Here is a 115,343-nt window from a genome sequence, read left to right on the forward strand (position 1 = left end):
CTGGTTTAATTGTCATTTTCTCTGTTCCTATCGTGTTAAAATAGGAAGGGAGCGCGAATGTCGTGCCAAGGCCAGCCTGTTTTTGCGTGCAATTTGAAAAACTATTGGGTAATCCGCAGGGCTCGCGTCCCAGGCTACCACCTGCCGCCGCTCCGCGGCTGGTTGGTTGGCGGGACGACACGCGGTGTCGACGGGTGTGGTGGGGTGCGTTTGTCGGGGCACACGCCGTGGTTGGTTTCCAAAACTCCGCTCCGCGGCTGGTTGTTGGCGGGACGACACGCGGTGTCGAGGGGCAAACTGCCAGCCGTGCGTCTTTCAGCCCGGCGTGGCAACCCGCTGGGAGACGAATGCTGGGTAGAGTCGACAGCGCGTCGACTTCATTTGGAATCAATCATGCGTCCAAGAGGTCGACAGCGAGTTCGTTTCCCCCAGACTAACATCAAAGAGGCCTGCCCCCTTCGATTTGTCCGCACCCTCGATGACTGGCCGGAGGGTCTTGGCGACCAGACGCGGGTTACTCTGGCTGCTTGGGGGCGGCGTACAATTCGCCGACTCCGTGCTCCAGGCGGTAGAGCTGATCTACCTCGGCCGCGCTGAGCGCACGATTGAAGACGCTCAGGTCGTCCATGTGGCCAACATAAGCAGCGCCGAGGACCAGTTGCACCGCGGCGGGATCCCAACCGAAGGTCAGATCCCAGCCTTCGATTGCTCCCATCGATTTGCCATTCAGATACAGCCGTCCCGATGGCTTGTGGTCTTTGCTGTTGAGGTGCTCGACGGTAAACACGGCATGCGTCCACTCGTCTCGAGAGAAGGGTGGCTTCTCCACCTGGACCATCGGCCGCTGGTCGAACGGGATGTCGGCCCAGGAAACGTTGTTGGGATTCCAAATGTGCTTCAGCGGCCGAATGGCATAGCGAAAGTAGCGTGGCGTTTCGTCCTTGGAGAACTCCAGGAAAATAAATCCCTTGGCGCTACTGTCGCCGACGATCTGAACCGGGTCGCAGTACCCCGGTTCCAGATCTTCATCCGGGTTCAGCCGTAGCCAAACCGATACCGTCGAGCTCCAGTCTTCCGCGTTGTAATCCAGCACGCCAGCGTTCTTAAAGATCGGCCGGAAACCAGCTTTCCTCGTGAAATGCAGGGCTCCGCCGTAACGCCCGGCCTCGGCTTCCAGTTTGCCGTCCTCGGTCGGCTGGGCACGCTCGAGCTGTTTTCCAACTCGCAGATAACAGGTCCGATCACCGCGAGAGAAATCGGCGTCCAGGCCCTCGTCGAAGGAGGCGTGCAGCGTCAGTGCACTGGACAGTTTGGAACGCGCATCGTCCTGCTCCGCGTGGGCACTGGCAGGCAGTCCCATCATCACGACGACTAACATTAATCTTGCCAAACGACGACTCATGCTGGCTTTCCTCTCAAGGGTGCGAAAAAGTGTCTAGTGGTGCGTCAAAGCCCATTTTAGGATAGCGGATCTCGCCAGAGATTGGATTGAAGCGGCGAAAAGGTCCAAAGTCTGGCGACTTCAGCTACGGCCAGACCCTAAAATCTAACGCTGACGCAGCACTAGCGTTTACCCAACGACCGCTGCCACAGCTCGGCGGCGTTGGTGGACTGGATGGCGGCCGTGGCATAACCGCCCAGCTGCGATTCCTGAAATTTCAGCAGAGCCGCTTCCAAATTGAAGAATGGAAAATACGAACCGAACAGCAGCCGCTCGGGCGGCAGCTCTTTGACCCACTTCTCCAGCGCTCCCACGCCTTCGAAATGCGATAGCTCGAAGTAAACGTTGCCAAGCTTCGCCAGTTCGCTGGCGGCCGGGGGCCGGACGGCGGCGGAGTTGTTCATGACGATCAAGGCCAGGTCCGGGAAATCTCCAAGCAAACCACTCAAAGGCTCCGTATCGACGACGGGAACCTGCAACAGTGGATGCTGGACGCGAACGTCCTCCATCGTGCAGACCAACTGGACGATCAGACCACGCTCACGCGCCGCGGCGAACAGCTCGCGGCAGGCGTCGGAATCCAGCGTGTACCCATGGTAGTTGGGATGGATACGGATGGCTCGCATCCGATGCTCTTCATGACACCGCCGCACGTCGTCTTGCCAATCGGGCAGCATCGGATTGACCGTCCCCACGGGCAGCAATAAACCGTCGCCATGCTGCCGGCAATCGGCGACCAAGCGTGAATTCACACCCGCAATATCCTTGTGCAGCAGCCCATCAAAGCTGCCGGCCCAGGCTCGTTGGATTCCACGCTGCCGTAATTTGGCGACCAGCTCGGGCGGCGAATCATGCGGTAGTCGCCGAAAGGGCCAGCGAGACAAATACACATTGACATCGATCATGACTGTGACATCCCCTTACGGTCCATAATCGGTCGGAGCATGCGACGCAGGTTGCCACCCAGAATGGCAACCCGCTGCGAATCATCGAGCTCCGCGCCGTAGACCTTGGCCAGCTGGGAAGCAAAGCTACGCCCGCCACAATCGCTGCCATAGATAACGCGTTCAGGGCCCAGCTCCCGCACGGCCATGTCCACGAAGCCGGCCGCCGGATCGCTGCCACTGATGCCGACCGAGATGTTAGGGAAGGGACGGACCGCACGAATCCCGCGAGTCCAGTCGGCACCGGTGTGTCCGCAAATCAAAGGCACTTGCGGATGCCGCGCCGCCAACTGTGCCAAGTCCTGGGGCGTCGACTCGCCAGGCAGATTGCCGGCGACTTTCAGGTAGGTGTGCTGGAAGACCAACGCATCGAGCTGGCCGCAGCGGCGAATCAGCGGATCGATGTCTTCGGTACTGCATCTTCGGCCCACCCACAGCTTCACGCCCACCATCGGGCCGTCATGAATACAGCGTTCGATCTCCGCCAGCGATTCTTCGGGATAGGCTGCGTTCAAGTATGCAAACCCCAACATACGCTCCGGCCACCGATCGAGGGCGCGCAACACCTGGTCATTCTGACGGCGAAACTCGGCCGGTTCTGGAGTGTGCGACCAGGGCCAGCCCATGAAGAAAATCAGCCGCTGGACATGCATCCGGTCGGCGTACTCGAGCAGTTGCCCTCCGCGCTGCTCTACGCTGTCCCCCGGCACTCCCGAAAAATGGCAGTGCAAGTCCCAAATCCGGTCGCTGGGCTGCGTCTGAAACGGAACAACGGACTCCGCGGCCGAGGTTGACTCCGCGGCCGCATCTGACTGCGCGGCCGCATCTGACTGCGCGGCCGAGGCGCCGCGAGCCGCACACGCTACGCCTCCGGCGGACAGCGACAGGAAAGATCGTCGATCCAAAGGTGCCATCAAAGGTTCCTGTATAAAAAGGTGGGTCAGTCGTCTTTCGAGCCTGCGTCACCGGGGGGTCGCGGCCTGTCGACTGATTGAGCCGTTTAGCCGCGCTGGCCTGGGTTTCGTCACCGCAAACCGGGGCTATCGCCCAAACGGCTCACATCCGCAATGCGTTTTCGAATGCATCGACAGGCCGGTCGGTAACCGGCGGTGCATCACGATTTCCCCAGCGACAACAGATACGCGATCAAGTCCGCCATCTGCGCCGGCGAGATCTCCGTTTCCAAGCCCTCGGGCATGAGCGACTTTCCGGTCGCGCGCAGCTCTTCGATTTCGCTGCGTTCAAAGGTTGTCTCCACGCCTTCCGATTGTTTCAGGGTAATACTATTGGTGTTTTCGGCAGCGATCATCCCACTGACCACCCGGCCATCGGTCGACAGCACGACATACTCCAGAAACTCCGGACTGACCTCTCGGCTGGGATCGAGGATATTCACCAGCAGTTGCCCGGCGCCGCGATTCTGCACCGTTGCCAGATTGGGTCCCACCTCGAATCCGCTGCCATCATAGCGGTGACAGCTTTGGCAGTTTTTGCGAAAGACCTCCACGCCGGCCCGCGCATCGCCGCTCTGTTCGAGGACGCTCTGGTATCGGGCGAGGACTTCGCTGCGAGAGCTGGAGACATCGTCCCCAAACAACTCGACGGCCCGTTGTTGGATCGCCTGAGAGCGGCTTTTCAGATAAGCCGCACGTCGGTTCGGTGCGATCAATCGAGCCGGAACCACTCCCGCTGCCACCGCGTCGAGCACGTCGGGAATCCAAACGGTGCGCTGCAGCAGTTGATCGACGATCACTTTTTGCACGCTCGGGGTCAGCTCCGGAAACTTTTCGAGCAACCGCGGCGCGACGTCGGGCCGAGCGGTGCCGACCAACGCCGTGACCGCAGCCGACTGGATCTCCAGTGGATGCTGGATGCTCAGCAAGTCGACCAGCAGCGTCTGCTTTTCCCCCTCGCCTGCAAAGCCCAGCAGCGTGATGGCCTGCTGTCGCCGCTGCAGGCTGGCCGCCGTGTCGGTCGCGATGCGGGCCGCATCATCGAGCGTCGAAGCGACCAGTGCAGCACTCTGAAAACTCGGTTTCGCAGCCGCCGAAACGAGGTCTTGTTTGGCCCGCCGCAAGCCGGCCGCCAGGTTGCGGACCATCGTTTCCTGGACCGGACCAGCGTGATCGGCCGACGCCTGCAGCAACGCATCGACAACCGTCAGATCGCCCGCAGCACCGACCATTGCCGCCAACTGGCCGAGCAGCCCCCGGCCCGGAGCCGAGTCTGCAAAGGCGTCATTCTCCAACAGACTCTTCAACAAAGTCGCTTCCGTGCCTGCGGCCGAGCTGAGGATAGCCGTGCACATCCGCGGATCGTCAGCGTCGCGGCGAGCCACTTCGGCCAGCGCCGCGGTCGCCGGTTCGTCCTTGATCTGGCCGAGCGTGAACGCGGTTTGAAAACGAACGCGAGGATCCGGGTCGGTCGCCGAGTCGATGACCAATTGACGAAGGGTCGGCGAGTTCGGCAGGCGCGGCTCGGCGATACGAATCGCCTGTTCCCGCACCCGGGCATCGGCATCCCGCAGGGCGGCGGCGAGTGTCTGGTCGGTGAGCGACCGCAGGCCCTCGAGCGTCCACAGGGCATGGACGCGCGCGACCGGCATTTGATGCTCGCCCAGCATCGTCTCTAACGCCTCATTTTCGCTGGTATCTTGGCGCTCGAACAGCAAGCGATGTGCGGTCTCGCGCCACCACGAATTGGGATTGGCAAGTTCTGCGACCAGACGCTGTGTTGTCGCGGATCCCAACCGCGGCACGGGCGGCGGAACAAACCCGTCGCGATAGTGCTCCGGCACCAAACGATAGATGCGTCCGCGATCCCGCCCACTGGTCAGATCGACTTGGGCTTTCAGATCATCCGGCATCGACCAGGGATGCTCGATGGTTTCGCGATACATGTCCAGGACGTGCAACGTACCATCGGGTGCGTTGATGAAGTTGACAGGGCGGAACCAATTGTCCGTGGACGCCATGAACTCACGGTTCTCGTGTGCCCGCTGGCCGGTAAACGTCACTCCGTCGGGCCGCAGCGCGTAGCGCATCACCAGGTTACCGGCGACTTCGCCGATGAACGCGTTGCCGTAATAGGCCTCGGGATAAGCGGCTCCGCGATAAATCGTCACGCCGCTGGAAGAGGTCACGTAGCCTTTGGCCACGGTCGAGTCAAAGGGCGAATCCTTGGTGGAGTCCGCCGCCAAGCGGGCGGCATTTACCGCCCGCCAAGGCTCGGCGGGACTGATCGGAAACACCGCGATGCTGTCGCCCGAGGGAACCACGTCATGGATGGGACGCGGCGCGCGGAGCCGCGGATTGCGGCGTAGATACCGAGTGGGAAACAGGACATGCTGGACGGGGTTGCGAATGTCGGTCAGAAAACGGTTCCCCCAGTCGTCACGGGCGTGTCCAAAGCGAGCCCCGCCGGAGATGGCTTCGAACTTCTCGTCGCGCGGATCGAAACGAAAATCACTGCGGCGAATCACCGTTGGGGACGCGGTGTCTTGATCGAAGCGGGAGTCCGCCGATTCGATCTTGCCTCCGTTGCTCGAGCCGGCGGCATAGATTCGGTGATCCAATCCCCACTTCGGATTGTTCATCACGGCTTGGACATTGTATTTCCGGAATCCGGTAAACACCTTTCGGCGAATGTCCGCTCGTCCATCCCCATCGGTGTCCTTCAAATAGAACACATCGGGCGTGGCCATGACGTAGACCCCGCCTTTCCAAACGGCGACCCCGGTCGGCCAGGAGAGCCTGTCCGCGAAGATCGTCGACTTGTCGAACGTTCCATCGCCGTCGGTATCCTGCAGCAGCCGCACCCGGCCGATGGGTTCCGAAGTCTGCTCCTGCCAAGCCTGGTCGTGCGACTTATCGCTGTAGGGATAGTCGTTCATCTCGACCACATACGCCGCTCCGTTCTCGTCGTACTGCATCGCGATCGGGTCGGTGACCATCGGCTCCGCAGCCACCAACTCCGCACGAAAGCCGTCCTCGAGCACGATCGTTGCCAACGCCTCTTCGGGGCTTTTGGGAGCGATGCGAGGTAGATCCTCGCCGCGCGACACGTGACCGCAAAGGCACCAGCAAACCAGTCCGACGAAACATGAGCGTGAAACAATCTTCCGCGCGTTCCACCGCGCTGCCGGTAACCGAGCCCACTGCCAAACGATCATGGATAAAACCCAAACAATTGCCTGCTGATTCAAACGGTCCGCCATGATAACTGAGTCGTCGCAGGCGTGTTGCTTTCACAGGCTGGAAGCCTATACCACTGAGTAGCTCGGCTGTCTCAGCCGAGAGGGTGTTTGGTCACGGCTGGGACAGCCGTGCTACTCTTCACAGGCTGGAAGCCTATGCCACGCCCAAGTACTGCTGGACGGCGGCCAACAGCGGATCGATGGCTTGGGCTTGCACTTGGTGCGGTGGGTCCCAGGCGAACCAGCGGCAATCGCCGTGTTCGCTGCACTGGACCTCGTGGACTTGCTCCACCCATCCCAGAAAGATCGTCAGCCGCTTTTCGAATTCCCTGTCCGGCTGATCGGGGTAGCGGACCGAGTAGACCGAGCGGAAGCGGAATTCGGTATCCAGCGTAACGTGCCTCGGATGGATGCCGGTTTCCTCGTGCATCTCGCGGAGGGCGGTCTCCGCGGCCGACTCGCCCGCCTCGGCGTGCCCTTTGGGCAGATCCCAGCGGTCGGTATGTTTCATCAGCAGAAACCGGTGTGGTTCGGGTCGCGTCATCAACAGCACGCCGGCGGCGTACACAATCGGTGGCTGGGTCAAAACGAGTTCCTCAACGCAATTCAGGGGTCGGCTGCGGCCGCCGCAAAAACACTTTCCATGAAAATCTACACACGAACCGGCGACGCCGGCAGCACTGGGCTTTTCGGTGGCCCGCGGGTCAGCAAGGATGACGTACGAATCGAAGCCTACGGTACGGTGGACGAGTTGAACGCGGCCCTCGGCTTGGTTCGCGCCGCCGGCGTGGAATCGGAAGTCGACGCGGCGTTGGAACGAATTCAGAGCGAGTTGTTTTCGGTCGGAGCCGAGCTGGCTTCGCCCGATCCCGACCGGCATAGCCTGCGGTTGATCGGCGCAACGCACATCGCGCAGCTGGAAACATGGATCGATCGCTTCGAAGCCGACCTGGCCCCGCTGAAGCAGTTTATCTTGCCCGGCGGACACCCCACCGCGGCGCATCTGCACCTCGCTCGCGGCGTCTGCCGGCGAGCCGAACGGCGGGTGGTCACCCTGAGCGGCGTACCCGGCCAGGCCGGTCCTCCCAGCGGCAAAGCCAGCGACGCGGGAAACGAGACCGGTGAGGGCGGAGAATCCCACCCAAACGCGGGCGCATCGGCGGAATGCGTGATGTACCTGAACCGGTTGGGCGACCTGCTGTTCGTCCTGGCGCGGTGGTGCAATCACACCGCTGGAGTCACCGAGACCAAGTGGCAAAAGCCTTCGAGCGACGCCTAGCACATCTCGCAGCCGCACCCCCATCGGTTACAATCGGGATCAGCCGCAGTTGATTTGTTCTTCATATGCTCGTTGCTAGGGACCTCCGTTGTGAAAAAAGTCGAAGCCATCGTTCGCCACTTCAAACTGGAAGACGTCAAGAACGCGCTTACCGAGCAAGGGATTCACGGCATGACGGTCAGTGAAGTGCGTGGGTTTGGCCGCCAGAAAGGCCATACGGAAATCTATCGCGGCACCGAGTACGCGATCGACTTTGTGCCCAAAGTCAAAATCGAAGTCGTCTGCACCGAAGACAATCTGCAGTTGGTCATCGAGACGATCCTGGAAACGGCCCAGACCGGCCAGATCGGCGACGGCAAGATCTTCGTGACCGACCTGCAGGATTCGATCCGCATCCGCACCGGCGAACGCGGCGAGGACGCGTTGTAGCGAGCCCGACAACGTCCCGCGTTTTGACCGCCCCGCGTGTCGACCGGCCGGCGCGGTTTCGACCGGCCGCCCCGCGTTATCGTCCGATCCGGCTCCGCGAGTTCCATGTCTCCTTTTACCGGCCCCTCCCTGCGACCAGCGGTCATCGAAGCCCGCGAGCGACTGCGGGCGGGTCGCGAACGGATTCGCCAACAACACCAAAGCGGCTTGGCCGGGGTGCTGGTCTCGACCGCTCTGACGGATCTGTTCGACAGCGTCATCCTATCGCTGTGGGAGGACACGATCGCGACGGTGGGCGAAGACGAATCGGTATCCCAAGCCGTGTTGGTCGCCCACGGCGGTTTCGGTCGCCGCGACCTGGCTCCCTACAGCGACGTCGACCTGATGGTGGTCCCCAAGTCGGGCAATGCCGAAGCCCTGCAGCCGGTGGCCAGCCAGTTCACCCGCGACATCGTCGATGCGGGGCTGCAATTGGGCTTTACCGTCCGAACCCGCGCCGAAGCCTGCCACTGGGCGTGGAAGGATGCCACCGTGTTCAGCTCGCTGGCCGAGAGCCGGTTGTTGGCGGGCAGCGTGCGCACGTACCAGCGTTACTTTGGCGCCCTGCGCAAAGGTGCCCAGCGTCGGCAGCAACGCGTGATCGATGCCGTGGAAACGGCTCGCCGCGAGGAACGCCACAAGTGGGGCGAAACCAACTATCTGTTGCGCCCCAACGTGAAACGCTCCCGCGGCGCCCTCCGTGACATCCAACTGATCCGCTGGGTCGGCTTTGCCGCCTATGGCGAAACCGAACTCTCGCGGCTGGTGCGGCTGGGCGACCTGCCGGAGGACGATTATCACCGCGTCCACGCCGCTTACTCGTTCCTGCTGCGGCTGCGCAACGAGCTGCATTTCTCGTCGGGCAAGAACCTGGACCTGCTGGACCGCGCCGCCCAGGTGGAAATCGCGACCCACTGGGGCTACACCGAACACGATGGCAGCCTGCCGGTCGAGTGGTTCATGAAGGACTACTTCGAACACACCCGCAACGTGCGCTATGCGGTCGCCCACTTTCTGGCCGCCACCCGCGGCCACCCGCTGCTGACGCGCAGTCTCGACCGCGTGTTCTCCAAAGCCCTCGATGAAGACATCCGCCTGGGCCCCTATCACATCTGGGTACGCGACCGAAACCTCTCGCGGTTTGCCAAAGACCTGCCCAGCGTGCTCCGCTTGATGGATTACGCCAACCGTTACAAGCGGCGGATAGCGCATCGCACCTGGCAAGAGATCCGCGATGCGATGATGGAACAGGCGGTCGAGCCGCTGGACCTGCAGACGGGCCAACAGTTCATGTCCCTGCTCAGCCGGCCCGGCCAACTGCCCAGTTTGCTGCGCCGCCTGCACGAGCTGCGGATTCTGGAAAAGCTGATTCCGGCGATGAACCGAGCTCGGGGGATGCTGGAATTCAACCAGTATCACAAGTACACCGTCGACGCGCACTCGATCCGAGCGGTCGAAGCGGCTACGCGTTTCGCCGATGAGGAGGGCCTGGCCGGCGACGTCTATCGCGGCATCAAGGACAAACGCCTGCTGCATCTGGCGCTGCTGATGCACGACTTGGGCAAGGGTTACGAAGAGGACCACTGCGAGGTCGGCTACCGGATCGCCATGGAAACCTGCCCGCGGCTGGGCCTGGACGCCGACGCCACCGAGACCGTGGCGAAATTAATTCAGCTGCATCTGGAAATGAACAACACCTCCTCGCAGCATGACCTGAGCGATCCGGAGATCGTCTCGCAGTTCGCCGCCACGGTGGGTTCGATGCGGATGCTGGACATGTTGCTGATCCACTCCCTGGCCGACATGACGGCCGTGGGCCCCGAAGTGCTGACCGACTGGAAGCGACGCCTGCTGGTGGAGCTGTACGTCCGCACGTGGCGGTTCTTTGATTCGGGCCACTTGCCCGGCGAGATGGATGACGCCACCGAGAGCAAACGAGAGACGATTCGTCAGCGGATCCAGGCCGCCGGGTTGCCGGCCGAGGTGGCCGCCCGCGGCGAAACCGTGCTCCGCAGCCTCAGCGCCCTGATGCTGCAGCGCCGCGACGTCGAACCGCTCAGCAAACAGGTGATCCAGGTCGCCGGTTTGGCGCCCTCGAGCAGCGTCAGTTGGTGCCGGCACCTGCCCGAAGAGGACGCCGCCGAGTACACCTTGGTGCGCGTGAACCAGTCGGCGGTCAGAGGCTTGTTCGCCCGCGCCGCCGGCACCCTGACCGCCCAGGGCCTGGGAATCATGCGAGCCGAAATCGCCACGCTGCAGCCCGACATCGCCTGGGACACGTTCGTCGTTCGAGATCCGGAACCGGCCGAGTCTCGGTCGCTGCGGCAAGCGGCCGTGTGCCGCGCGCTGTGCGAAGCGATCGATGCAGATAGCCCACCGAAACTGAACTTCCCCCGCGTCTGGAAACCCTCGACCGCCGGTGGCGAAGCCGTGATGTTGCTGCCCACACGCGTCGCCTTCGACAACGAAACCTTCGACCGCTACACCGTCCTGTCGCTGTTCGCCTACGACCGTCCAGGCCTGTTGTACTCGGTCGCTCAAGTCCTTTCCGATCATTCCACCCTGGTCCACTTTGCCAAGATTTCGACCCATCTGGACCAGGTGATGGACATCTTCTACGTAACGGATCTGGCGGGAAACCAATTGACCGATCCCGCCCAGCATGAACGGCTGCGCGAAGCCTTGATCGCGGCGGCAGCCTAAACAGACGCCCCCGGGGGAAACTCTCCGGGGGGGAAACTCTCCGGGGGGAAACTCTCCGGATCGGGCAAAGTCGGGGGATCGAAACGGCCACACGGCCGCCCGGGCGGCAAAGCAACACAATGTGGCCCAGCGGTTGTGGCACGAGCCCGGAAGCGCGGCAATAGTTGTTCGGTGGCAACACCAACGAAGTTCCTTCGGTTCACCCGCCGCGACACCAGCCCCGCGGTTAATGTGGTTCAGGTTACCACGAATACAGGGCGACGGACCGACGCAGACCGATTGCCAGCGGACCCTTTGTTCCGGTGCGTGACTCCTGCACCGCCGCACCGGGTCCGCTGGCGACGGTCGTTCTGCCGTCTGTTTTGTCTTTCCGTACTGAACCAGGAGGGTGTCCCATGTTGTGGCCCAAACGCTTCTTCGCGTATTCCGCCGCCGGTTGTCTGTTGTTTTCCACGGCCGCTCGAGCCGAGGTGGACCTGAACCTGTTGCTGGCCCAGTTGAACGAGGCCGAGGAAACCAACACCGAACTCGCTTCGCCTGCCGAACAGCCCCCTGCGGATGAGGACGCTCTGTTGCTGCCAGCGGCCCCACCGCCTTCCGACGCGGCCCCACCGCCTTCTGACGCGGCCCCATCACCTTCTGACGCGGCCCCACTGCCTTCTGACGCGGTCCCGCCGCCTGAGCAGTTTTCGCCACCGCTGTCCGACGAACTGCCTGCAGCCGGCGAAGGCATGATCGCCGAAGAGGAGCTGCGAGCGCCCGTCCCGGCCCCTGCTCCAGTCGCGGCCCCTGCTCCGGTCGCGGCCCCTCCTCCGGTCGCGGCCCCTGCTCAGCCCTACACGCTCCAGCCCTCTTCGCCGGCTCCCTCCGCAACGGCCCCGGGCAGGCGGCCCGGCGACGGCACGCTGCCGCAGCACGCGGCGGCTCCTTCGCAACCTGCAACCGCCGAATCACGCATCGACTTCGAGCGGCTGTTTCAGCATCAGGCTCGACATCCGGGCGACATCGCGCGCCGACCCCATCCCGCCGCCCGCCCCGCCTGCGGCTGCGCCGGTCCCCGGCATACTTGCCAGCCCCACCGGCGTCCCTCCCTGCCGCCACCGGCGACGCTGGAATCGATGTATCACTGCAAACCGTGTTATCGCGACGTCTGGGCGGGCTACGAAGCCGAGCGGCAGCACGCATGCGACAAGTACCACAAACACCTTCACGGTCGCTGCGATTGCTTCCAGCCGGAGCCCGAGTACAGCGGGCCGCCGCTGTACGCCCAGCCGCTTTGCCAACCCGAGCCCTGCGATAAATCCAGCGGTCTGCTGCACCGCCTGTTTCATCGCCCAAAGTCCCCCACCTGCGGCTGTGAGTCAGCGACGACGTGCGACTGCGATGGCTAAAACCGCTCGGCAACCGGTACCGCGGGCGTGGACGCCTCCGGCAAGCTGACCGCTGCAGTTTTTTCTGCGAGCCGGAATTTTCGGTTCAGGTTTGGAATCACCCTTCCGATACTACTTGTACCATGGATTGGGAGGGTGGAACGAAAAGGTACCATCGTTCCGACAGATGACGGGTCATGGTGAGGCAGGGAGGGCTTCACCATGACCCTTCTCTTTTGCGCTGACCGCAACTCCCCCGTCCCAAAGTAGCTCGGCTGTCCTCAGCCGAGAAAGTATTCAAAGTAGCTCGGCTGTCCTCAGCCGAGAGAGTTCTCAAAGTAGCTCGGCTGTCCTCAGCCGAGAAAGTATTTGGTCACAGCTGGGCCAGCCGCACCACGGTTCACAGGCTGGAAGCCTACGCCACAGTTATGCTGTGAACAGGTCCGACAGCACCTTGCCGTCGCGCACCAGGGTGATCGGACGGCCGGTTTCGGTTTGGAATTCCAGCTGCGGATCGATGCCCAGGTTGTGGTAGAAACTGGCCGCCACGTCATCGGGCCGAATCGCTTCGTTGGCCGGTCCCGAGGCCGTCGCATCGCTGGCCCCGATCACCTGTCCGCCGCGGACGTTGCCACCGGCCATCAACATAAACATGCATCGCGGGTAGTGATCGCGGCCGCCCTCGGCACTGCGGCTGTTGATCTTGGGCGTGCGGCCGAACTCGCCGGTGGCCAAGACCGCGGTGGAAGCCAGCAAGCCGCGTTGCTCCAGTCCCCGAAACAACCCGCTCAACCCAGCGTCCAGCTTCGGCAACAGATTGGTCTTCAGCCGCGTGAAGTTGTCTTGATGCGTATCCCAACCGCCCAGCTGGACGGTCACAAACCGCACACCGGATTCCACCAAGCGCAGGGCCAACAAACAACTTTGCCCGAAGGAATCCTCGCCGAACTGGGCGGCGAAACTGGCCGGTTCCCGACTGATATCGAAGGCCTCTCTGGCCCGCGGAGACGTGATCAGAGCATGGGCTTGCTGGCCAAACTGATCGAGTCCCTCGATCAATTGGTCCGCCTGATCCAGGGCCGCGAACCGTCGGTCCAAACCCTGCAGCAAGGTTTGTCGGCGCTGCACCTGGTCGACCGATACGCCCGGCGCAAGCGAAACGCCGCGGACGCGATAGGGCTGGCCAGCGGTGGGCGTGCTGTTGGTATCCAGGGCCGAGTAGCGGATGCCCAGAAAGCCCGCTCCTTGGCTGGCACGGGGGATCGCCACGTTCGTCGGCAATTCGGGTTCCGCCGGCGACTGCATCGAGACGACGCTGCCGTAACCGGGATACTCCAGCGACGCCAGCGGACGCGAGCCCGTACACACGTACTCGCGTCCCAAGGCGTGGGCGGCCAAGGTGTGGCTGACGCCGCGGAGGATCGCGTACTTGTCGGCACAGGCGGCCAACTTTGGCAGGTGCTCGCTGATCTGGATCCCAGGAACATTCGTCGCGGCCGGACGAAATGTTCCACGCACCTCTTCGGGGGCGTCGGGTTTTAGGTCGAAGGTATCCAGGTGCGACGGGCCACCGGGCAACTCGATAAAGATCGCCGAGGTGGCCCCACCGGCCCGCACCTGGCCGGCCTCGGCCAGGCGGAGGTAGCCGCCCAGGGTCAACCCGCCGAATCCCAATGCCCCGGCCCGCAGAAGATCGCGTCGTCGCACTGCGTCGCATGTTTGATGAACTGCCATGGAAACGAAACCTTCGAGGCCACGCCACGAATGGGCAGCACATTGTTCAGCTGCGCCTCGCTGTTGCCGGTCCAGTCCGAGAAACGCGTCGCCCACCAGGCGGCGTACTCCGGCGTTCCCAGCAGCCGTTCGACGACCGCCTCGCGTTTGTCCTCGGTGGGATCGTCCAAGAACCGCTGGACTTCGTCGGGGGAGGGCAGGGTACCGGTCAGATCCAGGCGGACGCGCCGCAGGAAGTCGGCATCGCTGCACACGGCCGAAGGCTGGATACCCAGTTTGCGAAGTTTCTGGACGACCAATGCGTCGACCGTGGTCGTGGTGGCGACCTCCGGATAGCGGGGTCCGACCAGATCACTAACCGGCTGAATCACCGGCACCGGTACAACGGCTTTGTCGTAAGCGACCACGACATGAGTATCGCCCGGATCGGCGGCCCGGACGGTCCCCTCTTCGCTGATCTCGGCAACCGCATCGTCGTTGCTGGTGAACCGGCACAGGGTCGTCACGTCTTCGCTGGTGCCGCCTTCCCAGTGGGCGATGACCCGCAGCGTCTGCTGCTGGCCCTTGCCACCGAACACGATCTCTTCGGGCAGGACTTCCAGCCGCGTCAGCTGTGCCGGTTGCTCGTCCTCGTACTCGGCTCCGGCGGCGATCCAGGCGCGAATCAGGTTGTATTGCCAGCTGCCCTTGTCGTATCGCTTGCCGCCCTCGTGCAGATCGGCATCGGTGGGTTTTGCGATGATCAGGCTCTCATCGACATCCTCCTGGTCGACGCGTCCACTGTTCGCTTCCCACAGCGCCGCGTGGTCGGCGGCAAAGTCATAACCGAACAAGGACAATTGAAACCCGCCGCGTCCCTGGAACGATCCGTGGCAGGCGCGACCGTTGCAGCCCAGCCGACCCAGCAGCGGCGTGACGTGTCGCTGGAAATCGGGCACCTCATCCGCTTGAGCGTCGGCGAATCGGACTTCCGGACCCGGCAAGACTTTTTCAAGCTCCGAAGCCTCCGCAACCTTTTCGGGTTGCCGGCCATCGGCAGCCTGCACACCGATAGTCACCAATCCGGTCGCGGCCAGGGCGAGCAACCAGCACGAGCAGGCGATCCTCACGTCAAAAAGCGTTCTCACGGTTGCGGACTCCGAGGGTTGGAACGATCGGCGGCTTTGCGCTGTTCGATCGCGGGCGACGAGGGGGCAGGCGATTGCTGCCGGGAATTGGTGCGTTGGTTTGGGGTGCGAGCATCGCCAGGCGTCGCAGCGGTCTGGGAACGAGGAGAGGACACGAAAAGTCAGTTGCGCGAGCGGCGAGATTTATTGTCGAGAATCGACTTTTTTTTCGAAATGAATTGTACCCGCTGCTCCCCTGGCCTCCGGACTTGGCGGCATTTATCCTGCAATCTGTCGCCGACGCGGCCCGGCCGGGCGGCCCGCGACACACGGCTTTGATGTTTTGATGTTTCCATGTTTTGATGTTTTCATTCGCAGCTCGGATCCCCACGGCCCCCTGCATGAGCAAAGCAAACCCACCCGAGGACTCGGTCTGGATCGGTTTCGATCTGGGCGGCACCAAGATGATGGCGGTCGTCTATGACCACCAACTGCAGCCGCTCGGTCGCCGCCGCCGCAAGACCAAGGGCGCCGAAGGTGCCCAGGCAGGCCTCCAGCGAATCGGCTCGACCATCGAGCAGGCTTTGAAGGAAGCCGACGTCCCGGCCGACCGCGTGGCCGGCATCGGCATCGGCTGTCCCGGGCCGGTGGACCCGACTCGGGGCAGGATCCTGACGGCCGTGAATTTGGGCTGGGACGATGTCCCGGTCGCCGAGCAGCTGGGCAAACGATTTCAATGCCCGGCCTGGGTTTTAAACGACGTCGATGCGGGCGTTTACGGCGAGTATCGTTTCGGAGCCGCCAAGAGTGCCCGCTGTGCCGTGGGCATCTTTCCCGGCACCGGCATCGGGGGCGGGTGCGTGTACGAAGACATGGTGCTGCACGGCAAACACATCACCTGTATGGAGATCGGCCACACGCGAATCTGCAGCAGCTCGCGGACCAGCGGTTTCCCGCTGACCGGGACTCTGGAAGCCGAAGCCAGCCGGATGACGATCGCGGCCGAAGCGGCCAAGTCGGCCTTCCGCGGCGACGCCCCACACCTGCTGAAGTACGCCGGCACCGACCTCCGCGAAATTCGCAGCGGTGCCTTGGCCCACGCCGTAGAAAAAGGCGACAAGGCGATCAAGCAGCTGATCGTCTCGACCTGCGAAACCATCGGCATCGGCGTGGTGAACATCGTCCACCTGCTGGCCCCCGACACCATCGTGCTGGGCGGCGGCCTGGTCGAAGCGATGGAAGAGTTGGTCGTTTCCACCGTCAAAAAGACCGCCAAGCAGAACTGTCTGGAACCCTATCGCGACAGCTTCGACGTCGTCCCCGCCAAACTCGGCGACGACGCTGCGGTCCTGGGCGCAGCCGCCTGGGCCGCCAAAAAAACCACCGAACAGGTAGCAGGATAGTAGCACGGCTGCCAAAGTAGCACGGCTGTCCCAGCCGTGAACCGTGCCGCTCTCGGCTGGGACAGCCGAGCTACTATGCCGCTCTCGGCTGGGACAGCCGAGCTACTATTGGCTACACGCGGTCGATGTAGCGATTGAAGACGGCTTCGAGCATCTCCTGGCGGCCGCTGGTGTTGGGGTCGCTGTTGCCTTTGTCCAGCATGTACTGCTGCAGCTCCTCCAAGCCCACTTTCCCGGCTTCGATCTTGGCCCCGATGCCGCTATCCCAGCTGGCGTAGCGTTCGCTGACGAACTGTTCCAGTTTCTTGTCGGCCCGGACCGCCGCGGCGATCTTCAGCCCCTTGGCAAACGCGTCCATCCCGCCGATGTGGGCGTAGAACAGATCCACCGGTTCGAAACTTTCCCGCCGAACTTTGGCGTCGAAGTTCACACCGCCCGAACCCAAACCACCGTGCTTGAGGATCATCAGCATGGTCTGAGCGGTCAGGTAGTAGTCGGTCGGGAACTGGTCGGTATCCCAGCCCAACAGCAGGTCGCCGGTGTTGGCATCGATGCTGCCCAGGGCTCCCTGGCCGCCGGCATAGTCCAGCTCGTGCATCATCGTGTGCCCGGCCAGCGTGGCGTGGTTGGTTTCGATGTTCAGTTTGAAGTGATCCTCCAAGTCGTAGGCCCGGAGGAAATTCATGCAGGCCGCCGCATCGCTGTCGTACTGGTGCTTGGTCGGCTCTTTGGGCTTGGGTTCGATCAGGAACTGGCCTTCGAAGCCGATCTTTTTGGCGTAGTCGACGGCCATGTGCAGGAACCGGCCCAGGTTGTCCAGTTCGCGTTTCATGTCCGTGTTGTACAGGTTCTGGTAGCCTTCGCGGCCGCCCCAGAACACGTAATTCTCGCCGCCCAGTTCGTTGGTGATCTCCAGGCACTTTTTGACTTCCGACGCGGCGTACGCAAACACGTCGGCGTTGCAGCTGGTCGCCGCCCCGTGCATGTAGCGGGGATGGCTGAACAGATTGCACGTGCCCCACAACAGTTTGACGCCGGAGCGTTGCTGTTCCTCTTTGAGCACTTCGGCCACGGCGTCGAAGTTCTTGTGCGACTCGGCCAGGTCGCTGCCTTCGGGTGAGACGTCGCGATCGTGAAACGCGTAGTACGGCGCCTGCAGCTTTTCAAACAACTCGAACGCCACCCGCACGCGATTGCGAGCGTTGTCCACCGAATCGCTGCCGTCGTCCCAGGGACGCACCGCCGTACCGGGGCCGAAGGGGTCGCTGCCGGTGCCCCGGAAGGTGTGCCAGTACACGATCGAGAACCGCAGATGGTCCTTCATCGTTTTGCCCTCGACGATCTCGTCGGGGTTGTACCACCGAAAGGCCAACGGGTTGTCGCTGTCGGGACCTTCGTACTGGATCGTATCGATATCCGGAAAAGCACTCATGAGGATCGTTCTTCGCGCTAAGGGTTCAGGGGGAAGACAACGGCGGGATGGCGGCGGGGCCACGTATGTGGATAACGTACCAGCGGCGAAACGGTGATTAAAGAGCCGGTTAGGGCTGCGCAGCTGTCTAGGACTCCGCGGGCGGCGGCGGCGGCGTGCGCGACGGGGCGGAACTGGTGAACCGCAGCAGCAACCAATCACCCAGAGCCGGCCAGCAATGCCCGATCGCCACCAAGGGGCGCAGGTGCCAGGGCAGGATCACATCGGCACTGCGGCGGCGGATCATCCGCACCACGGCCTGGGCCACGCGTTCGGGCGGCAAACCTTTGACGCGCGTGCCGCCGCCCGGCTGGGCGGCTTGGGCCGGCAGACCGCTGCCCTGCTGGACCTGTTGCTCGTAGCGCCGACCGGCATCGGCACGGCGGATCGGCCCGGGACTGATCAACCCCACGTGCACGCCCCGCGGCCGCCACTCCAGCCGCATCTGCTGGGTCAATCCCGCCAGGGCGTGCTTGGCCAGCGGGTAACCGCCCAGGAACCTCGCGCCCACCTTCGACGCCAGCGAACCGATGTTGACCACACACCCGCCGGAGCGTTCCAGCAGCGGCAAACACGCTTGCGAGCAGAGCAGGGCAGTGACCACGTTGGCCGTGATCAACTGCGCGACGCGCTCCGGCCCCAGATCCACAACCATGCCGCGGTCGCTGGTGCCTACGACGTTGACCAACACGTCCAGTCGTCCGTAACGCTCGTCGACCTGCTGGCACAGTCGCCCGACCTGCTCGGGATCGCTCACGTCGCAGGGCAGCGAAACCGGCACCACTGCGCCCTCGGCCGACAATGTTTGCACCACGTCATTCAAACGCTGCGGATCGCGAGCGACCAGGATCAACTGGTAACCCTCGCGCAGCAGAGCCCGGCCGATGGCCAGCCCCAGCCCCGCGGTCGCCCCGGTGACCAGGGCTACGGGTGGAGAGAAAGAGGCGTTTGAGTTCACGGCGATTTGAGATTTGTGATTTGAGATTTGCTGACTCCGGCGGACTCTATGCAGGGCTCGGAGCGGTAAAATGCAACGTTTTCTCATACATGGATTTCGCCGGCGTCCGGAGATTTGAGATTTGACATTTGCGATTTGCTGACTTTAGCGGAATCGACCTGCGACCGCGACTCTCGACAGCCGGCAGCCGACAGCCGGCAGCCACCGGGATCACAGAAGCCGAAAAATAACCTACATTCTCTGCAGCCGAACTATTTGGCCCCGAAACAAGAAAAAAGGATTGCCCATGGCCCGCCCGACGCTTCGCGAAGCCTCCACCAAGATCATTGCCACCGTTGGTCCGGCCTGCGATTCGGTGGCCATGCTGACCCAGATGATCGAAGCAGGCGTGGACGTCTTTCGCATCAATACCGCACACGGCGACCGCGAGAGCCATTCGCAGACTCTGGAAAACATCCGCCAAGCCTCCCAGGACACAGGTTTTCCCGCCGCGGTGCTGCTGGACCTGTCCGGCCCCAAGATCCGCCTGGGCCACCTGGTCGAGGACCCGTTGGTCTGTGAACTGGGCATGGAGCTGGTCTTTATTCGCGACGAAACGGCCAGCGAGCCCCATGAACTGCCCAGCAGCTACCCGCGGCTGCTGGACGAACTAGAGGTGGGCGACACGGTAATGTTGGCCGACGGGATCGTCTCGCTGCGCGTCGTTTCCAACGATGGCCACCGCGCCGTCTGCACGGTGACCGCTCCGGGGACGCTGCGCAGCCGCCAGGGCATCAATCTGCCGGGCGTCAAACTGAGTGTCGCGTCGATGCGCCGCGAGGACGTCGACAACGCGATCTGGGGCGCCCAGGAAGGGATCGATTTCATCAGCCTCAGTTTCGTACGCTCCGCTTCGGACGTTCGCAGTCTGAAAGACCTGTTGACCAGTTATGAATCGACCGCCCTGGTGATCGCCAAGATCGAGAAACGCGAAGCGCTGGAGGATCTGGACAAGATTATCGCAGCGGCCGATGGCGTGATGGTCGCTCGCGGAGACCTGGGCGTGGAGATCGATGTGGCCGAGACGCCGGTCGCACAGAAACGCATCATCGATGCCTGCACCAAACAGCTGAAGCCGGTCATCGTGGCCACGCAAATGCTGGATTCGATGCATCACTGTCCCCGGCCGACGCGGGCCGAAGCCAGCGACGTGGCCAATGCCATCCTCGACGGAGCCGATTGCTGCATGCTCAGCGGCGAAACGGCGATCGGCGACTATCCGCTGAAGACCGTCGAGACGATGTCCCGGATCATGCAGCACACCGAACGCGCACTGCTGCCCGCCAACCAGTCGGTCTGGGGAACGCTGAACAATGATCACCCCATCACTTCGGCCGTCGCCCAGAGCGCGATCATGTTGGCCGAAAGCATCGAGGCCCGCGCCCTGGTGATCGCCACCCGCAGCGGCGGGACGGCCTGGGTGGAGAGCAAACTGCGGAGCCTGGTGCCGACGTTGGGCGTCAGCGACAACGAACAGGCCCTGCGGCGGATGAACCTGTTCTGGGGCGTCAAACCGGTACGCGTCTCACAACTGGACGACCCCGCGCAATTGTTCGACGAAATCACCGCCTGGGGTTGCCGAGCACAGATGCTCAGCGGCAGCGAGCGAGTCGTCATGGTCACCGGCGGCGGGGTCATGGACCGGGCCCACAACCTGGTCGTCGTCCACACCGTCGACCCCGACAAGTGCTGCGTCAGCATTTAATCTTGGGCTCTGGCCGTAGCTGAAGTCGCCGGACTCTGGACCTTCTCGCCGCTTCAGTCCAATCTCTGGCGAGATCAGCTACCCTAAAATGAGACCTAGACGCACAGGCTAGAAGCCGATGCCACGGGGCCCACTTTCTGCCTAGACCTCGCCGCGGCCAATCGATTAACCTCGCCGGCACCGACAAGGACGTCGGCGAGGACCGTCGATTGCTGTGAGTTGCTGCTGCAGGGCCCGCGAGGAATGGATTTCACAAGACGTTACCGGGATTTAATCCTGCCGGTTGGCATTATTGCCTGCTTGCTGGTGATCCTCGTGCCGTTACCGCCCTTCCTGATGGACGTCCTGCTCGCGGCCAATATCACGGTCGGCTTGATCGTGTTGCTGACGACGGTGTACGTCGCGACGCCTCTGGAATTCAGTATTTTCCCGTCCCTACTGCTGGCCACCACGCTGGCCCGGTTGGTCTTGAACGTCGCCACCACGCGGTTGATCCTGACCCGCGCCGACACCGGCGAAATGGATGCGGCCGGCGGAGTGATCCAGGGTTTCGGCGAATTCGTCGCCGGCGACCGCATCGAAGTCGGCTTGATCATCTTTGGGATCATCATGCTGATTCAGTTCATCGTGATCACCAAAGGGGCCACGCGAATCAGCGAAGTCGCCGCTCGGTTTGCTTTGGACGGGATGCCGGGCCGCCAAATGGCCATCGATGCGGACATGAACGCGGGGCTGATCGACGAGAAGGAAGCCCAGCGGCGGCGTGAAGAAGTCGGCGCCCAAGCGGATTTTTACGGGGCCATGGACGGTGCCAGCAAGTTCGTTCGCGGAGATGCGATCGCGGGCTTGGTGATCATGGCGATCAACGTCGCCGGAGGGCTGTACATCGGGATTTTCCAGGCCGGCATGACCGCCGGCGAAGCCGGATCGCTGTATACCAAACTGACGATCGGCGACGGCCTGGTCAGCCAGGTTCCGGCACTATTAATTTCGCTGGCCGCCGGCTTGCTGGTTACGCGGAGTGCGCAAAAGACCAACCTTCCCGAGCAGTTCCTCAGCCAATTGTTCGGCAACCCGCGGGCGTTGATGGTTGCCGGAGCGTTTCTGGCCTTGATGATCCTGACCCGCTTGCCGCGTCTGCCCATGGCTTCGCTGGCGGTCGGCTGCATCGGTTTGGCCGTGGTCATGAACCGCCAGACCGCTCGCGAAGAAGACGAGAACCAACGCCGCGAGGATGAAGAACAAGCCGCCGCCAACTCGCCGCCCGAGAAACGCGTCGAGGACTACCTGGCCGTGGATCCGATGGAGCTGTCCATCGGGCTGGGCCTGTTACCGCTGGCCGATCCGGCTCGCGGGGGCGATCTGATGGAACGCATTGGCGGGGTCCGCAACGCGGTGGCCGCCGACATCGGAATCGTGCTGCCGAAGGTGCGCGTCCGCGACGACATGCAACTGGGCGACCTGGAATACGAGATCCGCATCGCCGGCAATCCGGTGGCCCGGGCGGCCGTCTATCCCGACCGCTTCCTGGCCATCGATTCGGGCGCGACGACCGGGGTCATCGACGGCGAACCGACGCGGGATCCGACCTTCGGCGAACCGGCCGTGTGGATCGATCCGGCTCGCCGCGAACAGGCCGCCATCTACGGCTACACCACCGTTCCCCCGGGTTCGGTCCTGGCCACGCACCTGCAGGAAATCTCCCGCCGCCACGCCGACGAGCTGCTCTCGCGCGACGCGACCAAACATCTGTTGGACGAGCTGAAGGAAGCCGCCCCGGCGGTAGTCGACGAACTGATCCCGGGCCAGATGAAGCTGGCCGAGGTGCAACAGGTCCTGCACATGTTGCTCCGCGAGGACGTCCCGATTCGCCAGCTGGGCATCATCCTGGAAACGCTGGGCGATTCGGCCGGCCGGACCAAGGACCCGATCCTGTTGACCGAATTCGTGCGTCACCGCCTGGCCCGAACCATCAGCACCCGCTACCGCGATCAACAGGGCCGGTTGCATGTGGTGGCGCTTGACCCGGCCGTCGAAGACCGCATCGCGGCCGGCGTGGAACACACCGAACGAGGGCTGTTCGTGCGGATGAGTCCGCAGGCGATCGAGACCACCTGCGGGCGCATCGACGCGGCGCTGAAGAAACTGGTCACCGCCGGACACCCTCCGATCGTCCTGGTCAGCCCCCGGATCCGGCCCGCGCTGCGCCAGATTACCAGCTCCGCGCTGCCTCGCCTGCGCGTGCTTTCCTATAACGAAATCACCCAGGACACCACCATCGAATCGGTTGGTATTGTCACCGACGTTTAGCATTGGTTAGGAACACACCCACACCCGACCAGAATCGTTCACCGCCCCCAAGTCCATGCATATCCGAACCTTCCGAGCCGCGAATCTTCAAGCCGCCCTGGCTGAGATCCGTTCCCAGATGGGGGCGCAGGCCACCGTGCTGCATACGCGGCAGGTGCGCGACGGCTGGATGGGTTGGTTGGGTCGAACCCAGGTCGAAGTCACCGCGGGATTGCGTGAACACAGCGACCGGCCACATCACCAGCGAATGCCCCTCGGCGACAACGCGTTGCATCGCGAGACCGAGGTTCTGCGGGAGCGGTTGATGCGGGTGGGTGTCGACGACGCCCTGGCCCGGCGCTGGAGCCAGCGTGCCGAACAGACGCTGCGGGCCGACCACGGCGGACAGACGGTGGCCTTCTCGCAGCCCGCCCTGGAATCCACCTTGCGGCGCGTGGTCGTGGCCGATCTCCGCTGCGGACCGCCGATCCATACCGCGGCGGGCGGGCGTCGCGTCGTGGCCTTGGTCGGTCCCACCGGCGTGGGCAAAACCACCACGATCGCCAAACTGGCCGCCGGCTTCCGCCTGCAACAACAACGTCGCGTCGGTCTGTTGACGATCGACACCTACCGGATCGCCGCGGTCCAGCAGCTGCGCGCCTACGCCGAGATCATGGACCTGCCGATGCAGGTCGTCGAACGTCCCGAGCAGATGCAAGACAGCCTGCGGCAGCTGGGCGACGTCGACCTGGTGCTGATCGACACGGCCGGCCGGAGCCCGAACTTTGGGGCCCGCATCGAACAGCTACGCGTCCTGCTCGCTGCAGCGAACGTCGACGAAACCCACCTGGTCCTCAGCGCCACGTCCAGCGCCGCGGCGACCACGCGAGTGCTCCAGGGCTTCGCTCCGGTCCAGCCCACCGCGACGATCCTGACCAAGTTGGACGAAACCGAACAAACCGCCGACGTGCTGGCCGCCCTGATCGGCAATTCGGCCGCACCGCTCAGCTACCTGACGACCGGACAACAGGTCCCCGACGACATCGAAACCGGTCATCCCGAACGGCTTGTCGGCACCTTGTTGGCCGCCTCTGCAACTCTTCCTGCCGCAGCCTAACGGCTTGCCCAGGCAGGGCTGGCAGAAAAAAAGACACAAAGCTCACGAAAGGATTGATTTTCACCGGGCGAGACAACCGATAACTCAAATGCTTACGGCTTGCAGGTCACGATAATCGCGACCGGCAAGCGGTTTGATTTTGAAGCCGGAAGGTTCACCTTTATGCATCGCAGTTTTGCCGTTGTGCTGGGCGCTTTGGCGTTGGCATTGGTCGCCCTTCGGGGTGGACTGCGAGGCGAAGTGGCAGCCGACGTTCTACGCGAAGGTTTGGCGGCCATGATGATCTTCACAGCGATCGGTGCGGTCGCCGGGAAGATCGCCGAACACCTGCTTCAACACACAGTAGAGACGCAGTTCCGCGATCGGGTTCAGTGGTTCCAGCAGGAACGACAAAAGCTCGAAACGCAGAACCAGACCCCCGACGAATCTTGAAGGCACGGATGCCCTACAGAGACGTCGGTTAAATGGAACCTTTCCGATTCGACACGGATGTTGCATCGGTGGGGTTCCGCAAGCACACGGTGCCGATTAGGCCACGGAGAATATGGATGGCGACGACCACGGCTGATGAAGAAATCAAACAGGTTTGGACCGAGTTCAAGACGACGGAGAAGAACGGTCCCGGCTATGAAGACCTTCGCAACCGGTTGGTGGAACGCTATATGCCGCTGGTTCGCTATAACGGCGAACGCATCTGGCAGCGTCTCCCCGACGGTGTGGAACTGGACGATTTGATCAGCGCCGGAATCTTCGGGCTGATGGACGCCATCGACGCCTTCGACCTGGAGCGCGGTGTCAAGTTCGAAACCTACTGTGTGCCGCGAATCCGCGGAGCCATGCTGGACGAACTGCGAACCATGGACTGGGTCCCGCGGCTGGTCCGCAGCAAGGCCAGCAAGCTGAACGAAGCTCGCAAGCAACTGGAAACCAAACACGGCCGTCCGCCGACCGTCCAGGAATTGGCCGAACATATGGGCATCAGCGTCGCCGAGTGCGAGAAGATGCAGACCGAAGCCAACGCCGTGGGCCTGGTCTCGCTGAACAAAAAGTGGTACGAGACGGACAGCTACAAAGACGTCCGCGAAATCGACATCCTGGAAGACCAGAAGGGTGAAGACCCGACGATCCGCATCCAGAAAAACGACCTGATGCGGTTGGTCACCAAGGGCCTGAACCGCAACGAACGCTTGATCATCATTCTTTACTACTACGAAGAATTGACGATGAAGGAAATCGGGGCCACACTGGATCTGTCGGAAAGCCGCGTCAGCCAGATGCACAGCTCGATCGTCAATCGATTGCAGAGCCAACTGGGCACGCGGCGAATCGAATTCGGGACCTAGTGGTCGGCCCACGCGATAGCGGCCGCATCGACGGGGCCCGCGTCTGTTGCCCGCGGGTGCTCCAGCAATGCTGCTGCTGATCGACGGCTACAATCTTCTGCATCAATCCGATCTGCTCCCGCGCGGTCGCGGCCAACACTGGCTGCGCCGCGCCCGCCAACGTCTGCTGCGGCGATTGGCGACGGCTCTCGACGCGCCGCTGCGCAGCGAAACCTGCATCGTCTTCGATGCCTCGGACCCGCCGCCAGGGCGTCCCGCCCGACTGCTCCACCAAGGCATCGACGTCCGCTTTGCCGTCGACGCCCCCGAAGCCGACGACGTGCTCGAACGGTTGATCGCCCGCCACCCCACGCCGCGACGGCTGTTCGTCGTCTCCTCGGACCATCGCATCCAACGCGCCGCCCGCCGCCGCCGCTGTGGCTTCGACGACGCCGACCGCTGGTACGAACAACTGCTCGATGGCCAGCTTCGCTTGGCGATCTCCTGGCCACCGCCAAACGACAGCGACGCGCCGGCCAAACCCACTGCGGCGGTCGATCCGGAACTGGTCGGCGATACCGCCGGGTGGATGGAAGCGTTTGGATTCCCGGTCCCCGGACAAACCGATGCCCCGGAGCAGACCCCCAAATCCGAACAGGGCAGGACACCCGAGCAGGGCACGGCATCCGAGCAGGGCGCTTCGAGCGCACCGCTCACCAATTCGATCCAGCCGCCGCGAAACAAACCAACGCAGAGGAACAGCAAACGCTCGAAAGCGGCCCCCCGACGAAAGAAGCCATCCGGTTCAAAGCGGACCCCCAAAATCCAACGCCCCAAACGCCCCAAACGCCCGCCGTCCCACGATCCCAACCGCCCGCTGGACGGCTCGGCAAACAATCCGTTTCCCGAAGGCTATGGCGAGGATTTGTTGGAGCCGTGAGTACGAGTCCAGCCTGCGTACGATGGTTGCCCCCGCAGCCTCAACGCTTACGCCAGGGCTGCTTGCAGCCGTTCGCGGACCACGGTCAGGACGCGCTGTTGAACGTCTTTCAGGCTGCCTTCCAAAAAGGCCCCCGCGGCGGCTTTGTGACCGCCGCCGTTGAACTGCTGGGCGATCTCGTTGCAGTCCATCGCACAGCGGCTGCGGAAACTGAGTTTGAATCCGCCGCCTTTCTGTTCGATCATGATCACGGCCGCTTCGGTCCCGCCGATCGCCAGAGTCAGATTGATCGCGTCTTCGGTGTCGCTGGGCAGGGCACCCGTCTTTTCGAAGTCCTGATTGGTCACGTAGGTGTGCACCAGTTTACCGTCCAGCTCGGCTTCGGTGCGCGACAGGATCACGCCGCGCAGCCGCATCCGTCCCAGGGTGTCGCGTTCGTACAGATCGCCGTACACCTCGGCCGGCACGACGCCGACGTCGATCAAACGGGCGATCACGCGAAACGTGTCGCTGGTCACGCTGCCGAAGCGGAACCAACCGGTATCGGTCGCGATTGCGGCGAAGGCGGGAGCGGCGATCGCGCGGGTCAGCGGCACGCCCAGGGCATCGGCCGCTTGGATGACCAGGTGGCCGGTGGCTTCGGCGTGGTAGTCCTTGTACATCGTCGCCCCCAGATCGTCCTCACCCACGTGATGGTCGACGACGATCTTGTCGGCTCGCGTGGTCCGCACCACATCGGCCATGTCGCCCAGCTGCTGCCAGGCACTGGTGTCGAGCACCATCAAGCAATCCGCTCGCACCTCTTCCGGTTCGATCGTGTCGCCCAGGACATCGATGCGGCCGGCCGGGTCCAGGAACTGCAGGGCAGGGGGGGTGCGATGGGCGTTGACGATCCGCACCTCTTTGCCGACCGCTCGCAGCACTTCGGCCATCGCCAACTCGCTGCCCAGGGCATCGCAGTCCGGACGGATGTGGCTGGTCAGCACGAACGAGTCGTAGTGACTGATTTGGTCGACAAACGCTTTCCAGTTGACACTCATGCTTCTGCTTTTCTCGTTTTCGGTTTTAAGGAGCGACTTCGGCTACGATTGCTTGAACCTGTGCGACATCGCGCCGAAGTTGTTCGCGAAGCTGCTGCACCGAGTCGAAGGCAGCAATGTCACGGACCCTCGCCAGGAAGTCAACCGACAGCCATTGGCCGTAGAGGTCACCGGCGAAATCCAACACATGGACTTCGATCTTCTCGGTGTCGCCACCAAAGGTAGGATTGGGACCGATGTGCGTCGCCGCGGCATACACCCGGTCGCCCAGCCGCACCGTGGTGGCATACACACCATGCCCCGGCACCATCGTAGTCGGTTGTTGGACGTTGGCGGTGGGAAACCCGATGTGACGACCGCGTTGGTCGCCACGGCCGACCTGACCGCTCAGGCGATACACCGCGGTCAGTCGCGAGTTGGCCTCGGCGATCTGTCCGGCGGCCAACAAGCGGCGGATCTGCGAACTGCTGATCATCGCCTCGTCACGCGCGATGGGGTCGACCACGGTCAACTCGATGCCCGCCTCGCGGCTGAACTGCTCCAGCACCGTCACATCCCCTTCGCGCTCCCGACCAAAGAAAAAGTTGGGACCTTCGACCAGGGCGCGGGCTCGCAGGTTCTGGACGATCACACGGTTGAAAAACCGTTCGGCCGACAGCTGCAAAAAGTCGCGATCGACCGGGCAGACAACCACGTGCGTGGCCCCCAGCTGCATCAACAACTCCGCCCGCCGCTCGATCGTCGTCAACCGCGGCGGCTGCCGTTCGGGTCGCAGAATCGCCGCCGGATGCGGGTCGAAGGTCACCGCCACGGCCGGACCGCCCAGCCGAGCGGCTGCCTCGCACAAGCGGTCCACCAAACGGGCGTGACCGCGATGCACGCCGTCGAAGTTGCCGATGCTGACGGCGCCGCCCCGGGCCGCATCGCTCAACTGATCAAAACTGCGATACAGGTTGGGGATCACGTCAGGACAGAGCAGGGCAGAGGACGGGACGGAGCGGAGGGCAGGGCGGTCGATTTCATCTGCGTCCAGTATGACCGCCTGCTGCCGAGCGACAAGGCGGTCATGCCTCCACCCCCTCGGCTCGGTGGCTCTGGTGGGCGATCATCCCGGCCACGTAACCGCCCTTGAAACCCGCGTCGATATTCACCACCGCCACGTTCGATGCACAACTGGTCAACATCCCCAGCAGGGCGGTCCACCCCGACAGAGCCGCCCCGTAGCCGACGCTGGTCGGCACCGCCACGACGGGAACGGCCACGTGACCGGCCACCACGCTGGGCAGCGCCCCCTCCATGCCGGCCACCACGACCAGGGCGTGAGCCCGGCGCAGACGGTCGACCACGGCCAACAACCGCTGCGGTCCGGCCACGCCGATGTCGTCCAAGATGTCCACCGCCACGCCCATCCAGGCCAGCGTCTCGGCGGCTTCGCGGGCCACCGGCAGGTCCGTGCTGCCCGCACACACCACGGCCACCCGGGGCAGGGCGGGGCGGGCGGCCTGTTCGGCGGTGCTGGCAGCGGCCCGTTCCCCGGCCCGTTCCCCGGTCCGTTCCCCGGCCCGCTGCGCGGCCTGCTCGCCGGCCTGCGTGAGCGGTTGCCGGCTCAGCCGCAGGGTTCGGGCGCTGCGGGCATAGCGGTGATGGGCGAAGCGGCGGCCGACCTGCTCGGCGACGGCCGGCTCGCAGCGCGTGACCAAGACTTCCCGCTGTTGGTCGATCAGGCGACCCGCGATGTCGATAATCAATTCGGCCGATTTGCCTTCACCGTAAATCACTTCGCCAAAACCGCAGCGGGCCGCGCGGCCCAGGTCCACGGTCGCACCGTCGATAAATGCCACGGCCGACGGATCGAGCCCCTGCTCGCTTGCGCGGGCGGCTGCCGCGGCGGCGTCCAAGCGGCCGGCGGCGACCTGCTGGAAAAGCTCCAGCAGAGCAGGGGAGGGGGCGTTTTGTGGCGGGCCGGAGGCGTTGTCGTCGGGAGGCTGGGGAGCGGTCATGGTGATCTGGGGGCGACGGTTCGGAACGAGGCAGCCGCTTCATATTCTGGTCCGCTTGTCAGTTTGGCCAGTGGGCAACCACAATAGGCCCAACCCTACCGACCCCACGACAACCTGAAGGCCGCGCCCTCAAGCGGCTGGGAGACTGAGAGAACGATGAGTAAAAGCTGCGTCCTGGCATATTCCGGCGGATTGGACACCTCGGTCATTCTGGGCTGGTTGCAAGACCAGGGCTATGACGTGCACGCGGTGTATGTGGACCTGGGCCAGCCCTGCGAGGACCGCGAAGCGACGCTGCAGAAAGCCCGCGACTGCGGCGCGGTCAGCTCGCGGATCGTCGACGTCCGCGAAGAACTGTGCCGCGACTTTGCCTTCCCCGTGCTGGCTTGGCAGGCCAAGTACGAATCGATCTACCTGCTGGGCACCTCGATCGCTCGTCCTTTGATCAGCAAAGTCTGCTTGGACGTCGCTCGCGAAGTCGGCGCAAGCGCCTACGCCCACGGGGCCACCGGCAAAGGCAACGACCAGTGCCGTTTTCAGTTGGCCGCCGAAGCCCTCGATCCCAAAGTGGAAATGATCGCCCCCTGGCGCATCAAAGCCTTCCGCGATGCGTTCCCCGGCCGCACCGAATTGATCGCCTACTGCGAAGAGCGCAACATCCCGGTGAAGGCCTCGACGGCCAAACCCTACAGCAGCGACGAGAACGTCCTGCACATCAGCTACGAAGCCGGTCGGCTGGAAGAGCTGGACGTCAACGGTGTAGAGGCGGTCGACTTCGGCATGGGTGTCAGCCCCCAGGAAGCCCCGGACAAGGTCGAGGAAGTCACGATCGGATTCGAATCCGGCGTCCCGGTCTCGCTGAACGGCAACACGGTCTCGGCCCTGGAGATGGTCGAAGGCCTGAACACGATCGGCGGCCGCAACGGCGTCGGCCGCATCGACATGATCGAGAACCGGTTCGTGGGCATGAAGAGCCGCGGCGTGTACGAGTCGCCCGGGATGACGATCCTGTACGACGCCCTGATGTACATCGAACAACTGACGCTCGATCGCGACCTGCTGCACCTCCGCGATCGCCTGGCGCCGGAAGTTGCCGAACTGGTGTATTACGGTTTCTGGTACACGCCCAAACTGGATGCCTTGATGGCGTTCATCCGCGAAGCCCAACAGCCGGTCACCGGCGAAGTCACGCTGCAGCTGTACAAGGGCAACATCATGGTCTCGCGGCGCAGCAGTCCGAACAGCCTGTACGACGCCGAGATCGCCACGATGGAAGGTGGCGGTTCCTACAACCAGGACGACGCCGAAGGTTTCCTTCGCATCCAGGGGCTGCCCTCGCGAGTGCAGGGCAGCGTCCGCCCGCGAACGTACTAGTCCAAGATATCGTCGGCCAGTGGTTCGCCGCCGGCCGGACTGAGCAGGGCTTGGACCTCGCCCGGGGCGAGGCTGTCGCGCAAAAAATGCGTGCGTTCGGCGACCGTGGCGATCATCGCCCCGCCCGCATAATGCCCGCCGATCTCCACCCCGTCGTTGGCCGAGATGGCGAACTGCATGCCGCGGACGTCCAGGTCCACCGGCTCCATCCAGTTCAATCCACTGACCGTCGGTGGTTTGCCCTCGACCACCAAAATGGTCTTGGTGGGGTCGTCGACGATGTCCTCCGGCCCCAGAGCGGTGGTCGCCGTGGGAAACAACGTGCCCGGACCGGTCACCAGGAAGTAAGCCGTCTCGAACCCAAGGTTCTGCGAGTCGCTGGTGCGATACTCCTTGGGCATGACGTACATCGTGTTCATATTCTCGTCCCAGGGTACGCTCATGTTGTACTGGGCATATAAATCGTCGTATCCCAAATAGGGCAGAATCAAAACGCGCCACGAGTGCATCGGCCGGCCCGACGAATCATTGGTCACCGGCGGCGGATAGGAACCGTAGTCGGCGGCATAGGCGTTCAGGGCCTGAGCGATCGCAGTCAGATTCGAACCATCGCGTTGTTTTTGACGCGTCTCCTGCATGCGGGCCAGCGTCGTGCCGCCAAAGCGAAACAGTACGAACAGGACGCACGCGGCCAGGGCCAAGGTCATCGTGCCGGCGATCGCCAAACGCACCGAACGGTTCTGCACCCAAGACGAGGCCTGCTCCGCGTCGACCGGCCCGAGGTCGGCAAAGTCCGGCACGTCGATCGGCTCGCGACAGATCGCACAGTCGCCCGACAGCCCGCTGTACTCGTCGCCCAACAACGTCTGTGTCTTGCAATGCGGACAGGTAAATAGGTATGACATCACGCTTCCGCTGGAGGAAAAGTCGAAGCTCCATGATAATACCCTCTCGCGCAGCGGGAGGGTCGGGCTCTCAGGCCCGGGGAGGGCCTTCTCCAAAACAGTCTGCCGGCCGACTTGCCGGCGCATTGTAGCGGACTTTTTACGGCCCCGAGAGCCAAACCACCACACCAGGAAAACCAACCGATGCGCTGCGTCCTTCAACGTGTCCGTCATGCCCATGTCGACGTCGACGGAGAGACCGTCGGAAAAATCGACGGGGGATTGTTGGTGTTGGTCGGAGTAGGGCAGGGCGATACGGAAAAAGACTGCCTGGCGGTCGCCGACAAGACGGCCGGCCTGCGGATCTTTGCCGATGCAGACGACAAGATGAACCTGTCCCTCTTGGACACCGGCGGGCAGGCCTTGGTGGTCAGCCAGTTCACGCTGCTCGCCGACTGCCGCAAGGGCCGACGACCGGCTTTCACCGCCGCCGCGCCACCCGACCTCGCGCGGCAGCTGTACCAGCGATTCTGCGAGCGGCTCCGCGAACAGGGCATCGAAGTCCAAACCGGCGTCTTCGCTGCCGACATGCAGGTCCACCTCCAAAACGACGGCCCGGTCACGATCTGCCTCGATAGCGACGCGCTGGCAAAGTAGCTGAAAGCGCCAGAGTTTGGATGGGAGATCTGAGATTTGAGATTTACTGAATCTAACGGATTCTATGTATGGCGTGCGAAGCTCGGTCGCAGCAGCCACGGAGTGGCGACATGTGGTAGCCCCAGGCGCGAGCCTGGGGTGCCCCCCCCACACCCACGTGCCAGTCCCGGAGGGACGACACACCCGCGCGCCATTCCCGGAGGGACGACACGAATTCCGGTGCTAACCTTCATGTCGCCCTTCCAGGGCTTTCGTTCGTGTTGTTTACGTTTCCCCAGGCTCGCGCCTGGGGCTACCACATGTCATCGCGCTGCGATTACGGGGCTGCCCCAAGCCTAGCGGCGGCTCAGCGGGGCACGCAGCTTGTCCAGCCACTGCTCGGCGGGCTGGGCCAGATGCGGCACCTGCGACTCGTGCAGGTGCGGCTCGTGCAGGTGCGGGGCGTGCTTCTGCAAGAAGCCGTGGTCGTTCCAGGCCAGATACGCCAACAGAAACAACTTGGCGTACGTCGACAGATTCGCCCAGGCGTTGTTGCTGGAAAACTTCAGCGCCGTGCCGAATGATCGCTTCAGCCGGGTGCGCCCCAAACGCACCTGAACCGACCAGATCTCATCCATGACCAGGTGCGTCATGAACCCCAGGGCCACCGCCAGACTCTTGTAGACGCGGATCGCTTCGCTGGGACAGGGAATCACCAGGTAGGCCAACAAGCCGGCCGAGGCGGCGGCGGGAAGGCTGTGCCACATCCCGCGATGAACGGTGTACTTTTTAAAAATCCCGACCAACACGAAACGCATGAACAAATAGATCAGCATCGCCGCCAAGGCCATCTCTTCGGCCGTCATCTGCAGGGCGCGAAAACGGTCGATCATCAACATCGGCACCAGAGCCGAGGCGGCGTTGCTGGTCTCGCGCAGCGGCACGCCCGAGTCGCTGTCCAGATCCGGCAGCATGCCGCTGATCGCGCACAGGCCCGCGGCCAACATCCCGCTTTCGATCGGCATGCCCTGGTGAACCGTTCCCCAGTAGCCGTAGGCCACTCCGACCAACGTGCTACCGGTGATGTGCGCTTTGAAACCCGCCACCGGCGACGCTCATGTTGTGCTAGCAATTATACGAATGCGATGCTTCAGGGTTTCTCATAGCGGTTTTTCCCCACCGCTGCCAAGAGCGAACCGGCCCAGCAGCGAACCGGCCCAGCAGCATACCGGCCCGTATTGGGCTTCGGCCGCCGCGGCGGCTTTGCTACTTTCTATGATTGCCCTAAAACCCCGGTCGCGCATGGATGGAGTGAGATTTCGAGGAGTCACATTGTTGGAGACCTACGACATTTTGATGCTGGTCGTGCTGGGCGGCGCGGCGCTGTTCGGCGCGATCAAGGGCTTTGCCTGGCAAGTCGCCTCGATCGGATCGATCGTGGCCAGCTACTTCGTGGCCTATCGCTACCGCGAACCGTTCAGCCAGTCGATCAGTGCGGATCCGCCTTGGGACCGGGTCCTGGCGATGGTGATCCTGTACGTGGGCACGGCACTGTTGATCTGGGTGGCGTTTCGGATGCTCAGCCGCACGATCGACCGCATGAAACTGCGCGAGTTCGACAGGCACATCGGAGCGGTCTTCGGACTGGGCAAAGGCATTTTGTATTGCACGCTGATCACGCTGGCCGCAGCGACGATGCTGGGGCCCGAGAAACGCGACGTCATCGCTCGCTCGCGCAGCGGTTTCTACATCTCGAAACTGCTCGCTCACAGCCGGGGCGTGATGCCGGGCGAAGTCCAGCAGGCGTTGCAGCCGTACATCGATCAACTGGGTCCGCCGCCGGTCGCCGGCGAAGCGCCAGGACCGCCACCGACGGACGCACCATCCGCCGCCGGGCGCTAGTGCAATGCCACTTCCTTTGTAGCGGAACGGCGCGAGCCGTCCGGTTTTGCGGTGCGAACCTTCACACACCGGGCGGCTTGCGCCGCTCCGCAGGACCGCCACCAACGGACGCACCATCAGCCGCCGGGCGCTAGCCCACGGTTCCGCCAGGGGCGCGACGCGGTGAATCGCCCGAGCAAGGAACCGTACGCTAGCGCGTTGCGGCTGATGCATGCCCCGGCCCCGCCCAGCGGCCGGTTTTCCTAGGAAAAATCGACCTCCAGTACAACATAAGAGGCATTATCGGACGTTGCTCCTGGGGCAAAACGGAGGCAAATCCCCGGGAAACCGGCCCGGCACCGGGTTCTAAAGCTGGCCGATTCGGGCATCATAGGCGGTGGCCGATCCGAACCGCTTCGCTCCCTGCACCTCGCCGGCGACTTCTTCATGACACGATTGCAGTGGCCTCGCTTGCTGTCCGATTACCGTTGCCCTCGCCCGGGCAACGAGCCGCGTCCTTCGCGCGACGATCCCTTCCGCTCGGCCTTCGAAGCCGACTACGACCGGATCGTGTACTCGGCCGCCTTCCGCCGCCTGGCCCGCAAGACCCAGGTCTATCCCACGGCTTCGCACGAACACATTCACAACCGCCTGACGCATTCGATCGAAGTGGCCAGCGTGGGCCGGTCGTTCGGCAAACGGATGGCCGACCTGCTGTGCCGCCGCGGTGAATTGCCCGAGAACCGCACGCCCGAAGATGTGTGCCAGATCCTGCAGGCCGCCTGCTTGGCCCACGACATCGGCAATCCGCCCTTCGGCCACGGCGGCGAGTACGCGATCCGCCAGTGGGTCCGCGACCATGCCGAACAGGTCTTCGGCACCCACGGCGAGACGTTCGAGGACGGGTTGCGACGCGACTGGTTGATCTTCGAAGGCAACGCCCAGGGATTCCGCCTAGCCGCCCGTGCCGACAACCCGCAAGCCGGCTACATGCGGCTGACCTATGCGACGCTGGGCGCGATGGTCAAATACCCCTGGGATTCCTGCGATACGCGCGCGCTGAAACAACAAAAGTTCAACGTCTTTTCCAGCGAACGCAAACTATTTGAGCAGACCTGGTCGCACATGGACCTGGGTACCGGAGCGCGCGCGTGCCGGCACCCGCTGTCCTTTCTTTCCGAAGCCGCCGACGACATCTGTTACCGCATCCTGGACCTGGAGGACGCCGTCGATATGAACGTCCTGGACGAAACCCAGGTCCGCCCGGTTCTGCTGCAGATCCTGGGCAGCGACGCGTCGCACCTGCCGCTGTCGGTACTGCGTGGGCAGGCGATCCAGACGCTGGTCAACGCGACCTGGGAGATTTTCGAAGACCAGTACGAAGCGATCATGCACGGCCAGCGGACCGACGACCTGAAGACCAGCCTCGCCGACTCGCTGGCCGACGCCCTGGAACAGGTGGCCGTTCACTACACGACGATTTTTGCCCACCGCCTGAAAGTCTCGACCGAGATCGGCGCCTACCAGGCGCTCGGCCGGATCGTCGGAACGCTCAGCGGAGCGACGCGGCAATTAAGCGAGCGGGGCGGTTACGACCATACCGATTTCCTGGCCAAACGCTGCATGATGCTGGCCTGGGGGGAACGCTATGTTCGCCAGCACCAGCACCGCCCTTATGCCTGGTGGTTGCACCAGGTGATGGATTATTTTGCTGGCTTAACCGACAACCATGCCATGCAATTATCCCAGCAGATCGCCGGAACCTAATCCTTAAAACGGCACGTCGTCCTCATCGAAGGCCGCTTCGGAAAGGCTATCGTTTACGCCCTGCCCTGCTCCGCTGCCGCCGTCAAGTTTCTGAAAGGACATTCCTTCCACATTGACAAAGTAGCGTACTTCGCTGTTGGCATCCCGCTGCCATTTCCGGCCGCTCAAACGATACGTCACTTCGACCTGATCACCAACACTTAGATCGTCGACCATATCGCAGCTGTCACGAATAAATTCCACGGGAACATAATTCGTGAAACTACCCAACTCCTGTTCCAGCACGACCAAGCGTTTGCGGAAACCTTTTTGACCATAGGTCTTGGTTTCTTCGATCAAATGGACCACGCCGGTGACTTTGGCATCATTACTCATTTTACTATCCTTCAAAACAATTTATTTAATCTTATCAGGTGGTTGCGGCTGGAAGCCTATGCCACATTTCACAGGCTGGAAGCCTATGCCACATCTTACAGGCTGGAAGCCTATGCCACATTTCACAGGCTGGAAGCCTATGCCACATTTCACAGGCTGGAAGCCTATGCCACATGCGTCATACCTCACTGCCCTGCTCGGCTACGGCCTGTTCTAAAAACACACCCATGCGGCGGAACTTGTCATAACGATTTTCCAGCAGTTCGTCGATCGGCGTCGCTTCGAGCTCACCGAGGGTACGAGACAAATACGTCTTTAAACGGCTGGCCATTTGATGATGGTCGCGGTGGGCGCCGCCCAGCGGTTCTTCGATCACGTCGTCGACGACCCCCAGTCCTTGCAGGTCCTTGGAGGTAAACCGCAGGGACTCCGCGGCGTTGGGCGCGTACTGGTGGCTCTTCCACAGAATGCCGGCGCAGCCTTCGGGGCTGATCACCGAGTAGTAGGCATTTTTCAGTACGGCCACGCGGTCGCCGACGCCGATCCCCAGGGCTCCGCCGGACCCGCCTTCGCCGATCACCACACAGATCACCGGCACCCTCAAGCGGCTCATCTTGAACATGCTTTCGGCGATGACCTGAGCCTGGCCACGTTCTTCGGCCCCGACGCCCGGATAGGCGCCCGGCGTATCGATAAAGCAGACCAGCGGCAGGTGGTACTTTTCCGCCAGGCTCATCTTCCGCATCGCTTTGCGATAGCCCTCGGGATGGGCGCAGCCAAAGTGACACGCGGCCCGCTCTTTATAGGTCCGGCCCTTCTGGTGGCCGATCACCATCACCTTAAAGCGATCCAGTTTGGCGAACCCGGTCAGCATGGCGCGGTCGTCGCCGAAGTGGCGGTCGCCGTGCAGTTCGACGAAATCATCGAAGGCCAGTTTCAGGTAGTCGCGAGTGTAGGGCCGGCTTTGATGGCGAGCGACTTGGACCGTTTGCCAAGGCGTCAAATTGGCGTACACCTCGCGCAGGGTTTCGTTCAGCTGTTGCCGCAGCGTGCGGATTTCGGCTTCCTGTTCGGCCGTGCGATCGGCCAGGCGTTCCCGTTCGGCCAACTGGTTTTCCAGCTGGACGATCTCGCGTTCGAATTCCAACCCGGGACCTGCATCCATGGTGGTGCTCTCAATACAGATACAAAAACAAAAACAAAAATTTTGAAACGAAAGGATTAGCTGCGGAACAGATCGTCGGGATTCTTGAAGCTGGGTAGATCGTCGAAGACGCTGATCTCCGGCGCGCGAGGCGTGCGTTTGAAGATGTTCATCGCCCGGACCTCTTTCAGGAATTCCCACATCGAATCGGGCCGGTTCTCCGGGGACTTGGCCATCATCTTGCGAATCAGGTTGGCAAAATCGGCGCTGACGTTGTCGTTGTGCACGATGGGCGTGGGGATGTTGGCCTTGAGATGCTTGTTCAGCAGCTCGTTGGGGGTGCTGCCGGTATAGGGCGGCTTGGCCGTGACCAGTTCGAACAGCACGCAGCCGAAACTGTAGATGTCCGAACGCTCGTCGACGTTTTTGCCGCGGATCTGTTCGGGCGACATGTAGCTGCGGGTGCCTTCGATCGCGGATTTGCCAAAGAATTTGCTCAGTCCGGTGCGTTTCTTTTCGGCGATCTGAAAGTCGATCAGTTTGGTTTCGCCTTCGCGGCTGACCAAAAAGTTATCGGGCTTGATATCGCGATGGATCCAGCCCTTGGTGTGCGTGAAGTACAGGCCTTCGGCCGCCTGTTCGACGATTTTATCGAGCATGAAGGCCAGCGATTCGGGCCCCCTCCGCAGAGCCTGCTTCATGTTCAATTCGCTGAACAGTTCCATGACCAACAGCGGCGTGTCGTTTTCGATCCGAAAATCGTAGATCTTGATGACCCGGTTGCTGGTCGCCAGGGTGGAGGCCACGGCGTATTCGTGTTTCAGCGAGGCCAGCTCGCCTTTGTCGTGCCGATTCTTGGGCCGCAGGATCTTGAGGGCGTAATGCTCGTCGGTTTCGGCTTCGATCGCCTCCCAGACCTCACAGGAGCGACCGGCCCGGATCAACCGGGTCAGGCGGTAAGGTCCCAAAAAATCGCGAATTTTCGTCATCAGTCGTCACTGGGTTGAGCGGCATAATCGGCAGTCCCCATCTTAGCACCGCTGGGACGGGCGAAAAGCGGCGGCAGTTCAGCCGCCCTGCCCTGCTTCGCCCAAACGCGCCCCGCCCGCCAGCGGCCCGCCCGCGAGAGGCTCGTTGAGCAGTTGTGTGTAGAGTTCCCGCAGCCGGCGAGTCATCGTCTGATGCCGAAAGCGATCGGTGAACCGCTCCCGGCCCTGCTGGCCCAGCCGCCGCCTGAGCGGTTGGTCGGCAGCCAACTGAGTAAGCCTTCGGGCCAAGCCCTCGCGGTCCCCCGGCGGCACCAAAAACCCGCTCTCGTCGTCGATGACCACCTCGCGGGCTCCGTCGATGTCGTAGCTGACGACCGGCTTGCCGGCGATCAGACCCTGAGGCAGGGCCCGAGCCAAACCTTCGCGAAACGAAGCGTGGACCAGGACATCCATCGCGCCGAGCAGCTCCGGGATCCGCTCCGGATCGACCAGCCCGGTAAACACAAAGCGATCGCTCAGTCCCGCCCGGGCGATCTGTCGCTCGAGCGATTCGCGGAGGATGCCATCGCCGACCAACAGAAAGCGGGCCCCGGGCACCGCCGCGACCACTTCGCTCGCGGCCGCGATCAAGTCGGCGTGTCCTTTCAGGTGGTACAGCCTGGCGATCTTGCCGATGACCACGTCGCCGGGAGCGAAGCCCAGTTGTTGCCGCATCGCCACGCGGTGGTGGTCGGCGGCGAGAAACGGTTCGACGTCCATACCACTGTAGACGGTCGTAAACTTGTCACGCGGGGCAACGCCGCCTTGGACCATCAGGTCGGTCATCGCATCGGCGACCGAAACCAGGCGGTGGCACTGAGCGGCCGCGCGGCGCTCGCAGTGCCGGTAGAACCAGCGCACCGCCGGATGCTGGTAAGCGTGAAACGGTGCCCCGTGAACGGTGTGAACGATCGCCGGCACGCCCAGCGACCAGGCGGCCTGCCGGCCCAGAATGCCGCCTTTGGCGCTGTGGGTGTGAACCACATCGGGCCGGAACTGCCGCAGCGTGCGGCGGATCGCTCGCAGCGCGGCCGCGTCTCGACCCGGATGGATGGCCCGCCGCAGACTGGCCAGTTCCGTAACCGGCAACTCCCCTGCCCTGCCCTGCTCCAGCAGCCCGCCTTCGGGCCCCAGCGACGGTCCGGTGACCAGCAAGACCTCGTCGCCATAGTCCCGCATCAGGCCGTGGCAGGACAGCAGCGTGTTCTCCTGCGCGCCGCCGACAATCATTCGTGTGATAACGTGTGCAATGCGCATACAGAGGCGGCGTTCGTTTTGTGGCATAGGCTTCCAGCCTGTGAAAGCGTGGCATAGGCTTCCAGCCTGTGAAAGCGTGGCATAGGCTTCCAGCCTGTGAAATTAGCACGATCGCCCCGAGCCGTGCACCGCGGGCCCACGGTTCCTCAGCCGCCGGACGCTAGCCCACGGTTCCGCGGCGCGGTGAATCGGCCAAGTACCAAACCGGACGCTAGCGCGTTGCGGCTGATAACTCCGCCCATCAGCCGCCGGGCGCGAGCCCACGGTTGCTACACCACCCCCTCTCGGCCCAGCGGCTCGATCTCGTAATCGACGCGGGCCAGAAACAGGCCTTGGGGCGGGGCCGTGGGTCCAGCGGCATCCCGGTCGCGAACCTCCAACAGGTCCTGGATCCATTCGGGCGACTGCTTGCCGCGTCCCACCTCCAGCAGCGTCCCCACGATGTTGCGGACCATGTTGTACAGAAACCCGTTGGCTTCGATCTCGATATCTACCGGGCGACCGCCCTGCCCTGCCGGTCTCTGTCCCCCCTCGCATTGCCGCTCGAAGATATCCAGGGCGCGCACATCGCGGACGGTTGTCTTGCGATCGGCACCGGTGGCCTGGAAACTTGCGAAGTCGTGCACGCCGATCAGATACTTGGCTGCCTCGCGCATCGCCGCCACGTCGACGGCGTAGGGGATGTGCCAGCGGTAGCGGTACTCGAAGGCATCGCGGATGCCGCCCAGCTGCAACTGGTAGCGGTAGCGTTTGCCGACCGCGTCCCGGATGGCGTGGAAATTCACCGGCATCTCCACCGCGTCGATCACCGAGATATCGGCGGGCAGTTTGGTGTTCATCGCCCGCATCAGACTACTCGGCGAAGCTCGCCACTGGTCGGTCGTCAGGCTGGCGGCTTGGGCCAGGGCATGCACGCCGGAATCGGTACGACCGCTGCCCGTGACGGCGATCCGCACGCCGGTCAGCTTGGCCAGCGCCCGTTCCAGCATCCCCTGGATGGTCAACTGCCGCGGCTGGATCTGCCACCCGGCGTACTCAGTGCCATCGTAGGCAACGACCAGTTTAAACGTTCGCAGCACGGGGTTTCTCGATCAATAGGAAAGCCTTTCGCATCCGGATTTCGGACCAAGCCTAGCCGGGCGGCCCCACGAGACCAACCTACCGCGAGCGAAAAAAAATCCCGCGGCCGTGCGGTTATGAGGGCGGGTTGTCCATTTACATCACAGCATCCCAAAGCGGGGGGGCACCGCGAGCGATTGAACTGCTGTTGACCCTGTTTGAGGTTTCACCGGACAATCCGGGTGTGGCTTTTGAGCATCACCGGGGCGGCTTTTGAGAACCGGTCAGTCGCGAACGTGCGGTCCGGCTCTGGCGACGACACAGGACGGCCCCCGGACCCCCCGAGACACTGATTCTTTTCTCCGATGCATGTCCTAGACTTCGGTGGCGAATCGCCTCTGGGCGAGCTCCCTAGTCATATCATCACTGCTGCTATTCCGGTCTCCCAGGCGGGTGCGACGTCGGTTTTACCAGAACGCGCGTGCTCTAGCGGTTGCCGGTTCGCTTCCTCATCACTGCTCGACTATGTATCGTCCATCCAACGCCGCCGGTCCCACCCGCGCTTCCAAACGCCGCCGTCTTCAACTGGAGACTTTGGAAACCCGCCAGTTGTTAGCCGGTGATAACGGCGCGTTAGACATCACACCGCATTCGCAGCTGTTGATCGAATTGATCAATCGGGCTCGCGAGAATCCGGTCGCCGAAGCGGGTCGCTACGGGATCGGCTTGAACGACGACGTGCCGCCGGAGAGCACGATCAGCAGCGACGCGAAACAGCCGCTGGCCCCGCACCAGGCGCTGGTCGACGCCGCGATGGCGCATTCGCTGGACATGCTGGAGCGGGATTATTTCGCCCACAATTCGCCCGAGCCCAACAGCACGACGCCTTCGGACCGCGCGATCGCGGCGGGTTATCCGGTGGGTGCTGGTGAGAACATCGGCTGGGGCGGCACGACGGGCACGGTCGACCAGATCGCTCACGTGTACGTTCGCCACGAGCGGTTGTTCCGCAGCGTCGGTCACCGGATCAACATGCTGTACAGCCCCTACCGCGAGGTCGGCACGGGCGTGCAGTACGGCGTATTCACAGCGTACAACCAGCAGGCCGGCCGGGACATCGACTACAACGCCAGCATGGCGACCGAGATGTTTGGCAGCCGCGGCGGCAATTATTTCATTACCGGCGTGGCCTTCGACGACAGCGTCACCGACGACGCCTTCTACGACATCGGCGAAGCTCTGGGCGGATTGGCGGTCCAGGCGGAAAGCAACACCGGAAATGTGTATCAAACCACCACGGCAGACGCCGGCGGCTATGCCTTGGAAGTTCCCGAGGGTACGTACACGATAACGTTTACCGATCCCGCCACTTCCAATTTCGTATCGTTCGAATCGATCATCGTCAGCGGTGAAAACGAGAAAGTGGATCTGGACACTTCGGCATCCGCGTGGATGGCCGCCGCCCCCACGATCACCACCGAAGTCCAACTGGACCGGGACCTGGAACTGCGATTCCGCAGTAGCGACAGCCTGAACTGGGGCGGTTGGCAAGAGAAATGGATCTTCAGCAACACCAACGACTGGTACTTCATCACGCCCAACGGCAATTTCTACCAGTGGGATTCGAGCGATTTCGAGGCCAGCCCACTGGTGGCCACGTTATCGGCTTCGGTCTATGCCGACACCAGCCTGCTGCACAGTGCCTACGATCGCCTAGCGGCGCAGTACGCCAACGCCGAAACACTGGTCCCGCAAAGTAATGCGATCGAATTGGACTCGACGTACAGCCTGAGCATTTCGCCTGCCGGCGACTACTTCAACCATTCGGGCTTGCAAGAAAAATGGGTGCGTGCGGCGAACGGAACCTGGTACACGATCCGTCCAAGCGGCGATTTCCACAAATGGAACGGCGGTAGCCGGTTCACATGGTTAGGTCGAGTGGAGACTTCTGCTTACGACAATCTGTACAAATTGGCTTCAGCGTCGCTGCTAACCGAAGAGATCGCCGCGCTGGATGAAAGCCGAAACCTCAATCTGCCCAACAACATTTGGTTGAACTGGGGTGGACTGAATGAGAAATGGATCGCAAGTGGTTCAAACACAAACCATTACATCACACCTGATGGCAAACTATATCACTGGCATGGCGGTGGGGTCACCAATGCTACGCAGGTTGCGACCATTGACACAGTATTCTACCAACACCTGGACTTGCTAACGACCGCATTCGGTTAAATGCGGCTACCAGAAGAGGCAAGCAGACATGCGGCAAGACTTGCAATTGCGGTGAACGGCGAGCGTTCAAGAACTTCTATGCGCGAGAAGACATCAGCAGTTCGCCGCACTCTGGGGGCTCGACTGTGCCGCAGGCAGTACGATGGCAACCAGAAAGACCAAGCCTAAACCGTGGGTCAATAGCGTTGTAAACACACCAGAATCACTAAGCATCAAGGCGGGCAAAAACAACACCGTAGCCGCCAGACGAAAGTCAGACTTGGCGGCCAACGAGTCATACGCGTGCAACACTGCCCCCAGCAGCAACGAGACACCGATAACCCCAATGTAGCCAAAGTTCGCATAGCCATCCGCGAACAAATTGCCACATGCGTTCATCCCTACGACGCCATACATTTCTTCGCCAACCAGACGGCCTGGGGATAAATCGTATGGATAATCGACGACCGACCCCATGAAACTATGCCCCAGCATCGCTTTGGGACTTTGATAGAAAAAGTCGAACCAATTTGCCAACATAATACCGGGATTCATGAACTGCCGACGAAGGAAGAGTATTGTTAGCGTAGATCCGTCTCGAACAGCATCGACCGCGAGAAACAAACCGGTGGCGACCGCCGGGGCGGCGAGCCCCCAAAACACACTTCGTTTCAGCATGGGGGTTACGCAGTAGAGTACCAGAACCAGCGGGAGGTAAAAAAGCGTTCCTTTCAATGCTGTCACACTATAGAGATAGCACTGCAGAAACACGGCAATCCCTAAAACCCACCACCGTCTGTTGTGCAAGGCCAATATAAAGGAGCACGGGATCAGCACGTTCTTCAACCAGTTCAGGAGATACCTAGCCAAAGTACTTTTGGAGGTCACCTCCTCACGCATGTCCAGTCTCGTGTCATAAACATTCTCAAATGAGTGGATTTTAAACACGAAACCGAACTCGGCCACAATTACAGCGCAGGAGACTAGCGTAACCCCCAGCAGAAGCGCCCCTGCATTATACGAGCTTAACTGCGGCTTCGGAATCTTCCATAACGGCAAGCGGTAAACGCTCGAAATAACAAAGAAACCGGCGAGCAGCCAGACATCGAGCATCAAGTACTTGGCGGGCGGTTCTGCCCCGGCCAACATTGGAAACAAGCAACACGGCACATACACGCTCATATACAAAAGGATGAACACTATCTGGGTCGGTCGCCGCACAGTTAGGTCCAGCCAAAGCAGCGGCCCCAAGCTAAACATGATGGCCGCGGCACGCATCAGCAACGAGACGTCGTTGAACCGATATCCTTGCGACCTCAACACAACCGTGATCGTGTCTCGATAGGCGGAAACCAATAGACAACCGAAGATCAAGACAACAACCGCGAGCTTGACGCGAGTAAAGACACCATACGACGGGCCTGCCAGCACCGTCGCTGTTGAGGCTGTCCCGACTCCATCGCGCTCTGTTGCATTCATTGGTTTCAAACCGGGACATCTTGCCCGTTGCGGTCGATCAACACCCGGCTTCCGCAGGCCGTGCATAACAGGCTGCTTCTAAAGGAACTCAGGGGGACAGAGCAAGTGCAGTCTGGCACACCCAACTGCCCTCCCCCCGGCGTTCGAGATTGATCTTCCGTCATTCGGGAAGCTCTCGCTAGACTCACTCAAGACTTTTAATTGCGAACGCTCGAGCGCTCCATACCCGAGCAGCCAGTGCCCCCGAACGTCCTTCCAGGCCGATCTCCCAGCAACGACCGCCTCTAGACGACGCGGCTACACGACGGAGCCAATTGCGCTGAGGAGGGGTAACATCGGAGCACCACTCAGCCGATGGACTGGCGTCTACCAGAACCAAGGACGGACGGATGAAAACACGAAACGAAGCGGCGACAGAGAGCCCAACCAGCAGCAACAGCTCACGTCGCCACCTGAACAACTTCGTCGCCTCCGGAGCGTTGCAACTGATCGCTGTCCTGGCACCGCTCACAACCCTCCTCCTCATGGCGAGATGCTACGACATGGCCGCATTTGGCCAATACAGCGTCGCACTCGCGTTCGTGAACGTGTTGACGGTGTTCTTCGGCCTTGGGGCGAGCGCTGCCACCTGCTTCCAGATCGCCCGGATCGAGCGTCAGCACTTGCGACGACAGGACGGCGTCATTGGCGCCGGATTGCTATCTGTCTTATGTTTCACCCTGTTTTTCTCACCGTTTGCCTGGGTGATACCCTGGTTGCTGGGCTACAGCAACGAGACTCGCCAACTTGTGCTGTTGCTGACCGCCGGAGGCTGGTGCTCTGTTATTTCGGATCTCTTGAACGGAGTGTATCGCGGCCGCCGTGAGATGAGCTGGCAACTAATCCCCGTCGCCTCTGTCGCGGTGGCAACCCTTGTCTGCGTTACGCCCCTGTTGATAGCTGGCAAACCACTGAAACAAGTCGCCGTCACGTGGAGTGCTTGCCAACTACTAGGCCCCTGCATTCTGTTCCTTTGCTTGCGACGAAGCGGCCTGCTAAGAAGCTTCAAGCGGACGCCACGCCAGCTTCCAACCGTCTTTCGTCGAGCCTTCACGATCGGACTCGACGGAGTCATATTCCGTGTTGGCATACAAACCGTAACATTACTGCTGCCCGTATTGCTATCCGTTCGAGCGGCCGGCATATTCAACGCCGCATCGAAACCGCTCGCAATGCTAGTAATCGGAAATTCCTTTATAATGCGTTTCTTTGGTCCTTACATTGCCTCTGCAGGCGACAAGGACCCGACATGCATGACGCTGCGGATCCAAATGTGCCATAAGCTGGCTTTTTTCTTCACAGGCAGCGTCTTAGTCGGCGCACTGACATTCCCCCATGTTATCTGCAACATCCTGTTTGGCGCAAAGGCCGAAGAAATTGCCGAGTACATGCAAGTCCTTGCGATCGCGTTCATTATCTACTACGCGCCACCCTACTCCGCCAACCTCAAAGCGATCGGACTAGAGAGGCAGGTGGTATGGTGCGGGATTATCCAATGGGCAACGATGGTAGTTGCCCTTTTCGTCCTCGCGCCCCGTTACGGCGTGTGGGGCGCCGTTACTGCCACGCTGCTGGCCTACAGCGCCTACTGGCTCACCGAAGTATTTCTTTACAGCTTCAATCGCCTGAAGGGCGTTGCAAACGCAGAAAGATACCTAGCTTACCTCTTTGGCTCGACAGCCCTGGGATTTACGTACAACCAGTTCCCAGGCGGCACGCTGTCGATCATATCTTTTGCGTTGACGGTCCTGACACTTTCTCTGCTTGTCTACTGGACCCCCGGCGAAAGAGAGCAAGCTCGCTGGCTGCTTCGCAATTCCCTCGCTCCCAGACGGGCTTAAACATGAGCCCTGACGCGTCACCAACTCGGCAATGCTAGCAAGTAGCATAAGACACTGTGTTGATCTTGTGTCAGTTAAACCCTCACCCTAAACTTTTGCCCCAGGAGCTACGCGGCCCCACGAACCAATCCGTTTCTTCGCTAGGTAAAGCATGAGCACGGCAAGCGCAGACCCTCAATTGCAGGACGAGGAATTTTGGTCCGAAAAGTGGATCAAACATATCGAAACCTACCTGACGGCTGACCCACGAACTGGCAGGTGGCTACAGAGTCGCTTCAACCTCTGCGGGCAGACGGTTCTGGAAGTCGCCGGTGGATCCTGCCGGGACTCGCGCTTTCTTCACGAACAGGGCGTCGACGCGACGGGCAGCGATTTTGACGCCAGAACCCTGCAGTACTTAAGAGACCGGGACAAAGCTTCCGAGTTCAGACTTCGTCGAGAAGACGCATTCGCGTTAGACTGCGAATCAAAATCATTCGACGTGGTATTCCATAACGGGTTCTGGGTATTATTTGACGACGATGAAAAGCTGGTAGACTCCCTGCGCGAGCACGTTCGTGTGGCCAGACGCTACGTGGTAATCCTAGTCCACAACAAGCGAAACCGGAAACTGGTTGACACGTTCTCCCGGAAAGGAAAAACCGACGCGCTCTACAATATTCGGTTCTTCACACCCGAAGAAGTCAGACGCCTCTGCAATGCTCCCGGACTCGGCATCAAGCGGGTCCACATTGAAAAGTTCGGGGGCCCGCTCGACGGCTACTATGGAAACAACCGTCGAATACCATTGCCGCTGAGACTGCGTCATTACTTGATTCCCAAACTGTATCGCGCCCAACCCTGGCCTCTGGTAGAACGAGTCGCTGCGATCATCGAACTGGAACAGCCTGCCACGCGATAGACGTTACACGGCTCCTAAAAGCACGATTTCTAACAATGCAGAAAGCTACCGCGTTCATCCTAGGATCGGGCTACAATGCGCACGGACTTGCCCGAAGCTTGGCCCGCGTTGCCACCGACTGCCATGGGTTTGATGACGACTCGACGGGATTCCTGCATCACTCACGACTGTTCTGCGAACGGTATTCGGCGCCGCACGACTGGAGCCTTAGCCAGAAACGAGAGGCAATTCTGGAACGCATTCGCGACATCGGTGGCCCGGTTGTGTTGTTTGCAACCGACGAACAGTGGCTGGTGGACCTGCTATCAAACCTCGCGATGTACCAAGAAGCGGGCGCCGTCATCCCTTGCTTGAACCCTTCGGCCGCTTTGCTATGCGCCCACAAACAGCACTTCAAGTTATGGTGTCACTCCGAAGAGATCATCACGGCCCAGTCAGCTTTTTACAATGCTGCACAGCCGACCAACTGGAATACGTTTATCCAACAAGCCAGTGAACTGCCCTACCCTGTAGTTGTGAAACCCAGCACCAAGGGTTCCGGACAGGAGGAGCTTGGGTTCACATTTTACAAAAAGTTTGATTCGGAAGAATCCTTCCGAGAGTGGGCAATTAGTCGTAATGTCGACGATCTTTCCTGCGACATTCTTGTCGAGGAATTCATCTCAGGCCCCGTCACGTCGCTAGTTTCCCTGCAGGGCTATGTTGACAGGGAAGGACAGGTACACGCCGGCCAGTATCGCAAGCTGTCGCAGACCCAAGGCATGCTGGGATGTGGTAACGTGGTACAAATCGAGCCCTGCGATAGAGAACTCTTCGATACCATTTCAGTTGTCTTGTCAAAACTGGCCTTTCACGGCTTCTTCGACGCGGAGTTCAAAATCTGTGAAAAGACCGGCAAACCGTACCTGATCGAGATCAATGCTCGACCGTGCATGCTTAATTACGCGGCAACTGTAATGGGCCTGAACCTCCCCGCGTTGGCAATGACGGACATGGTTCCATCCTACAATGCCTGGAGACCTTGCTCGAAACCACGAACGCGAAAATGGGTGTGGTGTCGGCATTTGCCGCATTTGATAGACAGTTGCACCGAGGCTTATAGTGCGAACAGCCTACTGTTTCCTCTGTCGGCGTTGAAAGCGTGGATAACACCGTTTCGGTTCCTTCCCACCTACGATCCCTTGGTTTCGCTGGCGGACCCACTGCCGATCCTTCACCTATCGCGCAAGCTCATCCAACAGGCTGCATCACGCATCCGAGCAAAGTTCGCTACCCGTGCTCTCCGAACAGATGCGAATGCGTCCACCAGCACCGAGCAGTCTGTCGCACCAAGTGCGACCAGACGGACTTCAAGGAAGCGGCGGGCAGCTTAGCCCGAACGGGTCAAGCTGCCGAGGTTTCGAGAACGTCCAGTTCGTAACTGCCTTCTGCTGCGAGCGGCGTTTGCAGAATGGATGCATACAGGGCGACCAATTTCGCTTCCTCGCATTCCCAGTTGAAGGTTCGTCTCACAGAGGCTTCGCCTCGCTTCCCCATAGCTTTAGCTTGCAGAGGATGGTCAATCATGTGCTGCATCGCCTCCGCGATGGCGTGCGGATCCAACGGATCGACCATCAACCCGGCTCCGCAACCTTCGACGTACTCTTTCCACATGGGAAAATCTGACGCGATCACGGGCAACCCCGCTGCCATGTACTCAAACATCTTAATCGGCAAAGAATCCAGATAAGCCGGCGTTGGATGCAGTGTCACCAAGCCGGCTGTCGCCGACGCGAGCAGTTGTTCAATTTGCTGATTGGGAAGCCATCCCAGCAGCTTGACTCTTTGCAGCTTGTCCACCCGTGCAATTTGCTCCGCCAGAGCACCGGGAACATCCCCAGCGATCAATAGCTTCGGAACATGCTTGGGGGACAGCAAGTTCACTGCAGCCGCCATTTCGATCATCCCGCGAGTCTGCGAGATACTTCCTGCATAGACAAAGCAAGCAGGCGAAGCAGGCTCGCCTTCAGCAACGAGTTGTGGGAGTCGTTGGCGAGGAAAATTCTTGACGGTAATGGTGGGCACCTTGTCAAACTTTCCCGCGATTGAGTCGGTCGCGGCTACGACTGCGGTCAGCCGGCGTGAAATCATCGACTCCATCGCATCCACCAGCCAAGCAACCGGACGACGACTCCACCGAGGCAACCAGGTTCGGTGAAGAGTCTGTTTCGCGAGATCTTCATGTACGTCGTAGATGACTTTCTTCCCGAGCAACCGCAGCAGGAGACCGGCCGGCAACAGTTCGGAATCATGAATATGATAAACTTCGGCATCGTAAGCCAACGCTCTACGCACCACTTCGGCAACAGTGACCGTGAAACGCAGGAGTCTTGAGCGACGTTTTTTCAACAAATCCAGGCGAACGCCGTGGGTATTGGCGACCGGCTCGTTTGACGGCGCAATGAGCACGACATCCAACCCATGCTGTCGCAACGACACGCATTCCTTTTGGAAGACACGAACATCGTCTGGGCGGTGGACGGACGTTAGATGCGCAATCATTGCTTTTACCGAAGTCATTTGATTTCCAAACCCATTTTCTCTTAAAAAGTCCACCGACCGTCTTCACGAAGCCTACGCGGCGGCGTGCAAAACGGCCCGGTACAACTGCCGTTCGGTTTCTTCAGAAAGGTTATTATTGTGCCACAGCAAGGTAAACGTACCGTTTTGCTTTTTGCAGTTTTGGGCCAGGTCTTTGACCCGCTGAACCACACCATCATGCTTCAACCCTTCGTAGATGAGCAGCGAACACTCCATAGCAATCAATGGTTTTTCGACCAGATTGAGCGGCCTTCGCGACTGGACGTCGTAGGCATTAAAGGGATGACAGGTTCCGCAACGGAATCCTGCACGGTCAGCGAAACCGACGCTGCTATCGTAGTCTAGGCCGCAGTCATTCCAAGCATTCCATGTTGTTGGATTGCGCCACCGCAGATAATGCTGACGACCACCCCAAGATGCCTGTTTGATATCCAGTTTTTCGCAGCTTCGCCGCAAAATTTGAAACTCGCTTGAAACGATCTCGGGATTTTGAAACGAGCTATAGCTGGGATGTAGCCCCACTTCATGACCGCGAGTTGCGACTTGCCGCACCACGTTCTGCACGGCTTTACTACCAAAGTTGTGCGTCCCGTCGATTCGACCCAACTTCCGATCGGTAATAAAGTAAAAGGCGCTGCGACAACCATGGGCTTCGCTGGCGTCCATGATGAAATTAAACGAGTTGTACGCGTCTTCATCGGCGTTGCCACGAAATGCCCGCGCCGCGCGAAGCGTTTCGCCGACCCACCGGAACGATCGGCGGCGGAGCCATGCCTCCTTGGCAAGGCGTCGCACCCCTTCCCTTGCAGATCGACCATGATAGGCGAACGGGGAATCGACGTCGTGACTCAGCTGGATGCTGTAGGTGCCCTGTTTCCGGACCAAACCTGGCCAATGCCGCTTCAGCAGTTCCCACAGAATCTCCACATACTCATCGGCCAAGGGGCGATGCAGGAAGTCGCACCTTGACGCTATGGAATGCTCTGCGGGGAATCGACCGTGCTGATCCGTGGGGTGAACAACGACTTCTTCATAGCGACTGAGCAGGAAGAAGATGCTACCCAACAGATCGACTGAACAATTTCCCTCTGGGTCCAACAAGTTCACCCATCCTGCCTCCTCCGGTGGTCCGGCAAATAGGGCCGGTGTTTGGCTCTCGCACAGTACCGACTGGTCGAAACCTACGGGCAACCGAATATCGGCCAAAGGCAGTTCTGGAAGCGAATTTTCCGCCAGCCAGTCTTTTGACGCTTTGGCAAAAAAGTCGTCCCGCAAATGAAGCGTCGCCCCCTCCGCAGATAAGCATGTTCCCTGGTTAGACGGATCGTAGGCAACGGATACGTCGAGCCCCAACCGCTGCCTGAATACCCAATCAATGACATACTCGCGTTCGGCAAAGCAGTTCGCGGGACAAGAAACATGCATTGTCATTTTGAACAGCAGAGCCTTGAGAACAGGTGGAAGAAACGTCGGTCTCGAGTACCACGCAGTAACAAATCTGCCGGTCGGGACGCAAGCCCATCTGGACGCCCCCCGACGGAGTCTGGCTTGACACGGCGCCCTGCTTTCCTCTAGTTAGTTCGGCACCGAAATTTGCTGTGATTCACCAATCACTTATTCAAAGGATTGAAGAGTGGTCAAACGAAGTTTTGATATCGTTTTGTCGTTGACCGCGTTGTCGGTCGCTTGGTTACCGATGGCGATTATCGCCGCCACGATCAAGCTGACGTCGCCAGGTCCGGTGCTGTACTGCGGTTCGCGTGTGGGACGGTTCGGAAAGGATTTTCGAATCTTCAAATTCCGCTCGATGGTCGTGGATGCCGAAGCCCTGGGCGGAAGCTCGACCTCCAATGGCGATTGCCGGATCACACCGGTCGGAAGGTTTCTTCGCAAATACAAACTTGATGAACTTCCCCAACTGTTCAACGTCCTGTTCGGGCAGATGAGTTTCGTGGGTCCTCGTCCCGAAGTCCGCGAATACGTGGACCTGTACTCCGCTGAAGAGCAAGCGATCTTGAACCTGCGCCCGGGTATCACGGACTGGGCATCGATCTGGAACAGTGACGAAGGTTCGATCCTGGCCGCATTTGCGGACCCCGACCAGGCCTACCTGGACGTCATTCGTCCCACCAAGTTGAAACTTCAGTTGCTGTACGGCCGCAACGCCGGCGTGTGGGAGGACGTGAAGGTCATTGTCTCCACGGCCCGTCGTCTGGTCGATGACAGCTGGCAACCGACGACGGTTCTTAAGCACTCGGAACCCTTGCCGGCGATCCAAGCGCGTCATCTCGAGCGTCTGGCCGCAGCCGAACAACCAAAGGCCGCGGCGTAATGATACGGATGCCCCCTCCCACAGCCCCCGAGCGATTGACCGTCGTCGTGCTGTGTCGCAACGAAGCTGATCATATCGAAGCGTGTTTGCAGTCCTTGGTTGACAGCGACTTTGACTTTGCGGATCGAGGCGAAATCGTTGTCGTCGATGGCAGGAGCGAGGATGGCACGCGAGCCAAAGTCGCGGCATTTGCGAATCGCTTTCCCTACGTCCGGCTGGTCGACAACCCGGCGAAAGTGACTCCCGCGGCATTCAACCTGGGAATCCAACACAGCCGTTCTGATGCGATTCTATTTGTGGGAGCGCATGCGACGTACGCCTCCGATTACGTTCGCCGCTGTTTCGAGGGTTTGCAGGCCAATCCCGAGGCGGATGTGATGGGTGGGCTGTTGGGCGTGAAAACCGACGGCACAGCCTGGAGCGAGGCGATTTCAGTCGCCACGACCCATCGCGTGGTCACCGGAAACGCCTCGCACCGGACCTCCGTGGCCGACTCGAAGATCCGGCGTGTGGATGCGGTGTTCGGTGGCTGCTTTCGGATCCGTGTCTTTGAAAAGCACGGAATGTTCCATCCCCGTTTAACGCGAGCTCAAGACCGCGAATACTTCCGCCGGCTCAAACGCGCAGACGCCACGGTGCTGCTGGACCCTACCATCCGCTGCAATTACAAACCTCGAGGCACCTTTGCCAGTTATGTCCAGTGGTCGTTTCGAGGTGCGTATTGGCTCGAGATTGCGCATCGATTCGTCGATACGCCCTTGCGCTCGCTGCGCAACTTTCTGCCGGCCGGCTTGTTAGCGAATGTCGTCTTATTGTTGCTGGTCAGCGCCGCGTCCGGCCTGGGCTCCGCCACCGCGGTCCTGACAATGCCACTGTTGCTGTACGCCCTGCTGATCTGCGGTTTTGCTGTTCAACAAGCCTGGCGAACCGGCAATCCGAATGTTGGCTTGATCCTTGCGGCGCTTGTCCCGGCGATCCATTTGAGCTACGGCGGGGGGACGATCGTCGGTTTTTGCCATCGCTTGATCCGTGGAGACGACGTGTCGGCGCCGCCCGCTTTGGTTCGCGCCAACGCCTCCACAGAACCATCCTCTATACATTCCGCCCCCCAGCGGGTCGCGTAGTCTTTTCGAATTAACAACGCCCATGTCTCTCACTACAAACACCGCTGCGATCAGTGACCTTGCGTTCTTCCGGGGGCGTTGTGCATTAACCGCTCTGCTACGGAGCCTGGGGATTGGCCGTGGTGATCAGGTGGCCACCCAGGCGTTTACTTGTGTGGCGGTTCCCGAAGCGATCAAGGTCAGCGGAGCGAGCCCCCTATTTGTCGACATTCAGTCCGCCGGCCTCAACCTCGACGTCGAGGACTTGCGGGCCAAATGGAATCCGATGGTCCGCGCGATCATCGTGCAACACACCTTCGGTATCCCTGCCGACATGACTGCGATCATGGAGTTTGCTCAGTCGCAGGGCGTGCCGGTCATCGAGGATTGTTGTCACACGCTACACTCCACCTATCAAGGTCGCCCGGTCGGATCCTTTGGCTGTGGAGCGTTTTACTCGTTTGAATGGGGCAAACCGCTAGTTGCCGGAATCGGCGGAGCAGCGATCGTTAATTCGCCGGAACTACACGCGAGGATGCGTGCGTACCACGCGCGGCTTGTGCCGCCTCCGGTCGCCCAGCGGCTGAAGTTATCCGCCCAGTACCAAGCCTTTCGCATGCTGTATCGCCCGGCGTTCTACTGGGCACTGCGTAGCGCATTTCATCAACTTAGTCGGCTTGGGTTGGCGGCGGGGAACTACCAAGCCGACTACGACACGGACTTGGAATCGGCCGAGTACCGCTGGCAGATGGCGCCGCAGTTCCAACGCCGACTGGTTAAGAAACTGCGACACCTGGAGGAGCGAACCCGCCAGCAGCAAACGATCGCGACGGCCTATGCAAGCACCCTAGGCGGTCGCCAGGTCGCCCTCCCGCAGGCGCCTCTGGTGTCGGAGCCGGTCCTGGTTCGTTTTCCTCTGATGGTCGAACAAAAAGAACGGCTGCTCGCCAACGCGCAGCAAGAAAAGGTCGAAGTCGCCGGCTGGTACCAGCACGCGATTCACCCCCTGCCCGATGAACACGCCGCCTCGCTGTGCTACGAGCATCAAAGCTGTCCCCAAGCCGAACAGCGGGCAGAGGAAATCATCTCGTTACCGATCAACGGCGGCGTCACCGAACGTTACCGTGAGCGGGTCGCCACGCTACTGGAGAAGTCTGCCTGATGTCCATTCGCTTCGCCCCGCTTGACCAACACGCCTCGCCCGCGATCTTCCGGGACATCGCCGAGATCCACCAAGCGGAGATCCCCAACGGCTTTCTGGCCTCGCTGGGCACTCCAACGCTGCAAAAGCTTTACAAGCAGATGGCGGGCTGCCCCGCGGCCTTCTGCGTCGCCGCCCTGGAGGCCGAGCGCTGCGTGGGCTTTATCTGGGGATCGAGCGATACCTCGGCGGTTTACCGCTACTGCTTGCCCCGATGTGCGGGCTCACTGGCGCTGCCCTTGGCCGCCCGAGTCCTCCGCCCCACGATGCTCTTTCGCGTTTGGGAGACTTTACGCTATCCTTCGACGCAATCGGAGTCCCATGAGCTTCCGCGAGCGGAAATTCTGAATTTCTGCGTGCGGGGTGACCAACAAGGTCGCGGCGTGGGGCAGCGATTGTTTCAAGCCTTGTGCGAGGGTTTCCAGCGTCGCAACGTACCGAGTTTTCGGATCGTGACCGGCGAGGAACAGACCACCGCGCACCGCTTTTACGAAGCAGCCGGTGCGGTGAAGCACTCGCAGATCCAAGTGCACAAAGGAGTTGCCTCCCGAGTGTATCTGTACCAACCTTCAACCCTGCAAACGGTCTCAGCGGCCTAGCGTCACGAAAAGGAATTCCGATGGCACAAGCGACGATTCGTAAAGTCCCGTTTTTTGTTTACCCGGACATCTATCAGAGCGACGCCGCCGAGATTGACGAAACCATCCGTGCGGTTTGCTCGCGCGGTGCCTTCATCATGCAGCGCGAGCTGGAGGAGTTCGAAAGCAATGTCGCCGAACTGGTCGGCGTTAAGCATGTGATCGGCATGGCCAACGCCACCGACGCACTGCACTTGGCCGTGCGAGCGGCTGGGATCGGCCCCGGCGACGAAGTCATCTTCTCGTCGCATACGATGGTGGCCACACCGGCCGCGGTTCACTATGCGGGCGCGACACCAATTCCGGTGGAATGTGGCGAAGACCACTTGATCGATGCAGATGCGGTCCGAGCGGCAATTACCGAGAACACCAAAGCGATCATGCCGACCCAGTTGAACGGTCGCACCGCGGCAATGGACCCGATCGTGGCACTTGCCGAGCAGCACGGGTTAATGATTCTCGAGGATGCGGCGCAAGCCCTGGGATCGCGATACAAAGGGCAAGCCGCCGGTTCCTTTGGGCTTGGGGGTTGCATCAGCTTCTATCCGGCCAAGACCCTGGGCTGCCTGGGCGATGGCGGCTGTTGGCTGACCAATGACGACCACATGAACGACCAACTTCGCCTGCTTCGCGATCACGGTCGTGATTCGTCGGGGGATGTCTCCGTCTGGGGTTTAAATTCGCGTCTGGACAATGTTCAAGCGGCCATTTTGAACATCAAACTGAAACGCTATCCCGAAGCGATTACGCGACGTCGGGAAATCGCCTCGCTCTACGACTCGATGCTTCGCGATGTCCCGGGCCTGAAACTCCCCCCGGCCCCGACCTCCGATGGTGAGCACTTCGACATCTTCCAAAACTACGAAATTGAAGCCGAAGATCGAACGGAGCTGCGAGCCTACCTGTCCGAACGTGGGATCGGTTCGCTGATCCCTTGGGGCGGAAAGGCAACCCACCAGTTCGATAAACTGGGCTTTCATCAGAGCCTACCTTTCACAGAACGTTTGTTCGAACGCGTACTGATGATCCCTCTGAACACCTCGATGACCGACGAGGATGTGGTTCATGTTGCTCAAACGATCACGCAATTCTATCAGGACAAAGATTTCTGAGCCGTGTGACGCAGCGCCCTGCGACGCCAGGCCCTGAGCCCTCCAATACCAAGAAACGGATTTCTATGGACACGCGAGAGTTAGCAAAACGTATCCGCATCCACGCGGTCAACATGACCAGCCGCGGAGGAAGCTCCCATATCGGCTCGGCCTTGTCGATGGCTGACATCCTGGCGGTGCTCTACGGGCAATGCCTGAATGTCGATCCGGCTCGTCCCCAATGGCCCGCACGAGACCGGTTCATCCTCAGCAAGGGACATGGCGGCGCAGCGGTCTACGCGGCTTTGGCTGAGACCGGCTTCTTTTCTCCCGAGGTCCTCAAAACCCATTATCAAGATGGCGGGAAACTCAGCGGCCATGTTTCGCACAAAGGCATTCCCGGAGTCGAGTTTTCGACCGGAAGCCTGGGGCACGGTCTGCCGGTCGGAGTCGGGATGGCCAAAGCCGCCCGACTGCGCGAGCAGGCACACCGGGTTGTGGTGTTGTTGAGCGACGGCGAATGCGACGAAGGCTCCAACTGGGAGGCAATTCTGTTCGCCGCGCACCACGGCTTGGACAACCTGATAGCGATTGTCGATTACAACAAGATCCAAAGTCTGGCACCGGTTGCCGAAACCTTGGGCCTGGAACCCTTTACCGACAAATGGCAGAGTTTCGGCTGGGACGTGAAGGAAGTCGACGGCCACGACCACGACCAGATGGCGACGATGCTGGACAATCCTGAGCCGGGAAAACCGCGTGTCGTCATCGCCCACACCACCAAGGGCAAAGGTGTCTCTTTCATGGAGAACTCGGTGCTGTGGCACTACCGCACGGCGCGAGGTCAAGAATTCGAAGCGGCCATTTCTGAACTTGAACGATCTGCGTAAGCCTTCCCTGCACGCCCCCTCCCTGCCCCCGAGTTGATCCCATGCGAGATGAGTTTATTCGCACCCTGACGACCATGGCCCAAGCCGACGATTCGATCGTTTTGATCACCGGCGACCTCGGATTCGGTGTTCTCACCGAATTCGCCGAACGCTTTCCCAAGCAATTCATCAATGCGGGCGTCGCGGAGCAGAACATGACGGGGATCGCTGCCGGCATGGCTCTGGAAGGCTACAAAGTCTACACCTATTCGATTGCGAATTTTGTGTTCATGCGTTGCCTGGAACAAATCCGCAACGACGCCGCCTACCATGACGCCAACGTCAACGTAGTCTCGGTCGGTGGCGGTTTCAGCTATGGTGCACTGGGTATCTCCCACCATGCTACGGAGGATCTGGCAATCATGCGGTCGCAGCCCAATGTCAGCGTGTTCTGTCCTTCGGATCTCGATGAGACTCGGTGGGTTACCGAAGTCTCGGCAAAGACCAAGGGCGTTTCCTACCTGCGGCTGGACAAAAGCAAGGCGGATGACGCCGCACCGCTGGGTCCGTTGGCTGTCGGCCAAGCCCGTCCACGTTCGAGCGGACGCGATATCACCTTCGTGACCGCCGGCGGGATCTTGCAAGATGTCTGCATCGCTGCGGACCGATTACGGTCCGATGGCTACGACGTTGGCGTGATCTCGATGCCTACCATCAAACCCTTTGATCACTCCACGATTCAGAAACTTGCTGGAGAATGCCGGGCCGTCATCACCGTCGAAGAACACAACGTGGTCGGCGGCCTAGGATCTGCTGTCGCGGAGAGCTTGATGGCTTCGCCTCGACGCCCCGAAATATTTCGATCCATCGGCCTGCAAGACCAGTTCTCCTCGGTCGTTGGTAGCCAAGCCTACCTGCGAACCCACTACGGAATCGATGCCCAGGGCATCTACGAGAAGACGCGGCAAGCCGTTGTGAAGTCACCTGCCATCGCGGCCTAGAGGCTCTTCCGGGCGAGGTCCGCGGAACCCCCGATGGCCTAGGTAAGGGCGCCGAGCGATGGCCTCGGTAAGGGCGCCGAGCGAAAGGAAACGTCGCGTCCCGGTTCCCCGGGACAGCTGCCCCATTATTGCCGAAGGCGCGGCCCACGCTGTACCGGCGGCAACCGAGGCGGGCCACTGCCTGGCGTCATTCGCTCGCGAGACGACTCGCTAGCCCTGCGTGCCCACAGGCTCCAGGTTGGCGATCATCGTGTGGCACACGACCTCCTGTTGCTCGGGCGTCAGGTGCGGGCTCATCGGCAGACTCAAGCAGCGATCGGCCACCCGTTCACTGACCGGGAAATCTCCCGGCTGGTAGTTCAGCGACCGGTTGACCTCCTGCAGATGCAGAGGAATCGGATAGTAGACGGCCGTTCCCACGCCTTGCTCCCCGAGCACTTTCAGCAGTCGGTCGCGGCCATCGACCAAAACGGTGTACTGATGGAACACCGACAAGGCGTCAGAATTGCCTGCCGTTGGCAGGCTGATCGGCTGGTCCGCCAAGCCTTCGGCGTACTTCGCAGCGGCGGCTTGTCGGCGTTGATTCCACTGTTCCAGGTGGGACAGTTTGACTCGTAGCACGGCCGCTTGGATATCGTCCAGGCGGCTGTTGACACCGTTCTCCGTGTGGTGATATTTGACTTTGCCGCCATGACGGCGCAACATTTCGGCACGCTCGTACATCTCGTCGTCGTTGGTCAGGATCATTCCGCCATCGCCCATGCAGCCCAGATTCTTGCTGGGAAAAAAGCTGAGACAGCCTGCCAGTCCCATCGTACCGGTTTGCTTGCCCTTGTAACTGGCACCGACGGACTGGGCGCAATCCTCGATAACTTTTAAGTGGTGTTGCTCGGCGATCGCGAGGATTCGATCCATCTCACAGGGCAGACCGTACAGATGGACCGGGAGGATCAGCTTGGTTCTCGGCGTGATCGCCTCCTCAATCTTGTCCGGGTCGATGTTGAAAGTCACAGGATCGATATCGACGAATACCGGCGTGGCGCCCACCAAGTTGATCGCTTCACAGGTTGCGATAAAGGTAAAGGGAGTCGTGATGACTTCGTCACCCGGCCCAATCCCCGCGGCTAATAGGCTGATGTGCAAGGCATCCGTACCATTGCCGACGCCGATTGCGTACTTGCAATCCGCGTACGCCGCAAACTCCTGCTCGAAGCCCCGCACGTTGGGGCCCATGATGTATTGCCCCGCCGCGGCCGAGGACAGCAAGGCCGCTTCGAGCTCGGCCTGCAATTCGGTGTACTGCTGTTTCAGATCACACAAAGGAATCATAGGAACGACCAAATGAGCTCGAGAAAATGGTGAAAACGATCCATCCTGACCGGGGTCAGCGGTTGCTGGGGACCAACGCCGTAGTCTCATCTACCGCGTAGGTTCGTCCACAATCCTGGCAGAGGTAGACGTCTGGCTGATTCGCCGACGCTTGTAAGCGAGTGCCACACTCGCATGCCCAGCCACGTTGACGAGCAGGATTGCCGTACACCAGAGCATAGGCGGGCACGTCCTTGGTGACTACCGCACCGGCACCGATCAGCGCATGCGGACCGATGGTAACGCCGCAGACAATCGTGGCGTTTGCTCCGATGCTGGTGCCGCGCCCGACCCGTGTTTTGGCAAAGTCGGCTGCGGTGTTCCGGGGAAAAGCGCAGCGCGGCGTGATCACATTGGTGAACACCATCGAAGGGCCACAGAACACGTCGTCTTCCAAGGTGACGCCCTCGTAGACCGACACGTTGTTCTGAATCTTCACATTGTTGCCGACCTCAACCCGCGGGCCGATGACGACGTTCTGGCCGATACGACAGTCGCGACCGACGCGGGTCCCGGTCAACAGATGGCAGAAGTGCCAGACCTGGGTTCCCAACCCAATCTCGACGCCGTCATCAACGTACGCCGATTCATGAATCCTGGGCTTGCTAGCACCGCTCACGACACAGTTCCCGCATTGAAGTGACCGCTTCTTCGCCGCCCTCCTACGCCATCGGATCCGGCGTAGCGAGCGGTTCGAAAACGCAGGGGATGTAAGAGCTCCGACTAGGCAGCCACCCGAAATGGCAGCGGCTTGCCGTCAATAAAAGGATGCCGCACACCGGTTGGCGTGCATGCCGGCGTATTGCTGATCTGGTGCGCTAGGGCGATGGAGGGCTTGGCATCGCCGAGCCCGAACCCGCCTCCATCGAGGATGTCTCTGTAGACCCTGGTGTGCAGGTCCGTAAACCCTTTAGAGAACTCGATCTCTTGGCCATCGTAAGTCATCGACCGATAGGCATAACCCCCGTTGTCGACGACTTCCTTCGGCAGATCATTGGCATCGGTAGACAGGAACCAACGGACGTTGGCGCGTTCCAAGCGCAGCAAGCCGCCCATGCGATTGGCATCGGCCAGGTGGACTTCGTTATCCGTCGCCTCACCGAACAACCACAGCATCAAATCAAAGAAATGAATACCGATGTTCATCGCCACGCCACCCGACTTTTCTTTCTTTCCTTTCCAGGAAACTCCGTACCAAGCCCCGCGTCGAGTGATGTAGGTCAGGCAGATATCCGCCTTCTCCTTGGTCTCGGTTTGCCGCAGCTTCTCCCTCAACTCGATCAACGAAGGCAGCAAACGCAGCTGCAGCACGTTGTAGACTCGGCCGGGGCTCTCTTGCTCGATTTCCTGCAAGGCGTCGATATTCCAAGGCGACAGCACCAATGGTTTCTCACAGATCGCGTCGGCGCCTAAGCGCAGAGCTAGCCGGACGTGAGCGTCGTGCAGGTAGTTTGGCGAGCATACGCTGATGTATTTGACGCGTTGCTCCTCGCCTTGCCGACGCAGCTTTTCCAAGTGTCGGTCGAAGCGTTCAAACTCGGTGAAGAACCGGGCCTCGGGGAAAAAGCTATCTAAACGGCCAACACAGTCATGCGGATCGAGTGCGGCAACCAGTTGGTTACCCGTATCATGAATGGCTTGCATGTGTCGCGGGGCGATATATCCAGCCGCACCAATTAAACCAAAGTTCGTTGAAGTCATAATACACGTCCTTGTGTTGGGTCTCCGAGGACATTCTGTCGTCGGTCGAAAGTGAGAATTTAGTAGGAATCAACAATGAACGTCAACAGAGTTTATCAGCGCAACCGGCGCACCTTTGCTTGGTCGATCAAGTAAGCCAGCTGGCGAACCTGTTCATCACGCGGCGAGATTTGGCGGCAGGTCTCCAGATCCTTTCTGGCGTTGACAACCTCTCCGAGCTGCAACAGAAGGTTCGCCCTTGTCAGCAACAGCGGGACACGACGTGGACGGAGGGCGATCCGGCGATTCACCACGTCCAGCATCAGGTCTTGATCATCGATCCGCTGGGCGATCCGGAAAGCGGCTGCCAGCAGATGCCCCTGTTCCTCGAGACTCGGAGCTCGCGACGCATCGACAACCAGTTGGTTGCAGTAATGACGTCCGACGATCTGCCGCGATTCCTGGGATTGAGCGGGAGTGTCGACAAGAGCGAACAGCAGCGCAGCGGGTTCACGGGTCGGATTCCAGCGGCGCAGGATCTCCTCGGGGGAATACAGCATGGCCAGCGTCTGGACCACATGCTCCCGGCAGGAAGGGTCCGCCTCCAAAGCGATCTTGAATTGCCGGTCCGCCTGGACTTGGTCCTGCAGCATGATCGCGTTCAATCCCATCCTTAGGGCTACACGTCCGTCGACCATTCGCAAACGCTGGGACTGAGCCAACATTCGCTGCTGCAGTTCCACCGCTCCGCCCAGCCGTGCCGAAGCGGTTGCCGCGTATAGGTACGACCTTGATTCCGAAGGGCAGATCGCCGCTAGGGTGGCTGCCTGCGACAACACGTGTTCAGCCAACGGCTTGGGATCCTGCATCTGAAATGCCTGCCGCTCCAGTTCCGCCGTTAATCGATGCGTCAATTTAATTCGGGCGAGGATGTGTCCGGGATCGTACCGCAAAGTTTCCTGCAGCAGCGCGATCTCTGCGCTGCCGTCTGCAGACTCCTCGCCGGCCTCCCGATCACGAACCAGCCGCCGATAATCGTCCCAGGCCCAGGCGGCTTGAGACTGCGGCACCGCTTGCACAATCGACCAGGCGTTGCCGGCCAGCAAACCGATTGCCAGCAACAGCGAGCCGGCGAACAGCGGACGCCGAACCGGCGATGAACAAGCCGAGTCGGAGTGGCCAGCTTGCTCCACCTTCACCAGGACCGGGAGACGTATCGCGATAGCGGCCAACACCAACACGACTACAAAGCAAGCGGGGATGTGCCAGGGGAAATCTCCGATCGCATGGGCGCAACTAGCGATCAAACCGGCGAGCACGGCACAGCCCAACAGGGGACTCCATCTCGCTGTGGGGTTTGAAAACGCCTGTGTCGTGTGAACCAGGGTCGCGACGACGATCAGCAGCGCCAGCGAGACGCCAACCGAACCGGTTTCCACCAACAACTGCAACCAACTGCTTTCGCCGGTGGAAAACGTCTGTGGAAAGTATTCGTCCAGATACGCCCGGTAGACGTGGCGATGGTTTCCTACACCAATGCCCAACAAAGGGAAATCCTGCCAGATGGCATAGTCCACGGACCAGATCTTGGCCCGCCAATAGGACAGACGATGCACTTCCGTAAACAGAGCCGCCGCGGCCACCACCAGCAGACCGACACATCCTCCGACGCCGATCCGCATCCACAGTTGCAAAGAGAAGTCTCGAAGATAGCGAACGCCGATCCACCGCCAGAGCGCCAATGCAAACCACAACAGGGCCGAAAACGCGATCACCACTGCCCCGCCCCGTGATGGCGTCGCGAAAACAGTGCAGATGACGATCACACAAGCGATCGCTGCGACCAGTCGTTGCCAGTCACCCGCGGCGAGTCCTCGAAACCGGCGAGCTCTGAAGTGCTGGTGATCGGACCTCTGGTGATCGGAGCTCTGGCGATCCTCCCGGTTGACGCCAGGCCCGCCGCCGGGTGACGCCGCCTTTGGCACACGGAACAAGAAATACAAGACCGCAGGAAGAATCGAAGCCAATAGGCTGGACAGGTGATTCTCGTTTTGAAACGGTCCCCGCGGTATCGTCCCGGGCTGGCGACTGGGATGGTCGTACAACCACAGGAAAAGCCCGTTTCCCCAGCTGGCCTGCAATAACGCTACCGAGGCCAGGGTCAACGCCGTGGCCACCAACCAGAGCAACACCCGCTCGATGTCCTTGATCGACTCCAACCGGCAGACGACGATGACCAACAGGCACAGGTAGGTCACCAGGATCGGAAGCGCACGCCGCGTCGTGAGGATGGACAAGCTGAAGCTGTTGTGCAGTTGCGAGGTCGAAACCAAAGGCACGTCTTCCGCAAACAGTTTTTCGATTCCTGGGGCAGCGTGCTCGACCCATCCTGGTCCGACCGGAACGATTTGCAGCAGGGGAATTGCCAGACAGAACAGCATCGCGGCCAGCGTCCAGACCGTCAGCCGGAGCCGGCCGCCGGCGACGACTTTGACCACCACCCCGATGGACCCAAGCAACACCGCTACCATCAGCACCAGGCGGCCGTGGGGATGACGCCCTCCCAGCACCAGGGGCGCCAGAAATAGAACCGCAAGCAAGGACAGATCCATGCAGCGATGCCCGGTAGTGATCCAAGGATCCCGGCCAGGACTTGGGGCCAGCGGCCGCATCGGTACCGGTTGGTGCTTGCCGCGCGTCGCTGAGAACATCAAATACCTTCGCGTCGAAGCGGAGAAACAGGTTAGGCAGCCCGCCGCCGCGGAGCGGATCGAGTGGGTGAACGCTTGCGAGGCGCCACCGGTGCGGCGGCCGATAAAGACGCCGGCATCGGCGGCGTTGCGCCCCCGGCGGAGACCGGACGGACAGCTGGGTCCGTGGATTCGAAGGGCCCTCTGATCGCAACAGCTTCGGACTTCGGTATCACGATCGGCTGCTTCTTGTCGGTTAGTTCCTCGCCGTAACCGTAGCCATAGCCATAGCCGTAGCCATAGCCGTAGCCACCGTCTTTGCTCGCGTCCATCGCGTTGACGACCAAGCCAAACACGACCGTTTCAAACCGAGCCAGGCGTTCGATTGCTCGTAAAACGTGCCGCCGAGAATTCTTCTCCGGACGGACAACCAACACCAATCCGTCGGCCAGGCGACTGACCATGGCAACATCGTTTGCGACCAAAACCGGTGGGCAATCCAACACCACGTGGTCATAGTTGGCCGCCGCCCACTGCACCAGTTCGGCGAAGGCCTTGCTAGACAGCAATTCGGCCGGGTCCAGCGGACGGGCACCGGAGCTGATCAGTTCCAGGTTCTCCACGCCCGTATCAACGACGTAGTTTCGTACTGCCGCGACCGGTGACGGCTCGGCCAGCAACTGAGTCAATCCGGCGCTGTGTCGCAGGTCGAACAGATTCGTCATACCGGGTTTTCGCAAGTCGGTATCGATCACCAGGGTGCGTTTTCCGGCCTGAGCCAAGCCGACCGCCAGGTTACTGCTGACCGTGGTTTTACCATCGCTGGGTTCACTACTACTGACGGCAATCAACCGCGGCTGTGCGGGGTTGAGCATCAAGCCCGCACGAAGTGTTCGAAAGGCTTCGCTAGATCGGGCTGATGGATCGACATGCAATTGAATCGCTTCCGCACCGTGTTCGACGCGGGGCGACAACTTTTCGACGACGGCCAGAATTTCTGTACGCGTTTGGCGTTCGACTTCATCCAGACTGGCGAACCGATCGTCGCGTAGGTCTGCCAAGAAGACCAACAGCACACTCAGGGCGGTTGCGATCCCAAAGCCTGCTACAACCAGAAACTTCAGACGCGGCGAGACGGCGGCTCGCGCGGCTTTCGGTTGGCCGATTTCGGAAACTCGTACCGCGGCTTGATCCTGCCCTAAGTCCACTCCGTGGATCTTTTCCAACAGCGTATCATAGGATCGTCCCAGTCGGTCTACCTCGCGCTGTGCGAACAGCATCTCACTTAAACTGCCATTCATCGCGACGACTTCTTTCTCCAGCGACTCATATTCGCTGCTCAACAGGGCTTCGTGTTGCGTGGCTTCTTCGAGCTTTTGCTTTACCAGGTCGCCTAACAGGGCTGCAAACTGTTGGCCGCTGGCGTTACTGGCCCGACCGTTGACGCGTTGTTGGAAGTCCCCCAAGTATTCCTGAGCGTTGCTGATCTGTTCACGAAGCGCGATCATGTCGGGATGCGTCGGCCCCAGGTGCGTGGATATCCTGGCTAATTCCGCACGGTCATTTAACAGTTTCTGTTCGAGGGCATGGATGGAACGCATCTGTTCCGGAGCGACGCCCAACACGGCCGCCGTCAGCGACCGTGCAGCATCGGGATCCACCGCATGCATATGAGGTCGCGGGTCCCGTCCCTGACGAATCGATTCTTCTACCACCGCGGCGATCGCTTGCAGTTCAATCCGGTCCTTCTGGGCCTCGGTTAGGCTCGTATTAAGACTCTGGACCCGTTGCAGAGCCGGGTGCGAGGCGATCGATGCGGTGTCGATGCCTACGACCCGCGCCTCGTCACGAAGTTGGACCAAACGGTCTTGTTGTTTGTGCAACTGCGTTTCGATCTTCTCGCGTTCGCTCTGCAGCAATTCCAGCACCGACACCGAGGTGTCTTGATGGTGCTTCAACATGAAATCCAGATAAGCTTCGACCACCACCCCCAGTACGGCCTCAGCCGCCTCAGGGCTTGCCGACTTGTAGGACAGCTCGATGACATCCGTATTTCGCACCAGTTGAACGCTTAGACCGCCGCGCAGGGTCACGAGGCTGCCGTCATCACTCCGCCCCTGAATATCGACCTGCAAGTGCGGGGGCAACTCCCGCAACTGATCGAGGGCCTGTTTTAGCACGCGATCGCTACGAATGATTTTTTCTTGTGTTGGCAGCTTGTTCGATGCTCCGCCCACCGTATTTCCAGGCAGCATCCCCAGACTGGGTTCTTCCACCAACAATTGGGCCGTGGCTTGATAGACCCGGTCCGCCGTCACATAGTACAGCCCTGCCACGACGCCCACGAGCGCAAACGTCGCAGCGACCATCCGCTGACGACGCAGGGCCGCCTGCCCAAAACGCACGACCAAACGCACCGCTTCGGCGGCACTCATCTGATGGGCCCCGCCCGGATTCATTTGACTCATGATTCGATCCGTCATGCTGTTCTTTTTACAACCCTGGAATTGCAGCGCTAAAGCCGACTCGGAAGAAGGACCGAATTGTTTGTAGCGCGACCGTGGACGGCGTCTCTTCGACGCTGACGACGTCGCCAGGAGCCAGCCGGAGGTTGTCTGGCCCGCCGGAGCGAGCGTTCGCCAGCGAAGCTTCGATGACGGTTGTCCCACCGGTTTCGGGAACGCTGCGAATGATGTGCACCTTGTCGGCGATCGAAAGCGTCGTGCCGCCGGCTTGGGCGATCGCGTCCAACAGCGTCAAGTCTTCGCCATCGGGCATCTCGATCTGGTCGGGTTTGTTGACCAAGCCCATCACGCTGACCACCCGCTTGGGCTCGCGGGTCACACTGACCACGCTGCCGTCGAGCAACTGCAGCGACTGGGGCGAAAGATTGTTCAAGTCCGCCAGGTCCACGTTCACCACCGGCGCCATGGATTGCGGCTGGAACGACGCCAGGGCCACTCCGTCGGGACCGACCGGCGGCGACCGCTTGGCATAATCCGACAGTGCCGCCGGAGTGTGCCGGATTTCGATAAAGCGACTGGCTTCGTCCGAGACTCCCTTGGCCATCGTCAGGGCGGTCATCAGATCGCAACTGGTTGCCGGGATCTCATACGTGTCCGGTTCGTTGACCGCTCCCACCACCGTGATTTGGTAACTGCGGCGTTTATCAACCGTCAGTGTGACCTTGGGGCTAACGTAAACGCCTCGTTCGATCGCCCGATCACGAACCCGGTCGGCCGCCACGTTGGGCGTCAGGCCCGCGATCGGTACCGGTCCGACCAAAGGCACATCCACTGCGCCGGAATCGTCGAGCCGCAGCGTCCAGGCGGTCGGGGTCGTCTTTTCGATGCCCGTCGCGATGGATAATTCCACCGTATCCCCGGGCTGCAACCACTCCGAAGGAGTCGACGTCCGCGGCATCTGGCTGAGGTCCACATGGCGCGCGCTGACGTGATGGGGAGCCGCAAATTCGGGTGGTAGGTTGGCCGCGGAGTACTGCGCGTGCGAACAGCCGATCGCGGCAAGCAACCACAGGATCAGCAAACCAGGGGTGATCCGACGCATCCGTGCATCCGGTTAAAGGGGAGCGCATTGATTATCCTGCATTCCTTTGCAGGGCAGTCGGGGGGAGTGTATCGAGCCGCCGGGCCGCAGCGAAACCCCAATTCCCCGTCAAAATACGCACCTACGCCACTTTCTAACCGCCCTGCCCTGCTCTACTTGTCCCCGCTCGGCTCGTCCGGCTCGTCCGGCTCGTCCGGCTCGCTCAACTCGCGGAGCTTCCGCTGGGCCGCCGCTCGCGCCCATCGGGCGAGTGCCTGTCGTCCGGCGGGGGCCTCGCCTTGCAGGCCCGCGTGCAGGGCGTGCCACTGCCGCCTCCGGGACTCGTCACCGAACAAACCGCCCACGGCCTCCCGCTGCTCGGGCGTCAGCTCGGCAATGCTGGCCGTCATCCGGTCCAGCCAGCGGCCGACTTCTCCTTCAATCAGCGGCTGGAGGTCCCGCTGCACCGCGTCCTCGTCCAACCGATCCAGACCGGCCTCCGCCACTTTGGCCGCGGCCGATCGGTGGACGTGAGAGAGCAAGTAGGCGACGGTCCCCAAACCAAGCGGACCGGTTTCAGGATCTGCTAGCATTTGATCAATCACTTCCGTAGCGTGCGCGCCACGTCCCAGCACCGCCAGGCAAACCTCCCGCGTCACTCGCAACGGCCACTCGCCTTCGGCGAACACGTCGGTGGCCGCGTGCAGGACCGCACGCGCCGCGACTTTCCGCATCATGGTTTGCCAATCGCCTCCGCCCGTGTTCGGCTGGGCAGGAATAAAAAACCGCTCCTCTTCCCTGCCCCGCTGCATCCTGCGGATGACCGCATCGGCCGGTTCCAGCAGTCCGCCCTCGGCCAACCGCCGCAGGGCGGAACCGAGATGAGGGTTCGACCGAACGCCTTCGGTTCGCAGACGGTTGCTCAACTGAGTCGCCTCGGCCCAAACCGGCGGGCTGCACAAAAAAGCGGCCAACGTCCCCAGCGGCCGCCCCGGCTGGTAAGCGTTGGGTTTGTGCCCATGCTGTGCAAGCAATTCCCCTCGCAGGCGCTCGAAAGCGCCCTGTTCAAAACGGACCTGCAGCAACTCGGTTTCCCAAGCTCGAATCTCGCCGCTGTGAATGTCTACCTCCAACCGATCCTCGCCACGACGACCGATCAGCACGCCATCGACCACCTCCTGCTGCAGCTTGGACTTGTAAGCGAATGGCAACAGATCGGCTGGACTGACATCAAAGGCGTGCTCGACCACGTTCTGACCAGTTTGCCGCTGATTGTTGACGTTGAAATGCAGTCCAAGGCCGAACAACCGGTCCTCCTCGACCGCCGCTCGCAATTTGGTACGAAAGGTCAACTGGGCCGTCACCGCGTCCAATCCCAAGGACCATCTTTCCGGATGGTCCGAATGCATCAGAGCCAATTGCTGGGGATCCATGATCAAAGCCATGTCAGCCGCACCGGAACGATCGCCGGCCGCGCCGGAGCGCGTTACCTGCAGGATCATGCCTTGGTCGGACTGGACGCTCAGAAAATGGTAGGGCGGGGCGTCCGCGGTGATGACCACGTCCTGCTCCAGCCGGTCAAACGTTCCCAACCACCGCTGAGCCCGCCGGTAGATCTCCGCTCGTTCGCTGATCGGCTGGTCCAGCGGCGGCAGGCCCGGCGTCTCCTCCACTTCGATGATCAAGCGGCCCGTCCCCGATGCGGTTCGCTGGAACTGCACCTGTTGTTTCTGGAACCGGCCGCTTTCCCACAGCTTGCGCGTCCAGTCAGCGATTTGTTGGCGATCGACCGCTTGGCCCACCTGGACGCCCAAATGCTGCTGAATCAACAGCGACGGATTGATCGGGCCGCCCCGCACTTCGATTTCCTCGACCCGATCCCGGGGCCCTTCTTCGGCCACTTGGACGACCAGTCGGCCGGTCCCGGCAGGCTGATCCAGTTCAATGCGAACCAAGGCCAGAGCCTGGGAATACCCCAGATCCTTCAGGGCCTGGACAACGGCTAGGTGGAGCAGGTTTTCGGTATCTATCGGCAGCGGTTTGCCGCGCGGCCAAACGGGCTTCTCCAGCTCGACCGCCTTGCCCGCGGAATCGGTCCACTGCTGCACCACTTGGCCGTCGAGCTGCGAGAAACGAGGAAAGACGTCGCCTTTGGGATAGGGCTCCGTCAGCCGCTGGCGAAGCCGGTCGAAGTCCAGCTCCGTCCCGCCGTGGATCCGCACCTCGCCAACTCGCAAGCGTGATCCTTCGTCGATCGAAACGTGAGCCCCGACCGGATCGCTCGTCGCGGCGACTTCGATCTGGGGCGAAGGAAACCCCTGCCGGCGGTAAGCGGCAATCAATTGCTTTCGCATCACGCCCGCCAATTCGTCGGATGTGCCCAAGGGGTGGGCGGCGAGCAGAAAGTCGGGATCCGCTAGCAGGGCGTCACGCAGCTGGGCATCGCCAAAGGTCGTGTTGCCTTCGAAGGTGAAGCGATTGCGGTCATCGGTCGAGCTGGTCGCCGGGGTTTGAGCGGCCGCTGGCCGAAGCGTCAGCCAACCACCCAAGACGATCGCCAACACCATTCGTAAACTTCGCAAGCGGAGCCAAACCATCGGAGCATCCAAGCTGGGGAAAGGAAGGACCACGAGAAATCATACCGTAGCTCGATCAAGCCGTAGCCGAAGTCGCCAGACTTTGGGAAGTGACGGGTTAATCCCTCCAAACTCTTGCGGGTTCAGCTACGACGAGTCAGCCACTGCTCACAGGCTGGAAGCCTATGCCACTGTTCACAGGCTGGAAGCCTATGCCACTGTTCACAGGCTCGATAGGCCCAACGGGCCGGCGGTATGTCAGCCCAGGGCAACGCCCTGGGTTAGGAAGACCGCCGAGAAACCAAGCCCCAACGGGGCGGCCCTAGTCCTTGGTTTTGGACAGGGTGTCGGGAGCTCGAGCGGAAGCGGGGTGGCAACCGTTCGATCCTAGGACCGCCCCGTTGGGGCTTTTCAGAGTGGTTTGGGCCGGTTACCCAGGCCGGTGGCCTGGGCTGACGTAGGGTTGCCCCGTTGGGGCGAGGGTGGTTTATACAGGCTCCGCGGGCGATGCCACGGTTCACAGGCTGGAAGCCTATGCCACGGTTCACAGGCTGGAAGCCTATGCCACGGTTCACAGGCTGGAAGCCTATGCCACTGTTCACAGGCTGGAAGCCTATGCCACTGGGCTCACCGAGCGTTCGAGCCGATACCCTAGGCCGCGCAGGGCGAGGCAGACGCTCAACATGACCGCTCCCATGCTTTGGTGGCTGATGACGATCCCGGTAAAAACCTCGCTGCCGCCGCCGGGTGTTCCGAGCAGGCCGATCAACGCCGCCATCTCGGCCGCCGCCAACAGAAAACAGTAAACCACCCAGACACCGATCAGCCGAAGGATTCGCTGCGGTTTCGCGCCCAGCGAAATCCAGATACAGGGCAGCTTCACCAGCAAGCTGACCACTCCGTAAATCGAAATTAATATCAATAGCTGCGGCTCGGCCAGGCCACTGGCCTCCCAAGCACGGAGCAAGCTGAGCTCCTCTCCCGCCAGCATCGCTCGCCCAATTCCCATACTGATCGCCAACAGCAACGTGCCGACAAGGATATCCCGAATCGCGTAGCGAGACCCGCGCTCGGCGCGAGTTTGGGTTGTGGAATCCTGAATGATCTGCCAGCGAAAGCCCAGGGCCGCGATCTTCAGCGGCACAAAGCTGGTCACAAATCCCAACATCCAGATCACCGCCAAGCCGAGCATCGCGTCGGGATTCGGTCCCCGATTCTCCACCCGGATGCCCCAGGCAAACCCGCACCAGGACACGACCAACAGCAGCAATGTCCAGGGCAGCCGGATCCAGAACGTGCCTCGAACCAGCGTTCCCCAAACGCAGATCACGGTTAACTGCGCCGTGACGATGCCCATCGCGGTTAACGCGGGGATCGCATCATCAAAGACCTGAGGGGTCATCACGTCGGCGATGAAGAAGCCGACGCAACACAGCGCGATCAACAGCAGTAGCAGATTCCGGCGGACAACGTCCGGCGGAGGCGCGCGGACCGCGGGGGAAGCGTCGTTCATCGTGCTGGCAAGCCTCATAGTAGCTCGGCTGTCCCCAGCCGAGAGCACCCCGGTCACGGCCCGGACGGCCGTGCTACTATGTTCTCACAAGCTGGAAGCCTATGCCACGGGGGCGCTTTTCATCAGCAGTTCGGCGATCTGCACGGCGTTGGTCGCGGCGCCTTTGCGAAGGTTGTCGCTGACGCACCAGAACGCCAGCCCGTTCTCGCTGCTCAGATCCTTGCGGATCCGGCCCACAAAGACATCGTCACAGCCGTCGCAGTCGCGCGGCATGGGGTAACGCTGGCCGGCCAGGTCGTCGACCACGGTCACGCCCGGGGCAGCGGCGAGCAACTCGCGGGCTTCTTCCGCCGAAAGCGGTCGCTCGGTCTCGATCAGGATCGATTCGCTGTGGCCGACCATGACCGGTACGCGGACGCAGGTCGGACACACCTGAATCGACTCGTCGCCGAAGATCTTGCGAGTCTCGTACACCATCTTCATCTCTTCGGAGGTGTAACCCTGATGCTTTTCCGACCCGATCTGCGGGATCAGGTTGAAGGCGATGTCGTGCTGGAAGGTTTTTGGCGAGGCGGGCGAGTCGGCTTGACCGGCACCGAGGGCCGCCTTGGAGGCTCGTTCCAGCTCCGCCGGTCCGGCCAACCCGGCTCCGCTGGTCGCCTGGTAGGTGCTGACCACGACGCGGCGAATCCCGGCTTCGCGATAGATCGGGGCCATGGCCACGACCATCTGCGTGGTGCTGCAGTTGGGGCTGGCGATAATGCCCTGATGCTGGGTGACCGCTTCGGGATTGACCTCCGGAACCACCAGGGGCACCTTGGGGTCCATCCGCCAGTAGCCGCTTTCATCGACCACCACCGCCCCCCGCTCGACGGCCCACGAAGCGAACTCCGCGGACACCTCGTCGGGCGTGCTGGCGATCACCAAATCGACGTCATCAAAAGCCGATGGCTCGAGCAATTCAATGGTCTTGGTTTCGTCCCCGAACCGAACGGTTTTGCCGGCCGAACGGCTGGAAGCGAGCAGCTTTAAATTGCGCATCGGCAGTTGCCGCTTCAGCAACTGATCCAACACGATTCGTCCTACGGCGCCGCTGGCACCGACCAAAGCCAAATTCTCGTACACGGGAACCTCGAAGTAACGGTTCAAGTAGAAAGGGGGTGCATGCGTCGGGCGAAGCCAGCCGTAGCCGAAGTCGCCCGACTTTGGAGGTAGCCGAAGTCGCCACACTTTGGACGGGTTTAACGGAGGCTGGTCCAATCTCTGGCGAGATCAGCTACGGGGATCGCCTACTGGTTTTCGCGCCATTTCTCGATCGCTGCCGGCAGGTCTTTGTCGACTCGGCCGTACCCGCCGCGACCGCCGCGGACGCGCGATTCGATGGCACTGATTTCCTTGGGCGTGATCGACTCCCAGAACTTGCTGATCGTCGGTTTGTCCAGCGGCTCGTAGGAGCGCACGATGCGGAAACCGACGCCGCGAGCCGGGTCGGAGGTGAACCACCAGGGGCTGCGAGGATAGTTCGGGTCTTCCTCTTTCCAGTCGGGATCGTTGGATCCCATCCGGGCGGCGCTGCGCAGATCCGGCGGATCCGATTCCCAACTGCCTCCGCGGACCGTGCAGGGATAGGTTTCGGTAGGCCACTGGGCTGCGGTGATGCCGGTCAAGCCCTCCGGATCGAGGGCTTGATAGCCGTCTTCGGTATAGGCGTCGACGGTCCACTCGGCAACGTTGCCATGCATGTCGAACAAGCCGAACGCATTGGGTTCTTTCTGGCCGACCAGTTCGGGTCCTTCCTCGGCGTTATCGAAGAACCAAGCGTATTGGTCCAGGTCGTCGGCCGAATCACCAAAGGAATAGGCCGTGGTGGTGCCGGCCCGGCAGGCGTACTCCCACTCCGCTTCGGTGGGCAAGCGATACTGCGTGCCGGTGATCGCGCTGAGCCACTTGGTGTACTGCTTGGCAGCGTACTGGGTCATGGTGATGGCCGGTTTTTGCGGATCCTTGCCGTACTCGTAGGTGTGATCCGGGCTGTACAGGCTGGTCGGAGCGGTCACCGTATCGGTCAGATCGCTGGCATCGACCGGGCGGATGCCTTCGGCTTCGAATTCTTTGAAGGCGTTGTACAGTTCCATGTACTGGTCGTACTCGTCCCAGGTCACTTCGGTCTTGGCCACCCACATCGGCGCGACCGTGATTTTGATCTGAGGCCCTTCGTCTTCTCGGTGTTCCTCTTCCGATTCCGGACTTCCCATCAGGTAGGTCCCAGCCGGGACCGGGATCATCTCGAAGCTGACGTCGCTGCCAGGAATCCGCTGGGTATAAGGCACCATAAATCCGCCCTCGACCTCCACAAAAGGTCCCTCGGCGGGCTTTTCAGAAACGATCCCGGGCGGGTCGTCGGCAAACCCCACGCCGGACAGGCAGACCAGGGCACAACAGGCAAGCATATATCGCATTTGGCAAACCATTTTTAATGGAACAATTCTCTGGATACTCTCTGGACATTCTCTGGGCAGAACGAGTCGCTGGGCGAGCAAGTCCGCTCGCTCCGGGCATATCGCCCGCCGGGGGCGGCGACCAGCGGGGTCATTATCACCCAAAATCGATATTAATAAAGATCTACCGCCGGGTTTTCGGGTATTGGCATGGTTTACCGCATGGCCAGATCTTCGGGCCGCTGGCCGATCGCCACCGTCAGGGTGTGCGTTTGGCCTTCGCGACGAATCTCCAGCTGGACCGTTTGCCCGACGCGGACATCCCCCACCTGACGCATCAGATGGCCCATATCGGTCACCAGCGTTTGATCGATTCGCACGATGATGTCGCCGGCCTGCACGCCGGCACGCGCCGCCGGAGAATCGGAATCGGCCAGCCCCGTGACGTACGCCCCGCGAACCCGTGCATCTTCGCCCTCGTGCAGCGCGTCGGGCACCTCCGACAGCGCCACGCCCAACCAGCCTCGCTGCACCCGGCCGCTCTCCCGCAAACGTTCGTAAACCCCCTTCGCCACATTGCTGGGGATCGAGAAACTGACGCCGCGATAGGTGTCGCCGACGATGGCGGTATTGATTCCGATCAGATGGCCGCGAGCGTCCACCAAGGGTCCGCCGCTGTTGCCCGGATTGACCGCCACGTCGCTCTGCATGAAATCCTGGTAACGCGTGCTGGCTTTGACGACCCGGTGTTTGCCGCTGAGGATGCCAAAGGTGACCGTACGATCCAGCCCAAAGGGGCTGCCGATCGCCCACACCGGCGATCCGACGCGAATCCGGTCGCTCTCGCCAAAGGTGATGGGGATCAAACGGTCGGCGTTGATTTTCAGCACCGCCAGATCGGTCAAGGGATCCACACCGACGACGCTGGCCGGCACCTGGCGCCCGTCGCTGAGGCCCACCTGGATGCTGTTGCCTCCGGCGATGACGTGTTCGTTGGTCAAGATAAATCCGTCGGTATCCACAATCACACCGCTGCCCTGATCCGACGCTTCCTCGGGCAGGTAGCCGCCGCGTTCCTGAAGAAAGTGCGCCAAATCGGCCTGCTGGGGACTCAGCTCCCGTTGGACTTCGATATGCACCACGCTCGGACCCACGTGCTGCATGACCATCTGATAGGCCTGCGAGATCGATTCGAGCGAGGCGTTCTGCAGCCCTTCGCCGCTGGTCTCGTACTCCGCCCGCAACTCGCCCCGGTGCCACGCGTAGCGAACCTCTTCGACGATCGCAGGGACCATAAAGCGGGCCGCGGCAAACATCAGAGCCACGGTCAACAAAAACAACACGCTCTGGCTGAGCGCCGTGTTGGACCCGGCCACGCGGTCGCTGGAACGCTGCGCTCCGCCGCGGCGCGATCCGGCCGCGTCGGTTTCCGGCCCCGCCGCCCCGGAAGCGTCGCTGGCCCCGGAAGGACCGAGAGCCCCGGAAGGACCGAGAGCCCCGGAAGGACCGAGAGCCCCGGAAGGGTCGCGGGGGCCGGACGGATTCGGCGGGCCGCCGCCGAGACCACCTTCCTCGATCGCGATGCAGCGCTGCTCGAAATCCTTGCTGGCTTGCTCGCCAGGAACGCGTCGAGAATCAGGTTGCGGGATCATAGGCTCGCCACGGCACAAGGTAGACGGAGGGTTTATTGTACGGCACCGGCCAGGGATTGGAAAAAAAACGCTGGAGCTTTCTGCGCAATCCCCCCTGCCCTGGCCCTACAATCCGGCACAATAGTGGTCCACTGTGCTGGCTAGGGCAGCTGCGAGGCTGCTTTCGCGGGCATTTCCGACTATCTTTTGCTATGGCGGACTCTCGGTATCGTCCGCCCGGCCGGCTGGCTGCCGGCGACCGCCCCCAGTCGAACCCCACAGGCACTCCGACTCCATGTCCGACCAACTTCGCCAAACCATCTATCAAGCCCTGGCCGATATCCGCTTGATCGATCCCCACACGCATATCAACCCTCATGCCCCGGCGTCGGACACGTTGGCCGACGTCCTGGGCTACCACTACTACACCGAACTAGCTCATTCGGCGGGCATGCCGCGAGACTTGATCGAACAACCCGGGCTGGGACCGCGCGAGAAGGTCCAGCGTTTGGTCGGCGGCCTGGAACCGCTGGAGAACACGGTTCAGTACAGTTGGTTGATCGATATCTGCCGCCGCTTTTTCGGCTTCGACGGTGGCCGGCTGGACGGCGACAACTGGGAAGCGGTCTACGATGCGGCCGAGCAACAGATGCAGGTGGCCCAGTGGCCCGACATGGTGCTCGAGAGAAGCAACGTCGAAGCGGTCTTTCTGACCAACGATTTTGACGATGCCCTGAGCGGGTTTGATACGCGCAAGTACATTCCCTGCCTGCGGACCGATGACCTGGTATTCCACCTGGCCAAGCCCGAGGTCCGCGAGCGGCTGCAGGCGTCGAGCGGCGTCGAGGTCCGCGACCTGGGCAGCCTGCGAGCCGCCCTGGAACAGCGTTTCGATCATTTTGTCCGCCACGGCGCCCGAGCCTGCGCGATCTCGCTGCCGCCGGGCTTCGCCCCCGGGCCGGTCGCCGATGGCCGCGCGGCCACGGCCCTGGAAGCGGTGCTCCGCGACGGAGTGGCCGCCCAGGACGCGCACCGTGATGCCCTCGCCCGACGTGTGTTCTGGACCCTGGCCGAATTGTGCGACCACCACGGTTTGCCGTTCGATCTGATGATCGGCGTCAACCGCGGCGTGTATCCCGAGGGCGTCTACCAGGGCCAGGACCTGTACGACAGCCGCGTCTCGTTGATTCAGTACAAGCACCTGTTCAACGCCTTTCCCGACGTCAAGTTCCCGATCTCGGTGCTGGCCAGCGTCACCAACCAGGAACTGGTCAGTTACGCCTGGATCTTTCCCAACGTGATCACCAACGGCCACTGGTGGTACAGCAACACGCCCAGCTTTATCGAACGGGACGCCGCGGCGCGTCTGGAAGCCGTCCCCCAGACCAAACAGATCGGTTATTACAGCGATGCCTACAAGCTGGAATTCGTCGCCCCGAAATTCGACATGTATCGCCGCATCCTGGCCAAGGTGCTGTGCGAATCGTTCGTGATCGATCGCGGCTGGAGCGAAGAGCAAGCGATCGAGCTGGGCCACCGCGTGCTCCGCGGCAACGTCGAAACCATCTTCCCGGACCGCACGCCCGAACCGTCCGGCGACCCTTCGTCGGTGGCACCCCCGGCGGTCGAGTCGGCCGGAGGCGCGCCGGAAGGCCCCGCGCTCGCCGCCGGCAGCTCGGCGGTGGCGGGCGAGGAGGTGGCCGGCGTCCTGTGGCAACAAGCCCCCGAAACGCAAGCCCCCGAAACGCAAGCCCCCGAAACCCCGGCGGCCGAAACCGATGCGGCCGAAACCGAGCCGGCCGAAACCGAGCCGGCCGAAACGCAAGCGGCCGAAACCGAGCCGGCCGAGTTCGACTGGCAGGATCAAGCCGTCTCGGAGCAGCCCGTGGTCGGGCCGGTCACCGGCAGCGACGCGCCGTCCGCCGAGCGGGCGGACACGGCAAGCGACGATCCCCTGGCCGCTCCCTCGCTGGACCAGCTGGCCGCGGACGATTCCGCCCCCGATCCACTCGCCCCTCCCCAGCCGGAAACACCCCAGCTGGAAACACCCCAGCTGGAAACACCCGAGCTGGAAACACCCGAGCTGGAAACACCCGAGCTGGAAACACCGGCGGGGATCACCTTCGACGCCGAGCAGGAGCTGCTGGACGAGCAGGACGACGCCCAGCTGTGGAATGCTGCGGACGATCAGGACGATCTGCCGGATTACCAGACCACCGACATGGACGACTTGCCCACGGTGGTCGAGGACGCCGCTCCGCCGGCCAAGCGAACTCCGGAACAGGACCGGGAACAGACCCCCGCACCGGAAAACTCGTCGCTGGCCTTCGACCAACAGCAGGAGGACGCCGACGCCCAGGACGATTTCCAGCTGTGGGCCGACGACGAGGAGGAACTGCTGCTCGAACCGCTCGACCCCACGCCCCCAGAGACCTCCCTGCCGCATTTGGAGGAGTACGAACCGCTGAACGATTCGGGCACCTCCCTGTTCGATGAAGATTCCGGCGAAGGCGATGACGGCGAAGGCAGCGACCAGCCCTCGACCGACCAGCCGGAGAAACCGTAGCCGAACCAAGGAGGTAGCCGAAGTCGCCAGACTTTGGGCCCCGGCCGGCACCGGCTGCCGGAAGCGGCGACAGCCCCTTGCCGGCGGCGTGAGTCGATCGACTATGATTAGGCCATGGAAGTCTCACAAGAAATAGCCGATCGCGTTTTACACCTCGTCCACTCCCCCCAGTATCGCCCCAGCAAAGCCAAGCAGATTGCGGCCGCGCTGAAGCTCGACAAGGAAGAGGCGAGGGAGCTGAAACGGGTCTTAAAATGGTTGGCCGCCCGCGGGCAAATCGCCTACGCCGCCAACCACCTGGTGCTCAGTCCCGCCGTGGCCAGCGGCAACCCGGACGTGATCCGAGGCAGTTTTCGGCCCGCCGCCGGAGGCTTCGGATTCGTGCGTCCCAACAGCGGCGGCACCGAAACCGAACCACCGGACGACGTCTTTATTCCGCCCGGTGAAACGCTGGGCGCCATGTATGGCGACCTGGTCGAACTGCGCGTGCGAGGTCGCAACGACCGCCGAGGCAACGGCTTCGAAGGCTCGATCCTGGCAATCATCGAGCGGGCTCGGCGGCAGTTCACCGGCACCTTCCGCCGCGAAGACGGCCAGTCGGTGGTGTACCTCGACGGCGTCTACTTCGACGCCCCCGTCTCGGTCGGCGACGTTCGCGGGTTGCCGCTCAGCGATGACGACAAAGTCGTTGTGGAAATGGTCGAATACCCCGACGCTCAGGGCCTCGGCGGCGAAGCGGTGATCATGGAGGTGTTGGGCACCAGCAAGAACCCGGCGATCGACACCATCGCGATCATGCGGCAGTATGGGTTGCCCGAAGCGTTCCCAGAAAAAGTGATCGAGGAGGCCCGCGAGCAGGCCGACCGCTTTGACGATGCGGTGGTGCCCGGGGACCGTCGCGATTTGACCGACCTGCTGACGATCACGATCGACCCGCACGATGCGCGTGATTTCGACGACGCGATTTCTCTCCAGCACGAAGCCGGCCGCTGGACGCTGTGGGTTCACATCGCGGACGTCTCGGCCTTTGTGCCCCGCGGCGGGGCGGTCGACCAGGAAGCTCGGCAGCGGGCGACCAGCGTCTACCTGCCCGACCGCGTCATCCCGATGATCCCGGAAATCATCAGCAACCACTTGGCCAGCCTCCAACCCGAACGGATACGGCTGACCAAAACGGTCGAAATCGAGTTCCTCGACGACGGTACCGTCACCAGTACCGAGGTCTACAACGCGGCCATCCGCAGCGACCGCCGGCTGAACTACGAACAAGTCGATCGCTTCCTGGCCGACCCCGAGGCGTTTGCCCAGTCCTGGGGTCCCGAGGTGTGCGGCCTGGTCCGGCGGATGCACCAATTGGCCATGACGCTCCGGCGGCGGCGGATCGAAGGCGGTTCGCTGACCATGGACATGCCCGACATCAAGCTGGAACTGGACAAAGCCGGCAAGGTCAAAGGCGCAAACCTGGTGGTCAATACCGAGAGCCACCAGATCATCGAAGAGTTCATGCTGGCGGGCAATCAAGCGGTCGCCACCTGGCTGGACGACCTGGAGCTGAATTTCCTGCACCGGATCCATCCTCCGCCGGAACGCCGCAAACTGCGCCAGTTGGCCCAGTTCGTCAAAGACATCGGGATTCACGCCGGGCCTCTGGAAAGCCGCTTCGAGATCCAAAAAGTGCTCGATGCCGTCGCCGGAGGACCGCTGGACTATGCGGTGAATTTCGCCGTCCTGCGGGCGATGAACAAAGCCGTCTACGGTCCTCACCGCGATGGGCACTACGCCCTGGACATGCAGCATTACTGCCACTTCACCAGCCCGATCCGGCGCTATCCCGATCTGATGGTCCATCGGTTGGTGCAAAACGTCATCGACCAAAAGCCCACCCCGGACGACCCCTTCCCGGTCCTGCTCCGCGAAGGTCACCACTGCAGCGACCAGGAACGCAACGCCGAACGGGCCGAACGAGAATTAATTCTGCTGAAACTGCTGCACTACCTGAAGAAACATTTGGGCCAGCAGATGGAGGCGGTCATCAGCCGCGTTTATCCCGACGGCCTGTACGCCCGCTGCCTGAAATTGCCGGTCGAAGGATTTATTCCGATAACCGCCCTGCCCAAGGACAAATACCGCTACGAACGCCGCGGACAGGTGATCGAGGGCTTTCGAGAATTCAACCGCTTCCGGCTCGGCGACCGCCTGACCATCAAAATCGCGAAAGTGGATATTCGCGAACGGATCCTGTTCCTCGACGTGATTCGCAACCACACCGCTCACGCCGAAGGCAAACAGAACGGCGGCAAGAAAGGCAAAAGCAAACCGGCGAAACCGCGTTCCAAAGGCGAAGCCAAGGCCGCTAGGCGACAGAAAAGCAAAGCCACCAAACGCAAACGCGGCCGCCGCTAGGCTGATCCGCGAAATCTCGCAACACCACCGCGAGCCGCTCGGCAAATTATTGCGAAGAAAAACTGCCGGGGAGGGCCTACAGACCAACCCCCCTGCCGGCGGTAAAACCGGGAGGATTAGGCGGCTGATTCGGCCCAAATGTGGGCTGATGGGGTGGCCGAGACGAGCTGCTGACATCGTCTGTCACCACCTTCTCACACACATAGTGGTGAAGACCCACCCAAAAGAACGGGGGCCTTCATCTGAGGGCCCGGCCCCCCTCTAAAATCTTCGGCTTCCCGAAGTCTTCTTACCGATTTCAGTAACGTACTTTCTTTTAGCGTCGGATCGCATCCTGATCCGACGTGCTGGTACCGGAGCCGGTGCAGCGGGTCGCGGTTCGACCTCTGCCCTGCCCGGCCGCCATCGTCCAACGGTTTGTTCCTTTGTCTTTCGGCTCTACCAACGAACGTGTCATGACACTTTCCCTGCCCACGCACCTTCCCGTCGTCGACCACGATGAACTGCATCAACGGATGATGGGTAATGCGCTCCTGGCCGAACGGATGCTGAACAAGTTCGTCGCCACCGCTCCGGCGGAATGCGACCAGTTGGAATCGGCAATTCGCATCGGCGACAAATCCACGGTTACCTCTTTGGCCCATCGCCACAAAGGGACAGCCAAGACCTTGGCCACCCACCGCGTGGCCGCCGCAGCAAGTCATTTGGAAGAACGAGCCGCCACCGATAGCGTCTCCGAATTGCTCGCACTGCTCGAGGAACTCAGGCAGTTACACCAAGAGGTTCGCGACGTAGTCGGTGGCGAATCCACGTGCAGCGCACCAGAAAACGGGGCACAGCGTCCATGAACAGCACATCCAAATCGCTCCGCGTCTTGGTGGTCGACGACGACCCGATCGCCGCCGAAACCCTGGCCTACGCGATGTCCCAGTTTGGCTACTGCAGCGAGGTCGCCGGCGACGGGATCGAAGCTCTCAAGCACGTCCGCACCGGTCAGTTCGGGATCGTCATTTCGGATGTTGAAATGCCGCGCATGAACGGCATCGAGCTGTGCAAAGAAATTCGCGCGCGCAACGCCTGCGGCTATACCTACGTCATCCTGCTGACCGGGCGCAGCGACACCGACAGCATCGTCGAGGGCCTGGACGCGGGCGCGGATGATTACATCAGCAAACCGTTCCATCCGGCGGAGTTGCAGATGCGGATCCGGGCCGGCGAGCGGTTACTGATGCAGCAGAGCCGCGAGCTGATGATCTTTGCCATGGCCAAACTGGCCGACAGCCGTGACAACGAAACCGGCAGCCACCTGGAACGGATCCGCGAGTACTGCCGATTGTTGTGCGAAGAGCTGTCGACCTGGCCCCAGTATCAAGACGTCATCGACGGGATTTACATCCAATCGATCTACGAGACCAGTCCCTTGCACGACATCGGCAAGGTTGCGATTCCCGACCGCGTCCTGCTGAAACCGGGACGGCTGACGCCCGAGGAATTCGCGATCATGACCCAGCATGCCCAGATCGGGGGCGACACCCTGCGGGCGGTGGCCGAAGCGTATCCCGAAGCGGTGTTTTTGCGCATGGCCTATGAGATCGCCATGACGCACCACGAACGCTGGGACGGAACCGGATACCCGCGGGGCCTCAGCGGTGAAGACATTCCTTTGTCGGGACGCATCGTCGCGGTCGCCGACGTGTACGACGCCCTGACCAGCCAACGCGTTTACAAACCCGCTTACAGCCACGAGAAAGCCGTCCAGATCATTCGGGAAAGTTCGGGTTCGCACTTCGACCCGGCGGTCGTTCGCGCGTTTTTGATTTTGGAAGACAGATTCCGCGAGATCAATCGCGAACTGGGCGATGTCGTGGGTTACACGGCCGGGCCCTCGCATCTGCCCGGCACGGCCATCCGGATGGCTTGAACCGACGCGGGCGAGCCCCCGTTTCTCGCCCCCCACAGCATGACGCCCCATTCGCCTGATGCCGGTGAACGACATCCCGCGGATTCACATCCAATCGATTGCCACGGAAGGTAATACAGTGCGCTTCTCACAATGTTTTCTCGGGATGGTTCTGACCGTCCTGGTGCTCCAGCCGGTCCATGCAGCCGGCACCATCTCCAATGCGTTGGGCGCCCGTCAGGCTGGCCGCGGCGGCACCAACATCGCGATGTCCGACAACGGTGTCGTGCTGCTGGACAACGCCGCGGGCATGGAGCGATTGGTCGGACGCTGCGACCAGCACAGCTCCTATGTGGACTTCGGATTTGCCGCACTGTTCACGGACCTGTCCTATCGCGATGCCGAGAATCCGACGACCGCTGCCGCCGACAACCCTTCGGGACTGGGACACTTCATGCTGGCCCGCCGCGTCCACGAGGACGTGGTCTTTGGCTTCGGCGCTTTCACCCCTGCCGGCTTCGGTGCCGATTACGACCTGCGAGGCCCCGCCACCGTTCCCGGCCAGCACACCTACAAATCGTTCGGCGCTCTGATGCGCATCCTGCCGGGTCTGTCGGCCCGGTTGACCGACCGATTGACCGTCGGCGGCACGCTGGGTGTGGCGGTCAGCCACGTCGAACTGGAAGGTCCCTATCACGTCAACAGTGCCCCGCTGCGAGGCATGCCCACGGTGCTGGACCTGCAGACCACCGGCGCGGCCCTGAGCTGGTCGTGCGGACTGCAGTACGAACTGTCTCCCCGCACAACCTTGGGGGCGCGCTATCAGAGCGCCAATCGCTTCCGCTCCGACGGCCGAGCTTCGCTGGCGATCGCCCCGCTGGGTGTCAGTTACTACGATGTGGACGTGGCGATGACCTGGGCCAGTTCGGTCGGTCTGGGGTTGGCGCATCAACTGGACGATTGCCAGCGGATCAGCGTGGACCTGCAGTGGGAATTCTGGTCGTCGGCCTTTGACGAGGTGGGCCTGTCGTTTACCAATCCCGACAACCCCGTCTTCCTGGCGGCCGCCGGCCCACGCTTTGACGAAGCGTTCCCGCTGCACTGGGAAGATTCGGTCGTGGTTGGTTTGGGCTACGAGCGACGGTTGGCGGCGGGCCGCACGGTCCGCTGCGGCTACCGGTACCAGGACAACCCGCTGCCCGCGGCCACCACCACGACCTTTCTGCAAACCACGCTCGAACACCATTTCGCCGTGGGCTACGGCTGGCAGCACGCCGACTGGCAGTGGGACCTGGCCTACCAGTTTGCCTTCGCGCCGAAAGTCCACACCGGGACCAGCCTGTATCCCGGTGGCGACTTCTCTGCGGCCGACGTTCGCACCAACACCCACATGATCTTCTGTGGAGCGATGCGACGTTTCTAACGTCTGCGCGGTGCGGCGTTTTTCATTCGGCTCGGCGCGAACCGGCCGCGGCTCAGCGTTTGATCATTTCCATGATGACCACGTTCTCGTTGCGCTCGGCGATCACGCGGATTTCTCCGACGCTGGGTTGCTCGAGTTCGTCGGCCAGACGCAACATATCGCCACGGGTGCGGTAGATCAGATGCCAGTCCATGAACATCTCCATGTAACCGACATCGCGGATCTGAGGCAGGAAATTGGCCAGCACCAGCCGGCCGCCGGGACGGAGCGCATCGAACAGGCTGGCCGTCAGTCGCTGGGCCGTGTTATCGGCCAGGTAATCGTACAGCCCCGTGCTGTAGATCAAATCGAACTCGCCCAAGTCCATTCGCCCGGTCAGCAGACGTCGGACGTTGGTTTCTTGGGTTTCCACGCCATACGCGCCGTAATCGTTTTGGACCACCTGCAGGCTCTCCGCGTCGGCATCCATGGCGACAAACCGCTCAAAGCAGCCGCGGCGAATCGCTGTCGACACGCCGGCTTCGCGCAGGTGCCCCGAGGCGACGGCCAGGGCGTGTTGGCCGGGTGCTTGGCGGCCCAGGCGGTCCAGCAGTTCCGCGATGTAGCAGCGCCGCTCGCGGACCCCCGAGGAGGCCGGCGCGGCCGTGGTGTACTGGTAGATCGCGTCGCCCACGGCGGTTGCGCCCGGACGCGGCCAGTTCTCTTCACGACCATAGATGTAATCCATCATCACGGCGTCACCGGCGTAGCCGCGAGGCTTTTGGAACGCGCGGGAGGTGAACGGATCCTGATGCACCAGAGCCCGTACCGGGTGCTGACGCCCTTGGGCGATCATCTCCTGCCACACCGCCGGATCGGCCTCCGCACGAAGCGAACGCAAACCGCGGAACAGGGTATCGACCGCGGACTGCCACTGCACGGGATCGGCGTTTTCAATCGCCAACACCTCGTGCACCTGGTCCAAGAGGTCGTCCAGCCGCAGCGGACGAGTGCTGGTCGTCGCGGGCGACGAAGCCGCCGAGACAAGACGGTTTCGAACTTTGCTGCCGCTCGTCGTACGAGCTCGGCGCAGCCGGATGGAGTCGGTTTTGTGGGAGGAGACGCTGTGCATGATGGAGGGTGCCCCGGCAAGGAAAAGGAAAACGCCCGCCGCAAAAGGGGGGCGAAGCGTCGGCAGTTATTCCGATTTCCGGCTCGGCGTCAATCAACTCCACAAGACACCCCCGGCGGAAGGGGTTGGCAAAGCCGATCGATGGTATGACCAGCATCGATCAGGCAAAGTTTTTGCTCGCTCGCGGCGCGTTAACTCAGGCTGGCTCTGCGCCCGTCCCCGCTGGGCAGGGCTGCCCAAACCATACAGGCCGCCTTCAGACTTCCCCCAATATCGCTTTTTTTGCCGCGGCGAACCGTTCCTGGCACCCCCTCCTACCCCCTCGCATGGCGAGAGCACTGTGGTCCGAAAAACGGAAACGAATTTCTCTTTTTTGAACGTGGGGGGCGGGCGTACAGCGTTCAGGGTCCGTCCAGCGATTGCAAACCAGCCCTCCGCCTCGGCGCAACCGTTTTTATTGATAGGAACGGTTCGGTTCATCTGCGGATCGTCTTGGCCCGAGCAGGAGAATCGCCGACGGCCGCCGGGAGAAAGCGATATTTCAGGGTGCTGGAGCGGACCTCGTGTCGTGTACTGGGGTAGTACACAGGCCCCGCCCACTTAAACGTTTTCAGCCGCTGTCTGGTTCATGACCGCCGTCGTCGCCTCGATCGACTTGCAGGGATACCGCACCACCGCCGCGCCGCAGCGCAGCGGCAAGCTGCTGCTGTGCGCGGTGGAGTCGTTGGTCGATGGTCGAGCGGGGATCGCCCAGGTCGTCCGCGCGGCCGACTGCTCTGCGGCCGACTACCAGAGCGTTCGCGCCAGCTGGTTGGCAAATCGCAAGGACCAACCGCAAGGCAGCCTGCCCCAGTGGGATTTTTGGGAGTCCTCCGACCGCTTGGCCCGCGTCGTCGCCGTCCCCACGGGCACGCCGCTCAGCGAACAAATCTTCCGCCACCGCTTTTCGGTGGACGATACCATGCAGGTGGCCCTTTCGCTGCTGGAGTGCTTGGCGGACTGGCATCAACGGGGCCCCATCCATGGACGGTTGAGCGCCGAGAGCGTCCTTTGCGATCCGCGCAACCGCGTCCAGCTGGAAAGCCCGGTGGTGATGGCCCTGCGAGCTCCTCTGGACCTGGCCCGGATGGATGTGGCCGACGTCGCCTTCTGCTCGCCCGAGCAGAGCGGTTCGCTGAAACGGGATATCGGTCCGGCCGCGGATTTGTATTCGGTAGGCGTCTTGCTGTTCGGGATGCTGACCGGACGGCCGCCGCTAGAGGCGACCACGCCCAGCATGTACTTGAATCAACAGTTGTGTGCGGAACCCGCGCGACTGCGCGCCCAGGGCGTGATCGTCGGCCAAGTGCTGGAAGACATCATCGCGCGGTTGCTGCGCCGTGATCCGCAGGACCGGTATCAGAGTGCCTCGGCGCTGCTGCATGATTTAAAGAAAGCCAGTCACCTGGGCCATCTGCATACCGGTGCATCGGCGTTTCCGATCGGCACCCAAGACATCCGGCAACGTTTGGCCGAGGCCAACCTGATCGGCCGCCAACGAGAGCTACAGGAGCTGCAGACGTACGGGCCGGCCGTCCGAGACGGGGCGACGGGGTTCCTCAGCCTCGTCGGCCAGGACACGCATGCATGCCGCGGTCTGCTGGACGAAGTCGCCGTGCGCTGGCAACAAGACGGATTGAAGGTCTTGCGTGGCGGCGGCAGCGAGTCGCTGCATCCGCGCCCCTTGCAATCGCTCGAAAGCGTCATTCAGGGACTGGCCGAACACTGCCGGCAAGACCCTCACCTGGCTCGCCAACTGGCCGCCGAGCTGCGCATGCACGCCGAGATGCTGGGCCAGCTGTTTCCTCACTTGGCAGCGCAGTGGCCGCGTTCAGGCATTCCCGGGGGACCGGACGCCTACGCCAACCAACGCGCTCAACAAGCCATCGAAGCGTTGTTCATTGCGTTCGCCAAACTGTCCGGCGGTGCGATGTTTCTGTTCGACGGTTACGAACGTCTTGATCCGCTGACGCACCGCGTACTGAACTCCTTGGCCGAGCGGATCGAGAACCACGAATTAACGCATCTGTTGTGCGTTGTTTCGCGGGTCACGCCTCCGCCCCATGGCGGCACCACGCTACCGCTGCAGCCGCTGGCTGCCGAGGCCATGGCCGATCACCTGCAGTCAACCGCCGGGCAGATCGATCAGCAGGTCCAAGAGGCCGTCATCAAAGCCGCCCACGGCAGTCCGACCCACGCCTCGGCCATCCTGGCGCGCTTGATCGACTGCGGCGCGGTCGCGGCTTCGCCGACCGGTTGGCGGGAACAGCGCGGCCTGCGCGAAGCCTTGCAGGAGGACGAATCGATCGGGCAACTGCTCGAGCGGCAGATCGAATCGTTGACCGCCGACGCCAAGCAGACGCTGGCCGCGGCGGCCGTGACAGGCCGCGTGTTCAACCTCCGCATGCTGTGTCACGTCGCGGAAATCGAACACGCCGCCGCCCTCCAGGTCGCGACCGATGCCCTGCGGCGCGGGTTGCTGCAGCGCGAGGTGCGCACCGATGGTTTCCGCTTTGCCCACGACCAGCTCCACGCCGAACTGCGCCAGTCGTTGGCCGCCGATCATCGCCGCCGACTGCATCGCCGAGCCGCCTCCTACGTCCAGACGCATGACTGCGAAAACGCCATCGACCTGGCGCATCACTACTACCATGCGGACATGCTGCAGGAGGCGCTGCGTTACGCGTTGGCCGCCGCGAAGCTGGCGCGCGAGAAGTTCGACTTTCCCATCGCCATCGAACAGTTGGAAATCGCCAAACGCTGCACCGGCCTGGGCGATCGTCAGCTGAGCCTGCAGATTGCGGAAAGCCTGGGCGAGATCTACCTGTTGGTCGGTCGATACGACCGCGCCGATGCCTGTTTGCAGTTGGCGTTGGTCCTGGCCGACCAACCGCTGCAGCATGGTCGGACGCTGCAGCGGATCGGCGAATTGGCGTTTAAGCGCGGACGATTTGACGAGGCGGCGCGGCACTACGAACAAGCCTTGGTCGTGCTGGGAATCTGCGTCCCCCGGTCCGCCGTGGGCATGTTCCTGGGACTGGTGTGGCAGACGTTCCGCCAAAGTCTTCACAGTCTCTTGCCCGCCGACTGGGTCGCCCGTCAGGGTGCGCTGACGGCCACCGATCGCCTGCGTCTGGAACTGCTCAGCCAACTCTCTCGCGTGTACTGGTTCAGCCGCAATCGGCTATGGACCCTGGGCAACCACCTGCGCAGCTTGAACGAAGCGGAGACGTTCGCGCCGAGCAAGACCTTGGCCGCGTTCTACAGCGAGCACGGCCCGGTGATGAGCCTGTTGCGTTGGTTCGGCCGCGCCCACCGCTACCTCGATCGCTCCCTGACGATTCGCCGTCAACTGCAGGATGTTTGGGGCTGTGGGCAAACGATGCATTACAAAAGCGTCGTGCTGCTGGCCGAATGCCGTTTCGAAGAAGCCATCGCGACGACCGAAAAGGCGGTCGAACAACTCGGACAAACCGGCGACCTGTGGGAGATGAATATGGCGCGGTATCAGGGCGCCAACGCCCTGTACCGCCTGGGCCGGTTGGAGGAGGCCGTGGAGATGGCGGCCGCCATGCATCGCTCCGGCCGCCAGATAGGCGACGAACAGGCCACCGGGATCAGCCTGGATGTGTGGGCCCGCTGCGCCCCGGAAACCCTGCCCCTGGAACAGGTCGCCGACGAAGCGGCTCGCCACCGCGCCGACGCCCAAAGCAACGCTCAGACACAACTGGCGTTTGCCGTGATCCTGCTGCATCACGAGCGTTTCGACGAGGCCATCGACACGCTGAACGCGGCGATCCGCTGCACCGTCAAGGCCGGCCACCTGAACACCTATATTTCGCCCTGTTATGCGTGGCTGGCCACGGCCCTGCGGCACCGGTTCGAAGCGACCGATCGCCGTCATGGACGGCTCTGCCGGAAACGCTGGACCGAAGCGATGCGCGCGGCCCGGACCGCCCTGCGGATCGCTCGGGGGTTTCCCGCCGACCTGCCCCACGTCTATCGCGAACTGGCCATCCTCCGCGCCACGGCCGGCTGGCGGCGCCGCAGCCGACGGGCGGCCCTGGCCAGCATCGCAGCGGCCCGCTGCACGGGCCAGCCGCGGGACGAACTTGCCGCCCTGCGGTTGTTGGTCGAGCTGGCTCGGCAGGACGGCCAACGCCCTTCGGGCCGCGCCGACCTGAGACGCCTGCGCGAGCTGGAATGCCGTTTTGCATCGAACGACCCGGCGGCCGAATCGGCCGCCGCGGACGATTCGGCCAGCCTCTCGCTGGCCGACCGTTTCGCCACCGTGCTTCGCTCCGGTCGCCAAATCGCCCACGCGCTCTCGACCCAAGGCGTGCTGGCCGAAACCCGCGAAGCGGCCCAGCGTCTGCTGCACGGACAATGCGTGTATTTCCTGGCCGTCCAGAGGCCCCAAAGCACCACCCCAAGTGATACGATCAGCATCAAACCGCACCCCTTCTCCAGCGCCGACCCGGCCCTGGAAAACCATCTGCAGCGCTATCGCAGCCTGGTCCAACGGGCTGTCGAGATCGATGCCGCCGCCTGCACCGATGCGGCGGCCGCCAGAGCCACCCTCGGCGGTGGATGTGCCGTGGCGGCCCCGATCGCTGTCCGCGGGGAAACGACCGCGGCGCTGTTGGTCGTGCACGACGACCTGCCCGACCTGTTCGGCGAGGACGAACTGCGGATCGCCGGTTTCGTCACCACCCTGGCCGGGGCGGCTCTGGAAAACGCCGACGGGTTTGCCAAGCTGGAACAGTTAAATGCAACCCTCGAACAAAGGGTCCACGAACGCACCCAAGCGGCCGAACAACGAGCCCGCCAGTTGGCCCACAGCAACCAACAATTGCGCGCCATCGAAGACCAACTTCGCCAAGCCATCGCGCAGGCTCACTCCGCCAACCAAGCCAAAAGTCGCTTCCTGGCGACGATGAGTCACGAGATCCGCACGCCGCTCAACGGCATCCTCGGCATGACCCGGCTGGCCCAACAATCACCGGCCGACGCCCGCCAGGCGGACTACCTGGATACGCTGGAAGTCAGCGGGCAATCGCTGCTGAACCTGATCAACGACCTGCTGGACTTTTCCAAACTCGAAGCCGGCAAACTGGTCCTGGAACGCATCGCCGTGGACGTCCGAGCGCTGACGACCGAAACCCTTCGCCTGATGAATGCTTCGGCCCAGCAAAAAGGTGTGAAACTGGTTTGCGACGTCGATCCCGAAGTCCCCCGAGCTGTGCTGGGAGACCCTTCGCGGCTGCGCCAGGTGATCATGAACCTGCTGGGTAACGCCATCAAGTTCACCGCCGAAGGCTCGATCCGAATCGAGGTCCGGGTGGAGCCGCCGGAATCCGATTCGCCCGACGTCTCCTGGTGGACGCTTCGCGTTCAAGACACGGGAATCGGAATCGCCGAAGACAAACAGCAACAGGTCTTCGAGTCGTTCTCGCAGGCGGACAGCAGTACCACGCGTCAGTATGGCGGCACCGGATTGGGACTGGCCATCTGCCGGGAATTGGTCGAGATGATGGGCGGCACGATCACGCTGCACAGCCGCCTGCACCACGGCAGCACGTTCACCGTCCGACTGCCCCTGGAAACCGCCGAGAACGCGGCCGCGGCGGATGACGCCCCGCCTGAGGACGAACCGCCCCCCGCGCAACCGTCCGACAAGAAACCGTCCGACAAGAAACCGTCCGACAAGAAACCGTCCGACAAGAAACCGTCCGACAAGAAACCGTCCGACACAGGATCGTGTTCGCCGGCGGGAACCGCGGGGCTGCGGATCCTGGTCGCCGAGGATGGTTTGATCAATCAAGAAGTGATCGTCGGCACCTTGGAGATGCGTGGCTACGAGGTAATGGTCGCTCAGGACGGCCAGGAAGCCGTCGAAACGGTGCTTCGTACGCCCCCGGATCTCTGCCTGATGGACGTCGACATGCCCAATCTGGACGGCATCCAAGCCACCAAGGCCATCCGTCGGCGCGAAGCGGAAACGGACGCGCGTCGGCTGCCGATCATCGCCATGACCGCCCACAGCCAGGAACAGATTGCCGAGACCTGTCTGGAGGCTGGCATGGACGATCATCTGTCCAAACCGCTGAACCCCGACCAGTTATTTGAAACGATCGAGCGGTTCGCTCGGCACGCAACCTGACCGAGCAACCCACCCATCCAGCAAGGCGCAAGCACCCCTCACAGGGCCCCACCCCCTTGTTAATTCATCTTGTTTGCGAATAACTGTTGTTTTTACCGGAACTTCAGACGCGCTACTGCAATTAAGATAGCGGGAAAGACCGTTCGGCCTACCACAAAGTAGGCGTCGACAACATTGGCTGGTCTGGGCAATCGGCGGGGGCGGGCTGCGAAGCCAGTGCTTCTCCGTGGCAGAGCAGCGCATCAGAGGGGCATCGTTTCGTGGGCAAGCGAGATAGGGGGAGATCGAAATTGTTTTTATTGTTCGTTGTATCCAGATAGGAATAAGTATGAAACGTCGTCTTACGAATCGCTCCCAGAGAGGTTTTACGTTGGTGGAGCTGTTGGTGGTGATCGCCATCATCGGTGTGTTGGTCGGGCTGTTGCTGCCCGCAGTACAAGCGGCTCGGGAAGCCGCCCGGCGAATGTCTTGCTCCAACAATCTGAAACAGATTGGTCTGGCGACGCACAACTTCCACGACACCTACAACGCCATGCCTCCGCTGGTGAACCACTCCGGTGGCCCCACCTTCTTCTTCCATCTGTTGCCGTTCATCGAACAGCAGAATCTGTACGATTTGTACAACGGCGGCGCCAACGACGGCTCGAACTCGACCAGTCTCGAGCGGCACATGAACGAGAACTTCCGGATCATCAAGGCGGCGTTGGGCACCAATGCGGTCGGCGGGATCGAAGGCTACCACTGTCCCTCCTACCGCACCGCCGCCGTACGGACCAACGAAGTCGCTGGCGATGCTCGCCAGGAAGCGATGGGTCCCAAGGGCGACTACGCCGTCGTATTCACGCAGGGCCGAGGCGACAATCCGACCTTGGACTATTCGGGAACCGAGAACAGCTGGTGGGGGCACCACAACAGCACCAACAACGGTGACCGCAACCGCCAAAAAGGTGCGATCATCACCGCCAACGGTAGTGGCATGCCCAACACCTCGACGATCGGCGACAGTCGCCGCGCACAGGCCAGGATCAAAACTTCGTTCGCTTCGGTCGTCGACGGTTTGAGCAGCACGGCGATCGTGGGCGAGAAATTCTGGACGATCGGCGAATTTGATCGCAACTGCTGCAACGGCAACGAATCGGACGGCTCGGTGTTCGTGCAGGATGGCTCGTGGCGTGAATATATGGCCGCTCGCAACATGCGGTTCCCGCTTCGCACCGGCCCGGTCCAACGCGGCAACGACGATTGGCCCAACGTCAGCAACCAGGGTACTACCGCGGCCCGCTCCGGCGGCTTTGGCTCCTGGCACCCCGGCGTGGTTCAGTTCGCGATGGGCGACGGCTCGGTACAAGGCTTTACCGAAACGATGGACAACCAGATCCGCTTCCGCCTTGCGGACCGCGCCGACGGACAAGTCGTCCAGATGCCGTAGAGCCAATCGCTCGCGGGCCCCGGCACGTGCCGTGCAAAGGGTCCAACGTGCGAAGGGTCCAACATGTCCAATCAACGGCACGCTTTGGTCCTCACCAAACGTGCCGTTTTTTTGTCTTGCTCGCCGGCCGCATCCGCCGTTCGCATCTGGCGAATTTCGCGGCGGCCCGCGGCGCGTCCCCCCTTCAAGAAAATCGGATACCACTTTGATGAAGTTCCATTCCTGTTGTGTACTGTTGGCCCTTTCCTGCTTCGCCGTCCTGGGTTGTGGACCGGGCGGATCGGAAGTGTCGGGCACCGTCCTGGTCGGCGATCAACCCGCACCCCGCGGCACCGTGAACCTCGACGGCGAAGAAGGCTCCTACCGCGGTGGGATCGGAGAAGACGGGACCTTCACGATCGAGAACGTGCCCGAAGGATCCTATCAGGTCGCTGTCGCCGGGGTCCTGGACAAGGCCCCCGCCTCGGGAATGGGCGAGGACATGTACAACCAGTCGGGACCACCGCCCAAAAGCCTGATCGATCCCAAGTACTCCAGCCCGACGACCTCGGGTCTGACCCTCACCGTTCCCAGTGACACCTACGACCTGACGCTGGACCAGGCCAACTAAAGCAGCACGGCCGTCCCGGCCGTGAGAGAAACAAAGCAGCACGGCCGTCCCGGCCGTGGGCTTACTGGGCCGACACGATTTCCAGTTCGATCCGGCCGATCACGCTGAAGATCGGGTCCAGACATTCGTACTCGTTGCCGCTGGCCAGGTTCGTGGTCACCAGGGCGATGCGGCTGGCCGGAGCGAGCCCACCGAGTGTGGCATCGACCGGCAACCAGCCCTCGTCGACACGAGCGACGTTCCACATGTGGTACATCATCACCGCTTGGCCGTCGCGGGTGACGTAAGTCAATCCGGCCACCAAGCGGGTGGGGATTTCCATCCGCCGCAGGATCGCGGCCAGCAGCACGGCATGCTCGGTGCAGTCACCTTGCCCCTCGCGGGCGACCTGCGAAGCGGTGGCAAATCCTTGCGACAGGTCTTTACGGCGGATGTACTGGTGCACAAATCCGGTCGCCTGCAACACTTTCTCTCGCGGGCTTCGCTCCGGCCCCGCCTCGAGCGCTTGCACCATCCGGGCCAGCCGCGGGTCCTGATGGTCGATCACAGGCCCCGCCGCGGTGTCCGAGTCCTCGACCGGCGGCAGCGGCGCGTTGCGGTCCAGGCCCGCTCGGACGGTGATCAATAGGGACTGCTGGTCCTCGGCCGGTTGAAGCCTTTGACCCGCCGCCGGTTCCAGCCTCGGCACCGCTGCGCCCGCGGCCATCGTCAGACGAAAGGTCACCTGCGAGGCCTTCTCGGGCGAGGCCAAGGGAACACGACCGGTCAGGGGAATCGTGCCGATGTCCAGCACATCTTTGGTAGGCGAAGCGGTTGCCGTGGCCGTGGCCTGGTCGGTCCGATAAGCCGTCAGATCCATCGCCGGCGTGTAAGCTTTCAACGTGTGGCCTTGGGAGTCGATCCACAGGTAGGATTCCAATTCGGCTCCGCCGGCCAGTTGCAGCCGACTGTGAATCTCGGTCAACCGCTGAGACTGGCCGCCGAGCATCGGTACGGCCACTTCGGCCGTGGCCCGCAGATCGTAACGGCCGATGCGATACTGCACCGGCAACAGGGCTTCGATCCGCCGCCGCTGGCCCACCGCCAAGGGCTGCTGCCGCAGCGACTGCTGCACGCCCAACAGTCCCCAGTAGTGTTCCTTCCAGGCGATCGTGTCGGTGCTGCGTTCGTCGCCGCGAATCCGCTCCATCCGCAGCTCTCCTTCGCTGCGGGTGCCCTCGACGCGCGTCACATCGGCTCCGCTGTGCGTTTCGGCTTCGAACGACTGCAGACGGCCTCGCGCGTCCTGCACGCAGCGATGCGTGACCTGATTGACCAACGTTTCCTCCCCCCGCCGCAGCGTCATCCGGTCGTGCATGTGCAGCACCGTACCGCCGCCGGGCTGCGATTCGGCGCGGACGTGGGAATAACCGATGTGCTCGCCGGCCATGTAATACGCGTCCCACGCCTCCCAGGGCGTCCTCTGGCCAGCCTGCGGCCCGACGGGCTGCGGCCCCCCGGCCGCGTTGTTCGCCGCCTCGTCGGCCGGCAGGTCGTTTTGCTCGGCCGCAGCGCCGGCGACCGCTGCGTCCCCGCCGCGAACCGCCTCCGGCGGCGGCGCGGAGATCGCATCGAGTTCCTTCACCAAGGCGTCGTTGGTTTCGCCGGCGACCGGCGGCCTGGGCGGCGGGTCACAGCCGCCGGACAAGGTCACAGCCAGGGCCGCGTTCAAGCATAAAACCACGCGAAAACCAAGCGGAGAGCGACAGCACATCGGGCAACCAGCATCCGGGCGTTTGAAGAGAACAAATCGAAACTTCGATGGCAGAGCCGTACCCGCCCGATTATATCGATCACGCCCGATATTGACGATTGCGTCGAGAATGCGGCCCAGAAATCCTCAGAATAAACCCGAACCTTTCGCCGCGTCCGCAGTCGGGGCGCGGGGTGACCTAGCCTTCAAGCATACGGAGCACAAAGAGCCTTGGCCGTCATGGCCATTAACATTTATCTAGTGAGACCAAAGCGAATGGGCTTCCTGAAACGCATCCTCAGAAGTACCGGTCCCGAAGGCACCGCGGCAGCCGAACATGCCGACAGTTTCGGACGGTTGAGCGATGAAGAATTACAGACGCATATGGGCATCGATCGCTACGACGCATTCGATCTGACCGCGGCGATCCGTCCTTCCTACGACCTGCAGATCATCCCCCGGCAGGGCTTCCGTCACGATGAATATCGCGACGATGCCAGCGGGGCGGTCGTCCCCGTCCTGATGGCTTCGGCCACGCGGAACATCCTGATGGATCTGTTCCTCGACCTGATCGATCCGCTCGGACCGGTCGTCGACGTGGTGCTGGAAACCAGCCATCACGCCACCGGCGGACACCAGGACCTGTACCGCGAGCACATCGACCTGCCGGTGCTGAAGAGCACGCTGCTGGAGTTCGAGGACATGCTGCTGAACGATGGCTGCACGGGCATTGCGATCGTCAATCCCCAGCGTCAACAGGAAGTCCAGTTCGATGAGCACAAGATGCTGATCGCCTACGGTGCACCGCTCGATCGCTTCGAAAAAATCCTGATCGACGCCGACGTGTATCCCGATCCCAAGCTGCAGTTTCTGACCGAAGCCGAGCACGTGCACAGCAGCAGCGAACGCTACCTCCGCGAGTTCGATGTCCTCAAGTCACGCCTGGGGATGGATTCGGAGTGGTCGTAGGCGGTCGTTGGTTGACCCGGCCGTAGCCGAACTCGCCAGAGTTTGGGCGTTGCTCGTGGGCGGGGCCCGCAACCGTAGAGGCGTCAATTGCAAATTGCAAATTGCAAAATCTCAATTTCAAATTTGCTGACTCTAACGGAATCTATGTATGAGAAGAATCGTTTTCTCCCCTCTCCCCCGAAGCCTGGCGAGCCTAAGCGAGCCAGGCTTCGGGGGAGAGGGGTTGGGGGTGAGGGGGACCAGCAGAGCAGCACCACTTCCGTATTTCACTGCGGTGCGGGAATCGGAAAGGCGTACGCAAACAGTCATTGCGTTGCACCCGAGCCCCCTCACCCCCGGCCCCTCTCCCACCACTGCTTCACTCGCTGACGCTCGCGGCGCAGCGGGGGAGAGGGGAGAAAACTTTGTCTTCTACCGCTCTGAGCCATACATAGAATCCGTCAGAGTCAGTCAATTTCAAATTTGCAATGTTCAATTTGCAATTTGCAATTTGCAATCCCCACGCCCACCAAGGCCGAGCGACTTCAAGTCTCAGGGCGCAAGCTCAAATCTTTCCCTTCCCAAAGTCTGGCGACTTCGGCTACGGGCCGGTGGGCCGATATAAGCGGTGCGAGTCGATATACGCTTCGACCGCTCGTGGGGTTTGAAACCGGATCGTACGGCCCTCGGCGACGCGCCGCCGCAGATCGCTGCTGGACATCTCGATCAGGGGCATGCGGATCTCGGCCGCTCGGCACCGGGCGATCGTCTCGGCATCGGCTAGCGACGCCAACACGCCATAGTCCAGCGGCGGCTGGCCTCCTCGCCGCACCACCGCCAGGGTGGCCAGTCGCAGCAGCCGCTCGGGCCGATGCCACTGTGGCAGCGACGCCAGCGAGTCGGCTCCGACAACTAAAAACCACTCGGCCGACGGCTCCCCGTCGCGCAGCTCCTGCAGCGTATCGACGGTGTAGCTGACGCCGCCGCGGCGCAGTTCGCGATCGTCGACGACCAGACAGTCGGTCCCGCCGGTGGCCAAGCGCAGCATCTCCAGCCGCTCGGAGGCCGCCGCGTGGGTTCCGGGCGGTTTCAGCGGCGACTGGGCGGCCGGGATCATGCGGACGTGATCCAGATGCAACTGCTCCCAGGCCCGCAGGGCGATCAACAAGTGTCCGTGGTGCACCGGATCAAAAGAGCCGCCGAAAATGCCGATTCGCATGGTTTGAGCCGATTGCGCAAAAGGTGAAAGGACCAGACGTGTCACGCCCGGCGGCGATACTGATCGCTGCACAGGGACTTCACTTGTTCAGGATCCGGCGGATATGTTGTCACATAGCCAAGACGTTCAACACCCCACGTTCTCACCACTGGAAGCGTTACCGATCATGCCTTCCGGGCCCCCTCAGTCCGACGACGACGAGCGTCAGGCGGAGCTGTTCGACACCCAGCCACCGCCCTGGGAGTTGGTCGCGGAGAACGAAACCGAAGCGGCTGCGGTGGTGTTTTCGGAAAACCCGTTTGGCCCTTTTCACTACAAAATCCCCGCCGAATTACTGGGCGTCGTGCGGCCGGGAATGCGGCTGCGAGTTCCGCTGGGCAAGGGAAACCGCGCGGTCGTCGGCTGGTGTGTCGCCGTGGAAACCACCAATGTGCCGCCGCGCAGCCTGAAGGACATCCTCGAACCCTGCGACGAGGAACCGCTGTGCGACGACAAACTGATCAAGCTGGTGCTGTGGATGAGTCACTACTACCAGGCGCCGGCGGGCCAGGTCTTTGATGCGTTGATTCCGGCCGGGGTGCGAGCCGGCGCGGGAACGCGTCAGCAGATCTTCCTCACTCCCTCCGCCCGGGCTCTGGACGACGCCCAGGTGGACCCGCTGCCGGCCAAACAGCGCAGCGCCCTGCGGCACCTGATCGCCGCGGCGCGGCCACTGACCGCCGCCCAACTGGCCTCGCTGGCCGAGTGCACCGAGGCTCCGATCCGGCAGCTCCGCAAGAAAGGCTTCCTCGCCGCCCAGGCGCGGCGGGTGCTGACCGCCACCGGTCCGCTGCACTCGGTGCGCGACCGCAGCGCCGTGGAAATCCCGGAATTGACCGCACCGCAAGCCGCCGCACTGGCATCGATCACCGCCGCGATCGACAGCAACGCCCAGCGGACGCTGGTCCTGCACGGCGTGACCGGCAGCGGCAAAACCGAAGTCTACATCCAGGCCATCGAGGCGGTGGTGCGGCAGGGCAAACAGGCCATCGTGCTGGTGCCCGAAATCAGCCTGACGCCCCAGACCCGCCATCGCTTCCAGGATCGCTTCGACGACGTGGCGGTGCTGCACAGCCAGATGAGCGGCGTCGAACGGCACTTTCACTGGCAACGCATTCGCAGCGGTCAGGTGCAGGTCGTCGTCGGCGCTCGCAGCGCCGTGTTCGCCCCGCTGCCGAACCTGGGCTTGATCGTCCTGGACGAGGAACACGACGCCTCGTTCAAACAGGATTCGGTGCCTCGCTACCACGCCCGCCGGGTGGCCTTTGTGCGCAGCCAGATCGAGAACATCCCGCTGGTGCTGGGCAGCGCCACGCCGTCGCTGGAAACCTGGTACGCCACCGAAACCGGGCACGCGGAATTAATTCAGTTGAACCAGCGGATCGCGGGCCGACCGATGCCGCACGTGCAACTGGTCGACCTCCGCACCCCCGGCGAACGCGTCGGTGGCGGAGCGATCAGCCGTCCCCTGCACAACGCCGTCCGCGAAACCCTGGCCGAACAGGGACAGGTGATTTTGCTGCTGAACCGCCGCGGGTTTGCCACCACGATCCAGTGCCCCTCCTGCGGCCACGTGGTTGCGTGCCCGGAATGCGACATGCCGCTGACGCACCACCGCGACGGCGGCAAAGCGGTCTGCCACTACTGCGATTACCAGATCCCCACCCCGCCCTGGTGCCCGGTCTGCAAGTTCGACGGCATCCGCTACAGCGGCCTGGGCACCCAGCGTTTGGAGGTCGAAGTCAAAGCCAGGTTCCCCGACGCCAAGATCGCGCGGATGGACAGCGACACGATGCGGCGGCCGGGCAGCCACGAACGAGTGCTCGGCCAATTTCGCAGCGGCGAACTGCAGATTCTGCTCGGCACCCAGATGATCGCCAAAGGGTTGGACTTTCCCAACGTGCTGTTGGTGGGCGTGATCAACGCCGACAGTGCCCTGCACTTCCCGGATTTCCGGGCCGCCGAGCGGACGTTCCAGTTGGTCACCCAGGTGGCCGGCCGCACCGGTCGCGGCAACCGTGGCGGCCGTGTGATCGTACAAACGTTTACGCCGGAGCACCCGGCGATCCAGGCCGCATCCCAACACGACTACCACCGCTTCGCCGAAACCGAAATGCTGCAGCGGCGCAAGTACGCCTACCCGCCGCTGGGCAGCGTGGCCCGGATCATCATCCGCGGACCGCTGGAAGAGACGACCGAAGCGTTTGCCGATACGATCGTCGAGCGGCTGGAGCTGAGCCGAGACAAATTAAAGTCCGAGGTTCGGATTCTGGGGCCGGCGCCGCCGCCGATCGCCAAGCTCCGCGGCAAGTACCGCTTTCACATCCTGCTGCAAGCCGCCGATGCGACGAGCCTGGGCGAAACCATTCGCCGCGCGGTCGACAATCTGAAACCCGCCGGCAAAGAAGACATCCAGTTCGTCATCGACATCGATCCGCTGGACATGCTTTAGTAGCACGGCTCTCCGAGCCGTGACGGACCTCGCGCGTACCAGCAGCGGAACTACAAACCACCGATTCCCACCAGAATCGCCGTACAGATCGCGACGCCAGCGATTATCACAGCGACGCCAACGCCGACCGACAACCCGAAGTTGATCAACATGTCGGACCACCACGCGTGGCGGCAGGGACGCAGCAGGAACAGCAGCGGGGCGGGAAAGAAGGGCGACATCAGAATCAACGCGACGAACAGCGGCGCTCCCTGCGCCAGCCAGACAAAGAATCCCAGCATCACCAACACGCCGATCGTAATGCCCAAGACCCGATTGACATCCTGACTGTGCTGGTTGATCTCGCCTCGAACCTTGGGCAACTGCTCGGGTACCGTCACGCTGCCGACCGGTTGGTAGGGATTGACCAACTCACCCGAACCGACCTCCCCCGAACCGACCTCACCCGAACCGGCGCCGATATCGGCAGGCCCCCTCGCCTCATCTTGCCGGGGTGAATTTGGATCAGACATCGTCGCGAGCCCTCCTGGAAGCTCGTCGCGCGACGGTCACTCGCCGCACGCGATGGCTGAGCAGTCACATGCGGCGACGACCGAGGACGAGAAAAACGGTAGTGTTCAACCTACCCCTCGCCAACACCCGAGACAATATCGCGTCCCCCCCCCGCAGCGGCTCATCGCCGGACTTTGGCTCCCAATCCAAACTACCGCGGTTTTTCCATCGACTCGCCTCCGTCCACGATTGCGTTTAAACTGGACACCCCATCCATTTCCCTGCCTCGGTTGCGGATTCTTTCGTCTCGATCCGCTCCCGCCTCTCTGCTGCGTGATACCTGCTGTGCTTGTTTCGATATCCCCCTTGCGGTCCCTCTGGGCCGCTTTGCTGCTTGTTGCGTTCGGCCTGCCTTGCCTGTTGCTGGACGATTCTCCCTCGGCCGCTCAGGAAACGCTACGGCATCCGCTGCCGCTGCACGATCAACTGCGCCAGGTGCCGAAAGACGAACTGGCCCGCGAGACGCGGCTTCGCGGCAATCCGCAGCGCGGTGCCCTGGTCTTCCACAAGTCGGCGGCCGCCTGCGTGCTGTGCCATGTCAGCGGCGAGGGCCCGTCGCCGTTGGGACCGAACCTAGCCAGTTTGGACCGCGAAACCGACGAGGCGGATGTGGTCGAGGCATTGCTCGAACCGTCCAAGCGGTTGGCTAAGGGTTACGAGACAGTGATCGTGGCGACCGACAGCGGCGAGGTGGTGTCGGGGATGTTGGTCGAAGAAACCACCGACGAAGTTGTCCTGCGCCAAGCCGACGACCTGACCGCCACGCGGCGCATTGCCCAGGACACGATCGAGGCGCTCGAAGCATCGTCGCAGTCGATGATGCCCGACGGGTTGATGTCGGCCTTGGACAACCCGGGCCAGTTCTATGATCTGGTGGCCTACGTCACGGCGGTCGCTCGGGGCGGACCGTCGGCGGCAGCGGACCTGCGACCGTCGGCCGAAGCCCTGGCCGTGACCGACGATTCGGCCAACCTCGATCATGCCGGGATCATCAAACGGCTGGGACGTCGCGACCTGCAAGCCGGCGAGAACATTTACCACGGTTACTGTGTGGAATGTCACGGCGCCGACGGCAACCGCCCTTCCCTGCCCACGGCTCGCGCTTTCGGCACCCAAAAACTGCGCTTCGGTGCCGATCCCTACGCGATGTTCATGACGCTGACCCGCGGCAACGGTTTGATGGCGCCGATGTCGCATCTGACACCCAAAGAACGCTACCAAGTGGTTCACTACATTCGTGAAACGTTCATGCGTTCTTCCAATCCCGACTACAAAGCCGCCGACGAAGCCTACCTGGCCGGCCTGCCCAAGGGCACCGAACTGGGCGACGAAGTGCCGGTCAGCCCGCGCGACTTCGGACCGGCCCTCGCCTCGCAGCTCCGCCGCGACTTCACCAGCGTGTTGTCGATCGATCTGAACGGCAAGACGATCGCTTACAACACCCACACCATGGACCAGGCCGATATCTGGCAGGGCGAGTTCGTGGAGTACAGCCAGACGCAGCACAACCGGGATCGTGGCGAAGGCACGGTGAACCCGGCGGGCAAACGCCTGGAAGGGCTGGCCGGATGGCGATGGGCTCACGATGGCCAGGTCGACTACCCGCGCGCCGGCCTGCTGCCGCGCGGCCCCCTGCCCAAGGCCTGGATGGAGTACCAGGGATATTACCTGCACGGCGACCGCGTTGTACTCAGCTACCACATCGATGGCCGAGCCGTTCTGGAGATGCCCTCGCCGGCCGGCTCTGGCAAAGACGCCGCCGGCGTACGGCACAGCCTCCGCATCGGTGGCGGAGCGGCGCTCCGCCTGGTCGTTGCCCAGCGTTCCGAAGCGGCGGACGCTGCGTTTATCGATCCACCGCTGGGGGCAGCTTCCGCCGCCGGCGGATCGTCCGTGAGTTCTTCGTCGCACCAAACCGGTCGCCGGTCCGCTTCGGCATCGGGAACCGTTGCGATACTCGGAGACCGAACCGACGGCGACTGGCAATCGGCGACGGCCGCGATCGTTCGTGGCGATACGGCGGGACTGCGTTGGCAAACCGATGCCAAGGGTCGTCTGATCCTGCACCTACCGGCCGACGAAGCCGACCGGCGGATCGAAATCGAACGTGTGGCCGTGTCCGGCGCGGCCGCGGCGAGCCGCGAACTGGAGCGACTGAGTGCGGCCAGCAGCGAAGCCCCGGCGCATGATCCGGAAGCATTCGTGCAGGGCGGACCGGCACGCTGGACCGAGCCGGTTCAGAGCACCGGTTACCTGGGTCTGGAGCGTGGTGCCTATGCGCTCGATACGCTGACCCTGCCCACCGAAACGCCGTGGAACACCTGGTTCCGCACCGCCGCACTGGACTTCTTCTCGGACGGCCGGATGGCGGTGTCCACCTACGGCGGCGACATCTGGATCGTCTCGGGCATCGACGATTCGCTGCAACAATTAACCTGGAAGCGTTTCGCCGCCGGACTGTACGAACCGCTGGGTTTGAAGATCGTCGACGATCAGGTCTACGTGACTTGTAAAGATCGCGTCGCACGGCTGCACGATTTCAATGGCGATGGCGAAGCGGATTACTACGAGAACTTCAGCGCCGACGACGACGTCTCGATCCATTTCCATGCCTTTAACTTCGATCTCCAGCACGACCGTCAGGGCAATTTCTATTACGCCAAAGCCGGCCACGGTGCCGATTACGCGTTGCCCGGAGCCATCATTCAGATTTCTCCCGATGGCCGGCATCGCAACGTCTACTGCACCGGATTCCGTTCGCCCAACGGCATGGGCATCCTGCCCGACGGGCGGCTGACCGTCAGCGACAATCAGGGCCAATGGACGCCCGCTTCGAAAATTAATTTGGTTCGTCCCGGCGGTTTTTATGGTTGGGTCCCGACCTATGCCCTGGCCGGCAAATGGGCTCCGGACGGCGGCCGTTTGGATCTGGACAAAGTTGTTCCGCCCAAGACGCACGACCCGCCTTTGGTCTACATGCCGCAGTGGTTCGACAATTCGTCGGGCGGACAGCTCTGGGCCGGAGACGAGCGTTGGGGGCCGCTGGCCGGGCATCTGTTGCACACCAGTTTCGGCAAGGGCTGGATGAGCTATGCGTTGATGCAGCAGGTCGACGGCCAGGATCAAGCCGCCATCATCAAGCTGCCCTTCGACTGGCGAAGCGGCATCATGCGAGCTCGCGTGAATCCCGCCGATGGCCAGGTCTACGCCGTCGGACTGCAGGGCTGGAACGGCGGCGGACGACCGGGTCTGCGCGACGGCGGCATCCAGCGTCTTCGCTACACCGGCCAGCCCCAGTGGATGGTGGTCGACGCCAAAGTGGCCGCCGGCGAACTGCGGTTGCGCTTTACCCAGCCCATCGATCCGGCTTCGGCGCAAGCCGACGAAGCGTTCCAGATCGAACACTGGAACTACCTCTGGCAAGCGTCCTACGGCTCGAAGCAGTACCGCCCCAGCTCCGGTGAAGTCGGCGTGGACACGCTGGAAGTTTCCGCCGTGCACGTCGACGACGACGGCCGCGGGGTACGTTTGAGCGTTCCGGACCTGCAAGCGGTCGACCAACTGCACCTGGTTATGCGGTTCGTGGGCGCCGACGGCCAGCCGCTGCTCGAAGAGCTGTACTGGACGATCCACGCCCTGCCGTCCGCCGACGAAGCCACCGCCGTCGCCCCGTAGCTGAAGTCGCCAGACTTTGGACCACCCTCGATCCAATCTCTGGCGAGATCAGCTACCCCGACGTTAATCCTCGCCTTGACTTCACCACCGCCAACCGGATTCAGGAAAAACCCCACACCACAAACCAGAAATTTGGACTGCCCTTTTTATGGCCAGAGCGCAACAATCGGGATAACACCTGCGGGGCAGAGAAAGAGACCGCTTGAGAGACTTGCCGGTGCAGGATGTTGACTGGTCCATTTTGCGTCTCGTTCCTTCTTGGCATTGGTACCCCTTTCATGACATATGCAGCGTCCCTTCCGGCCTCGCCTGCTTCATCTTCGTCGCTGATTCCCACCCGGACGCGACCTTCGATCCAACGGCAAGCGCAGGCTCGACTGCAACAGAGCAGTTACGCGTTGCTGCGGAATGTCGACTGCACGGTCACCTCGGACACCCTACAGTTGACCGGCCAGATTCCCTCCTTTTTCCTGAAGCAAACCGCTCAGGAACTGGTCCGCGACGTGGCCGGCGCCAAACGCATCAAGAACGAGCTAGAAGTCGTCGACACCCTAGCCCTATAACCAGTGGCATAGGCTTCCAGCCTGTGAGCAGTGGCATAGGCTTCCAGCCTGTGAGCAGTGGCATAGGCTTCCAGCCTGTGAGCAGTGGCATAGGCTTCCAGCCTGTGAACCGTGGCATAGGCCGCGGAGCCTGTATAAACCACCCTCGCCCCAACGGGGCAACCCTACGTCAGCCCAGGCCAACGGCCTGGGTGACCGGCCCAAACCACTCTGAAAAGCCCCAACGGGGCGGTCCTAGGATCGAACGGTTGCCACCCCGCTTCCGCTCGAGCTCCCGACACCCTGTCCATAACCAAGGACTAGGGCCGCCCCGTTGGGGCTTGGTTTCTCGGCGGTGCTCCTAACCCAGGGCGTTGCCCTGGGCTGACATACCGCCGGCCCGTTGGGTCTATCCAGCCTGTGAACCGTGGCATAGGCTTCCAGCCTGTGAACAGTGGCATAGGCTTCCAGCCTGTGAGCAGTGGCATAGGCTTCCAGCCTGTGAGCGCCGGTGCCGCTCACTTCCACAACTGTCGCTTCCAGAGATCGATCTCGGCGTCGTTCTTCTGCGGTTGGCCCGGGGTGCTGCGTCCCTCGGCAACAACCTGCTGCAATCGCTCGATCATCCGCTCGGCCCGCTGCGGATGGGCGTCAACCAGATTCTTCTGCTCGCCGAGATCCTCCGCCAAATCATACAACTGCATCTCGGGCAAGCCTGCTCGAATCGCCGCGCGGCCCTTGGGCGACGTCCAACCGCCCGAGCCCGGTGCGAGCAGCAGCTTCCAGTTGTCGTGGCGGATCGCGAACTGGCCCGTGACCGAATGATGGACCAGGGTCTCGCGCGGCTTCGCCTGCGGTTGGCTCAGTAGCGCGGGTAGGAAACTGATGCTGTCCTCGGCCGCATCATCGGGCAGCGCCACATCGAAGAACTCGGCGAAGGTGGCCATCATGTCGACCAGACAGATCAACTGGTCGCACTGCGAGCCGGCTTCGATTCTTTGCGGCCAGCGAACGAGGAACGGCACCCGGTGGCCGCCTTCCCATAGGTCCGCTTTGGACCCACGCAGGTCCCCGCTGGGATAGTGTCCTTGCCGCTGCAATCGATCGATGCCGGCGGCTTTGGACGTGCCGTTGTCCGCGGCGAAGAACAGGATCGTGTCTTCGGCCAGGCCGTTCCGCTCCAAAGCCTCGATCACGGCCCCGACCGCGCCGTCGGTTTGCGCGACGAAATCGCCGTAGTCGCCCAGCTCGGTGCGTCCCTGCCAATCCTCGGCTGGAACGATCGGCGTATGCGGCGAGCTGAGCGGAAGGTACAGCAGGAAGGGCTGGCCGTTCTTGCTCGCCGCGGCTCGCTCGTCGATGTAGCGGGTCGCTTCTTCGACCAACAGCGGCAGGACCTCTCGCGGGTCGACTTCGTCCACGATTTTGTCATCGCGAACAATACTGCCCATGCTGCGGGCATGGTGAAAACCGTAGAACGAGTCAAAGCCCCGGGTCATCGGCCCGTCGGGAATGATCGTCCCGATCGGTGCCGCGGCCAACCGGCGTTTCTGTGCAGCTTTCCCATCGCGGGACCGTTTGCCTTTGGCGGTGGACGCATCGGGCCGCTGGTAGTTGTAGTTCAGATGCCACTTGCCGATGGTCGCCGTGTGGTAGCCCTGTCGCTGGAACAGATGTCCCAGCGTCAGGCGGTCGGCAGCGATCAACGGATCGCCATCGCCGACCATCACGCCCCGCTGCAGTCGCGTCCGCCAGTTGTACCGGCCGGTCAACAGGGAGTAGCGAGTCGGCGTACAAACCGACGAGGTCGTATGCGCATCGGTAAACACCCTGCCCTGCTCGGCAAGCGAATTCAGCGACGGCGTCGGAATCGCGCTGCGATCCGGATTGAGCGCCTCGATCTCCCCGTAGCCCATGTCATCGGCAAGGATGAACACCACACTGGGCCGATCGGCAGCCTGCAAAGTGCCCGCGGCCAGCCAAACGGCAAAGACATGTACCAGCAATCGATTCATGGTGTTTCCTTGGTGATCCAGGTGAGGTCTTCCCAGTGTCCGGTGTCGTTGGATTGGGGCGGGCCCGGGGTGGTTCGGCCTTGCAGGACGATCTCGGTCAGCTCGCGCGTCAGCCGCTGGACGACTTCGGGATGCGCGGCGGCGAGGTTGTTTTGTTCCTGCCGGTCCTTTGACCAGTTGTACAGCTCGTCCTCGTGGCGGGCGTCTCGCATCACCAGTTTCCAGTCGCCGTCGATGATCGCATAACGGTAGTCGCGCCTGCCGTTGCCGTGGGTGACCAGAGGCAAGCGAGGTTCCACGGCCGCCGGCTCGGTCAACACGGCGGCAAAGCTCTGACTGTCCTCACCGGCGTCGGCTGGCAGCGAGACGTCCAGCAGATCGGCCAGGGTCGCCAACACGTCGACTTGGCCGACCACGCGGTCGCTGCGGCGACCGGGATCAACGATGCCGGCGGGCCAGCGGACCAGCAAGGGCACGCGATGGCCGCCTTCATAAACCGAACGCTTGCCCTCGCGCAATCCGCCCCGGCTGTCGTGCCCGTACCGCTTGATGCGGCCTTCCCAAGAGCGCTCGGGGCCGTTGTCGCTGGTGAAGATCACGATCGTGTTCTCCTCCAAGCCGGCCTGCTGCAGGTATTTCAGCACGCGGCCCACATGATGATCGGTTTCGATCATGAACTCGCCGTAGGCACCCGCGTCGCCCTCGCCGTGGAACCGAGGCAAGGGACAGACTGGGTAATGCGGCGATGTGTACGGCAGGTACAGAAAAAACGGCTGGTCGGCTTCCGACTGTGCCGCGTGCGACTTCATCCACTCGATGGCTTTGTCGGTAAAGCGGGTCAGGCACTGGTTGTCGATGAAGTCCGGGGCGACTTCGAACCCGTTGGATTTGCCGCGCTCGTTCAAGCGACTCTCGTGGTACGGCGGCCGGATCCGGTAGTCGACGTACCGAGGATTGGGTTTCTTGCCCGTGTACTGCGTTGGCGGCACGGCGGCGTGCCGACCCTCGAACCAGGCCAGGATGCCGAAGTTCAGCGAGGCGGGAATGCCGTAGAAGTAATCGAACCCCTTGTCCAGCGGCATGTCGCGAACGGGCTGGGACCAGTCGCGGTTTTCCGGCGTGCCGGGAAAGTCCATGCCCAAGTGCCATTTGCCGACTATGGCGGTGCGGTACCCCTGACTTTTCAGCAAACTGGCCAGCGTCATCCGTCCGTCGGCGATCAAGCAGGGGGCTTCGGCGCCGAACACGCCGCGTTTCAGATGCGTCCGCCAAGCGTAGCGTCCCGTCAACAGACCATAACGCGAAGGGGTGCACACCGAATCGGGACTGTAGCCACGGGTGAACGCCACGCCCCCGCGAGCCAGACGATCCAGATTCGGCGTGTTGAACTTGGCTTCAGGATTCAGTGCGCTGACGTCGCCGTAGCCGCAATCGTCGACGTAGATCAGCACGACGTTGGGAGGCGCATCGGACGCAGCAGATGCGTCTGCGCCCATCCAGAGCGAAACGACCAGAGCGGCCAGCATCAGCCCTGGCAGCAAAGCCCACCGCGAGCGGCGTTCACGACGACGCGGGGCGCACGATCCGATGCCAGAGGTCGTGAAGTGATCGAGGATACCGAGCAAAACGAATCTCCCTGGAGGAACCAAATCGAGCGACCGAGAAGCCGCCGGTGATCAAGCCAACAGTTTCCCCGCCAGAGATTGCCGAGTCAAATATCGCCGTGCGGTGCTGCCTTTCGCTCCGCGAAAGTTGCCAAGTGTCGCCTTTCGCTCCGCGAAAGCAGCCGAGGATACAGCCAGCTACTTTCGCGGAGCGAAAGGCGACTCTCTTCCCGCCCTCATGGCGATAGACCATCCACCTCGGCAGCGGCCCCAAACATGCATTCTGCGAGATGCTTTTCGCAAACATGAAAAACAATCAATAAACGCCCCATCATAAACATTGATTCTCAAGAGCTTTGCCACGGTTTTGCACCGAAAGCTCTACTCCTAACAGCGACCTTAGTTAGAATGCACAGGACAGACTAGAGCTGACACACACTCTGTCTTTTTTGGCTGGCAAGTCCTTTCTATAAAAAATCCTTTTGACCCTGTTTGTGATAGTGAACTGACTTTCGCGGATCGCCCCGGACCAGCTAAACCCAGCGAGTGAGCGATACATCGCATCGCTCACTCGGCTTTCTTTGACAACCTTCACGCGAAGGTTCTAACGCTGTTGCAACGTTTTACAGGAATATTGTTTTTAATATGAAGATGATTCGATCGCCGCGACGTGCTCGTGGTTTTACGCTGGTGGAACTGTTGGTCGTGATCGCCATCATTGGCGTGCTGGTCGGCCTGTTGCTGCCGGCGGTCCAAGCGGCCCGTGAAGCGGCTCGCCGGATGCAATGCACCAATAATCTCAAGCAGTGGACGCTGGCCGCACATAACTATGCGGATTCCAACAAGGAATTCTTCCCCGTGGCAGCCAACCCAGACGTCCGCAAGGTAGAAAACGGCCGGACGTACCGCCGCATCTCGTGGCCGACCGAACTGTGGCCCTACGTCGAACAGACGAACCTTTACGACCGCTACGACTTCAACCTGCACTTCTACCAGAACCCCAACATCGACACGTATCGCATCGATGTTCCCGGTTACAACTGCCCCTCGGACGTCGGGCCGGTCACCCAAGACCAAAGCGATCCGTACTGGCGGGTGATGGGCAACTACGTTACCAACATGGGCAATACGCACCTGCACCAGAACGCCGCGGACCAGCAGATTTTCACCGGCGCGCCCTTTGGTGTCGGACACGCTTACCGGATGGCCAATATCACCGACGGCTTGTCCAACACGGCGTGTTTCTCGGAGATCATTATCGCCACGCCGAATTCGGTGGCGGACAATCGCGGCGACATTTTGAACAACGAAGGCAGTCCCGGGTTCATGTCGATCCTGACGCCCAATTCCAGCAGCCCCGACCAATGCCGTCGCTGTGGCCCCGGCACGACAGATCCGAACAACAACCTATATCGGACGGTCCCTTGTGCTGTGGTCGGCAACAATACCGAGTACCAGATCGCGGCTCGCAGCCGCCACCCGGGCGGCGTAATCGTGAGCATGTGCGATGGTTCGGTGCGGTTTGTATCCGAAACGGTGAATCAAAACGCGTGGACCGCGGCCCTGTCGGGTCGTGGCGGCGAAAGCGAGATGTTGCCCTAACGCTTGCCGCAGGCCCTCTTCGGGCCTGAGAGCCCTGCCCTCCCGGGGCAAGGGTATTTTTTCGACTGGCGTTTCCCCTCTGTAACTCTGATGGAACCTTCCATGCTTCATAAAACTTCTCTGTTAGCCGCTGGTCTCGGGCTCTTGCTTGCCACCGGCTGCGGCGACACGCGTAATGAATTGACCGTTTCCGGTACGGTCACGGTCAATGGTGAACCGATCGAAAACGGAACGATCAGCTTTGTTGCCGCCGACGGCGTGGCTGCGACCGGTGGCGGTGTGATCAAAGACGGCAGCTACACGGCGTTCGTCGCACCGGGCCGCAAGAAAGTGGTCGTGCTGGGTAATAAGGCCGTGGGCGAGGAGCCGCTGTACCAGGGCGTCCCGGACAGCCCGACGCAGACGACCTATCAGACCATCACGCCCACCAAGTACAACGCGGCTCACCTGACGCCGCTGACCGCCGAGATCTCCGAAAACCAGGAAGGCCTGGATTTCGAGCTGACCGGTGATCCACCCTCGGCACAGGAACTGGCCGGCTAGGTTAGTTGTTAGTTGTAAGTTGTTAGTTGTTAGTTGTTAGTTGTTAGTTGTTGGTTGTTAGGTGTGCTCAACCATCAACCATCAACTGACAACAACCATCAGAGCTTGAAGGCGGTGCGGAGTTCGTCGATGACTTCGGATGACATCGATGAGACGTCTCCGATGGCTCGGGCATTGATCACGGCTTCGGCCGTCGACTCGAGCACTTCCAGGCGATCGAAGGCGTCCAGGACGCTCGACCCGGTCACCAGCACGCCGTCGTTCTGCAGCAAGACGGCCGGCGTGGCTGCCGACACATGGTCGGCGATCTGGCCGTCACTCTGGTACTGCACCCCATAGGGCACGCGGTGCACGTCCTGCAGAAAGACGTAGCTCTCGGGGATCGTGCGCGTATCGAAGGGCACATCGGTCACGCTGAACGCGGTGGCGTGGACGGGGTGTGCAAACACAATCGCTTGCATCTGAGGATGCCGCTGGTAGATGGCACGATGCGCCAACACGGCTCGGCTGGCCTTCTTGCCGCTCTCACGTCGCCCCTGGTCGACCAGCACCAAATCCTCCAGCGCCAGGTTCTCGCGATCTCGTTGGGTGGGCGTGATCAGGAACGCGTCGTCGCCCACCCGAGCGGAAAAGCTACCTTCGGTGCTGATAAATAATCGCTGCCGGCAGCCGCGGCGGAGGAAGGCACACAGTTGCCGGCGCAGCTCTCGTTCACCTGCCGAGGCAGTGCTCGGCGTGAATTTTGGCAGCGCCACGCTGCGTTCGGCCGCCTGCCGCAATTGCGGCTCGTCCAGATACTGTACGTCGCCGATCTGCTTGGCAGCGATCAACGTCTTGCCGGCGAATTCAAACGCCTCGAACCGCTCGAAGGCGTTCTGCAGGTCGGCCGCGCCGACGACCACGCCGTGGTTCTCCAGAATGACGCTGTCGCACCCTTGGGCGAACGTGTCGGCGATACTAGCGCCCAACCGCTCGCTGCCCGGACAGGCGTAGGGTGCAAAGCCCAACCGACCACAGATGGAATGCGTCTGATGAAACAGCCGCGTATCCGGCGTCGCCTGGCAAATACTAAAGGCGACCAGGGCCACAGGGTGGGCATGCACGATGGCGTGGATATCCGGCCGGGCGGCATAGATTGCCCGGTGGAAGGGAAACTCCGACGAGGGCGGATGCAGACCATCGACGGTGCCGTCACGGCGAACGCAGACGATGTCGTTGCGGGTCAGGTTGCCCTTGTCGACGCGGGCAGGCGAAATCCAAATATCACCTTGTTCGTCGCGGATCGACAGGTTCCCGCCGGACGTGGTCGTCATCCGGTAACCATAGATGCGGCTCATCGTCTGCATGATCGCATCGCGCGGATGGATCAGCGCTCGCGGGCTGGACATAGCTGTAGGTTCCTGGTGCCGATCGGCCGACGTGGTGCTCAGTCGCTCAGAGGACGGACGACCGACGTGCTGCGGTAATAATCCATCAGCGTTTCCGGCGAGAGAACGCCGCCGCCCATGCCGCTTTGCTTGATGCCGCCGTAGGGGACGCCGTGGACGAAGACGTTGTGGGCGTTGATCCAGCTGTTGCCGGCCACCATCGATTCGGCCACGCGAGCGACACGGCTGAGGTCCTCGGTCCAGACGCTGTTGGCCAATCCATAGCTGGTATGGTTGGCCATCTGGATCGCTTGCTTTTCATCGTCGAAAGGCGCGAGATACGCGACCGGCCCGAAGATTTCTTCCTGAGCCGCGACGTTGTCCAGCGAGCCTGCCATCAGGGCCGGTTTCACAAAATGTCCCTGATAGCCTTCGACGGTGGCCGGTCCGCCTTCGAGCACACAGGTTGCACCTTGCTGGCGTCCTTTGTCCAGGTAGCCCAGGACCCGCTCGCGCTGCTTGGCGCTGACCACCGGGCCCATCTGGGTTTGCTCGTCCAACTGGTGCCCGATCTTCACCTGAGACAACCGCTCGACGCAGGCATCGACGAACTGGTCGTACACCTTGCGGTGCACCAGCCAACGCGTGGCGTCACAGCACACCTGTCCGGTGTGGAAGGTGATCGCCGCGGACAGTTTGTCGGCCGTTTGGGAAACGTCCACATCGTCGAACACCACCGCGGCACCTTTGCCGCCCAGTTCCAGTTTCACCGGCACGAGGTTGCGTCCACAGGCCTCGGCGACCATCCGTCCGACTTCCGGCGAACCGGTAAAGGACATGCGGCGGATGTTGGGGTTGGCCGACAGCGCGGCCCCGGTCTTGGCGCCGCTGCCGGTGACGACGTTGATCACGCCGGCGGGCAGCCCGACTTCGATCGCCAATTCGGCCAGATAGATCGCCGACAGCGGTGTGTCTTCGGCCGGCTTGATCACCACCGTGTTGCCGGCGGCCAGCGCCGGTGAGATCCCCCAGCCGATCAACAGGAACGGAAAGTTCCAGGGAAAAATAAATCCGCACGCGCCCCAGGGTTTGCGATACGTCCAAGCTTCGTGCCCTTTGACGGCCAGCGTGGTGCGCGGATTCATGTGCTGGGCCATGTCGGCAAAGTACCGCAGCGTGTCGGCCAGATTCTGCACATCGCCTTGAGCTTGGGCCTGGACCTTGCCGGCATCCAACGATTCGATCTGGGCGATCACGTCGCGCTGCTTCTCGACCGCGTCGGCCAGCCGGTGCAGCAGGGCCGCCCGTTCGTTGACGGGCATGGTGGCCCAATCACTGCTTTCAAACGCTTCATTCGCAGCGCCGACGGCGCGGTCGACCTCTTCGGCCGTCAGCGCGCTCACCTCGGCCAGTTTCTTGCCCGAACCCGGATCGTGGGTGGCGATCGTCTCGCCGCTGCCGGAGACCAATGGTTTGCCGGCCACAAAGCTGCCGTGGACGGGGCGATCCAGAAACGACTCGACAGCCGGCAGCAAGGGCTGCGATGCGATGGTATTGCTCATACGAACGGTTCTATCGATCTCTCGGGGCGGGCGGGAAAACTTTTATTTTAACGCGGCCGGCGGTGGCGTGGTGGGCGGGACGGGTGAGTGAGGAGGTGACCGGTTCAGCCGTTGGGGATCCTAGGCACGTCGGCATGAATCTTTCGGTGAAACCCCGCGACAACACCCTCCCGCGCAGCGGGAGCGTCGGGCTCTTAGGCCCGGGGAGGGCCCTGCGAAAACCCTCTCCGGGCCTAAGAGCCCGACTCTCCCAAAGGGAGAGTGATGCCGAATTAAAGGTTGCGACGTGCTTAGGCCGGGGAGAACCGTGGCTAGCGCCAAAACGGCTCATAAGCGACCGGAGAACCGTGGCTAGCGTCAAAACGGCTCATCAGATTTCGCCTCGTCTACCACTAACCGTACAGCGGCCCGAAGTTCTGGCAGGCGCGGAAATCGGCGGCTTCGCGATCCTCGGTGCCGAAGGCGTTCCAGGCGTGGGGGCGGAAAACCCGAGCTTCGTCGACGTTGTGCATGTACACCGGAATCCGCAGGATCGAAGCCAGCGTGATGAACAGGTGGCCCACGTGACCGGCCGTCATCACGCAGTGGTTCGCGCCCCAGTGGTTCATCACGTCGTAGGTCGAGGCAAAGGCGCCGCGACCGGTCACGCGAGGGGCAAACCAGGTCGTGGGCCAGCTGGGGTTGGTGCGGTTGTCCAGCACGTCGTGCACCTCGTCGGGCAGGGCCACGGTGTGGCCTTCGGCGATCTGCAGGGCCGGCCCCAGTCCGGCGACCAGATTGATCCGGGTCATCGTCGCCGGCATGCCGCCGCGAGTGCGGAACCGCGTGCTCATCCCGCCGCCGGGAAAGTACTCCGTCATCGACGGGTGCCACGTGGTGGCCTCGAGACAACGCTGGACCTCCTGGTCGCTGATCTCCCAGAACGGCTTCATCGTGGGCTGGCCATCGGCATCGGTCTGCTGGCCCGTACCGTCCAGGGTTGCCGGTCCGGAATTGATCAGATGCAGCAGGCCATCGGCGGCCGGGCCTTCGAGGGTGTAACCGTCGCAGACCTCGGCGACCGCCGCGGGGCTCCAGTAGGTTCGCAGGTCGGCAAAGAGTTGTGCGGAGCCGGTCAGCAGGTGGCCCAGCAACATCGTCGCGCCGTTCAGGGCGTCGTTCTCGGTGGCCACGATGTACGGGGATCGTTTGCCGTTCCAGTCGAAGGACGAGTTAAGGATGGCTTCGAGGAAGTCGCCATTGGGAAAGTGATCGGTCCATTGGCGTTGGCCTTGGAACCCCGCGGCGGCGGCTCGATGCCCGTGAGCTTGTTCGCCCAGTCCCATCTCGGCCAGCCGAGGATTGCCGACCATCAGGTCGCGAGCGATCAGGGCCATCTTGACGCAGTCCTCCCACTCCCGGTCCAGTTGCTCGCGATCACGCTGCATTTCCGGACTGTTGTAGTCCTGGCCCTCGGGACAGTGCTGGCGAGTCCAGGCCAGGGCCCGCTGGTATTCCTCCTGGTCGTACTGCTGCTTGTTCATCCGCCCGATGAACTCGCTCATGTCGATGTCTTCGACCCGCATCCCCAACCACTGTTCCCAGAAGCTGTAGTCGACCATCGATCCGGCGATCCCCATCGAGGTGCCGCCCATCGAAAGGTAACTCTTGCCCTGCAGCAGCGCGGTCGCCAGAGCACAGCGGGCGAAGTTCAGGATCTTCTCGCTCACGTCCTCCGGCATCGCATCCGAACCGGCGGGCTGGACATCGTGGCCGTAGATCCCAAAGGCGGGGATGCCCTTTTGGGCGTGTCCGGCCAGCACGGCCGCCAGGTACACCGCCCCGGGCCGCTCGGTGCCGTTGAACCCGAACACGGCTTTGGGACGCACCGGGTGCATGTCCATGGTTTCGCTGCCGTAGCACCAGCAGGGCGTGACGGTCAGCGAGACGCCCACGTTTTCGCGCTGGAATAATTGCTCGCAGGCGTCCGCTTCGGCGACGCCTCCGATGCAGGTTTCAGCGATGACGACCTGGACGCTTTCGCCGTTGGGGTATCGCAACTGGCTGCCGATCAGGTCCGCCACCCGCCGGGCGAGGCCCATCGTCTGATCCTCCAGCGATTCGCGGACGCCGCCCAGACGCCCGTCGATCGTCGGCCGGATGCCGATGCGAGGCAGGTTGCCGGTCCAAACATGCGGTGCGGCCAAA

Annotated in this window: 82 protein-coding genes (1 of these 82 running past the window's edge); 40 read left to right on the plus strand and 42 right to left on the minus strand. The window is 62.0% G+C overall.

All coding sequences use genetic code 11. From position 1 onward, the window contains the following. Window positions 1-514 precede the first annotated feature (514 nt). The 5 genes from GE027_RS07445 to GE027_RS07465 all read right to left on the minus strand — a co-directional run bounded on the left by GE027_RS07445 (window position 515) and on the right by GE027_RS07465 (window position 7,166). Window positions 515-1,402, minus strand: coding sequence for a LamG-like jellyroll fold domain-containing protein (locus GE027_RS07445; RefSeq protein ID WP_153556564.1), 888 nt, complete (start codon window positions 1,400-1,402; stop codon window positions 515-517). A 161-nt stretch (window positions 1,403-1,563) separates the two neighbouring features. Beyond that, the gene (locus GE027_RS07450; RefSeq protein WP_153556565.1) at window positions 1,564-2,346 is read right to left on the minus strand and encodes an amidohydrolase family protein; all 783 of its coding nucleotides are present in this window, start codon (window positions 2,344-2,346) and stop codon (window positions 1,564-1,566) included. Beyond that, entirely contained in the window at window positions 2,343-3,299 is a 957-nt protein-coding gene (locus GE027_RS07455; protein WP_153556566.1) for an amidohydrolase family protein, read from the minus strand. The genes GE027_RS07450 and GE027_RS07455 overlap by 4 nt, the downstream gene beginning before the upstream one ends. Window positions 3,300-3,499: 200 nt before the next feature. After that, window positions 3,500-6,448, minus strand: coding sequence for a PVC-type heme-binding CxxCH protein (locus tag GE027_RS07460; RefSeq protein ID WP_162006614.1), 2,949 nt, complete (start codon window positions 6,446-6,448; stop codon window positions 3,500-3,502). A 286-nt stretch (window positions 6,449-6,734) separates the two neighbouring features. After that, window positions 6,735-7,166, minus strand: coding sequence for an NUDIX domain-containing protein (locus GE027_RS07465; RefSeq protein WP_237607374.1), 432 nt, complete (start codon window positions 7,164-7,166; stop codon window positions 6,735-6,737). 57 nt (window positions 7,167-7,223) lie between these two features. Here GE027_RS07465 and GE027_RS07470 point away from each other — a divergent pair, with 57 nt between their 5' ends. The 4 genes from GE027_RS07470 to GE027_RS07485 all read left to right on the plus strand — a co-directional run bounded on the left by GE027_RS07470 (window position 7,224) and on the right by GE027_RS07485 (window position 12,421). After that, entirely contained in the window at window positions 7,224-7,859 is a 636-nt protein-coding gene (locus GE027_RS07470) for a cob(I)yrinic acid a,c-diamide adenosyltransferase (protein ID WP_153556568.1), read from the plus strand. Window positions 7,860-7,949: 90 nt separating this feature from the next. Beyond that, a complete protein-coding gene (locus tag GE027_RS07475) occupies window positions 7,950-8,288 on the plus strand; it encodes a P-II family nitrogen regulator (protein WP_153556569.1) in 339 nt (112 codons plus the stop codon). A gap of 105 nt (window positions 8,289-8,393) precedes the next feature. Continuing rightward, window positions 8,394-11,030, plus strand: a complete 2,637-nt coding sequence (gene glnD / locus GE027_RS07480; protein ID WP_153556570.1) for a [protein-PII] uridylyltransferase — start codon at window positions 8,394-8,396, stop codon at window positions 11,028-11,030. Window positions 11,031-11,425: 395 nt separating this feature from the next. Further along, window positions 11,426-12,421, plus strand: coding sequence for a hypothetical protein (locus GE027_RS07485; RefSeq protein WP_153556571.1), 996 nt, complete (start codon window positions 11,426-11,428; stop codon window positions 12,419-12,421). Between the two features lie 405 nt (window positions 12,422-12,826). Here GE027_RS07485 and GE027_RS07490 read toward each other — a convergent pair whose 3' ends face one another. Both GE027_RS07490 and GE027_RS07495 read right to left on the minus strand, forming a co-directional pair. Continuing rightward, window positions 12,827-14,134 carry a DUF1501 domain-containing protein gene (locus GE027_RS07490; protein WP_153556572.1) on the minus strand — a complete coding sequence of 436 codons (1,308 nt, stop codon included), beginning with the start codon at window positions 14,132-14,134 and terminating at the stop codon, window positions 12,827-12,829. Then, complete coding sequence (locus GE027_RS07495; protein WP_315852910.1) at window positions 14,056-15,261, minus strand: DUF1549 domain-containing protein; 1,206 nt, start codon at window positions 15,259-15,261, stop codon at window positions 14,056-14,058. The genes GE027_RS07490 and GE027_RS07495 overlap by 79 nt, the downstream gene beginning before the upstream one ends. A 380-nt stretch (window positions 15,262-15,641) precedes the next feature. Here GE027_RS07495 and GE027_RS07500 point away from each other — a divergent pair, with 380 nt between their 5' ends. Next, window positions 15,642-16,643 carry an ROK family protein gene (locus GE027_RS07500; RefSeq protein WP_153556573.1) on the plus strand — a complete coding sequence of 334 codons (1,002 nt, stop codon included), beginning with the start codon at window positions 15,642-15,644 and terminating at the stop codon, window positions 16,641-16,643. Window positions 16,644-16,755: 112 nt separating this feature from the next. On the opposite strand, the gene xylA is transcribed toward GE027_RS07500, so the two are convergent. Next, window positions 16,756-18,075: a xylose isomerase gene (gene xylA / locus GE027_RS07505; protein ID WP_153556574.1), complete on the minus strand. Its 1,320-nt coding sequence runs from the start codon at window positions 18,073-18,075 to the stop codon at window positions 16,756-16,758. Between the two features lie 127 nt (window positions 18,076-18,202). Further along, window positions 18,203-19,072, minus strand: a complete 870-nt coding sequence (locus GE027_RS07510) for an SDR family NAD(P)-dependent oxidoreductase (RefSeq protein ID WP_162006615.1) — start codon at window positions 19,070-19,072, stop codon at window positions 18,203-18,205. Between the two features lie 286 nt (window positions 19,073-19,358). Here GE027_RS07510 and pyk point away from each other — a divergent pair, with 286 nt between their 5' ends. The 6 genes from pyk to GE027_RS07540 all read left to right on the plus strand — a co-directional run bounded on the left by pyk (window position 19,359) and on the right by GE027_RS07540 (window position 26,484). Beyond that, entirely contained in the window at window positions 19,359-20,816 is a 1,458-nt protein-coding gene (pyk, locus tag GE027_RS07515) for a pyruvate kinase (RefSeq protein ID WP_153556576.1), read from the plus strand. Between the two features lie 243 nt (window positions 20,817-21,059). Continuing rightward, on the plus strand, window positions 21,060-23,126 hold the full coding sequence (gene flhA / locus GE027_RS07520; protein WP_153556577.1) for a flagellar biosynthesis protein FlhA: 2,067 nt from the start codon (window positions 21,060-21,062) through the stop codon (window positions 23,124-23,126). Window positions 23,127-23,181: 55 nt separating this feature from the next. Then, a complete protein-coding gene (locus tag GE027_RS07525; RefSeq protein ID WP_153556578.1) occupies window positions 23,182-24,222 on the plus strand; it encodes a flagellar biosynthesis protein FlhF in 1,041 nt (346 codons plus the stop codon). A 162-nt stretch (window positions 24,223-24,384) separates the two neighbouring features. Continuing rightward, window positions 24,385-24,654, plus strand: a complete 270-nt coding sequence (locus GE027_RS07530) for a hypothetical protein (protein ID WP_237607376.1) — start codon at window positions 24,385-24,387, stop codon at window positions 24,652-24,654. A 116-nt stretch (window positions 24,655-24,770) separates the two neighbouring features. Next, a complete protein-coding gene (locus tag GE027_RS07535) occupies window positions 24,771-25,565 on the plus strand; it encodes a FliA/WhiG family RNA polymerase sigma factor (protein ID WP_153556579.1) in 795 nt (264 codons plus the stop codon). Window positions 25,566-25,632: 67 nt separating this feature from the next. Continuing rightward, window positions 25,633-26,484, plus strand: a complete 852-nt coding sequence (locus tag GE027_RS07540) for an NYN domain-containing protein (protein WP_153556580.1) — start codon at window positions 25,633-25,635, stop codon at window positions 26,482-26,484. Window positions 26,485-26,531: 47 nt separating this feature from the next. On the opposite strand, the gene GE027_RS07545 is transcribed toward GE027_RS07540, so the two are convergent. From GE027_RS07545 to larB, 3 genes are all read right to left on the minus strand, one after another. After that, the gene (locus tag GE027_RS07545) at window positions 26,532-27,524 is read right to left on the minus strand and encodes a DHH family phosphoesterase (protein WP_153556581.1); all 993 of its coding nucleotides are present in this window, start codon (window positions 27,522-27,524) and stop codon (window positions 26,532-26,534) included. Between the two features lie 25 nt (window positions 27,525-27,549). Further along, a complete protein-coding gene (locus GE027_RS07550; RefSeq protein WP_153556582.1) occupies window positions 27,550-28,488 on the minus strand; it encodes a bifunctional riboflavin kinase/FAD synthetase in 939 nt (312 codons plus the stop codon). Window positions 28,489-28,588: 100 nt separating this feature from the next. Further along, window positions 28,589-29,524: a nickel pincer cofactor biosynthesis protein LarB gene (gene larB / locus GE027_RS07555; protein WP_202617351.1), complete on the minus strand. Its 936-nt coding sequence runs from the start codon at window positions 29,522-29,524 to the stop codon at window positions 28,589-28,591. A gap of 156 nt (window positions 29,525-29,680) precedes the next feature. Between larB and GE027_RS07560 the strand changes: the two genes are divergently transcribed. Further along, complete coding sequence (locus GE027_RS07560; protein ID WP_153556583.1) at window positions 29,681-30,898, plus strand: argininosuccinate synthase; 1,218 nt, start codon at window positions 29,681-29,683, stop codon at window positions 30,896-30,898. Here GE027_RS07560 and GE027_RS07565 read toward each other — a convergent pair. After that, complete coding sequence (locus GE027_RS07565) at window positions 30,895-31,803, minus strand: DUF1559 family PulG-like putative transporter (RefSeq protein ID WP_162006616.1); 909 nt, start codon at window positions 31,801-31,803, stop codon at window positions 30,895-30,897. The genes GE027_RS07560 and GE027_RS07565 overlap by 4 nt on opposite strands. A 183-nt stretch (window positions 31,804-31,986) precedes the next feature. Between GE027_RS07565 and dtd the strand changes: the two genes are divergently transcribed. Continuing rightward, window positions 31,987-32,439, plus strand: a complete 453-nt coding sequence (gene dtd, locus GE027_RS07570) for a D-aminoacyl-tRNA deacylase (RefSeq protein ID WP_153556585.1) — start codon at window positions 31,987-31,989, stop codon at window positions 32,437-32,439. A gap of 335 nt (window positions 32,440-32,774) precedes the next feature. On the opposite strand, the gene GE027_RS07575 is transcribed toward dtd, so the two are convergent. Beyond that, on the minus strand, window positions 32,775-33,524 hold the full coding sequence (locus GE027_RS07575; RefSeq protein ID WP_153556586.1) for a metal-dependent hydrolase: 750 nt from the start codon (window positions 33,522-33,524) through the stop codon (window positions 32,775-32,777). 229 nt (window positions 33,525-33,753) lie between these two features. Here GE027_RS07575 and GE027_RS07580 point away from each other — a divergent pair, with 229 nt between their 5' ends. Together GE027_RS07580 and dgt are read left to right on the plus strand one after the other, a co-directional pair. Next, the gene (locus tag GE027_RS07580) at window positions 33,754-34,320 is read left to right on the plus strand and encodes a CvpA family protein (protein WP_153556587.1); all 567 of its coding nucleotides are present in this window, start codon (window positions 33,754-33,756) and stop codon (window positions 34,318-34,320) included. Between the two features lie 426 nt (window positions 34,321-34,746). Continuing rightward, window positions 34,747-36,066, plus strand: coding sequence for a dGTP triphosphohydrolase (gene dgt, locus GE027_RS07585; RefSeq protein ID WP_153556588.1), 1,320 nt, complete (start codon window positions 34,747-34,749; stop codon window positions 36,064-36,066). 3 nt (window positions 36,067-36,069) lie between these two features. Here the strand turns inward: dgt and GE027_RS07590 are convergent, their stop codons facing one another. The 5 genes from GE027_RS07590 to truA form a co-directional block, all read right to left on the minus strand. After that, complete coding sequence (locus GE027_RS07590) at window positions 36,070-36,441, minus strand: DUF3127 domain-containing protein (protein WP_153556589.1); 372 nt, start codon at window positions 36,439-36,441, stop codon at window positions 36,070-36,072. A gap of 178 nt (window positions 36,442-36,619) precedes the next feature. Beyond that, window positions 36,620-37,606 carry an acetyl-CoA carboxylase carboxyltransferase subunit alpha gene (locus GE027_RS07595; protein ID WP_153556590.1) on the minus strand — a complete coding sequence of 329 codons (987 nt, stop codon included), beginning with the start codon at window positions 37,604-37,606 and terminating at the stop codon, window positions 36,620-36,622. 56 nt (window positions 37,607-37,662) lie between these two features. Then, window positions 37,663-38,574, minus strand: coding sequence for a serine/threonine protein kinase (locus GE027_RS07600; protein ID WP_153556591.1), 912 nt, complete (start codon window positions 38,572-38,574; stop codon window positions 37,663-37,665). 78 nt (window positions 38,575-38,652) lie between these two features. Further along, a complete protein-coding gene (locus tag GE027_RS07605) occupies window positions 38,653-39,870 on the minus strand; it encodes a glycosyltransferase family 4 protein (protein ID WP_153556592.1) in 1,218 nt (405 codons plus the stop codon). Between the two features lie 269 nt (window positions 39,871-40,139). After that, window positions 40,140-40,949 carry a tRNA pseudouridine(38-40) synthase TruA gene (truA, locus tag GE027_RS07610; protein WP_153556593.1) on the minus strand — a complete coding sequence of 270 codons (810 nt, stop codon included), beginning with the start codon at window positions 40,947-40,949 and terminating at the stop codon, window positions 40,140-40,142. Between the two features lie 505 nt (window positions 40,950-41,454). Here truA and GE027_RS07615 point away from each other — a divergent pair. Beyond that, on the plus strand, window positions 41,455-43,164 hold the full coding sequence (locus tag GE027_RS07615; RefSeq protein ID WP_153556643.1) for a CAP domain-containing protein: 1,710 nt from the start codon (window positions 41,455-41,457) through the stop codon (window positions 43,162-43,164). A 93-nt stretch (window positions 43,165-43,257) separates the two neighbouring features. Here the strand turns inward: GE027_RS07615 and GE027_RS07620 are convergent, their stop codons facing one another. Beyond that, window positions 43,258-44,622 carry an O-antigen polymerase gene (locus GE027_RS07620; protein WP_153556594.1) on the minus strand — a complete coding sequence of 455 codons (1,365 nt, stop codon included), beginning with the start codon at window positions 44,620-44,622 and terminating at the stop codon, window positions 43,258-43,260. A gap of 389 nt (window positions 44,623-45,011) precedes the next feature. On the opposite strand from GE027_RS07620, the gene GE027_RS07625 reads away from it, so the two are divergent. The 3 genes from GE027_RS07625 (at window position 45,012) to GE027_RS07635 (ending at window position 48,776) form a co-directional block, all read left to right on the plus strand. Next, window positions 45,012-46,502, plus strand: coding sequence for an oligosaccharide flippase family protein (locus tag GE027_RS07625; protein WP_153556595.1), 1,491 nt, complete (start codon window positions 45,012-45,014; stop codon window positions 46,500-46,502). Window positions 46,503-46,653: 151 nt separating this feature from the next. Beyond that, the gene (locus GE027_RS07630; RefSeq protein ID WP_153556596.1) at window positions 46,654-47,403 is read left to right on the plus strand and encodes a class I SAM-dependent methyltransferase; all 750 of its coding nucleotides are present in this window, start codon (window positions 46,654-46,656) and stop codon (window positions 47,401-47,403) included. A gap of 35 nt (window positions 47,404-47,438) precedes the next feature. Further along, window positions 47,439-48,776 carry an ATP-grasp domain-containing protein gene (locus GE027_RS07635; protein WP_153556597.1) on the plus strand — a complete coding sequence of 446 codons (1,338 nt, stop codon included), beginning with the start codon at window positions 47,439-47,441 and terminating at the stop codon, window positions 48,774-48,776. A gap of 10 nt (window positions 48,777-48,786) precedes the next feature. Here the strand turns inward: GE027_RS07635 and GE027_RS07640 are convergent, their stop codons facing one another. Then, complete coding sequence (locus GE027_RS07640) at window positions 48,787-49,962, minus strand: glycosyltransferase family 4 protein (protein WP_153556598.1); 1,176 nt, start codon at window positions 49,960-49,962, stop codon at window positions 48,787-48,789. Window positions 49,963-50,016: 54 nt separating this feature from the next. Continuing rightward, a complete protein-coding gene (locus GE027_RS07645) occupies window positions 50,017-51,408 on the minus strand; it encodes a polysaccharide deacetylase family protein (RefSeq protein ID WP_153556599.1) in 1,392 nt (463 codons plus the stop codon). A gap of 208 nt (window positions 51,409-51,616) precedes the next feature. Between GE027_RS07645 and GE027_RS07650 the strand changes: the two genes are divergently transcribed. Genes GE027_RS07650 through GE027_RS07680 form a run of 7 tightly spaced genes read left to right on the plus strand, consistent with a single transcriptional unit; the run spans window position 51,617 to window position 58,218 of the window. Then, window positions 51,617-52,315, plus strand: coding sequence for a sugar transferase (locus GE027_RS07650; RefSeq protein ID WP_153556600.1), 699 nt, complete (start codon window positions 51,617-51,619; stop codon window positions 52,313-52,315). An 8-nt stretch (window positions 52,316-52,323) separates the two neighbouring features. Next, window positions 52,324-53,439: a glycosyltransferase gene (locus GE027_RS07655; protein ID WP_162006617.1), complete on the plus strand. Its 1,116-nt coding sequence runs from the start codon at window positions 52,324-52,326 to the stop codon at window positions 53,437-53,439. Window positions 53,440-53,461: 22 nt separating this feature from the next. Beyond that, window positions 53,462-54,580, plus strand: coding sequence for a DegT/DnrJ/EryC1/StrS family aminotransferase (locus GE027_RS07660; protein ID WP_153556602.1), 1,119 nt, complete (start codon window positions 53,462-53,464; stop codon window positions 54,578-54,580). After that, a complete protein-coding gene (locus tag GE027_RS07665; protein ID WP_153556603.1) occupies window positions 54,580-55,218 on the plus strand; it encodes a GNAT family N-acetyltransferase in 639 nt (212 codons plus the stop codon). The genes GE027_RS07660 and GE027_RS07665 overlap by 1 nt, the downstream gene beginning before the upstream one ends. Before the next feature lie 20 nt (window positions 55,219-55,238). Further along, window positions 55,239-56,369 carry a DegT/DnrJ/EryC1/StrS family aminotransferase gene (locus tag GE027_RS07670; RefSeq protein ID WP_153556604.1) on the plus strand — a complete coding sequence of 377 codons (1,131 nt, stop codon included), beginning with the start codon at window positions 55,239-55,241 and terminating at the stop codon, window positions 56,367-56,369. A gap of 5 nt (window positions 56,370-56,374) precedes the next feature. Continuing rightward, window positions 56,375-57,238: a transketolase gene (locus tag GE027_RS07675; protein WP_261344037.1), complete on the plus strand. Its 864-nt coding sequence runs from the start codon at window positions 56,375-56,377 to the stop codon at window positions 57,236-57,238. Between the two features lie 41 nt (window positions 57,239-57,279). Then, complete coding sequence (locus GE027_RS07680) at window positions 57,280-58,218, plus strand: transketolase family protein (RefSeq protein ID WP_153556606.1); 939 nt, start codon at window positions 57,280-57,282, stop codon at window positions 58,216-58,218. A gap of 210 nt (window positions 58,219-58,428) precedes the next feature. On the opposite strand, the gene GE027_RS07685 is transcribed toward GE027_RS07680, so the two are convergent. From GE027_RS07685 to GE027_RS07735, 11 genes are all read right to left on the minus strand, one after another. Continuing rightward, entirely contained in the window at window positions 58,429-59,547 is a 1,119-nt protein-coding gene (locus GE027_RS07685) for a DegT/DnrJ/EryC1/StrS family aminotransferase (RefSeq protein WP_153556607.1), read from the minus strand. A 55-nt stretch (window positions 59,548-59,602) separates the two neighbouring features. Beyond that, a complete protein-coding gene (locus GE027_RS23640) occupies window positions 59,603-60,205 on the minus strand; it encodes an acyltransferase (protein WP_202617352.1) in 603 nt (200 codons plus the stop codon). 104 nt (window positions 60,206-60,309) lie between these two features. Beyond that, window positions 60,310-61,287 carry a Gfo/Idh/MocA family oxidoreductase gene (locus GE027_RS07695; protein WP_153556608.1) on the minus strand — a complete coding sequence of 326 codons (978 nt, stop codon included), beginning with the start codon at window positions 61,285-61,287 and terminating at the stop codon, window positions 60,310-60,312. Window positions 61,288-61,382: 95 nt separating this feature from the next. Continuing rightward, the gene (locus GE027_RS07700) at window positions 61,383-63,977 is read right to left on the minus strand and encodes an O-antigen ligase family protein (RefSeq protein ID WP_153556609.1); all 2,595 of its coding nucleotides are present in this window, start codon (window positions 63,975-63,977) and stop codon (window positions 61,383-61,385) included. 32 nt (window positions 63,978-64,009) lie between these two features. Then, window positions 64,010-66,424 carry a GumC family protein gene (locus tag GE027_RS07705; protein WP_162006618.1) on the minus strand — a complete coding sequence of 805 codons (2,415 nt, stop codon included), beginning with the start codon at window positions 66,422-66,424 and terminating at the stop codon, window positions 64,010-64,012. A 25-nt stretch (window positions 66,425-66,449) separates the two neighbouring features. Beyond that, entirely contained in the window at window positions 66,450-67,523 is a 1,074-nt protein-coding gene (locus GE027_RS07710) for a polysaccharide biosynthesis/export family protein (protein ID WP_153556611.1), read from the minus strand. A 152-nt stretch (window positions 67,524-67,675) separates the two neighbouring features. After that, window positions 67,676-70,084, minus strand: a complete 2,409-nt coding sequence (locus GE027_RS07715) for a BamA/TamA family outer membrane protein (protein ID WP_153556612.1) — start codon at window positions 70,082-70,084, stop codon at window positions 67,676-67,678. A 607-nt stretch (window positions 70,085-70,691) separates the two neighbouring features. Continuing rightward, on the minus strand, window positions 70,692-71,591 hold the full coding sequence (locus GE027_RS07720) for a hypothetical protein (RefSeq protein WP_153556613.1): 900 nt from the start codon (window positions 71,589-71,591) through the stop codon (window positions 70,692-70,694). Between the two features lie 99 nt (window positions 71,592-71,690). Continuing rightward, entirely contained in the window at window positions 71,691-72,740 is a 1,050-nt protein-coding gene (locus tag GE027_RS07725; protein WP_390621573.1) for an aspartate-semialdehyde dehydrogenase, read from the minus strand. A gap of 140 nt (window positions 72,741-72,880) precedes the next feature. Further along, a complete protein-coding gene (locus tag GE027_RS07730) occupies window positions 72,881-74,050 on the minus strand; it encodes a formylglycine-generating enzyme family protein (protein ID WP_237607377.1) in 1,170 nt (389 codons plus the stop codon). A 194-nt stretch (window positions 74,051-74,244) separates the two neighbouring features. After that, window positions 74,245-75,681, minus strand: coding sequence for a S1C family serine protease (locus tag GE027_RS07735; RefSeq protein ID WP_202617353.1), 1,437 nt, complete (start codon window positions 75,679-75,681; stop codon window positions 74,245-74,247). A 274-nt stretch (window positions 75,682-75,955) separates the two neighbouring features. Here GE027_RS07735 and GE027_RS07740 point away from each other — a divergent pair, with 274 nt between their 5' ends. The 5 genes from GE027_RS07740 (at window position 75,956) to GE027_RS07760 (ending at window position 83,952) form a co-directional block, all read left to right on the plus strand. Further along, entirely contained in the window at window positions 75,956-78,226 is a 2,271-nt protein-coding gene (locus GE027_RS07740; protein WP_202617354.1) for a glucuronate isomerase, read from the plus strand. A gap of 114 nt (window positions 78,227-78,340) precedes the next feature. Further along, window positions 78,341-80,629, plus strand: a complete 2,289-nt coding sequence (locus GE027_RS07745) for a ribonuclease R family protein (protein ID WP_153556615.1) — start codon at window positions 78,341-78,343, stop codon at window positions 80,627-80,629. A gap of 455 nt (window positions 80,630-81,084) precedes the next feature. Then, the gene (locus tag GE027_RS07750) at window positions 81,085-81,477 is read left to right on the plus strand and encodes an Hpt domain-containing protein (RefSeq protein WP_153556616.1); all 393 of its coding nucleotides are present in this window, start codon (window positions 81,085-81,087) and stop codon (window positions 81,475-81,477) included. After that, entirely contained in the window at window positions 81,474-82,550 is a 1,077-nt protein-coding gene (locus tag GE027_RS07755; protein WP_153556617.1) for an HD domain-containing phosphohydrolase, read from the plus strand. The genes GE027_RS07750 and GE027_RS07755 overlap by 4 nt, the downstream gene beginning before the upstream one ends. Window positions 82,551-82,668: 118 nt before the next feature. After that, window positions 82,669-83,952, plus strand: coding sequence for an OmpP1/FadL family transporter (locus GE027_RS07760; protein WP_162006619.1), 1,284 nt, complete (start codon window positions 82,669-82,671; stop codon window positions 83,950-83,952). A 52-nt stretch (window positions 83,953-84,004) separates the two neighbouring features. On the opposite strand, the gene GE027_RS07765 is transcribed toward GE027_RS07760, so the two are convergent. After that, on the minus strand, window positions 84,005-85,063 hold the full coding sequence (locus GE027_RS07765; protein ID WP_153556619.1) for a class I SAM-dependent methyltransferase: 1,059 nt from the start codon (window positions 85,061-85,063) through the stop codon (window positions 84,005-84,007). A gap of 628 nt (window positions 85,064-85,691) precedes the next feature. On the opposite strand from GE027_RS07765, the gene GE027_RS07770 reads away from it, so the two are divergent. The 3 genes from GE027_RS07770 to GE027_RS07780 all read left to right on the plus strand — a co-directional run bounded on the left by GE027_RS07770 (window position 85,692) and on the right by GE027_RS07780 (window position 93,304). Beyond that, window positions 85,692-91,265: a hybrid sensor histidine kinase/response regulator gene (locus GE027_RS07770; protein WP_153556620.1), complete on the plus strand. Its 5,574-nt coding sequence runs from the start codon at window positions 85,692-85,694 to the stop codon at window positions 91,263-91,265. A 328-nt stretch (window positions 91,266-91,593) separates the two neighbouring features. After that, window positions 91,594-92,694 carry a DUF1559 domain-containing protein gene (locus GE027_RS07775; protein WP_153556621.1) on the plus strand — a complete coding sequence of 367 codons (1,101 nt, stop codon included), beginning with the start codon at window positions 91,594-91,596 and terminating at the stop codon, window positions 92,692-92,694. Window positions 92,695-92,902: 208 nt separating this feature from the next. Beyond that, on the plus strand, window positions 92,903-93,304 hold the full coding sequence (locus GE027_RS07780) for a peptidase associated/transthyretin-like domain-containing protein (protein ID WP_153556622.1): 402 nt from the start codon (window positions 92,903-92,905) through the stop codon (window positions 93,302-93,304). Window positions 93,305-93,365: 61 nt separating this feature from the next. Here the strand turns inward: GE027_RS07780 and GE027_RS07785 are convergent, their stop codons facing one another. Then, entirely contained in the window at window positions 93,366-95,057 is a 1,692-nt protein-coding gene (locus tag GE027_RS07785; protein WP_153556623.1) for a transglutaminase-like domain-containing protein, read from the minus strand. Between the two features lie 255 nt (window positions 95,058-95,312). Here GE027_RS07785 and GE027_RS07790 point away from each other — a divergent pair, with 255 nt between their 5' ends. Next, complete coding sequence (locus GE027_RS07790; RefSeq protein ID WP_153556624.1) at window positions 95,313-96,005, plus strand: hypothetical protein; 693 nt, start codon at window positions 95,313-95,315, stop codon at window positions 96,003-96,005. Between the two features lie 580 nt (window positions 96,006-96,585). On the opposite strand, the gene nadD is transcribed toward GE027_RS07790, so the two are convergent. After that, window positions 96,586-97,203: a nicotinate-nucleotide adenylyltransferase gene (gene nadD / locus GE027_RS07795; protein ID WP_153556625.1), complete on the minus strand. Its 618-nt coding sequence runs from the start codon at window positions 97,201-97,203 to the stop codon at window positions 96,586-96,588. A gap of 103 nt (window positions 97,204-97,306) precedes the next feature. Between nadD and priA the strand changes: the two genes are divergently transcribed. Then, window positions 97,307-99,694, plus strand: coding sequence for a replication restart helicase PriA (gene priA / locus GE027_RS07800; RefSeq protein WP_390621574.1), 2,388 nt, complete (start codon window positions 97,307-97,309; stop codon window positions 99,692-99,694). A 50-nt stretch (window positions 99,695-99,744) separates the two neighbouring features. On the opposite strand, the gene GE027_RS07805 is transcribed toward priA, so the two are convergent. Further along, a complete protein-coding gene (locus GE027_RS07805; protein ID WP_153556626.1) occupies window positions 99,745-100,206 on the minus strand; it encodes a hypothetical protein in 462 nt (153 codons plus the stop codon). Between the two features lie 346 nt (window positions 100,207-100,552). Between GE027_RS07805 and GE027_RS07810 the strand changes: the two genes are divergently transcribed. Continuing rightward, window positions 100,553-103,921, plus strand: coding sequence for a DUF6797 domain-containing protein (locus GE027_RS07810; protein ID WP_162006620.1), 3,369 nt, complete (start codon window positions 100,553-100,555; stop codon window positions 103,919-103,921). Between the two features lie 278 nt (window positions 103,922-104,199). Beyond that, a complete protein-coding gene (locus GE027_RS07815; RefSeq protein ID WP_162006621.1) occupies window positions 104,200-104,484 on the plus strand; it encodes a BON domain-containing protein in 285 nt (94 codons plus the stop codon). 497 nt (window positions 104,485-104,981) lie between these two features. Here the strand turns inward: GE027_RS07815 and GE027_RS07820 are convergent, their stop codons facing one another. Together GE027_RS07820 and GE027_RS07825 are read right to left on the minus strand one after the other, a co-directional pair. Further along, the gene (locus GE027_RS07820; RefSeq protein ID WP_153556629.1) at window positions 104,982-106,478 is read right to left on the minus strand and encodes a sulfatase family protein; all 1,497 of its coding nucleotides are present in this window, start codon (window positions 106,476-106,478) and stop codon (window positions 104,982-104,984) included. After that, complete coding sequence (locus GE027_RS07825; protein WP_315852911.1) at window positions 106,475-108,103, minus strand: sulfatase family protein; 1,629 nt, start codon at window positions 108,101-108,103, stop codon at window positions 106,475-106,477. The genes GE027_RS07820 and GE027_RS07825 overlap by 4 nt, the downstream gene beginning before the upstream one ends. A gap of 624 nt (window positions 108,104-108,727) precedes the next feature. Here GE027_RS07825 and GE027_RS07830 point away from each other — a divergent pair. Continuing rightward, window positions 108,728-109,684 (plus strand): DUF1559 domain-containing protein, encoded by a 957-nt coding sequence (locus GE027_RS07830; RefSeq protein ID WP_237607378.1) that lies wholly within the window; start codon window positions 108,728-108,730, stop codon window positions 109,682-109,684. A 102-nt stretch (window positions 109,685-109,786) separates the two neighbouring features. Then, on the plus strand, window positions 109,787-110,227 hold the full coding sequence (locus GE027_RS07835) for a hypothetical protein (RefSeq protein WP_153556630.1): 441 nt from the start codon (window positions 109,787-109,789) through the stop codon (window positions 110,225-110,227). 98 nt (window positions 110,228-110,325) lie between these two features. Here the strand turns inward: GE027_RS07835 and GE027_RS07840 are convergent, their stop codons facing one another. From GE027_RS07840 to GE027_RS07850, 3 genes are all read right to left on the minus strand, one after another. Further along, a complete protein-coding gene (locus tag GE027_RS07840; protein WP_153556631.1) occupies window positions 110,326-111,615 on the minus strand; it encodes a class II aldolase/adducin family protein in 1,290 nt (429 codons plus the stop codon). A gap of 38 nt (window positions 111,616-111,653) precedes the next feature. Beyond that, window positions 111,654-113,156 (minus strand): aldehyde dehydrogenase family protein, encoded by a 1,503-nt coding sequence (locus GE027_RS07845; RefSeq protein WP_153556632.1) that lies wholly within the window; start codon window positions 113,154-113,156, stop codon window positions 111,654-111,656. Between the two features lie 392 nt (window positions 113,157-113,548). Then, window positions 113,549-115,343 carry the 3' portion of an L-fucose isomerase gene (locus GE027_RS07850; RefSeq protein WP_153556633.1) on the minus strand. Its footprint extends 11 nt past the window's final position, so only the last 1,795 of its 1,806 coding nucleotides appear in the window; its start codon lies off the right edge, out of view — the gene reads right to left on this strand; it ends in the stop codon at window positions 113,549-113,551.

The organism is Roseimaritima sediminicola (assembly GCF_009618275.1).
In the GTDB taxonomy this organism is placed as follows: Bacteria; Planctomycetota; Planctomycetia; order Pirellulales; family Pirellulaceae; genus Roseimaritima; species Roseimaritima sediminicola.

What these genes read in the sequence shown, in the direction of transcription:
- GE027_RS07445 (WP_153556564.1), bottom strand. Translation starts at nt 1,402, where the DNA reads ATGAGTCGTCGTTTGGCAAGATTAATGTTAGTCGTCGTGATGATGGGA.
- GE027_RS07450 (WP_153556565.1), bottom strand. Translation starts at nt 2,346, where the DNA reads ATGATCGATGTCAATGTGTATTTGTCTCGCTGGCCCTTTCGGCGACTA.
- GE027_RS07455 (WP_153556566.1), bottom strand. Translation starts at nt 3,299, where the DNA reads ATGGCACCTTTGGATCGACGATCTTTCCTGTCGCTGTCCGCCGGAGGC.
- GE027_RS07470 (WP_153556568.1), top strand. Translation starts at nt 7,224, where the DNA reads ATGAAAATCTACACACGAACCGGCGACGCCGGCAGCACTGGGCTTTTC.
- glnD (WP_153556570.1), top strand. Translation starts at nt 8,394, where the DNA reads ATGTCTCCTTTTACCGGCCCCTCCCTGCGACCAGCGGTCATCGAAGCC.
- GE027_RS07485 (WP_153556571.1), top strand. Translation starts at nt 11,426, where the DNA reads ATGTTGTGGCCCAAACGCTTCTTCGCGTATTCCGCCGCCGGTTGTCTG.
- GE027_RS07490 (WP_153556572.1), bottom strand. Translation starts at nt 14,134, where the DNA reads ATGGCAGTTCATCAAACATGCGACGCAGTGCGACGACGCGATCTTCTG.
- GE027_RS07500 (WP_153556573.1), top strand. Translation starts at nt 15,642, where the DNA reads ATGAGCAAAGCAAACCCACCCGAGGACTCGGTCTGGATCGGTTTCGAT.
- xylA (WP_153556574.1), bottom strand. Translation starts at nt 18,075, where the DNA reads ATGAGTGCTTTTCCGGATATCGATACGATCCAGTACGAAGGTCCCGAC.
- pyk (WP_153556576.1), top strand. Translation starts at nt 19,359, where the DNA reads ATGGCCCGCCCGACGCTTCGCGAAGCCTCCACCAAGATCATTGCCACC.
- flhA (WP_153556577.1), top strand. Translation starts at nt 21,060, where the DNA reads ATGGATTTCACAAGACGTTACCGGGATTTAATCCTGCCGGTTGGCATT.
- GE027_RS07525 (WP_153556578.1), top strand. Translation starts at nt 23,182, where the DNA reads ATGCATATCCGAACCTTCCGAGCCGCGAATCTTCAAGCCGCCCTGGCT.
- GE027_RS07530 (WP_237607376.1), top strand. Translation starts at nt 24,385, where the DNA reads ATGCATCGCAGTTTTGCCGTTGTGCTGGGCGCTTTGGCGTTGGCATTG.
- GE027_RS07535 (WP_153556579.1), top strand. Translation starts at nt 24,771, where the DNA reads ATGGCGACGACCACGGCTGATGAAGAAATCAAACAGGTTTGGACCGAG.
- GE027_RS07540 (WP_153556580.1), top strand. Translation starts at nt 25,633, where the DNA reads ATGCTGCTGCTGATCGACGGCTACAATCTTCTGCATCAATCCGATCTG.
- GE027_RS07545 (WP_153556581.1), bottom strand. Translation starts at nt 27,524, where the DNA reads ATGAGTGTCAACTGGAAAGCGTTTGTCGACCAAATCAGTCACTACGAC.
- larB (WP_202617351.1), bottom strand. Translation starts at nt 29,524, where the DNA reads ATGACCGCTCCCCAGCCTCCCGACGACAACGCCTCCGGCCCGCCACAA.
- GE027_RS07560 (WP_153556583.1), top strand. Translation starts at nt 29,681, where the DNA reads ATGAGTAAAAGCTGCGTCCTGGCATATTCCGGCGGATTGGACACCTCG.
- GE027_RS07565 (WP_162006616.1), bottom strand. Translation starts at nt 31,803, where the DNA reads ATGTCATACCTATTTACCTGTCCGCATTGCAAGACACAGACGTTGTTG.
- dtd (WP_153556585.1), top strand. Translation starts at nt 31,987, where the DNA reads ATGCGCTGCGTCCTTCAACGTGTCCGTCATGCCCATGTCGACGTCGAC.
- dgt (WP_153556588.1), top strand. Translation starts at nt 34,747, where the DNA reads ATGACACGATTGCAGTGGCCTCGCTTGCTGTCCGATTACCGTTGCCCT.
- GE027_RS07590 (WP_153556589.1), bottom strand. Translation starts at nt 36,441, where the DNA reads ATGAGTAATGATGCCAAAGTCACCGGCGTGGTCCATTTGATCGAAGAA.
- GE027_RS07595 (WP_153556590.1), bottom strand. Translation starts at nt 37,606, where the DNA reads ATGGATGCAGGTCCCGGGTTGGAATTCGAACGCGAGATCGTCCAGCTG.
- GE027_RS07600 (WP_153556591.1), bottom strand. Translation starts at nt 38,574, where the DNA reads ATGACGAAAATTCGCGATTTTTTGGGACCTTACCGCCTGACCCGGTTG.
- GE027_RS07605 (WP_153556592.1), bottom strand. Translation starts at nt 39,870, where the DNA reads ATGCGCATTGCACACGTTATCACACGAATGATTGTCGGCGGCGCGCAG.
- GE027_RS07615 (WP_153556643.1), top strand. Translation starts at nt 41,455, where the DNA reads ATGTATCGTCCATCCAACGCCGCCGGTCCCACCCGCGCTTCCAAACGC.
- GE027_RS07620 (WP_153556594.1), bottom strand. Translation starts at nt 44,622, where the DNA reads ATGAATGCAACAGAGCGCGATGGAGTCGGGACAGCCTCAACAGCGACG.
- GE027_RS07625 (WP_153556595.1), top strand. Translation starts at nt 45,012, where the DNA reads ATGAAAACACGAAACGAAGCGGCGACAGAGAGCCCAACCAGCAGCAAC.
- GE027_RS07630 (WP_153556596.1), top strand. Translation starts at nt 46,654, where the DNA reads ATGAGCACGGCAAGCGCAGACCCTCAATTGCAGGACGAGGAATTTTGG.
- GE027_RS07635 (WP_153556597.1), top strand. Translation starts at nt 47,439, where the DNA reads ATGCAGAAAGCTACCGCGTTCATCCTAGGATCGGGCTACAATGCGCAC.
- GE027_RS07640 (WP_153556598.1), bottom strand. Translation starts at nt 49,962, where the DNA reads ATGACTTCGGTAAAAGCAATGATTGCGCATCTAACGTCCGTCCACCGC.
- GE027_RS07645 (WP_153556599.1), bottom strand. Translation starts at nt 51,408, where the DNA reads ATGCATGTTTCTTGTCCCGCGAACTGCTTTGCCGAACGCGAGTATGTC.
- GE027_RS07655 (WP_162006617.1), top strand. Translation starts at nt 52,324, where the DNA reads ATGCCCCCTCCCACAGCCCCCGAGCGATTGACCGTCGTCGTGCTGTGT.
- GE027_RS07660 (WP_153556602.1), top strand. Translation starts at nt 53,462, where the DNA reads ATGTCTCTCACTACAAACACCGCTGCGATCAGTGACCTTGCGTTCTTC.
- GE027_RS07665 (WP_153556603.1), top strand. Translation starts at nt 54,580, where the DNA reads ATGTCCATTCGCTTCGCCCCGCTTGACCAACACGCCTCGCCCGCGATC.
- GE027_RS07670 (WP_153556604.1), top strand. Translation starts at nt 55,239, where the DNA reads ATGGCACAAGCGACGATTCGTAAAGTCCCGTTTTTTGTTTACCCGGAC.
- GE027_RS07680 (WP_153556606.1), top strand. Translation starts at nt 57,280, where the DNA reads ATGCGAGATGAGTTTATTCGCACCCTGACGACCATGGCCCAAGCCGAC.
- GE027_RS07685 (WP_153556607.1), bottom strand. Translation starts at nt 59,547, where the DNA reads ATGATTCCTTTGTGTGATCTGAAACAGCAGTACACCGAATTGCAGGCC.
- GE027_RS07695 (WP_153556608.1), bottom strand. Translation starts at nt 61,287, where the DNA reads ATGACTTCAACGAACTTTGGTTTAATTGGTGCGGCTGGATATATCGCC.
- GE027_RS07700 (WP_153556609.1), bottom strand. Translation starts at nt 63,977, where the DNA reads ATGTTCTCAGCGACGCGCGGCAAGCACCAACCGGTACCGATGCGGCCG.
- GE027_RS07705 (WP_162006618.1), bottom strand. Translation starts at nt 66,424, where the DNA reads ATGAGTCAAATGAATCCGGGCGGGGCCCATCAGATGAGTGCCGCCGAA.
- GE027_RS07710 (WP_153556611.1), bottom strand. Translation starts at nt 67,523, where the DNA reads ATGCGTCGGATCACCCCTGGTTTGCTGATCCTGTGGTTGCTTGCCGCG.
- GE027_RS07720 (WP_153556613.1), bottom strand. Translation starts at nt 71,591, where the DNA reads ATGAACGACGCTTCCCCCGCGGTCCGCGCGCCTCCGCCGGACGTTGTC.
- GE027_RS07730 (WP_237607377.1), bottom strand. Translation starts at nt 74,050, where the DNA reads ATGCGATATATGCTTGCCTGTTGTGCCCTGGTCTGCCTGTCCGGCGTG.
- GE027_RS07735 (WP_202617353.1), bottom strand. Translation starts at nt 75,681, where the DNA reads ATGATCCCGCAACCTGATTCTCGACGCGTTCCTGGCGAGCAAGCCAGC.
- GE027_RS07740 (WP_202617354.1), top strand. Translation starts at nt 75,956, where the DNA reads ATGTCCGACCAACTTCGCCAAACCATCTATCAAGCCCTGGCCGATATC.
- GE027_RS07745 (WP_153556615.1), top strand. Translation starts at nt 78,341, where the DNA reads ATGGAAGTCTCACAAGAAATAGCCGATCGCGTTTTACACCTCGTCCAC.
- GE027_RS07750 (WP_153556616.1), top strand. Translation starts at nt 81,085, where the DNA reads ATGACACTTTCCCTGCCCACGCACCTTCCCGTCGTCGACCACGATGAA.
- GE027_RS07755 (WP_153556617.1), top strand. Translation starts at nt 81,474, where the DNA reads ATGAACAGCACATCCAAATCGCTCCGCGTCTTGGTGGTCGACGACGAC.
- GE027_RS07765 (WP_153556619.1), bottom strand. Translation starts at nt 85,063, where the DNA reads ATGCACAGCGTCTCCTCCCACAAAACCGACTCCATCCGGCTGCGCCGA.
- GE027_RS07770 (WP_153556620.1), top strand. Translation starts at nt 85,692, where the DNA reads ATGACCGCCGTCGTCGCCTCGATCGACTTGCAGGGATACCGCACCACC.
- GE027_RS07775 (WP_153556621.1), top strand. Translation starts at nt 91,594, where the DNA reads ATGAAACGTCGTCTTACGAATCGCTCCCAGAGAGGTTTTACGTTGGTG.
- GE027_RS07780 (WP_153556622.1), top strand. Translation starts at nt 92,903, where the DNA reads ATGAAGTTCCATTCCTGTTGTGTACTGTTGGCCCTTTCCTGCTTCGCC.
- GE027_RS07785 (WP_153556623.1), bottom strand. Translation starts at nt 95,057, where the DNA reads ATGTGCTGTCGCTCTCCGCTTGGTTTTCGCGTGGTTTTATGCTTGAAC.
- GE027_RS07790 (WP_153556624.1), top strand. Translation starts at nt 95,313, where the DNA reads ATGGGCTTCCTGAAACGCATCCTCAGAAGTACCGGTCCCGAAGGCACC.
- nadD (WP_153556625.1), bottom strand. Translation starts at nt 97,203, where the DNA reads ATGCGAATCGGCATTTTCGGCGGCTCTTTTGATCCGGTGCACCACGGA.
- priA (WP_390621574.1), top strand. Translation starts at nt 97,307, where the DNA reads ATGTTGTCACATAGCCAAGACGTTCAACACCCCACGTTCTCACCACTG.
- GE027_RS07805 (WP_153556626.1), bottom strand. Translation starts at nt 100,206, where the DNA reads ATGTCTGATCCAAATTCACCCCGGCAAGATGAGGCGAGGGGGCCTGCC.
- GE027_RS07815 (WP_162006621.1), top strand. Translation starts at nt 104,200, where the DNA reads ATGACATATGCAGCGTCCCTTCCGGCCTCGCCTGCTTCATCTTCGTCG.
- GE027_RS07820 (WP_153556629.1), bottom strand. Translation starts at nt 106,478, where the DNA reads ATGAATCGATTGCTGGTACATGTCTTTGCCGTTTGGCTGGCCGCGGGC.
- GE027_RS07830 (WP_237607378.1), top strand. Translation starts at nt 108,728, where the DNA reads ATGAAGATGATTCGATCGCCGCGACGTGCTCGTGGTTTTACGCTGGTG.
- GE027_RS07835 (WP_153556630.1), top strand. Translation starts at nt 109,787, where the DNA reads ATGCTTCATAAAACTTCTCTGTTAGCCGCTGGTCTCGGGCTCTTGCTT.
- GE027_RS07840 (WP_153556631.1), bottom strand. Translation starts at nt 111,615, where the DNA reads ATGTCCAGCCCGCGAGCGCTGATCCATCCGCGCGATGCGATCATGCAG.
- GE027_RS07845 (WP_153556632.1), bottom strand. Translation starts at nt 113,156, where the DNA reads ATGAGCAATACCATCGCATCGCAGCCCTTGCTGCCGGCTGTCGAGTCG.